Annotated in this window: 111 protein-coding genes, 1 pseudogene and 4 riboswitches (2 of these 116 only partly in view); of the genes and pseudogenes, 93 read left to right on the forward strand and 19 right to left on the reverse strand. The window is 48.0% G+C overall.

Annotated elements, in window-relative coordinates; genetic code table 11:
* On the reverse strand, nt 1-5,515 hold the 5' portion of the coding sequence (locus tag AC50Y3_RS04530) for a discoidin domain-containing protein (RefSeq protein ID WP_494817542.1). It extends 419 nt beyond the left edge of the window; 5,515 of the gene's 5,934 nt are visible here — the first part of the coding sequence; it begins with the start codon at nt 5,513-5,515; the stop codon falls past the left edge of the window.
* 728 nt (nt 5,516-6,243) lie between these two features.
* On the opposite strand from AC50Y3_RS04530, the gene AC50Y3_RS04535 reads away from it, so the two are divergent.
* Both AC50Y3_RS04535 and AC50Y3_RS04540 read left to right on the forward strand, forming a co-directional pair.
* Entirely contained in the window at nt 6,244-6,696 is a 453-nt protein-coding gene (locus AC50Y3_RS04535; protein ID WP_494817543.1) for a MarR family winged helix-turn-helix transcriptional regulator, read from the forward strand.
* Nucleotides 6,697-6,746: 50 nt separating this feature from the next.
* Entirely contained in the window at nt 6,747-7,988 is a 1,242-nt protein-coding gene (locus AC50Y3_RS04540; protein ID WP_494817544.1) for an MFS transporter, read from the forward strand.
* Between the two features lie 42 nt (nt 7,989-8,030).
* Here the strand turns inward: AC50Y3_RS04540 and AC50Y3_RS04545 are convergent, their stop codons facing one another.
* The 4 genes from AC50Y3_RS04545 to AC50Y3_RS04560 all read right to left on the reverse strand — a co-directional run bounded on the left by AC50Y3_RS04545 (nt 8,031) and on the right by AC50Y3_RS04560 (nt 12,741).
* Complete coding sequence (locus tag AC50Y3_RS04545; protein WP_494817545.1) at nt 8,031-8,324, reverse strand: Dabb family protein; 294 nt, start codon at nt 8,322-8,324, stop codon at nt 8,031-8,033.
* Nucleotides 8,325-9,062: 738 nt separating this feature from the next.
* Complete coding sequence (locus AC50Y3_RS04550) at nt 9,063-10,181, reverse strand: GerAB/ArcD/ProY family transporter (protein WP_494817546.1); 1,119 nt, start codon at nt 10,179-10,181, stop codon at nt 9,063-9,065.
* Complete coding sequence (locus AC50Y3_RS04555) at nt 10,181-11,242, reverse strand: Ger(x)C family spore germination protein (RefSeq protein ID WP_494817547.1); 1,062 nt, start codon at nt 11,240-11,242, stop codon at nt 10,181-10,183. Before AC50Y3_RS04555 ends, AC50Y3_RS04550 begins: the two co-directional genes overlap by 1 nt.
* 26 nt (nt 11,243-11,268) lie before the next feature.
* Nucleotides 11,269-12,741, reverse strand: a complete 1,473-nt coding sequence (locus AC50Y3_RS04560; RefSeq protein ID WP_494817794.1) for a spore germination protein — start codon at nt 12,739-12,741, stop codon at nt 11,269-11,271.
* Between the two features lie 259 nt (nt 12,742-13,000).
* Between AC50Y3_RS04560 and AC50Y3_RS04565 the strand changes: the two genes are divergently transcribed.
* The 37 genes from AC50Y3_RS04565 (at nt 13,001) to AC50Y3_RS04745 (ending at nt 44,714) form a co-directional block, all read left to right on the forward strand.
* Nucleotides 13,001-13,738 (forward strand): SDR family oxidoreductase, encoded by a 738-nt coding sequence (locus AC50Y3_RS04565; RefSeq protein WP_494817548.1) that lies wholly within the window; start codon nt 13,001-13,003, stop codon nt 13,736-13,738.
* Nucleotides 13,739-13,918: 180 nt separating this feature from the next.
* Complete coding sequence (locus AC50Y3_RS04570) at nt 13,919-14,947, forward strand: ROK family transcriptional regulator (RefSeq protein ID WP_494817549.1); 1,029 nt, start codon at nt 13,919-13,921, stop codon at nt 14,945-14,947.
* 13 nt (nt 14,948-14,960) lie between these two features.
* A complete protein-coding gene (locus tag AC50Y3_RS04575; protein ID WP_494817550.1) occupies nt 14,961-16,178 on the forward strand; it encodes an MFS transporter in 1,218 nt (405 codons plus the stop codon).
* A gap of 45 nt (nt 16,179-16,223) precedes the next feature.
* A complete protein-coding gene (locus AC50Y3_RS04580) occupies nt 16,224-17,564 on the forward strand; it encodes a phospholipase D-like domain-containing protein (RefSeq protein ID WP_494817551.1) in 1,341 nt (446 codons plus the stop codon).
* Nucleotides 17,565-17,723: 159 nt separating this feature from the next.
* The gene (locus tag AC50Y3_RS04585; protein ID WP_494817552.1) at nt 17,724-18,803 is read left to right on the forward strand and encodes a mandelate racemase/muconate lactonizing enzyme family protein; all 1,080 of its coding nucleotides are present in this window, start codon (nt 17,724-17,726) and stop codon (nt 18,801-18,803) included.
* A gap of 579 nt (nt 18,804-19,382) precedes the next feature.
* Nucleotides 19,383-20,543, forward strand: a complete 1,161-nt coding sequence (locus AC50Y3_RS04590; RefSeq protein ID WP_494817553.1) for an enolase C-terminal domain-like protein — start codon at nt 19,383-19,385, stop codon at nt 20,541-20,543.
* 2 nt (nt 20,544-20,545) lie between these two features.
* Nucleotides 20,546-21,097 (forward strand): dihydrofolate reductase family protein, encoded by a 552-nt coding sequence (locus AC50Y3_RS04595; RefSeq protein ID WP_494817554.1) that lies wholly within the window; start codon nt 20,546-20,548, stop codon nt 21,095-21,097.
* 503 nt (nt 21,098-21,600) lie between these two features.
* Entirely contained in the window at nt 21,601-22,026 is a 426-nt protein-coding gene (locus AC50Y3_RS04600; protein ID WP_494817555.1) for a DMT family transporter, read from the forward strand.
* 34 nt (nt 22,027-22,060) lie between these two features.
* Nucleotides 22,061-22,759, forward strand: a complete 699-nt coding sequence (locus AC50Y3_RS04605) for a Crp/Fnr family transcriptional regulator (protein WP_494817556.1) — start codon at nt 22,061-22,063, stop codon at nt 22,757-22,759.
* Nucleotides 22,760-22,761: 2 nt separating this feature from the next.
* Complete coding sequence (locus AC50Y3_RS04610; RefSeq protein ID WP_494817557.1) at nt 22,762-23,247, forward strand: DMT family transporter; 486 nt, start codon at nt 22,762-22,764, stop codon at nt 23,245-23,247.
* A gap of 22 nt (nt 23,248-23,269) precedes the next feature.
* The gene (locus tag AC50Y3_RS04615; protein ID WP_494817558.1) at nt 23,270-24,388 is read left to right on the forward strand and encodes a hypothetical protein; all 1,119 of its coding nucleotides are present in this window, start codon (nt 23,270-23,272) and stop codon (nt 24,386-24,388) included.
* Complete coding sequence (locus AC50Y3_RS04620) at nt 24,385-25,338, forward strand: VanW family protein (RefSeq protein WP_494817559.1); 954 nt, start codon at nt 24,385-24,387, stop codon at nt 25,336-25,338. Before AC50Y3_RS04615 ends, AC50Y3_RS04620 begins: the two co-directional genes overlap by 4 nt.
* A 216-nt stretch (nt 25,339-25,554) precedes the next feature.
* The gene (locus AC50Y3_RS04625) at nt 25,555-26,388 is read left to right on the forward strand and encodes a copper amine oxidase N-terminal domain-containing protein (RefSeq protein ID WP_494817560.1); all 834 of its coding nucleotides are present in this window, start codon (nt 25,555-25,557) and stop codon (nt 26,386-26,388) included.
* 42 nt (nt 26,389-26,430) lie between these two features.
* A complete protein-coding gene (locus AC50Y3_RS04630; protein ID WP_494817561.1) occupies nt 26,431-27,330 on the forward strand; it encodes a phosphotransferase family protein in 900 nt (299 codons plus the stop codon).
* A 237-nt stretch (nt 27,331-27,567) separates the two neighbouring features.
* The gene (locus AC50Y3_RS04635; RefSeq protein WP_494817562.1) at nt 27,568-28,494 is read left to right on the forward strand and encodes a LysR family transcriptional regulator; all 927 of its coding nucleotides are present in this window, start codon (nt 27,568-27,570) and stop codon (nt 28,492-28,494) included.
* A gap of 113 nt (nt 28,495-28,607) precedes the next feature.
* Nucleotides 28,608-29,591, forward strand: coding sequence for an SLAC1 anion channel family protein (locus AC50Y3_RS04640; RefSeq protein WP_494817563.1), 984 nt, complete (start codon nt 28,608-28,610; stop codon nt 29,589-29,591).
* A 27-nt stretch (nt 29,592-29,618) separates the two neighbouring features.
* Nucleotides 29,619-29,837, forward strand: coding sequence for a hypothetical protein (locus tag AC50Y3_RS04645; protein WP_494817564.1), 219 nt, complete (start codon nt 29,619-29,621; stop codon nt 29,835-29,837).
* 52 nt (nt 29,838-29,889) lie between these two features.
* On the forward strand, nt 29,890-30,789 hold the full coding sequence (locus AC50Y3_RS04650; protein ID WP_494817565.1) for a hypothetical protein: 900 nt from the start codon (nt 29,890-29,892) through the stop codon (nt 30,787-30,789).
* A gap of 12 nt (nt 30,790-30,801) precedes the next feature.
* The gene (locus tag AC50Y3_RS04655) at nt 30,802-31,488 is read left to right on the forward strand and encodes a DUF7002 family protein (RefSeq protein WP_494817566.1); all 687 of its coding nucleotides are present in this window, start codon (nt 30,802-30,804) and stop codon (nt 31,486-31,488) included.
* Between the two features lie 88 nt (nt 31,489-31,576).
* Nucleotides 31,577-32,233, forward strand: a complete 657-nt coding sequence (locus tag AC50Y3_RS04660; RefSeq protein ID WP_494817567.1) for a GNAT family N-acetyltransferase — start codon at nt 31,577-31,579, stop codon at nt 32,231-32,233.
* A gap of 213 nt (nt 32,234-32,446) precedes the next feature.
* Nucleotides 32,447-32,857: a hypothetical protein gene (locus AC50Y3_RS04665; protein ID WP_494817568.1), complete on the forward strand. Its 411-nt coding sequence runs from the start codon at nt 32,447-32,449 to the stop codon at nt 32,855-32,857.
* Entirely contained in the window at nt 32,854-33,045 is a 192-nt protein-coding gene (locus tag AC50Y3_RS04670) for a hypothetical protein (RefSeq protein ID WP_494817569.1), read from the forward strand. Before AC50Y3_RS04665 ends, AC50Y3_RS04670 begins: the two co-directional genes overlap by 4 nt.
* 32 nt (nt 33,046-33,077) lie before the next feature.
* Complete coding sequence (locus AC50Y3_RS04675; RefSeq protein WP_494817570.1) at nt 33,078-33,806, forward strand: glycosyltransferase family 2 protein; 729 nt, start codon at nt 33,078-33,080, stop codon at nt 33,804-33,806.
* Nucleotides 33,796-34,926 (forward strand): glycosyltransferase, encoded by a 1,131-nt coding sequence (locus AC50Y3_RS04680; RefSeq protein ID WP_494817571.1) that lies wholly within the window; start codon nt 33,796-33,798, stop codon nt 34,924-34,926. Before AC50Y3_RS04675 ends, AC50Y3_RS04680 begins: the two co-directional genes overlap by 11 nt.
* Before the next feature lie 23 nt (nt 34,927-34,949).
* Entirely contained in the window at nt 34,950-36,026 is a 1,077-nt protein-coding gene (locus AC50Y3_RS04685; RefSeq protein ID WP_494817572.1) for a polysaccharide pyruvyl transferase family protein, read from the forward strand.
* Between the two features lie 151 nt (nt 36,027-36,177).
* The gene (locus AC50Y3_RS04690) at nt 36,178-36,765 is read left to right on the forward strand and encodes a TetR/AcrR family transcriptional regulator (protein WP_494817573.1); all 588 of its coding nucleotides are present in this window, start codon (nt 36,178-36,180) and stop codon (nt 36,763-36,765) included.
* A 140-nt stretch (nt 36,766-36,905) separates the two neighbouring features.
* The gene (locus AC50Y3_RS04695) at nt 36,906-37,334 is read left to right on the forward strand and encodes an organic hydroperoxide resistance protein (RefSeq protein WP_494817574.1); all 429 of its coding nucleotides are present in this window, start codon (nt 36,906-36,908) and stop codon (nt 37,332-37,334) included.
* Between the two features lie 48 nt (nt 37,335-37,382).
* Nucleotides 37,383-37,811: an organic hydroperoxide resistance protein gene (locus AC50Y3_RS04700; RefSeq protein WP_494817575.1), complete on the forward strand. Its 429-nt coding sequence runs from the start codon at nt 37,383-37,385 to the stop codon at nt 37,809-37,811.
* 78 nt (nt 37,812-37,889) lie between these two features.
* The gene (locus AC50Y3_RS04705; protein ID WP_494817576.1) at nt 37,890-38,225 is read left to right on the forward strand and encodes a thioredoxin family protein; all 336 of its coding nucleotides are present in this window, start codon (nt 37,890-37,892) and stop codon (nt 38,223-38,225) included.
* Between the two features lie 285 nt (nt 38,226-38,510).
* Nucleotides 38,511-39,176, forward strand: a complete 666-nt coding sequence (locus tag AC50Y3_RS04710; RefSeq protein ID WP_494817577.1) for a Crp/Fnr family transcriptional regulator — start codon at nt 38,511-38,513, stop codon at nt 39,174-39,176.
* Nucleotides 39,177-39,206: 30 nt separating this feature from the next.
* Complete coding sequence (locus AC50Y3_RS04715) at nt 39,207-40,046, forward strand: ABC transporter ATP-binding protein (RefSeq protein WP_494817578.1); 840 nt, start codon at nt 39,207-39,209, stop codon at nt 40,044-40,046.
* On the forward strand, nt 39,979-40,743 hold the full coding sequence (locus tag AC50Y3_RS04720) for an ABC transporter permease (RefSeq protein ID WP_494817579.1): 765 nt from the start codon (nt 39,979-39,981) through the stop codon (nt 40,741-40,743). Before AC50Y3_RS04715 ends, AC50Y3_RS04720 begins: the two co-directional genes overlap by 68 nt.
* 34 nt (nt 40,744-40,777) lie before the next feature.
* Nucleotides 40,778-41,851 (forward strand): ABC transporter substrate-binding protein, encoded by a 1,074-nt coding sequence (locus AC50Y3_RS04725; protein ID WP_494817580.1) that lies wholly within the window; start codon nt 40,778-40,780, stop codon nt 41,849-41,851.
* A 29-nt stretch (nt 41,852-41,880) separates the two neighbouring features.
* Complete coding sequence (locus tag AC50Y3_RS04730) at nt 41,881-42,798, forward strand: MBL fold metallo-hydrolase (protein WP_494817581.1); 918 nt, start codon at nt 41,881-41,883, stop codon at nt 42,796-42,798.
* Nucleotides 42,799-42,942: 144 nt separating this feature from the next.
* On the forward strand, nt 42,943-43,428 hold the full coding sequence (locus AC50Y3_RS04735; protein ID WP_494817582.1) for a GNAT family N-acetyltransferase: 486 nt from the start codon (nt 42,943-42,945) through the stop codon (nt 43,426-43,428).
* Between the two features lie 11 nt (nt 43,429-43,439).
* Nucleotides 43,440-44,102, forward strand: coding sequence for a ribose-5-phosphate isomerase RpiA (rpiA, locus tag AC50Y3_RS04740; RefSeq protein WP_494817583.1), 663 nt, complete (start codon nt 43,440-43,442; stop codon nt 44,100-44,102).
* A 36-nt stretch (nt 44,103-44,138) separates the two neighbouring features.
* Nucleotides 44,139-44,714: a VanZ family protein gene (locus AC50Y3_RS04745; protein WP_494817584.1), complete on the forward strand. Its 576-nt coding sequence runs from the start codon at nt 44,139-44,141 to the stop codon at nt 44,712-44,714.
* Between the two features lie 118 nt (nt 44,715-44,832).
* On the opposite strand, the gene AC50Y3_RS04750 is transcribed toward AC50Y3_RS04745, so the two are convergent.
* Nucleotides 44,833-45,903 carry a lactonase family protein gene (locus tag AC50Y3_RS04750; protein WP_494817585.1) on the reverse strand — a complete coding sequence of 357 codons (1,071 nt, stop codon included), beginning with the start codon at nt 45,901-45,903 and terminating at the stop codon, nt 44,833-44,835.
* Nucleotides 45,904-46,095: 192 nt separating this feature from the next.
* Between AC50Y3_RS04750 and AC50Y3_RS04755 the strand changes: the two genes are divergently transcribed.
* The 9 genes from AC50Y3_RS04755 to AC50Y3_RS04795 all read left to right on the forward strand — a co-directional run bounded on the left by AC50Y3_RS04755 (nt 46,096) and on the right by AC50Y3_RS04795 (nt 54,913).
* Nucleotides 46,096-46,773 carry a response regulator transcription factor gene (locus tag AC50Y3_RS04755; protein WP_494817586.1) on the forward strand — a complete coding sequence of 226 codons (678 nt, stop codon included), beginning with the start codon at nt 46,096-46,098 and terminating at the stop codon, nt 46,771-46,773.
* Nucleotides 46,770-48,149: a sensor histidine kinase gene (locus tag AC50Y3_RS04760; protein WP_494817587.1), complete on the forward strand. Its 1,380-nt coding sequence runs from the start codon at nt 46,770-46,772 to the stop codon at nt 48,147-48,149. Before AC50Y3_RS04755 ends, AC50Y3_RS04760 begins: the two co-directional genes overlap by 4 nt.
* A gap of 65 nt (nt 48,150-48,214) precedes the next feature.
* On the forward strand, nt 48,215-49,342 hold the full coding sequence (locus tag AC50Y3_RS04765) for an ABC transporter permease (protein ID WP_494817588.1): 1,128 nt from the start codon (nt 48,215-48,217) through the stop codon (nt 49,340-49,342).
* A complete protein-coding gene (locus AC50Y3_RS04770) occupies nt 49,339-50,016 on the forward strand; it encodes an ABC transporter ATP-binding protein (RefSeq protein ID WP_494817589.1) in 678 nt (225 codons plus the stop codon). Before AC50Y3_RS04765 ends, AC50Y3_RS04770 begins: the two co-directional genes overlap by 4 nt.
* A gap of 231 nt (nt 50,017-50,247) precedes the next feature.
* Entirely contained in the window at nt 50,248-52,857 is a 2,610-nt protein-coding gene (ppsA, locus tag AC50Y3_RS04775) for a phosphoenolpyruvate synthase (protein ID WP_494817795.1), read from the forward strand.
* Between the two features lie 88 nt (nt 52,858-52,945).
* A complete protein-coding gene (locus AC50Y3_RS04780) occupies nt 52,946-53,434 on the forward strand; it encodes a DUF6376 family protein (protein ID WP_494817590.1) in 489 nt (162 codons plus the stop codon).
* A gap of 447 nt (nt 53,435-53,881) precedes the next feature.
* Nucleotides 53,882-54,160: an ArsR/SmtB family transcription factor gene (locus AC50Y3_RS04785; RefSeq protein ID WP_494817796.1), complete on the forward strand. Its 279-nt coding sequence runs from the start codon at nt 53,882-53,884 to the stop codon at nt 54,158-54,160.
* 54 nt (nt 54,161-54,214) lie between these two features.
* Entirely contained in the window at nt 54,215-54,598 is a 384-nt protein-coding gene (locus AC50Y3_RS04790) for a VOC family protein (RefSeq protein ID WP_494817591.1), read from the forward strand.
* A gap of 153 nt (nt 54,599-54,751) precedes the next feature.
* On the forward strand, nt 54,752-54,913 hold the full coding sequence (locus tag AC50Y3_RS04795; protein WP_494817592.1) for a hypothetical protein: 162 nt from the start codon (nt 54,752-54,754) through the stop codon (nt 54,911-54,913).
* A gap of 21 nt (nt 54,914-54,934) precedes the next feature.
* Here AC50Y3_RS04795 and AC50Y3_RS04800 read toward each other — a convergent pair whose 3' ends face one another.
* Nucleotides 54,935-55,756, reverse strand: coding sequence for a helix-turn-helix domain-containing protein (locus AC50Y3_RS04800; protein ID WP_494817593.1), 822 nt, complete (start codon nt 55,754-55,756; stop codon nt 54,935-54,937).
* Between the two features lie 132 nt (nt 55,757-55,888).
* Between AC50Y3_RS04800 and AC50Y3_RS04805 the strand changes: the two genes are divergently transcribed.
* The 13 genes and pseudogenes from AC50Y3_RS04805 to AC50Y3_RS04865 form a co-directional block, all read left to right on the forward strand.
* Nucleotides 55,889-58,138 carry an FAD-dependent oxidoreductase gene (locus tag AC50Y3_RS04805; RefSeq protein WP_494817594.1) on the forward strand — a complete coding sequence of 750 codons (2,250 nt, stop codon included), beginning with the start codon at nt 55,889-55,891 and terminating at the stop codon, nt 58,136-58,138.
* 96 nt (nt 58,139-58,234) lie between these two features.
* Nucleotides 58,235-59,794 carry a response regulator gene (locus tag AC50Y3_RS04810; protein WP_494817595.1) on the forward strand — a complete coding sequence of 520 codons (1,560 nt, stop codon included), beginning with the start codon at nt 58,235-58,237 and terminating at the stop codon, nt 59,792-59,794.
* 6 nt (nt 59,795-59,800) lie between these two features.
* The gene (locus tag AC50Y3_RS04815) at nt 59,801-61,549 is read left to right on the forward strand and encodes a cache domain-containing sensor histidine kinase (RefSeq protein WP_494817596.1); all 1,749 of its coding nucleotides are present in this window, start codon (nt 59,801-59,803) and stop codon (nt 61,547-61,549) included.
* A gap of 170 nt (nt 61,550-61,719) precedes the next feature.
* A complete protein-coding gene (locus tag AC50Y3_RS04820; RefSeq protein WP_494817797.1) occupies nt 61,720-62,631 on the forward strand; it encodes an ABC transporter permease in 912 nt (303 codons plus the stop codon).
* A complete protein-coding gene (locus AC50Y3_RS04825; RefSeq protein ID WP_494817597.1) occupies nt 62,625-63,485 on the forward strand; it encodes a carbohydrate ABC transporter permease in 861 nt (286 codons plus the stop codon). The genes AC50Y3_RS04820 and AC50Y3_RS04825 overlap by 7 nt, the downstream gene beginning before the upstream one ends.
* A gap of 82 nt (nt 63,486-63,567) precedes the next feature.
* A complete protein-coding gene (locus AC50Y3_RS04830) occupies nt 63,568-65,127 on the forward strand; it encodes an extracellular solute-binding protein (protein WP_494817598.1) in 1,560 nt (519 codons plus the stop codon).
* Nucleotides 65,128-65,218: 91 nt separating this feature from the next.
* Complete coding sequence (locus AC50Y3_RS04835; RefSeq protein ID WP_494817599.1) at nt 65,219-67,303, forward strand: hypothetical protein; 2,085 nt, start codon at nt 65,219-65,221, stop codon at nt 67,301-67,303.
* Complete coding sequence (locus AC50Y3_RS04840) at nt 67,287-67,487, forward strand: hypothetical protein (RefSeq protein ID WP_494817600.1); 201 nt, start codon at nt 67,287-67,289, stop codon at nt 67,485-67,487. The genes AC50Y3_RS04835 and AC50Y3_RS04840 overlap by 17 nt, the downstream gene beginning before the upstream one ends.
* Before the next feature lie 162 nt (nt 67,488-67,649).
* Nucleotides 67,650-68,549, forward strand: a complete 900-nt coding sequence (gene gnd, locus AC50Y3_RS04845) for a phosphogluconate dehydrogenase (NAD(+)-dependent, decarboxylating) (protein ID WP_494817601.1) — start codon at nt 67,650-67,652, stop codon at nt 68,547-68,549.
* A gap of 107 nt (nt 68,550-68,656) precedes the next feature.
* Nucleotides 68,657-69,328 carry a GntR family transcriptional regulator gene (locus tag AC50Y3_RS04850; RefSeq protein WP_494817602.1) on the forward strand — a complete coding sequence of 224 codons (672 nt, stop codon included), beginning with the start codon at nt 68,657-68,659 and terminating at the stop codon, nt 69,326-69,328.
* 164 nt (nt 69,329-69,492) lie between these two features.
* The gene (locus AC50Y3_RS04855; RefSeq protein ID WP_494817603.1) at nt 69,493-70,854 is read left to right on the forward strand and encodes a GntP family permease; all 1,362 of its coding nucleotides are present in this window, start codon (nt 69,493-69,495) and stop codon (nt 70,852-70,854) included.
* Between the two features lie 66 nt (nt 70,855-70,920).
* Nucleotides 70,921-72,456, forward strand: a complete 1,536-nt coding sequence (gene gntK, locus AC50Y3_RS04860) for a gluconokinase (RefSeq protein WP_494817798.1) — start codon at nt 70,921-70,923, stop codon at nt 72,454-72,456.
* A gap of 110 nt (nt 72,457-72,566) precedes the next feature.
* Nucleotides 72,567-73,208, forward strand: a pseudogene (locus tag AC50Y3_RS04865) (HAD hydrolase-like protein); the annotation flags it as partial.
* Nucleotides 73,209-73,251: 43 nt separating this feature from the next.
* Here the strand turns inward: AC50Y3_RS04865 and AC50Y3_RS04870 are convergent.
* The 3 genes from AC50Y3_RS04870 to AC50Y3_RS04880 all read right to left on the reverse strand — a co-directional run bounded on the left by AC50Y3_RS04870 (nt 73,252) and on the right by AC50Y3_RS04880 (nt 75,528).
* Nucleotides 73,252-74,082, reverse strand: coding sequence for an alpha/beta hydrolase (locus AC50Y3_RS04870; protein WP_494817604.1), 831 nt, complete (start codon nt 74,080-74,082; stop codon nt 73,252-73,254).
* 194 nt (nt 74,083-74,276) lie between these two features.
* Entirely contained in the window at nt 74,277-75,029 is a 753-nt protein-coding gene (locus tag AC50Y3_RS04875; RefSeq protein ID WP_494817605.1) for a Crp/Fnr family transcriptional regulator, read from the reverse strand.
* On the reverse strand, nt 74,938-75,528 hold the full coding sequence (locus tag AC50Y3_RS04880) for an urease accessory protein UreH domain-containing protein (protein WP_494817606.1): 591 nt from the start codon (nt 75,526-75,528) through the stop codon (nt 74,938-74,940). Before AC50Y3_RS04880 ends, AC50Y3_RS04875 begins: the two co-directional genes overlap by 92 nt.
* 17 nt (nt 75,529-75,545) lie before the next feature.
* Between AC50Y3_RS04880 and msrA the strand changes: the two genes are divergently transcribed.
* Nucleotides 75,546-76,064 carry a peptide-methionine (S)-S-oxide reductase MsrA gene (msrA, locus tag AC50Y3_RS04885; protein ID WP_494817607.1) on the forward strand — a complete coding sequence of 173 codons (519 nt, stop codon included), beginning with the start codon at nt 75,546-75,548 and terminating at the stop codon, nt 76,062-76,064.
* Between the two features lie 371 nt (nt 76,065-76,435).
* Here msrA and gcvPB read toward each other — a convergent pair whose 3' ends face one another.
* Genes gcvPB through gcvT form a run of 3 tightly spaced genes read right to left on the reverse strand, consistent with a single transcriptional unit; the run spans nt 76,436 to nt 80,363 of the window.
* Nucleotides 76,436-77,896 carry an aminomethyl-transferring glycine dehydrogenase subunit GcvPB gene (gcvPB, locus tag AC50Y3_RS04890; RefSeq protein ID WP_494817608.1) on the reverse strand — a complete coding sequence of 487 codons (1,461 nt, stop codon included), beginning with the start codon at nt 77,894-77,896 and terminating at the stop codon, nt 76,436-76,438.
* Entirely contained in the window at nt 77,893-79,248 is a 1,356-nt protein-coding gene (gcvPA, locus tag AC50Y3_RS04895) for an aminomethyl-transferring glycine dehydrogenase subunit GcvPA (protein ID WP_494817609.1), read from the reverse strand. The genes gcvPB and gcvPA overlap by 4 nt, the downstream gene beginning before the upstream one ends.
* Before the next feature lie 5 nt (nt 79,249-79,253).
* Nucleotides 79,254-80,363 carry a glycine cleavage system aminomethyltransferase GcvT gene (gcvT, locus tag AC50Y3_RS04900; RefSeq protein WP_494817799.1) on the reverse strand — a complete coding sequence of 370 codons (1,110 nt, stop codon included), beginning with the start codon at nt 80,361-80,363 and terminating at the stop codon, nt 79,254-79,256.
* 103 nt (nt 80,364-80,466) lie between these two features.
* Nucleotides 80,467-80,563, reverse strand: a riboswitch (glycine riboswitch).
* A gap of 3 nt (nt 80,564-80,566) precedes the next feature.
* A riboswitch (glycine riboswitch) is annotated at nt 80,567-80,670 on the reverse strand.
* Nucleotides 80,671-80,809: 139 nt separating this feature from the next.
* A riboswitch (glycine riboswitch) is annotated at nt 80,810-80,922 on the forward strand.
* Between the two features lie 4 nt (nt 80,923-80,926).
* Nucleotides 80,927-81,006: riboswitch (glycine riboswitch) on the forward strand.
* 197 nt (nt 81,007-81,203) lie between these two features.
* Between gcvT and gcvH the strand changes: the two genes are divergently transcribed.
* From gcvH to AC50Y3_RS04970, 14 genes are all read left to right on the forward strand, one after another.
* The gene (gene gcvH, locus AC50Y3_RS04905; protein ID WP_494817610.1) at nt 81,204-81,596 is read left to right on the forward strand and encodes a glycine cleavage system protein GcvH; all 393 of its coding nucleotides are present in this window, start codon (nt 81,204-81,206) and stop codon (nt 81,594-81,596) included.
* Nucleotides 81,597-81,609: 13 nt separating this feature from the next.
* Nucleotides 81,610-82,509, forward strand: a complete 900-nt coding sequence (gene lipA, locus AC50Y3_RS04910) for a lipoyl synthase (protein WP_494817611.1) — start codon at nt 81,610-81,612, stop codon at nt 82,507-82,509.
* 25 nt (nt 82,510-82,534) lie between these two features.
* Nucleotides 82,535-83,968: a dihydrolipoyl dehydrogenase gene (gene lpdA, locus AC50Y3_RS04915; RefSeq protein WP_494817612.1), complete on the forward strand. Its 1,434-nt coding sequence runs from the start codon at nt 82,535-82,537 to the stop codon at nt 83,966-83,968.
* Between the two features lie 5 nt (nt 83,969-83,973).
* A complete protein-coding gene (locus AC50Y3_RS04920; RefSeq protein WP_494817613.1) occupies nt 83,974-84,837 on the forward strand; it encodes a lipoate--protein ligase family protein in 864 nt (287 codons plus the stop codon).
* A gap of 15 nt (nt 84,838-84,852) precedes the next feature.
* Entirely contained in the window at nt 84,853-85,485 is a 633-nt protein-coding gene (locus AC50Y3_RS04925; protein ID WP_494817614.1) for a hypothetical protein, read from the forward strand.
* A gap of 147 nt (nt 85,486-85,632) precedes the next feature.
* Nucleotides 85,633-86,526, forward strand: a complete 894-nt coding sequence (locus AC50Y3_RS04930; protein ID WP_494817615.1) for a M15 family metallopeptidase — start codon at nt 85,633-85,635, stop codon at nt 86,524-86,526.
* Between the two features lie 173 nt (nt 86,527-86,699).
* Complete coding sequence (locus AC50Y3_RS04935; RefSeq protein WP_494817616.1) at nt 86,700-87,482, forward strand: SDR family NAD(P)-dependent oxidoreductase; 783 nt, start codon at nt 86,700-86,702, stop codon at nt 87,480-87,482.
* A 25-nt stretch (nt 87,483-87,507) separates the two neighbouring features.
* The gene (locus AC50Y3_RS04940) at nt 87,508-89,502 is read left to right on the forward strand and encodes a YjhG/YagF family D-xylonate dehydratase (RefSeq protein ID WP_494817617.1); all 1,995 of its coding nucleotides are present in this window, start codon (nt 87,508-87,510) and stop codon (nt 89,500-89,502) included.
* 6 nt (nt 89,503-89,508) lie between these two features.
* Entirely contained in the window at nt 89,509-90,285 is a 777-nt protein-coding gene (locus AC50Y3_RS04945) for an SDR family NAD(P)-dependent oxidoreductase (RefSeq protein WP_494817618.1), read from the forward strand.
* A gap of 236 nt (nt 90,286-90,521) precedes the next feature.
* The gene (locus AC50Y3_RS04950; protein WP_494817619.1) at nt 90,522-91,652 is read left to right on the forward strand and encodes a copper amine oxidase N-terminal domain-containing protein; all 1,131 of its coding nucleotides are present in this window, start codon (nt 90,522-90,524) and stop codon (nt 91,650-91,652) included.
* 183 nt (nt 91,653-91,835) lie between these two features.
* Nucleotides 91,836-92,324 carry an NUDIX hydrolase gene (locus tag AC50Y3_RS04955; RefSeq protein ID WP_494817620.1) on the forward strand — a complete coding sequence of 163 codons (489 nt, stop codon included), beginning with the start codon at nt 91,836-91,838 and terminating at the stop codon, nt 92,322-92,324.
* 37 nt (nt 92,325-92,361) lie between these two features.
* Nucleotides 92,362-92,709, forward strand: coding sequence for a VOC family protein (locus AC50Y3_RS04960; protein ID WP_494817800.1), 348 nt, complete (start codon nt 92,362-92,364; stop codon nt 92,707-92,709).
* 238 nt (nt 92,710-92,947) lie between these two features.
* Nucleotides 92,948-94,192, forward strand: coding sequence for a serine hydrolase domain-containing protein (locus AC50Y3_RS04965; RefSeq protein ID WP_494817621.1), 1,245 nt, complete (start codon nt 92,948-92,950; stop codon nt 94,190-94,192).
* Nucleotides 94,193-94,326: 134 nt separating this feature from the next.
* A complete protein-coding gene (locus AC50Y3_RS04970) occupies nt 94,327-94,665 on the forward strand; it encodes a hypothetical protein (RefSeq protein WP_494817622.1) in 339 nt (112 codons plus the stop codon).
* A 78-nt stretch (nt 94,666-94,743) separates the two neighbouring features.
* Here the strand turns inward: AC50Y3_RS04970 and AC50Y3_RS04975 are convergent, their stop codons facing one another.
* A complete protein-coding gene (locus tag AC50Y3_RS04975) occupies nt 94,744-95,814 on the reverse strand; it encodes an AraC family transcriptional regulator (RefSeq protein ID WP_494817623.1) in 1,071 nt (356 codons plus the stop codon).
* A gap of 130 nt (nt 95,815-95,944) precedes the next feature.
* On the opposite strand from AC50Y3_RS04975, the gene AC50Y3_RS04980 reads away from it, so the two are divergent.
* The 5 genes from AC50Y3_RS04980 (at nt 95,945) to AC50Y3_RS05000 (ending at nt 100,565) form a co-directional block, all read left to right on the forward strand.
* Complete coding sequence (locus tag AC50Y3_RS04980; protein ID WP_494817624.1) at nt 95,945-96,145, forward strand: hypothetical protein; 201 nt, start codon at nt 95,945-95,947, stop codon at nt 96,143-96,145.
* Nucleotides 96,146-96,276: 131 nt separating this feature from the next.
* Nucleotides 96,277-97,173 carry a sugar phosphate isomerase/epimerase family protein gene (locus tag AC50Y3_RS04985; protein ID WP_494817625.1) on the forward strand — a complete coding sequence of 299 codons (897 nt, stop codon included), beginning with the start codon at nt 96,277-96,279 and terminating at the stop codon, nt 97,171-97,173.
* Between the two features lie 86 nt (nt 97,174-97,259).
* Complete coding sequence (locus AC50Y3_RS04990) at nt 97,260-97,655, forward strand: (R)-mandelonitrile lyase (protein WP_494817626.1); 396 nt, start codon at nt 97,260-97,262, stop codon at nt 97,653-97,655.
* Nucleotides 97,656-97,861: 206 nt separating this feature from the next.
* Nucleotides 97,862-99,103, forward strand: coding sequence for an MFS transporter (locus AC50Y3_RS04995; RefSeq protein ID WP_494817627.1), 1,242 nt, complete (start codon nt 97,862-97,864; stop codon nt 99,101-99,103).
* Nucleotides 99,104-99,374: 271 nt separating this feature from the next.
* Nucleotides 99,375-100,565: a glycosyltransferase family 2 protein gene (locus tag AC50Y3_RS05000; protein WP_494817628.1), complete on the forward strand. Its 1,191-nt coding sequence runs from the start codon at nt 99,375-99,377 to the stop codon at nt 100,563-100,565.
* Between the two features lie 107 nt (nt 100,566-100,672).
* On the opposite strand, the gene spoIIP is transcribed toward AC50Y3_RS05000, so the two are convergent.
* Nucleotides 100,673-102,157 (reverse strand): stage II sporulation protein P, encoded by a 1,485-nt coding sequence (spoIIP, locus tag AC50Y3_RS05005; protein WP_494817629.1) that lies wholly within the window; start codon nt 102,155-102,157, stop codon nt 100,673-100,675.
* 214 nt (nt 102,158-102,371) lie between these two features.
* On the opposite strand from spoIIP, the gene AC50Y3_RS05010 reads away from it, so the two are divergent.
* The 7 genes from AC50Y3_RS05010 to AC50Y3_RS05040 all read left to right on the forward strand — a co-directional run bounded on the left by AC50Y3_RS05010 (nt 102,372) and on the right by AC50Y3_RS05040 (nt 106,874).
* Complete coding sequence (locus tag AC50Y3_RS05010) at nt 102,372-102,833, forward strand: hypothetical protein (protein ID WP_494817630.1); 462 nt, start codon at nt 102,372-102,374, stop codon at nt 102,831-102,833.
* Between the two features lie 94 nt (nt 102,834-102,927).
* On the forward strand, nt 102,928-103,674 hold the full coding sequence (gene map, locus AC50Y3_RS05015) for a type I methionyl aminopeptidase (protein WP_494817631.1): 747 nt from the start codon (nt 102,928-102,930) through the stop codon (nt 103,672-103,674).
* A gap of 13 nt (nt 103,675-103,687) precedes the next feature.
* Complete coding sequence (locus AC50Y3_RS05020; protein ID WP_494817632.1) at nt 103,688-104,257, forward strand: SF0329 family protein; 570 nt, start codon at nt 103,688-103,690, stop codon at nt 104,255-104,257.
* A gap of 45 nt (nt 104,258-104,302) precedes the next feature.
* Entirely contained in the window at nt 104,303-105,022 is a 720-nt protein-coding gene (locus AC50Y3_RS05025; protein ID WP_494817633.1) for a WD40/YVTN/BNR-like repeat-containing protein, read from the forward strand.
* Nucleotides 105,023-105,088: 66 nt separating this feature from the next.
* The gene (locus AC50Y3_RS05030) at nt 105,089-105,727 is read left to right on the forward strand and encodes an HD domain-containing protein (RefSeq protein ID WP_494817634.1); all 639 of its coding nucleotides are present in this window, start codon (nt 105,089-105,091) and stop codon (nt 105,725-105,727) included.
* Nucleotides 105,728-105,857: 130 nt separating this feature from the next.
* Nucleotides 105,858-106,376 (forward strand): VanZ family protein, encoded by a 519-nt coding sequence (locus AC50Y3_RS05035; RefSeq protein WP_494817635.1) that lies wholly within the window; start codon nt 105,858-105,860, stop codon nt 106,374-106,376.
* Nucleotides 106,377-106,430: 54 nt separating this feature from the next.
* Complete coding sequence (locus tag AC50Y3_RS05040; RefSeq protein ID WP_494817636.1) at nt 106,431-106,874, forward strand: cell wall hydrolase; 444 nt, start codon at nt 106,431-106,433, stop codon at nt 106,872-106,874.
* Nucleotides 106,875-106,925: 51 nt separating this feature from the next.
* Here the strand turns inward: AC50Y3_RS05040 and AC50Y3_RS05045 are convergent, their stop codons facing one another.
* Nucleotides 106,926-108,275 (reverse strand): hypothetical protein, encoded by a 1,350-nt coding sequence (locus AC50Y3_RS05045; RefSeq protein WP_494817637.1) that lies wholly within the window; start codon nt 108,273-108,275, stop codon nt 106,926-106,928.
* Between the two features lie 275 nt (nt 108,276-108,550).
* Here AC50Y3_RS05045 and AC50Y3_RS05050 point away from each other — a divergent pair, with 275 nt between their 5' ends.
* The 5 genes from AC50Y3_RS05050 to AC50Y3_RS05070 all read left to right on the forward strand — a co-directional run bounded on the left by AC50Y3_RS05050 (nt 108,551) and on the right by AC50Y3_RS05070 (nt 112,623).
* On the forward strand, nt 108,551-109,405 hold the full coding sequence (locus AC50Y3_RS05050; protein ID WP_494817638.1) for a DNA-primase RepB domain-containing protein: 855 nt from the start codon (nt 108,551-108,553) through the stop codon (nt 109,403-109,405).
* A gap of 212 nt (nt 109,406-109,617) precedes the next feature.
* Complete coding sequence (locus AC50Y3_RS05055) at nt 109,618-110,097, forward strand: carboxymuconolactone decarboxylase family protein (protein WP_494817639.1); 480 nt, start codon at nt 109,618-109,620, stop codon at nt 110,095-110,097.
* Nucleotides 110,098-110,498: 401 nt separating this feature from the next.
* On the forward strand, nt 110,499-110,918 hold the full coding sequence (locus AC50Y3_RS05060; RefSeq protein ID WP_494817801.1) for a helical membrane plugin domain-containing protein: 420 nt from the start codon (nt 110,499-110,501) through the stop codon (nt 110,916-110,918).
* Between the two features lie 19 nt (nt 110,919-110,937).
* A complete protein-coding gene (locus tag AC50Y3_RS05065; protein ID WP_494817640.1) occupies nt 110,938-112,116 on the forward strand; it encodes an NAD(P)/FAD-dependent oxidoreductase in 1,179 nt (392 codons plus the stop codon).
* 48 nt (nt 112,117-112,164) lie between these two features.
* The gene (locus AC50Y3_RS05070; RefSeq protein WP_494817641.1) at nt 112,165-112,623 is read left to right on the forward strand and encodes a carboxymuconolactone decarboxylase family protein; all 459 of its coding nucleotides are present in this window, start codon (nt 112,165-112,167) and stop codon (nt 112,621-112,623) included.
* Here the strand turns inward: AC50Y3_RS05070 and AC50Y3_RS05075 are convergent.
* The 3 genes in view from AC50Y3_RS05075 to AC50Y3_RS05085 are tightly spaced (at most 25 nt apart) and all read right to left on the reverse strand, a layout consistent with a single transcriptional unit that may run on beyond the window.
* Nucleotides 112,590-113,678, reverse strand: coding sequence for a GerAB/ArcD/ProY family transporter (locus tag AC50Y3_RS05075; protein WP_494817642.1), 1,089 nt, complete (start codon nt 113,676-113,678; stop codon nt 112,590-112,592). The two genes, AC50Y3_RS05070 and AC50Y3_RS05075, sit on opposite strands and share 34 nt — an antisense overlap.
* Entirely contained in the window at nt 113,678-114,745 is a 1,068-nt protein-coding gene (locus AC50Y3_RS05080) for a Ger(x)C family spore germination protein (protein WP_494817643.1), read from the reverse strand. The genes AC50Y3_RS05075 and AC50Y3_RS05080 overlap by 1 nt, the downstream gene beginning before the upstream one ends.
* Before the next feature lie 25 nt (nt 114,746-114,770).
* On the reverse strand, nt 114,771-115,343 hold the end of the coding sequence (locus AC50Y3_RS05085; protein WP_494817644.1) for a spore germination protein. Its footprint extends 900 nt past the window's final position; the window shows 573 of its 1,473 coding nt (coding positions 901-1,473); its start codon lies off the right edge, out of view — the gene reads right to left on this strand; it ends in the stop codon at nt 114,771-114,773.

Here is a 115,343-nt window from a genome sequence, read left to right on the forward strand (position 1 = left end):
GCGATTGAACGGTCACCACATAAGGATTGGATTCCGTGAACAATTCCGCATGAAGCGTGATTGTGCCAGCTGTCACGGTGTATTGATTCGGTTGAAGGGTAACGCCGTTCAGCTCAACCGCACTGATTGCGTTTCTCCAAGCAGTGTCATCCTCGAATGTGATATCGATTGGTTTACCAAGCGTGTTCTCTGTGGCATCTGCTGATAATGCAGGTCCTGAGAGAGGAGCTTTATCACCGGCATACACCTCGAATTCCCATAGCGAGAAGCCGTAAGGGGAACCGCGCTTGATACCGTTCATCTTCACGTATTGGGCTTGGACAGGAGCGAAGGAGATATCATCGATACCGCCATTGCCATTGTCCGTGGCGAATACAGTCGTCCAAGTTTCCCCATCCAACGAGACATCGATGGTGTAGGCTTTGCCAAAGGCATTTTCCCAATTGAGCACAACGCGGTTAATCGTTTTTGCTGATCCGAGGTTGATGCTCATCCATTGATTGTCGGCAAATGCGGATTCCCAGCGGCGATCCAAGCGACCGTCAACGGCATCGCTGCTAGAGCGGTGATACTCCGGCGAAGAAGCTGTTGCTTTACCGAACGCAAGGTTCAGCGGATTGGGGTTCGTACCCGGATCCGGAGTAGGGTCCGGATCTGTATGGCCAGGCTGATCGATAGCGCCTACTGCTTGTTGAACGGATGCTTCTGTGTAATCCTTCGCTTGAATCGAGATCACATACGACTTAGCTTGTTTAAACAAAGAAGCGTTGAATGTGATTTTTCCGGCACTCACCAGATATTGAGATGCGTTGATCGATGTGCCGTCAATCTTGACGGATTCGATCGCATTTCTCCATGCCGCATCGTCGTTAAAGCTCACCTCAATCGGCTGGCCTACTGTAGTGTTTGTCGTATCGGCTGACAGTTCCGGCGCGCTTGGCAGACCCGTACCGTTACCGTACACTTCAAGTTCCCACAACGAGTAACCGTAGTTAGTAGTCCGTTCCGTGCCGTTTACTTTAACGTAACGTGCAGAGATAGGAGAGAAGCCGATATCGTTGATGCCTGGCTTGCCTATCGTTGTCGTATAGACCGTTTTCCAAGCCTTGTTATCTGTGGAAACTTCCACGGTATAACTCTTACCGGCTGCATTCTCCCAGTTCAGAAGGACGCGGCTGATGTCTTCTTCCTTACCGAGATCGACCGTTATGGACTGCGGGTCGGTGAAACCGGATTCCCATCTCGTTGCTTTGTTTCCGTCAACCGCATAACTGCTTGATTGATTCGGAGTCGATGATGTGAATGTCGGTTTGCGCAGGGCAAGGTTGACATTCGAGTTCGTTACGATCGGCTGCTGAATGCTTGTCATGGCGAAACCATTCGATTCGATCGTAATGTCATAGTTGCCGGCAGCAGGGAATAGGGAACCGTCCAGCGTGATTTTTCCCGGTGCAACTTCGTATTTCGCAGCGGCTGCAGGCGTCCCGTTCACTTTCACGGTCTGGATCGCTGTTCTCCAATCTGCGAAATCTTCGAAACCGATATCAATCGGTTGTCCTGCACGGTTCATCGTCGAATCTGCCATCAGATCCGGTGCGTCCAGGCTGCCTGCAGGAGTGCCGAACACTTCCAGCTCCCATAGGGAATAGCCGTAGTTTGTCGTACGTTCTGTACCTTCTACTTTGACAAATCGCGCATTCTCGGCAGGGAATGTGATGTCGTCGATGCCTTCGTGACCGCGGGTAGTGGAATATACAGCTGTCCACTGTTGACCGTCAGTCGAGACGAGCACCTTGTAGCTCTTACCAGCAGCATTTTCCCAGTTCAAGCGAACATGGCTGATTCGATATTCGGACTTCAAGTTAACCGCTACAAACTGCGGGTCGCTGAAGGCCGATTCCCATCTCGTATCCAGTTTGCCGTCTACAGCATAAGAGCCCGGATTATTCGGTTTGTCCGACGTGAACGTTGGCTTGCCCAGCGCCAGATTGACAGCTGAATCCGTAATGACAACTTGCTGAACGCTAGTGTCTGGGAATTCAGCAGCCTTCACTACGATCGAATAGCTGCCTTCAACCGGGAACAACGAGCTGTCCAGGGTGATTTTGCCTGCTTGTACGATATAGTCCGATGGGTCAAGCGATGCTCCGTTCACTTGAACGGTATTGATGGACTCGCGCCATTTCAGATGATCGGCAAACGTCAGCTCGATCGGCTGCTTGATCATATTACTTGTCTTGTCGGATGCAAGCACAGGAGCCACGTTCGTATCCAAATCCGTCACTTTCGTCGGATCGACTTTAACAAGCGCTTTCGGACCGACTTTCGCCGAACCCGTTATCCCTGCAGCATTATGGAACGTTACCGTAATCGCTTCGTTCGTAGGATTCCACACCTCGGCAGAGTAATCGGAACCTTTCTTGTAAACGGATGCGCCGGTCCAACCGCTCGCCCAGATGTCATCCGTGCGCGTGCCAAGCGTAGCCATATTGTGTACGAACCAATAGGTGTTGAAAATTTCGTTCTTCTGGGTGTTATCCACTGTGAACTTATTAAGTACAGCTTGCGGATTGCTTAGTGCTTCGATAGGCCATACGATATGGTACCATGCATTCTCAGGACCTTTGTTATCCGTTACCATACCGTTGTACAAATCAGCGGCTTTGGCTGGATCGAAACCATAGCTCGTTAGATACTCGCCTGTTGGCAGCCAGTGGATGCCGTAAATATTGACAGGATCTCCACTAAAGAAGGTACCGAAGTTATATGCGCTTCCGTATACTTGTCCAACAGATTTGTGAGCGAACTCGGGCAGCCAGTTGTCGTTATCATAGTTGAACCAGTATTGTTCGACAGCCTTCAGCTCCGTTGTGAAGCCGTAGATGGAGATATCACGGGTAGCTTTGTCGCCGGACAGTAAGCTCCACATGTATTCACCTACCCAGCCGAACAGGGACTCGCCGGCAGCTTCTTGGTTGTTCCCGTTGTTGTTGTCTCCATACCCGCCGGCCCATGAATGGCCTTCGTAGGGATCAAAATTGCGGAGGAACGGATAAAGCGGATCTTTCTTGGACGGATTGGCGTAGTCGCGAATAAGATGCTCGACCATGCCGCCATAATTGTCCTTGAAGTCTTGATCATAAGTTGCGAGTACGGCAGAAGCGAAGACGAAGTAACCATAGGTGAAATGGTGGTCCGTCAAGCCTGTGTTAGCGCCGAATTCGCTGTTTTTGTAATACATCGTGCCCCAAGTTGGATCGTAGTACATGAAGTAATCCGGCTCGCCTTTGGAATACGTGTACCAGTCCGTTAAGATCGTTCTCAGTCGTGCAAGAAACACTTCCTTGTACGCTTGGTCTCCGATTTGATCGGCTATTAATACGCCCATGGCCAGCGGATGCAGCACTTTCCCTTGCCAGTAAGCATCGCCGGACATGATGTTCTTCGAAGTCGATTCATCCAGGTAGCTTAATTGCGCTAGCAGTGCTTCGCGGGAATACGAAGAATCCCCCGGCTCGGTGAATTGCGGAACGATTCCGTTAAACTGATCCTTTGTCGTGAACGAATTGCCTTCATGCAGCTTAAGCGTTCCGCGAATGGATGGATAAGTAAGAGGAGTCAGGGACGACGAGGATTGCTTCCATTGGTGCGGGAGCAGTGCCATCAAGGTCGTTGGTTCCATATCCGACCGCTTCTGGTCGATCTCCACATTGAAGTTCGTTACCACTTCAGATGTAGAATCGTCGAAGCTCGGCGTTACAATCGTATTCGTAACGAATGCATAACCATGCTTATAGAAATAATTCAAGTCGCCTGCGGCAGGCATCGATGCTACGGACAAGTAGTTCTGTCCGCTGCCTAAGCGGATTTTCACTTTGTTGCCGACTTTCATGAAGACAGAGCCTTCCGGCGCGAAAACCCCATAGTTCCGGGTTACTTTCTTCGCTTGCGGGGAGCCGTCTACGTTCGTCACAGCAAACCCGATATGATCTGCTGCCAAAGTAGCGCCTTCGGTAGCAAGAACCGGATTGCCTTTGTCGTCATAGAAGCGGGTGGACACTGGGAAATACAACTCCGATGTCGTCGGGTCGCTGAATTCCGAATACAAATACGGCGAGCCTTTGACGAAGGTTGTTTTCATTTTCTCCGTGTCGTTGTCGCTCAGCGCTACAGTAGCGGACCAATCGCCATAACCGGTAATTTTGTTCTTCACGTTGGTGGTGCTGATGTTGCCGGCATGCAAGTAGAAATCCGGACCGCCATCAGCCGCTTGCGAGTTGCCCGTATCATTCACCCAACCAGCGCCTGGATTCAGGATACCGAGACCGAGCGTGGAGTACTTGGATTTCAGCGGGAGCGTGATCAGGCTGTCGCTGAAGTTCTTGATCAAGACCGATTGCCACCAGTCATTCGATGGAATAGGTGCATGCAGTTCATCCGACTTGTTCATCGGAGGACGTGGCTGCGGCATGTTAATATCGCTTGTCAGATAGCTGCCTTTACCGACATTAACCGTCGAAGCGGTAGGGAGTGCTGGAATCGTATATTCCGGCTTCGGATCACCATTCACATAATCGTAAACGCTGAAATTGAACAAGGAGTAGCCATAGCTTGTCGTGCGGCTAATGCCATTCATTCTTACATAACGGCCCTTTGCATAGACCGGTGTGTCGATCCAGCCATCTTGGCCGTTCATTTCCCGGTAGATGGTCGTCCAATTGACCGCATCGTCAGACACTTGCAGATCATAGATGCGGCCAGCCGCATTCTCCCAGTTCAGACGGATACGGCCAATATCATGCACGTTGCCGAGATCCACATAAATCCACTCGTTGCTTGTATGAGCGGAGGACCATCTGGTCGTCAGGTCGCCGTCGTTCGCATTCTCCGGCGGCATAGCGGGTTTATCTTTGTCGGCTTTCTCGAAGGAGGAAGCTACGACCGGTTTATTCTTGGCAACATCTTCACCGAGCACGATCGGAATGGGATTTGTGCCACCCGTACCATAAACCTCGAATTCATACAGCGATACCCCGTATCCACCGTTGCGCTCCAAAGAAAGCATTCGGACGTAGCGTCCTTGCCCGGATAGGCTGATGGTATCGATACCGCCGTCCCCTTTGGTGTCGGTGTAGATGTCCTTCCAATTTGTTTCATCGTCGGACACTTGAATCTTGTACGACTTGGAGTAGGCATTCTCCCAACGGATGACGGCCTTGTCGATCGTCGCATGGGCACCAAGGTCTACATAGATCCATTGCGGATCTGCGCTGAACGCACTGCCCCAACGGGATTCCAGGCTGCCATCAACGGCTTTCTCGGGCGTTAAGCCGCCTTCGGTTGATGAAGCATAAGCCGCTCCTCCATACGTAAGAAGGTGTGAAGCCTCAGCTCCCTTAGCACTGGCTGCTGCAACGATTGATCCGTTCCAGGAACCGAGAAGCAAGGAGAGGGTGAGCACTGACTTGGTTGTCAGGGGCATCTTCCTACGAACCTTTCTTGCAAAAGAACTCATTCCACCAATTCCTCCTCTTTTTGCGCCTCAAGGGCATTTTGAACGACATTTCTCGACAGGCAAGAGACGTCACAATCCCAAATTTAGGATGGGATTTTTTTCAGCGCAATTATATCCCTTGTCGAAATTAGTTCACAATGAGCGTTACAGCCTACTCCTTGGACAGCGAGTAGGGCTATATGCTTATGGATAAGGTTGGTAGTAGGACTTGTTCATTTAAGCCAATTGTAAATTTATAGAAATCCATTATTTGGTCATGTTAACTTCCGAGTGGAAGGGGAGTGACATTGCGATCATTCAGAGGTTTTCTTGGGTGCCTGAAATGCCATAGGTCTACAGGCCTTAATGCTGAATTGCCTATGCAATAGGTCATAATAGACAAATTTAAGAAAACTTAATATTGTCTCCTGGCAAAAATTAGTCAAATCATCCTGTATTGGTGAATTCAAGAGACATTTGTAATAGGTTGAGTTTCAAAGTGTCAGACCCATTTTTCGTTCGCATGGAGCACCAGCTAAACCCCGAATGGACCAGGACAGACAGGCGGGCAAATGGCGATTTCCGAGGTTGAAGTATATTAATAGTAGGAGTGGCGCCGCGAAAGTCCTATGAGACTTTCGCGGTTTTTTGCGGTAGCGAGTGAATTTAGGGTTGGCAAAGACATTGACAGAATATGTTGTCTAACATATAGTTGTCTAAACAACTATAATGGAGAGAGGGAATTCTTCATGTCTACCGAGTCTCGCAAGCTGCCTATCGGATTCATGCTGGGTGTTACGTATCGGAAGCTCGCGGCTTTGTTTCAGCAAAGACTGAGCGCATATGGCATTACACCGGAGCAATGGTCAGCATTAAACCAAATTGATTGTGCTCAAGGTCTCATCCAACGCGAAATAGCTGAACGGATAGGCAAGGACAAACCTTCGACGACGCGGATTTTGGATCACTTGGAGAAAAAGGGGTTTATCTATAAGAAGGCAGGCGAGCAGGACCGTCGGTCGTTTCTCGTCTACAGTACAGAGCTCGGACAAGAGGTTATTCGCGTAACGACGCCAATTGAAGATAGTATTACGGCAGAAGTGAAAGCATGTATTTCGGAAGAGGAGCATGACATCATGATCGAACTGCTCCAACGCATTCAATTGCATATTGAAGGTAAGATCGGACGGACCGATTGGTAGAATCGAAAGAATTCGTCTACGTCTATGAATTTGATTGGAGATGAAGCTAAGTGCAGCAAGAGCAACAACAACTACAAAAAACGCCATTATGGACCAGACCATTCATCGCGTTGACCTTATGTTTTTTTCTATTATTCCTAAGTTTACAGATGCTGCTTTCGTCCTTTCCCGCTTACGTAAAAGGTGAATTTCATGCCGGTAACATCCAGACCAGCCTTGTGACATCCGTCTTCGCGCTGGCGGCTATCGTTTCACGTTTTGCCACTGCTGCGCTCATGCAGCATATCTCTCGGATGAAGCTGCTGCTCGCAGGACTCATCATCGCTGCAGCGACGACGGCACTCTATTCGGTTGCCGGATCTTTCGGTACATTACTGACGCTGCGCATCGTCTACGGTATCGGTTTCGGGATGGCCAGCACAATCCTGCCGACTCTTGTATCCCGTATTATCCCACTTCGCCGAATGGGCGAGGGTATCGGTTATTTCGGTTTGTCGACGAGTCTCGCGATGTCGATCGGTCCTTCGATCGGACTAAATGTGATGAAACAATCCGGTTTTACGCAACTGACTATGATCGGATTGATTACCTCTTTAGTTATTTTCCCGGTGCTATGGCTGTCGCGTTCCAAGAAGGATCAACAAACCGCAGCTCAGAATACAGCTCCGACTCGGAATGCAGTTGATCACAAAGCGGAGGGCAAACCTACATTTAATCGGAAACTGCTGTTTCCCGCGATGCTGAATGTTTTTCTCGCCATCACGTACAGCGGTCTGCTTAGTTTTCTCGCCTTGTTCGGTGATTATGTACATATCGAACAAGTCGGATTGTTCTTCATGTTCAATACCATCACGATCATTCTCGTTCGTCCTTTCTCGGGTCGTATCTTCGACCGATTCGGCCATACGTCAGTGCTTATTCCTGCCGGATTGTTCGTAACGGCAAGCATGGCGGTATTGTCGAATACCCATTCAATGCCGATGCTGATCGCATCCGCGCTGCTCTATGGCGTAGGATTCGGTGCTATACAGCCCACCATACAAGCTTGGATGCTGCGTTCCTCGAAGCCGGAGCAATACGGCATGGCGAACAGCATGTTTTATAATTCAACGGATTTCGGCGTCGCGTTCGGTTCGATTCTGATGGGCGCAATCTCATCGGTATCCAATTACTCCGTGATGTACGGCTACTCCGCAGGTGTCATGGCCCTGTTCGTCCTGCTGGGGGCGCTTCAGTATTTCATGGCTAATAGACGTGTCAATAGAAGCCGCGGCGTCGCAGTTGATTCTTGATTCATACTAGCAATAAAGAGGGAGGCCACTCGGGCCTCCCTTTTAAATTTCGATATCCACGCCAATACTATCAAGTCTGCCTGACTCGCGTATAAATGTCACAACTGCCTGGTGATCTTCATTGATCGAGTAAGCATCGAGCGCTTGTTGATTCTCGAAACGAATCTGAAGAACCACCTGATACTCTTTGCTTTTCTCGGCGATATTGAGGCCAGCCTGGATGTCGACGACTCCGCTCAGCTTAGTCTTCAATGCCTTAAAGCGATTGGCAACTTCCTGTAACTGTTCTTGCGTTGTCGTATGATCAAATTTGAGAAGGACGGTACGTTGAATCATCAATTTGTCTCCCTTTGACGTTTTTTTAACCATTTTACATTAGCAGTCTTTCCCAAGACGCGCAAGTCAAAGAATGCTCAAAAACGTCGCCAAAGCATCCATAAACGCTGGAGAGAACTGTATTGGATCCAGAATCCCTTGGGGGCGCCGGATTCTAACGAACCTTACAGGCCTTATTTCGCCCCAATATCAGGTTTAGAATTTCTAACAAACCGTACAGGTCTTAATAAGTATCGAAGTGCCAATTTCCGCCTCATTTTCCCTAAATAAGGCCCACATGGTTCGTTAGAATAATAGATCAGCCAATTTCGAGCAAATAAGGCCTGCAGGGTTCGTTAGAGTAATGTACGGTGAAATATGACGTACCCGGTGCTAAACAGACGATAGATCGTCTTGAAGAGCTTCTCGCAAGCACAGCTTAATGTTACGAATAATAAAACCAGTGGCTTACTTCTGCCGCTGGTTTTATTTTGGCCACATACCCTTCATGGCGCAAACGGAAAAGTGCGAATACTTAGCCACACAACAAATAACGCTGCAAGGAGGAGAAAGAACACAATACTTACGATAACCACAATGATTTTCAAGCACGTTCACTCCTTTCGACTCCATCGTAAGCAATTGGCTTCGGAACGAATAGTACTAAATTCCTCTAGTACCTGGAGTTTGCGCCACACCTTTAACTGAGCCATTCCCACAAAAAAACCAGTCCAAGATCTTCTTCCTGGGCTGGTTTTCTTATTGCTCGGGTTGTACGGAGGTCACTGGCTTTCTCTGCGAGAAGAGGCTGCGAATGAAATACAGGATAAATAGCAGCGGAATATAGGCATAGATGAAATAAAACCCGATCTCAACCGCATAGTTGCCAAACCATTCAATTTTAATGCGATCGTTGAATAGAAGAGAGGCCGAGAAGATCGCGATCAGGATCACGTATAGGGACCAGCTTGGTTTTAGATTCGTCACTCTCTTGATAATGCGGGTACAACTCCAAACACAGAGGCAAAGCACAGGGATAATCAACATGAGCCAGATACAAATAAACACAAATTCAACCCGCGCAATAAGTGAAAACTCAATTACTTTGATCATAACCAAGGTTGGCCAGTAGGTATGTTTAAGCAGCCCTTGACTGAAATACATGAGGGTTACAAACATTAGAATGACATATTTGACGGTACAGAAGAACAAACCAAGATGAGCCCATTTCTGGCTTTTCTCCACCGTCTTAATAAACGGGAAATAGAGCAGTATCGTTTCAAAGCCCATAAACATGATGCCGGAGTACTTAGCGGACGTAACCAGCTCTATCATAGAATGATTAAAAAATGGCATTACATTATACAAATGTCCGTACTTGATATTGAAGTATAACAATAACGGCAGCGATGTAGAGAAGAAGAAAGCGAAGAAACAATAGCCGGCTATGACTCGAAAACCGCCGGAAACGGCATAGTAGATTGCACAGATTAGGATTAGGGCGAGTACCCATGTTTTAAGATCGGGGAACATCCAGATTTGGATGATTTCGATATAGCCGCGAAAGACAATTAAAGCGATTAGAAAGTAGTACCCGACCATCACTAAGGACACGGTATCCCCAATGATTCTGCCAAAGAGGATACGGTGCAGGTCGATAACATCTTTAGCCGGATTGCCTAACATCTTAAAGATCATCCAAACGACGATATGAAGGCTTAAACCCATAATCAGCACTGAAATCCAAGCATCATTGCCTGTTGATTTATAAATGATATGTTGAAACCCTAGGATACCGACCCCTATCAAAGAAGCATGGAAGATGAAGAAGATCATAAAGCCGGATAGCATGTTGTTTTTCTTCACCGATTTCTGCACTAATGGCCAACTCCCAAAGATAATATAGTAACTTCTGTCTGCACATCAAATGTTAGGTTAGGGTAGATTTGGGTCATAAAATGGCGCTCATTCCAATTCCGCTCGCGCGATCGTCCAAGATTACCAATCCCGATAGGATCAACGGCATTCTTTTGAAAATTTTCCAGCATAGCTTTAATTTCCGCAGATAAGTGCGTTTCGATTTCTTTCCTTAGGGTAAGCATATCGATGTTGTTCTCAAAAACCTTCAAGGATGCCGGATAATCGCCGAGGTCAATATTGAGCTTAAGTGAAATCGCAGCTTTGTCTTGATTGACGATAAGTTTGTGCTTGGAGCTGATGATTTTGAATGTAATTTGTTTGTTTTGGTCATTTTTGAAATCGTATGTACTGGACTGGATGCCGATTTTATCGGTTTTGAGCAGTTTAATGAATAACCCTTTATCATTTGGCAGCGTGAGCTTTAATGTATCACCTTGAAATACGCCGACACCTGTCATTTGCAAGATGCCCTTTGGGCCTTTAACTACAACCGGAAGAAAAACATCCTGTCCTTCTCCGAAATATTGGTCCAGAAATATATGGCCATTGGTGAAGGGCATATTCCCGGTGTCCATATTCTGTTTGAGCAGATTGGATAAATAGACCGGCGGATATTTGATAGACTCTTCTAGAATCTCGTTCGCTTGATTAGTCGTTAACACAAGTGTCGTGCGATTACTGATCAGCGGATCTCGCACAAGGGTATTGGCCAGCTCTGAAATGCCTCTCCTTGCAATTTGTTCGCTCATTACAATGGTACGCAATTGCCCGATTGCAATTGGGTGATCCGATTGTGACGTGAACGACGTCAGCACCTCATTAAAGGAATGAACCTCTCCTTCAAGCAGAAACAACTTCACTTTCTTCTCGTAGGCACAGTAAGTTCCGCTGATTCGATATGCCTCTCCCTGCAAGTCGTAACCGATACTCTCGATGAGCTTAATCCGATCGATAATCTGCTCTTTGGCGCATCCCGTAAGGACGAAGCACAAGGCAAGGAGAAGGACATATTTTCTCATAGACGCCAGTTCCCTTACTTCGAAATTTATTCATTATTGTAATCATCGTGTTTAGGCTTGGGATTATTCACCTTATAGCGCTGGCTCTGGAGCGGTCGCAAATAGCTGGGCCGATACTTCGTTAAGCTCAGCGACGATCGAATAAAACTGTCTGCATAATCTCGATATCGAAATGGGAACGCAGGAGCTAAGTAGGGGATACCCAATGATTTTAACCGCAGCAAATGACCCAGAAGAAAGACTAAGCCGATAGCTATACCTAACCCGCCCCAAGCCGCTGCCAAGAACATCAATGGAAACCGTAGAAATCGGATCGTGTTCGCCATTTTGAAAATCGGCGTTGCAAAGGAAGGAAGGGCAGAGAGAGAGACGATAATGATCAAGATGTTGCTGGTCAGCGCGGCTTGTACAGCTGCTGTACCAAGTACAATCCCGCCAACAATGCCCAGCGTTTGACCGACTTTGGTTGGCAATCTGACTCCGGCTTCTCGTAACATATCGACCGTAAATTCTAATAGCAGGACTTCGATGATCGGTGCAAAAGGGACGTTCGTTCTAGACTCGATAATCGGGCCCAGTAGAGATTGCGGGATAACGGAATAATGGAAGGTTAACAAAGCAACATAAAGCGGAGAAGCAAGGATCGAGAAAGCAACGCCCAAATACCGCAAGCAACGGAAAAAAGAAGCCAATAGCCATGGCAGATAATAATCTTCTGGTGAACCGAAAAAATCAAACACGGTAACCGGTCCCGATATGACATACGGAGACCCACTGGTTAAGATGGCCACCTGACCATTTAGAATATTGAATTTGGCCCTGTCCACACGCTCCGAGGACATAAATAAGGGGAACGGCGAATTGGGATTATCCGATATAATTTGGTCCAGAATGGAACTATCAAATAACACGTCAAGATCCAGATCTCTTATTCTTTGTCTTACTGTATCCAGATGCTGAGGATTGCAGATTCCTTCGACATAAACTATCACTACCCTTGATTTGGAGATGGAACCTAAGATTTTCTCCTCAAATCGCAAATGCTCTGTAAGAAGCTCTTTACGAAGTAAATTAAGGTTGGTGTCGATGTCTTCAACAAAGCCGACTTTCGGTCCAATGACGCTGTACTCGTTATCCGCCTCGTTATTCCCTCGATACCCGCGTTTTTGATCGAGCGTATGAATTAAGAGCCCTTGATTCAGATCAGGTTCCAGCTGAACAAAAATAAAGCCTTTAATCAGGTGTTGTTTGATCTCATCTGCATTGGCAGATATCTTGATATTCTCAAGCGGAATCCGATCTTGAAGCGAATGAATATCAACGATTACATCTTCTGCGATTTGAATGCGATGCAATATTTCATGCTGAATGAGTTCTTGGTCTACGATAGCCTGTAAATAGGAAAAATGAATCTGTTTATCGTGGACTCTATGCACAGATTGCACAAAGTCATTCGATTGGATGGAGGATTTCAGAAACGCATGTACACTCTCTGGAATATAGGATCACACCTTTCTGCCCAATGCTCCCCTTATTATGAGCCTCGGTCCGGATTGCTATTCCCATGGAATGACAAGGCTGCTGCCTGTTGACCTGATCGGCCATGTTAATCAACAATACTATGGGCATTGTTGAATATGAGACAAAAGCGCAGCAATCAACCATTGAGTAAACCGTGCTACTGTCTATAATAGGAATCAACGGACGTTAAATATTCAACATGCGTTCAATAACAATATTCTAAAGGAGCAAATACCAATGGAAAATATACAAGATAAAGTGGTTATCATTACAGGCGCTTCCAGCGGAATAGGCGAAGCTACAGCGAGGTTGTTAGCGCAAAATGGTGCAAAGGTTGTATTGGCTGCAAGAAGAGAGGATCGTCTTCTTTCTATAGTTAATGACATTAAACAAAGTGGCGGCGAAGCTGTCTCTGTACGCGCAGACGTTGTTTCTTCAGAAGATATGCAGCGATTGGCGGAGTTCACCTTACGTGAATATGGAAGAATTGATGTATTGGTGAACAATGCAGGGGTCATGCCGAGTTCCAGGCTTAATGAGTTAAGAGTTGCTGAGTGGGATCAAATGATCGATGTGAACATCAAAGGCGTGTTGTACGGAATCGCTGCGGTATTACCAACCATGCGTGAGCAGCAGTCCGGTCATATCATTAACTTATCTTCTACTTCCGGTTATCAGGTATCCCCAACATCCGCTGTATATGCGGCTACAAAATTTGCAGTCAGGGCAATTTCGGAAGGACTCCGTCTGGAAGAGTCTGCGGCTTCGGGAATTCGAACGACCGTGATTGCACCGGGTCTGACAAAGACCGAGCTTTTTGACACCATTACCAGCCCTGAAGTACAGATGATTGCCAATCAAATCAGCGATAAAGGGATTTCTCCGACCGGTATCGCCAGAGCGATCGCGTTTGCCATTAATGAACCTGATGACACTTTAATCAGTGAAATTATGGTGAGGCCGACTGCATTGTAAGATGATGAAGAGTTGGACGAGATCTTGGGATCAAGTGCTGTCACTTAACGGTGACGGGAGCTTGATCCTTTTTTGCATTACCATATTGCCATGACATCAAACATCTGCTAAGATGACCTATACATATTAAAATGATTTAATAAGTAGGTTCAACTATGTAGATGAGAGGCTTGATCGAACATGTCGAATATATTCAAGACGCCAAACGAAATGAATGAACCGTTGATTTATCGCATTCGAGCGGGACTCATTATGATGGGCAGCGCGACGAAAGCAGAGCTAAGTCAGCGTTTAGGAATCAGCTTCCCGACGATCAGCAAGTTTCTGGCCCAAATGGAGGAGGACGGGGAAATTCTCTTTACAGGCAATGATGACTCCGGCGGGGGCAGGCCGGCGAAGCGATACGCCTATGATCCGGAATACATGCTGGGACTTGCGATCTTTATCGAGAAGAATGAGACTAATTATTCGATCTTCAACTGTATCGGGGAGATCAAGGAGCAGGGGATCAAGCCAAGTGTATTGCAACAAAATGCCATGCAATTAGGGGACATGATTGAGTCGCTGATTGAGAAATATCCCAAGCTTCGTTCCATCGCAATCGGGGTTCCCGGAGCCGTTGATAACTTGGGGAAAATCATCTTTATCCCGCCTTATCAGCAGCTCCTTGACTATGATCTGAAAGAGGAATTCGAATCCCGTTTCCAAATCCCGGTCATCGTGGAGAACGATATGAATGCATCGGTGCTTGGGTATGCGTCGAACTTCGAGATCGAGAACGAATCGCTGGTTTATTTGTATTTCGGTCAGTACGGGCCGGGATCTGGGATTATGATCAATGGTGACGTGGTAAGAGGCAGCACGTTCTTCTCAGGTGAAATCTCGTTTGTACCTCAGTATGATCTTCAGTCCTTTGGGAAGGCGCTGAAGCTCGAGGAAAGCCATGGCGGGATTGTCTTAGCTGAAGACAAGCAAATTGATGCCATTGCCCGTTTAATCGCAGCGTTCGCAGCCATTCTGAATCCTCGGGCAGTCGTTTTTTGCAATGATGAGGTAGATGAACTGTTTCTATCTAAGGTCGCTGTCAGAAGCTCAACCTATATTCCACACAAACATTTGCCAACGCTTGTAATAAGCGATCGAAATCAGGATTATTTAGCCGGTTTGCAGCAATTAGCACTTCATGTGATGATCACGGATTGTTGCTAGAAAGAGGTATCTTATGGCGTCCATTTTTATATTGATCATTTATTTGGCCTTTATTAGCCTCGGAATTCCGGATCCGCTGCTTGGATCGGCATGGCCGGTAATCGGACCTGATGTGGGGGCATCCTTCGGCTTCGCAGGGATCTTATCTATGGTTGTAGCCGGAGGCACCATCGTATCGAGTCTCCTAAGCGGGAGCTTGGTTGAGCGTGTTGGGACGGGGAAAATCACGTTGATCAGCTGCTGCCTCACGGCAGGGGCGCTGCTTGGTTTTGCCATGGCGCCTTCGTTGATCTGGCTTGTTCTGTTGGCTGTTCCGCTCGGTCTTGGTGGCGGTGCCATTGATGCGGCTCTCAATCATTATGTAGCTGAAAATTATAAGGCTCATCATATGAATTGGCTTCATTGTTTCTGGGGTGTAGGAGCAACTATAGGACCTATTATTATGTCCTATTATATTGCTGAACACGACTCCTGGAGAGATGGATATACGGCGGTATCGATCATTCAATTCTCGCTCGCGGTCGTATTGTTCGCTACGCTCCCCTTATGGAAACGAGTGGCCTCGATTAGAGATGGCGAGCAACGAACTCATACGATTCAGGAAGAACAGGACAGAACTGACGATATAGTTGAAGCAGCGACTCCCAAGGTTAAGGTGTTGCAGACCAAAGGCGTTAAACAGACACTTGTCGCTTTCTTGTTCTATTGCGGGGTTGAATCTACCGTCGGATTATGGGGAGCCAGCTATCTGGTAGGGGCAAGAGATATGACAGCCGAGACTGCTGCCGGTTGGATCTCTTTATACTATGGCGGAATAACTATGGGAAGGCTGCTTACCGGGTTTATTACATTGAAGATCAGCAATAAGGTGTTGATTCGGAGCGGTCAGATCATGGCCGTTGCCGGCGGAATTATGCTGTTACTTCCTATTGCTCAACTTTATTTAGTCGGACTCATTCTTATTGGACTTGGTCTTGCTCCGATTTACCCCGGATTGCTTCATGAAACACCTGCAAGATTTGGACGAGAACATTCCGCGAAGCTGATCGGCTATCAGATGGCGGTCGCGTACACGGGAACCACGCTTCTCCCGCCGTTATTTGGCGTTTTTGCTACTCAGACGAGCATCGTATTACTACCGTTTATTGTGCTGGCATTTCTTGTTATCATGATGATAAGTGCAGAACGAGTAAACAAGCTATTGAGGTACGGATCTAAACAGACGAATTAGTGTTAAGTGTGCAATACGGGTTTCGTAGAGGAGGAGGCGCTTGACATGTTTGAAGATACGAACATCGGCACTTTAGCCATTCCTTATGCTTCAAGTGCATCTTACCCTGTCCGCCCTGGAAATCTGCTTCGACCGCTTCTCGACGGAGAACCTGCGTTCCGCCGTGTTTGCGAAGCCATTGAGCAAGCCAAACATAGCGTTTGGGCAACGGTTACGTTCATGTGGGCGTCATGCCAAATGCCGGATGGGAGAGGCACGCCTCTGGATGTCCTTAATCGAGCGGCTGAGAGAGGGATCGACGTTCGCATCATCTTCTGGCGCCCCGACTCCCGAACGGAACATTTGAAAACCAATGCGTTCTGGGGAGCTTCCGAACATGTCGAGAGGTTAAGTAAGGCCGATTCGTCCATTCTTATCCGCTGGGATCAAGCTGAGCCGGGGTATTGTCAGCATCAGAAGAGTTGGCTTATCGATGCCGGCACCGACACGGAGACCGCGTTTCTCGGAGGGATCAATCTAAATCCCAACTCTGTAGTCGCACCCGGCCATCGCGGCGTTGAAGGTCAAAACCATGATGTCTATATGGAGCTCGCGGGACCATCTTCGGTCGACATCCATCATAATTTTGTGCAGCGCTGGAACGAAGCCAGCGAGCGGGAGCTGCCGGATGGGCGATGGGGCGAGGGGAGCGAATACGACCTTCCGTTTCCGGCAATCGTTCCACGCCGTAGAGGAGACACGATCGTTCAAATCCAACGGACGATCCATGGTGGGCGATATATGAACGGTTATGCAACGCCTCAAGGCGCTGCCTACCCGATTGAAGCCGGCGAGCTTTCGAATTTCGACCAATATTGTGCCGCAATTGGAGCGGCTCGCAGCTCGATCTATATGGAGAACCAGTATGTCGCCGTTCCTGAAATTATCGAATGCTTGCATCAAGCACTGCTGCGCGGCGTGGAGATTGTAGTCGTTGCACCGGAGGAAGACGAAGCTCCGGAACATCTGGACAAACTAGCCGCGTTCAATCATTTCACATTAGCGGGCATCGCCGGATTAGGTGAGGCCGGTATGCGAAACCCGGTTTGGGTTCACTCCAAACTTATGATCGTCGACGGTGAATGGGGGACGGTTGGATCTTGCAATCTGCATCGTTATTCGCTGTTTGGCAACTGCGAAATGAACGCGGCGTTCTGGGACCGCAAGGCGGCTCGCATGCTGCTGGACGAGTTATTCGCTGAACATCTCGATCAAGATGTATCCGGGTTGGATGATCGTGCTGCACTGCAGCTGTTCGGCGTCGTTGCCAGAAACAATCGCCGACTCTTTGATAGCGGCGACAGCAACTGGCAAGGTATTGCTTTTAATCAATTCCAAAGCAACTAAACAAACGGCATGATAGTTTCATCAAGGACAACAAGCTCAGACAGCGGATTCGTAGAGATCAGCTGTCTTTTTTCTGTTAATGGGCAGCATGGATCCCAGCTTCTTTTTAGCCCAGCTCGTGAAAAAATTATAGTATTTAAAATGGGAGGATCAGAGACTATGAAAATCACAGCCGTAAAAACGAAGCTTGTATCCGTACCCTTCAAGACCCCCATTCGAGTATCAACCTTCTTCATTACGAAACGAACCGCGATCATTGTTGAAATTGAAACCGATGAAGGGATTTCCGGTATGGGGTATTTGCCCATCTTGGGTCAAGGCAGCGAAACGATTAAAACATGTATGGATCGGGATATTGCCGATTTGCTAATCGGTGAGAATCCGTTGTATCGAAATAAGATATGGGAGAAGCTCTGGTGGGCACTTAATATGATTGGACGCAAAGGTGTAGTCCTGTATGGGATTTCCGCGGTGGATATCGCCCTCTGGGATTTGGCCGGTAAATTACAGCATACATCGATCCATAGGATGCTCGGGCCTTATACAGATCAAGTGAAAGCCTATGCTAGCGCGGGATTCATGTCGCTATCGGAAGAAGAACTCGTCTCGGAAGCTGAAGGTTACGCTTCTCGCGGTTTTAAAGCATTCAAGATGAAAGCCGGCTTCCCGGATTTAAGAATCGACTTAAGGCGAGTGGAAGCGGTTAGAAAAACATTGGGTGCGGATATCGACATTATGGTCGATGTGAACCAGGGGCTCGATGTGGCAACGGCCATTCGGTTTGGCAGAGAGTTGGAAAAGCTCGGCGTGTACTGGTTCGAAGAACCTGTCCCTGCTGATGATATCATTGGACATGCGGAGGTTGCCAAAGCGCTGGACATCCGAATTACGACGGGCGAGACCGAGTATTCACGATATGGATTTCGTGAGCTGATCGATCGGAAAGCCGCAGATATTCTGATGATCAACCTCAGAGCAGGCGGGATTACGGAAGCCCAACGCATCGCCAATTTGGCAAGCGCCAATCGTCTCCCGGTTACGCCTCATCTGGCATGGGAGCTTCAAATCCAGATGTTTGCCGCGATTCCTAACGGCGTATACATCGAATATATGAATTGGTATGACGACTTGTTCGAAGATGTCCCGCTTATCAAGGACGGCATGGTTAACGTTTGGGATCGCCCAGGCCATGGGCTGAAGTTTCGCGAAGAAATTATAAAGCAATATGAAGTCTTGTAGGTTGTAACGCTAACGAGCTCACTGATTTCGGGCGAACTTCCAAAATTGTATTGGAGGCTCATATGGATATAGAAGCGATTGGAATCGTATTTGCAATCTTAGTTGGGGTGGTCATATTTTTTCAACTTGCCCTTGCTGCAGGTATGACTTGGGGAAGTATGGCGATGGGCGGGAAGTTCCCTGGGAGATTGCCACCTGTTATGCGTATAGCAGGGCTCCGGTATCTTTATTGATGCTTGTAACGAGCACAATGGTCGCCATAGGATAAACGCGGAGTCAACTAAACACCGAATTGATCCGTCAAAAAGGGATTCGTTTTGCCATAACCTCCAATAATGGGCGATTTCAAGGTTTACTGAACCGAACAAAATTGCTTGAGCAAGCGGTCCAGCAGTTTATTCAGCATACCAACTAATTCGTGTAACCAAATGGAGACCTGAATACGACACGACGACAGCCGGTTTTAGTTAATCGGTTGTTTTTTGTTGCGTCATAAGTTGCAGGATTGCGTGCTTGACGCGATGAATACTTAGAGTATGGTCGTAACAAGAAGCCGCCGATTCGGCATTGGAGGATCCTATGAACATTTCAGCTATTCAAACGGATTGGAAAGTGGAAAGAATCGAATTCGCCAAACTAACGGGAGAACGGGCTCGAAGCGCGGGAGCGAATGGCAGAATCGGTATTCATGGCAAATCTTGCTCGGTGGATATCGTTAGAATTACGATTGATGGACAAACAGCCTATGGAAGCTCCATTCATATCACGCCGGAATGGGCTGAAACGATAATAGGTCGCCGATTAGTTGACTTATTCGACGATCGAGGCCGAATTCGTGAAGCATATCGGCTGCAGCTGGAATATCCCATTCTCGATTGGTTGGGGCGAAGACTTGGCAAACCTGTGTATGACTTGGTGGCAGGTGCCCATTTCTTCGAAAGAGGCGTTCCACTGGTTGTGCCTTGCTATGATACCTCTCTATATTTCGATGACTTGCACTTGCCCGATGAGAAATCAGCCGTTGCATTAATGAACGAACAAGCACAACAAGGTTTTGCAAATGGGCACCGTCATTTCAAAATTAAAGTCGGCCGAGGCGGACGTCACATGCCGCTCTGGGAAGGAACGAAACGAGATATCGCGATTGTACAAGGAATCTCTGAAGTAGCCGGCCCTGCAGGGAAAATCATGATCGATGCGAATAATGCGTATAACCTGAACTTGACCAAGGAAGTTATAGCGGCGCTAACGGATGTGAACCTGTATTGGCTGGAAGAAGCATTCCATGAAGATGATGCCTTGTACGAGGATCTGAAGGGCTGGCTTCTGGAACGTGGGCAGAACGTGCTTATCGCAGATGGGGAAGGGCTGGCCTCCCCGCATCTTGTGGATTGGGCCATTCGTGGCCGCGTCGATGTGCTGCAGTACGATATCATCTGGCCGGGCTTCACGCATTGGCTTGAATTAGGCGAGAAATTAGATGCGCATGGTTTGCGGTCAGCGCCACATTGTTATGGCAACGCCTATGGCATTTACGTATCCGGACATTTATCGGCTGCGGTACGAAACTTCGAATTTGTGGAATACGACGATATTGCAATTGAAGGAATGGACGTATCCGGATATCGCGTTGAGAATGGAGAATTTCACATTCCTGCTACGCCCGGTTTTGGAATTGTTTTCGACGATGAGCTTGTAACCAACACTATTAAGCGATCCGGTTGGATAAGGAGTGACTAAAGATGAAACGCAGAATCATCTTAGATTTGGCAGTCACGTTAGATGGATTTATTGAAGGGAAGAATGGGGAAGTTGATTGGTGCATCATGGACCCGGAGATGGGGTTTACTGATTTCTTATATCAAATCGATACGATCTTTTATGGGAGAAAAAGCTACGATTTATGGGGACAATATCTCCCCGCAATGGAAGAAAGTGCATCAGACAAAGAGATGTGGGAGCTTATTCACAGCAAAGAGAAATACGTCTTCTCCCGAACACAAACAGGGACAGATTCTAAAGCAACGTACGTTAGCAGCCGTATTCTTGAAGAGGTCAATCAATTAAAGAATAAGCCCGGTAAAGACATCTGGCTTTACGGCGGAGCTAGTCTAATTACAACTTTTATCCAACTAGGTCTTGTTGATGAATTCAGATTATCGGTTCACCCCGTTGTTTTGGGAGAAGGAACGCCGATGTTTAATGATATTAAACAAAGGTTGAATCTGAAATTGGCACATACTAGAACGTTCTCATCAGGGGTTGTGCAACTGGTTTATCACTTGGAAGAGTGACAATTATACCCGAACCATTTGATCCCCTCCAAACACCCAATCCATTACAGCTCCCGGGACATATCATATGTTGTACGTTAAACCCCAGGAGGTGCAATACATTGTCCGGTCATGTTGGTGGTGCTTTTACTAGCGCGGGAGTTATTCTGGTGCTCTTCATCCTGCTAGTTATTGTTTTCTGTGGATGCATGGGAAGTGGCTTAGGTGGATACGGTGGCGGTCCTGCATACCCAGTTGTTGGAGGAGTAAACACAGGGTATTAATAAATAATTACAGCACGTTGAGAAGGGCATCCGAGTCATTAACATGACTGAAGGATGCCTTTTGGCTGTCTAGTCTTCTGTATTTGAAAACTGAGGACTGATACATACAAGAAGACCCGTGGCGGCGGGTCTTTTCTAATTGGAGCATGCAATCTGATGATTTAGGACATATGTCCTTTTCAGAATCGACCTCTCGTCGTTAAATAAAGAGAGCACGATGGTTGAGGAGGAAATCAAGGCATGAAAGGCATCCTATTGGCTATATTAGGCGGCGTATTTATAACTTTGCAAAGTACGGCTAATGCCGTGATCGGGGATCAGATCGGAACCTGGCAGGCGGCAGCGCTAACGCAAGGAACAGGGTTCGCTGCGGCCATGCTCATTGTATGGATTACAGGAGATCGAACATGGAGAAAACTGGCGAAAGTGAAGGTGTATTATCGATTCGGCGGAGCGCTTGCAGCCTTTATTATTTTCAGTAATATTACGGCATTTCATCACAATGGCGCGGCTGTCACCGTGTCGGCGATGTTGATATCTCAGATCCTAGCGACGCTCGGGATGGAGAAAGCCGGCTGGTTCGGAAATCGAGAGCTGCGGCTCCGTACACCGCAATGGATTGGCATTATGCTCATGATAACGGGCATCTTATGTTTATCTTTCTAATCGGCTGCACTACGAATAGGAGGGGGAGGCTGGTATGAAGGAAATCGGAGATTCCAATCGGTTCGAACCTTACCTCGCACAATTTGCGTTAGATGAGGTTTTCCCGAATGCACTGAGACAGCATTTAGTGCTGTATCGGTTCGAACCGGAAGAAGAACTTTGCAAGCAAGGCGAGGTACCGGAAAATATCTTCTTTCTCGTGCACGGAAAAGTAAAGGTCTATACGACATCGACGGAAGGGAATACACTGCTGCTTGGTTTTACTTCCCCGCTCGATGTTCTTGGAGAGATTGAATGTCTAAGCGGATTAAACCTTCTCAATACGGTAACGGCTGTAACAACCGTGGAGGCGATAGCCTTTCACAAACGCTGGCTTCCGCTTTATCGCGAGGAAGTGCCGTTCCTACAGTTTATGCTAAAGATGATTTCGGAGAAATTTTACAAGAAGTCGGAAGCCTTAAGCTTTAATCTGTTGTACCCGGTCGAAATCCGTCTTGCCAGCTACTTGCTCTCTGTGACGACGCCGGTCGATACCCGGGTCAGCATAGCGAGTTTGAAAGATATGGCGAATCTGATCGGCACCAGTTACCGGCATTTGAATCGGGTTATTCTGCATTTCTGTCGCTTGAGGCTTCTCGAACGTAATCGCGGCAAACTCGTGATTATTGACCGATTAGGTCTCGAGGCTGCCGCTGGACGAAACATCTACGAGAATAGCGAAAGAAGGGAATAGCGTTGCTTATAGGCATTTTATTAGCTTTAATGGCGGGCATGCTTGTCAGCGTGCAGACTTTGTTCAATAACAAAGTGAGCGTATCTGTTCACTCGAATACGACTACTGCGCTGGTGCTTGGAATGGGATTTTTCGCATCGTTTGTCATGGGCCTTTTAATGGAAGGTACTGCGTTTCTGCACTGGCAAGGGATGCCGGTCTGGTTCTGGTTCAGCGGAATAATCGGTATCAGCGTAGTTACCTGCGTGGTAAAAGGCGTTCGATTAATTGGGCCTAGTGCGGCGACTGCCATCGTGATGACATCTCAAATGGTATGCGCATTATGGTGGGATTCAGAAGGATGGTTTGGATTGAAGCAGGTTCCGTTCAGCTGGCAAAAAGCAATCGGCGTCACTGCACTGATCACCGGACTTCTGTTATTCAAAATCCAGCCAAAAGTAAAACAGGCGAATTTTTCCATGCATCTTTTTCCTCCCTTAAAGAAATAGTGTTAATTAGGAGGGAGAAGACATGCAGAAAGGGAAAAAATTTCATCGATTGCTCCTGATTGGAGTCGCCTTAATTGGGCTATTTTGCGATCCGGTTCATGCTTTGGCGTCAGCAAGACAACAACCTTCGGTCTCGCTGACCGTCAAAACCTCGCCGAATTCAGCGCTGGTAACCAGTATGGTAATCGATTCCGACAAGTGGGTGGGTGCTGTTGCAGAAGGCGTCACCCATCAAACAACCTATGTCCCTATTTCCGATACATATTTAATGATCGATGATAAAACCTATAGCATTGACCTGTCCTATCAGTTGTATGATATGGCGAACAATAGAGCGATTCAGCTTCGAGGCGAGATGAAACAGCAGCTTAAAGCCCTTATATCGGAGCTGAAATCAAAGCATTATGGCAAATTGTTATCGTGGCCTGAAGCTAAGCAAGTCATCACAATGAAATCGATGTTCACCGTTGTCGATTTGGAGACCGGGATGCGATTTGAGGTGCAGCGAAGAGCAGGAAGCACGCATGCTGATGTACAGCCGTTAACGAAGCATGACACTGACGTCATGAGGCAGATCTATCAGGGAAAATGGAGCTGGAGAAGAAGGGCCATTCTTGTTTTGAAAGATGACCAAGCGATTGCGGCTTCCATGCACGGTATGCCTCATGGGGGAGACGGTATTCCGGACAATGACTTTAACGGACATTTTTGCATTCATTTTCTGGGGAGCAGCACGCACAAGACCGGGAGCGTCGATCCGGATCATCAGACGATGGTGCATAAGGCGGCAGGCAAGCTCCAACAATACGTGCAGCAAACGTCGCCAAACGACGTTGTGGAGCTGTTTTTTATCGCGATCAATCAGCGGGATCCTGAAATTATGACGGTGCTATTCCCGCATCGGAATCATGAGCAGCTGGAGCGATTGAAGCAGGAGGCGACCGGCATTATTGCCATCAAGAGAGCGTCCGATCACTCGGAGTCCGCAGTTTACGATCATTTGCTCGCCATCGATTTGCCGGTTAGAGCAGTGATTTACCGCGACGGTTTTCGGAAAGTCGAGAAGTCGCTCGTCTTTCAATTGCGCAGAGACTCCGCCCTGCAGGCATGGAAAATCGATTATGTGGAGAATGCCTTATGAAGTGGTTATGGATGATCAGCAGCTTATTTGGGATGCTCCAGCAGGGCGGAAGTCCCGAGCATTTATCCGTGTCGATTCAGGGGAAGACTCCGGTCGTAATCTATCGTGATGATTATGCGTCACCCGGCTTTACTATGGTGAATTTGGACAAGCTGGATCAGTTAATTAAGACTTTGGATCGGCAAAGCTACGAAGCTCCTCACAATGCGGTTATTAATGATCGAGGGGGAATCACTCCCGAACAGAACGGTCATCGACTCGATCAGCGAAGGTTTACCGAGAAGTTTTACGCGTTCTTTTACGGTGAAGGAACTTTCGCATTCGATGCACCGCTTGTCGATGTTTATCCGCGGGTGGACCGAGAGCTGCTGGCGGAAATTAAGGAAAAACCGATCGGCCAGTATGCCACCTATTACAACAGCCGCAACAAGAATCGATCGCATAACATTTTACTGGCTGCCAAAGCGATTAATAATACGGTCATTTTCCCAGGGGAGACATTCTCCTTCAATAAAGTCGTTGGCAGGCGCACAAGGGAAAAGGGCTATCTGGAAGCTCCGATCATTGTCAGAGGCGAATTATCCGAAGGAATCGGTGGCGGGATATGCCAGGTATCCTCTACGCTGTTCAATGCGACGGACCGTGCCGGGCTGCATATCGTGCAGCGTTACTCGCATAGCCGAAACGTACCGTACGTAAGACCGGGCCGCGATGCGACGGTCAGTTGGGACGGACCGGATTTTGCTTTCCAGAACCGTTACAACCAACCGATCTTAATCCGAGCACATGCTGTCCCAGGTAAAATGTTCGTGGCTATCTATTCCTCCGACGTCATCGAATACAATCCGCGAAGTGTGCCCGGCATGGCATTCGGACATCTGCCGGAAGAAATCTCCGCATCCACAGTTGAAAGGGAAAGAATCGGCCCATTTATTGATTGGGGCCGTTAAGCGTGTAGTTGAAGAAAACCGGACCGCTCTTTGTAGAGCATAGTCCGGTTTTTTTGTTGAGACAGCCGGAATATGCCGCTTGGCTCTTGCGAAACTTTTCTTATTCAATTCCGTCAGATAGTTGTAAGAAAATAGAAATTCCAGAGGAGAGTGATTGCGCTGAAGAAATGGTTCGTACATACGCTTGGCTTCGTCATACTGGGGAGTTTTCTGTTCATGAATACGCACGTAAATGCTTCTTCTGTCGTGACTGCAGCTACTGCTTCGGTTTATGTAAACGGGCAGCATGAATACGATACGATCACGGTAAACGGACGAACGCTGGTCAAGTTGAGAGCGTTGACCGACCCTGCATGGCTGGTTTTTGCCTATGATTCGAAGACGCATACCGTAATGTTCCACACCAAAGATAACAGCAAGATTGTCTATCTCCGCGAAGGGGACAAGACCGTTACAGTGAATGGGAAACAAGTCCAAATTGACGCTCCTGTGGTAAATAAGAAAGGACTGACCTATGTACCGCTTAGATTCATAAGCGAAACGCTTGGTGCATATGTCAAATATAATGCCCAAGTCAAGAATGTCATTGTCCGGACCCCAACCGGTCAAGCCGAATTCGAGAAGCTAATGCGCGGTGATCTGACGGAAGCCCGGCAAATTGCGCTTCGCGCCTACAGAATCATGGGCGAAGCGCCGCCAAGTATGGCGGGTGAAATGTACAATTATAATAGCTACTCGTTTCCTGAAGGAGAAGCGCTTCGATTTTCAATGAGTCAATCCGGGTACTGCGATCAGTATTTTGAAATCAATGCAGATGGATTAGCCATTCTTAAATGGCAAAATGATACCGTGTCGAATCGGGAGTGGGGTGAGAAACCCACCTATAAGAGCTTTGTTTATTTCTTAAATGAATTTATGGCGGGTGTGTTCACCTATGGGAAAGTGGATTCCCAAGGCAATGATACCATGCTGGAGAGATCTTATCGTGATGCTATGGATGATGTAGTGTATCCGATCGAAAATGAGAAACGAGTGGATGCGAGATCATAATGGTTAGTCTGCCGCATGTGAGCATGGAGAAGGAGCACTAAGATGAAGCCTCAATTGACGCCCGAGACAATCATGGCGGCAGTAACGCGAGAGGTAGGGAATCTTTCGGGTTGGGAGCCAATAACCGAAGGAGAAGAGTCGCAAGCATTTGCAATCCGCTTCGGAGGCGATGAATTCATTCTTCGCGTCAATCGTTCTGCTGTAGGCTTTCACAAAGATGAGTTCTGTTATCATCATTTTGCTTCAGCGGCACTGCCAATCCCGCAAATCCTCTCTATCGGCACAATCGCTGACGTATATGCATACTGCATCTCCCGGCGCGCGCCGGGCGTTACTTTGCAGGACATGAAAATCTCCGATTTACCGTCTGTGACGGAGCCTGTCATGCATGTCATCGAAGCATTGGCGAGCACGAATATTACGGGCACCGCAGGATACGGTCCCTTCAACGGAAACGGCTTCGGCCGGTACGAGAAATGGTGTGACTTCATTATGAGCATCGCGGATTCGAGCAGCTATGATTGGGCTGCACTGAAACCGTTCCTTGACGATCGTCGAATCGATTCATATTTGCAAGTAATAAAAGCTTTTACGCCGCATTGCCCCGAGGTTCGACAGCTCGTCCATGGAGATTTCGGCTCAAACAATGTCCTTGCGAATGGCAGCCGAATTACCGGGGTCATTGATTGGAGCGAGGCGATGTTTGGCGATCCGCTCTATGATATTGCTAACATTTTCTTCTGGCGTACTTGGCTAGATTGCATGGAAGCGCAAGCGAAGTATATCGAGGAGCAGTATCAGGGATTGATGCAGCAAGCCGAAGTTCTGCGCTGCTATCAGCTCCGTATTGGACTTGATGTCATTTACTCCAGTGCCAGGGATCGAGACGTGGAACTGCACGAATGGGCGTTGGCGAGATGTGACGAGATTTTATTCCGGTGAAAAAATGAGGTGCTCCCTCAATAGTAAACAGGAGAAAGAAACTAACAACCTGTTGCTATTCGGGGAGCTTTTTCATGCCCTGTTCATGATCAATCATAGACACAAACTATCAAAATAATAGATAGGACTACATTGATCAATGATGAAGTGTTCCATTATAGTGAGTTCAAAGTGATTCATAACCGATGCGAGCATGCGGAATAATAAATAAGATTATAGAGAAAGAAGGCAGATCCTATGGAGTTAAGACAACTGGACTACTTTATTACAACATGCGAAGAATTACATTTCACCAAAGCTTCCGTCAAGCTGGGAATCACCCAGCCTTCCTTAAGCCATCAAATCAAGGCGCTTGAGGATGAAATAGGCGTCCCGCTATTCGACCGGATCGGCAAGAAAATTGCCATAACCGATGCCGGAATGATTTTGTACAAGCAGAGTAAGCTGGCATTCGGCAACTTAACGAACGCGAAGGAGCAAATTCAAGAACTTCAACAAATTGAGCGAGGTACATTATCGATTGGCGCTCTCCCGGGCGAGCTAAACCAATTGGTTTCGAACTTATTGCTCGATTTCCATCGCGAGTATCCGAAAGTCCGACTCAAAATCTTCGGTGTCGAAGATGTCGTAAACCGCGTGCTGCAAAACGAACTCGATTTAGCCATTACGATTCTGCCCGTCGAGGATGAGAGAGTGCGTTCGATTCCCCTTTATAATGAGAAATTTTATTTTGTTGCAACAGAGGAGCATCCGTATGCAAGCCGTACAGCCATAAATTTTGACGAAATCCTGAATGTGCCGATTGTGATGTTTCCGGAAACCCATCGCTGCAGGCAGTTGGTGGATATGACATGTTCAATAGCCGGTTTACAACTAACGCCCTTGATCGAAACGACGACGATCGAATCGTTGTTCGGGCTCGTTCGTTCAGGTGCAGGCGGCACGGTTTTATCGAAAACCTTGCTTGAAATGTACAACTACGAAGATCTAATCCCGATTCCAATTCAAAAACCGACCTTGTGCAGAGAGGTCGGTATTGTGTATCTCCGTGATAAATTCATGGGGAAGGCTGCGCGCGGGTTTATTGAAATATTGACGGAGCATATAAAGAATCTCAAGCAGGACAAGCTGCAGGTGTCCTGTGACAGCGAAGAAGAATCATAGATAACAACTATGATTATCATAGAAACAACGATATTGATCTATCATTATGATTCTCATACAATGAGGCAACAGGATAGTTAGTCGACATCAAACAAAGGAAGTGATGATCACTCATGCAAACTATGACTGACGTGCAACAACAGAAAGGCATTGGTTCTGTTCAATTTTTACCTGTAAGTTTATTTGCGTCAGTTATGGGCATCTCAGGTCTATCATTGGCTTGGAGACAATCAAGTAAGTTATTCGGTAGTTCTCCGGTCATTGCCGATAGCATTGGAATTCTCGCGGTTCTTCTGTTTATTGCGTTAAGCGCAAGTTATATTTCGAAATGGATCCTGTACCCGCATAAGGTCAAGGCCGAATTTATGAATCCTATTACCGGGAATTTCTTCGGTACTATCACGATTTCATTGTTGCTGCTCTCTTCCGTTCTCGGAACGTTTCATCAAGTAACGGGTCAAGTGATTTGGATTATCGGTACCATCATGACAATCGTGTTTAGCTTTATCATTGTTGCACGCTTGTTGAACGGGAATCTCGAGCCGGGTCACGTAGTTCCGCCATGGCTGATACCGGGAGTAGGGTCCATCGATATAGCGGTTGCCGGAGGAACAATGCCTTTTGCGTGGGCACGTGAGATTAATCTGTTGGCCCTCGCGATCGGCGGTATTGTCGCTTTGATCTTCCTGACATTGATCTTATCCAGATTGATTCATCATGCACCGCTGCCTGCTGGTTTAGTGCCTTCAATGATAATTATGATTGCGCCGTTTGAGGTTGGTTTTCTGGGCTATACGAACATTCAACAGAAGATCGATTCGTTCGCTTCTATATTGTTTTACTTTGGCCTTTTCTTATTCATCGTTTTGTTCTTCAAAGTATTTAGAAAGTCCGTACCGTTTAGCGCTTCTTGGTGGGCGGTAAGCTTTCCGATTGCTGCCCTATGCAACGCGGCTTTGGAATATGCGATATTCGTACATTCCTGGCTGTTGATTGGCATTTCTGCGATTATTTTGGCGTTTCTAAGCATTGTGTTGGCTGTTCTCTTTATCCGGACATTGAACCTGTTGCTTAAAGGGAATTTGCTAAAGGGATAATATCAATGTGAGAAAGGACGGATATCGATGCTGTGGACAACACTTCAATATGACGTCGATTTTGATAATGCGATGCTTTTCGGTCAATATGTGATGGTCGTAACCGATAAGAAAACCTCAGGTGGGGGATTATTAGAAGGCTATGACGATCATAACGTCTGGATCAACGGCAAGCAGCATTCTCGTACAGGCGTAACGTTCATCCAGATGCCGCCTCCTGAAATGCAATTCGATCAAGCAAAATAGTCCTGAATAAAGCAGATCTTATGAGCTGGTTTCGGAGAGGAGAAGAACGGAGATGTCTTGGCATTTACTGAAATCCAGAGGATTTGCATCAGCTTACGGTTTAGTTATTCTCATGCTGATTGGGGCTGTATGGCTGGACGAAAGGGATATTCTCTTCCCGGAAATTGCAGGAATGGCTATGGGGGTCATGGTTTTTCCGGTGCCGCACTGGATTAAGAAACCTCTCCACTTATGGCTTTCCCCAACATTAGGTGCCTTTATCGGTACGACGATGAACCATTTGGCGCTATCGCCGCTGGTGAAAATATGGTTAGGTCTTATCCTTATTGTAATTCTCATGCATGTATGTCGCGTCAATTTTGGACCAACTATTCCTGCTGCTTTACTCCCGATTTTTCTAGGCCTTACTGATTATACATTTGCCGTTTCGACTGCCGTATTCACATTTGTCGTGATGCTGGCTGCTTATGGAATGAGAAAACCGGATAAGCCGGCTAGTAGCCCGATCCATTTTCGCAAGAAGACGGATACGGTTCTCATAACCCTTGTGTTAGCCCTTTGGATTGGTCTTGCATTTGCGACTAAGCTTGAAGTTTTCGTGGTTCCACCCGTGTTTGCTCTCATATTCGAGGTATTTCATGCGAAGGATTTTGCTTGGAAAATGATTCCCCAACGTATAGCGGTATTAACGATTACGGCTGCTCTTGCAGTCGGCGTGTATCACTTGCTGGATGGCTCAATCATTTGGGTTGGCGTCCTTAATGTTCTCATTACATTCGTACTTTGTAAGTTATTTAAAGTTCCTGTTCCTGTTGCATTCGGTGTCTCGTTGATGCCGCTTATCGTGCCTGCGTGGGGGACATGGGGGTTCCCGGTTGGCGTCTTCGTTACAACAGGCGTTCTGATGTGTATTTCTGCAGCGTATCGTCAGTTCAGAAGAAGATCGGACTAGAGGTATCCAGCGATGAACGATTCCATTGTACGCAAAATAACGAACAGTTCCAAACGGAAATCGTTATATCATTTCACAAGGGTTCAAAACTTGCCATCGATCGCGCATTTGGATGCATTGTATGCACCTTATGAAGTTGATCACAGCTTATCGGATGGACGAAGGACAGAGAGAAGAGAAGTGCATTTTCAAGGGCATCGTTTTGTAGCCAATGCACATTTGCGAATAGCTGAACTTGTAATGGATCCAAACACAACGCTTCATCAATTTTATCAGTATCTGGATCAGCATGTATTCCTCTGGCCGACGCGGCGGGATTGTCTGAAGATGCTGGAGATGTATTCGAGGAGAGAGCCTGATGAAGCTTTTGCCGTGCTTCAATTGGATGCCTATTCGCTCATTCATGATTGCTATGATGCTGTAAAGCTGTCGAAATACGACTCGGGGAGCTCACCTCGGTATCCAAACCGTTGTTCCTATAGGAAAAGTTTGAGCATGTTTCTGCCGTTGGACCAATTCGAGACTGTGCGGGATAATGATGTCCCTACAAAACCTTCCGAGATCCGCGAGGTCCTTGTAGAAGGGAAAGTAACGGACTTGTCCAGCTATGTACAGGCTATCTATTGTAAAGATGTTTCCGAGATTCCGGGGAGTTGGGGGAAGTATGCAAAGTCTTTCAAGGATTTTCAGGATGAATAGGCTCCAATCATCGTTATAGCGCAACAATAAATGCAGTTCTGCGTCTTCATATTGGGAGTGACTAATGTGAAGGTGGTGGCTGTTGACGATGAAAAATGCTGAAAGTCAGGTGCCTATGGAAACCGTCCAATCGAGGTCGACTACGATTGATGGATTATCCATATTGCCGGCAAACGAGGCATCATGGGAAGACTTGGAGGTTGTACTTGGCCCGGTCAAGTGTCACTCCGTACGCTGCTACTGCCAACGGTTCAAGATTCCTTCTTCTCAGTGGAACAATATCGACGATGATGAACGTGCTTATTTGTTGCGGACCCAGACCGACTGCGATCATCCGGAAGCCGTTACCACGAGCGGGCTTATCGCTTACCTCGACCAGCAGCCAGTGGGGTGGTGTGCAATTGAGCCGCGAATTGCCTACCCAAACCTGTTAAAGAGTCGGATGCCCTGGACGGGAAGAAACGAAGATAAGAACGACGATGAGGTTTGGGCGATCACCTGCTTCATTGTTCGCACCGGCTATCGAAGGCGCGGGATTACGTACGAGCTCACTCGTGCTGCCGTTGACTTCGCTAAGCAGCAGGGCGCTCGAGCTGTAGAGGGTTATGCGATGATCACCACACCGGAGAAAGAAATTACCTGGGGCGAGCTCCATGTCGGGAGCCGCAACGTCTTTGAGGCGGCAGGTTTCCGAGAGCTGACTCAACCAAGCAAACGTCGGGTCGTAATGCGACTCGATTTCTAGATGAACGGCGACTATCACATTGCTCATTCAGTATGGCCCATAGGTTTTTACAGGGACACCTTCCATTTGGACGGGTGTCCTTTTTGTCTTGGAATGGCAATCGAACATTTCAGGGTGGACTGGTGATATGCCTCAGTCGCTCCTCCTCTTAACTGTATACCCTAGTAAAGATGGAAATCAGAAGTTTCCATGGAATAGGAGGATGGAGGAGCGATGAAAATTATCGTAAACGTTAGAGAGATAAAGGAATATTTTGATGGTCTTGCACGGCTGCTGATGCCAAACGCAAACGTAACACAGCCGCCTGCACCGGAATCCGGCGCGCTCGATGGATCAACGCTCATAGCAGAAATGCGTCAGGCGATTCGAGAGGAGTTGGCATCGCTTGGACTTGAGAGTCAGCGCGATGTCGGCACGTCCAGCTTGAATAAACTCGGTCGAGTTTTTGAGCCATACACAGGCAAGTCAGCCGAGCTTTTAACGCCAGCCGGGACAGTAGAAGGCACAATTACGAAGGTTAGCGACGATTTTCTGGTCGTGCGTGAACACGGGGGGACAAGCGTAATGGTGCCGCTTGATCAGCTGGTCACCTTTCAGCTATCAGAAAAGCAGGTGCAACGATGATTGAAGAGCTGCAATCGCTCGTGAACAAGGAGGTACAGATCGCAAGCGCCCTTGAAACGATCAGCGGTACGCTTGTGTCGGTAGACGGCGTATCGGTAACGCTCCGCACATCGGAGCTTTTCGGTTATGAGAGCGGCAGCTATGCGATCATACAGCTGCGCTTCATTTCTTATATTCGGCTTTTGTAACATTATCATGGAACATAAGGGAGGAGAGGCAAGTGTCTTTTCAACGTGTGCCGGGACTCGTCAGCATAGTCACCACCGTCTACAATAAGGTTCCTTATCTGACGGATTGCTTAACGAGCCTGCTCAATCAGACCTATACAAGCTGGGAGCTCATTCTAATCGATGATGCGTCCACCGATGGGTCTTATGAATTCGTAATGAATTGGCTGAACAACAACGAGCCGTTATTAAGGGATGGGAAGGGGATCTGTACACTGCGACTTCCCCGCAATATTGGCTACGCAGGCGCAATAACAGCTGGGATGTACTTGGCCAAAGGGGAGTATATCGCCATCCAGGACGCAGATGATCTGTCTCATCCGGAGCGGCTGGCTAAGCAAGTTCGTTATCTGAAAAATAACCCGCAAATCGATCTGCTCGGTACGAACTACGAAGTGTTCGAAGATGGGCAACCTGAGCGCCGGATGCCGGTGTACTGGCTTAAATACGGCGAACAAATTGGGAAAGTTTATGCGAAAGGCGGACATTGCATTTGCCACGGAACCGCGATGTTGCGAGGAACGGTGTTCGATGAAATCGGCGGGCATACAAGGCGTATTGAAGGCGCGGAGGATTACGAATTTATCGCGAAAGTCATCAAGCCCGGAGCGAGAAACGTGGACAATATGCGGGAGGTGCTGTATTACTACCGCAAGCATCCCTTGCAGCGTTCACGCAATTATTTCGGCAAATCGCAGACGGAGCATGACTATGACTCGTAAAAGATTGCGGCTGCTAATGGTCATGGACAGCCTTGCGGTTGGGGGAACCGAAACCTATGTGCTGAGCCTGGTGAAGGCCTTCCCATCACTTGGCGTCATGCCTGTATATGCAGGCGGAACCGGCGTGATGTACGAGTCCTTTGCTCGTGCAGCCTGCCCGATTCATCGCGTGGAACTGAGGGCGGAGCAACTGCTAGACCCGGTGCGCCAGGAGCAGGCGGAAGCCGCACTCTCGCAAATTATGAGAAACCGCAAAATTGATTTGGTGCACATTCACCAAACACCTTCCGGTTTGTATGCAGCCGAAGCGGCAAGAAATTTAGGCATTCCCGTAGTGTTCACGGTGCATGGCGCTTACTATCCGCCGGATCAACTGCAAATGATGAAGGCTGCCGGCTGCACCTTCGTGTGCGTCAGTCTTCCTGTTCAGGCTTATCTGGAGCGACAGGGGATCCCGTCGCACTTGATTGCCAATGGAATTGATTTTGACCAGTATCGATCCGAGTCGTCTGCTGCGCTGCGCGCCAGCCTCCGCATTCCGGATGGAGAGAAGGTCGTGGTTTATGCATCACGTCTGGCTTGGGACAAGGCGGCTGTATGCGCGATGCTCGTCAGAGCAGCACGCACGCTTCGTTTAAACGGAGCAATGCCCTTGCATGTCATAATCGCGGGATCAGGCAATCAAGCAGCCGCAATTGCCGAACTTGCAGAGATGGTAAACCTTGAATGCAATGCGTCTTTCGTCCAGCTTGTGGGTAGTCAGATGCAAATGCGCGATTACTACAATCTAGGCGATCTTGTCGTCGGAACCGGACGCGTTGCACTGGAAGCTATGGCTTGCGGCAAGCCCGTTCTGGCTATTGGGAATCACGGATATTTCGGCTTTGTGGACCAGCCCGTTTATGACGAGGCTTGGCAGTATTACTTTGGCGACCATGACTCCAAGGAGCGTCCATCCGAGCAGCGGATCGGAGAAGCGATCAGCGAGGCGCTCGCTTCCGCTGACAAGCTGGAGGAGATGGGCCGGCAAGGGCAAGCTTGGGCGCGGTCGAATTTTCATATCCGCGATAAAGCGATTCAGATGAAGCAGCTGTATAATTCCTTGCTTGCAATGACTTGATAGGAACGGAGTGGTCGTAACGAATGAGAAAAGTGTTGTATTTAGGGTGGATTGGCTTCAACAACCTTGGAGATGAGTGGATGTGGGAGATGTTCCGCGATATGGCGCAGGCTCATCTGAAGGAAGAGGAGCATCTTGTTATCCCTTCACTTCCGCATGTGGAGTGGAAGAAAGTTGAGCAGTACGATACGATCGTTCTCGGCGGCGGATCGCTGGTCATACCGGGTTATATTGATCTGGTGTACGAAGCACTGGAGCTAGGAAAGACGATCCTCATCTGGGGCAGCGGTCATGACCGCCTTCATAAATGGGCACCGCAGCCGGATGGACAGCTAGGACCGGAGCTGGCCGATGAAAGCACGCAGTATCGCCATATGCTGAAGGCAGTGATGGCGCACAGTGTGTATTGCGGTATCCGCGGACCGTGGACCAAAGATTATATTGAATCACTTGGCGCATTATCGTCTACTATCACCATTAGCGGAGATTCCGCTATGTTGTTGAACGCACTGCATCCGGTAACGCCACTGCAACAATCCGGAAGCGTCCGGGGGCAGCATCGGACGATCGGCATCAACTGGGGCACCTCCTATAATCGGATTTATGGCGGTAACGAGGAACAAGTGGAGAACGCACTCGCACAAACGGGCCGCTCGCTGCTAGCGCTAGGTTACAGGCTCCATTTGTATTCGGTCTGGGGGCCGGACAAAGAGGCACTGGCAAGGTTGTATGCTAAACTTGGCCATGATGATGAGCGAGTGACATTCGATCCCAAGGTGTATGCTGCAGCAGATTATGTGCAGCTGCTATCGGGATTCGAAGCGACGATAAACTTAAAGCTGCACGCTAATCTGTTATCGGCTGCGGCGAATGTTCCATTCGTCTGCATCGGCTACCGATTCAAAAGCTTCGATTTGATGCATGGCTTAGACTTAGCCGATTGGATCGTTACCACGGATGATGCGCTGTTGGCCGAGAAGTTGATGGAGAAAGTCCAAGCTGCTGCGGCTTGGCGGGATGGGTATATCAACAAGCTTGAAGAGGGGCGCCAGTCGGCTTATCAGTCGCTGGTCACGCCGTTTCGAGAGCGTTTGTTTTAGAGGGAAGAGATTGTCCGGCAAAGTGAACGGGACAGTCTCTTTTTTTGAGGGGTGATAGTTGGCGGCTAATAAAAGAACGATCGTTCAAAAATAATTCTTGACCGACCGTTCTTGATATTGTATATTTACTTCGAAAGGAGGGAGCGACGAGATGGCCAGGACGAAAGAATTTGATGAAGATGCGGTTCTAATGAAGGCCATGCTGTTATTCTGGGAACAAGGCTATGAGAAGACCTCCATGCAGGAACTCGTAACCCATATGGGGATTCACAAAGGCAGCCTGTATGATACATTTGGCGATAAGCAATCGTTATATAACAGAGCATTGAAACGGTATATTGAATTGTTTGAGCGATCGGTTAAACGACCGGTTAAGAGCCGCATGGAAGAGACCCATTCTGCCAAAGAAGGAATTCGAATGATCCTTGAAATGGCAATTCAGAAGCAAGAAGAACTTCCAGACGGCTGCTTTATGGTGAATACCGCGGTTGAGTTAGCCAAACAGGATCCGATTTCCCGAGATTTGGTTCAAATGGGCTGGGACACAATCGAACAGTTCTTACACGATATTATTGTGGAAGGGCAGCAATCGGGAGAAATCTCACGGGATCTCGATGCTAATGGGTTGTCCCATTTTTATAATAATGCACTAACAGGACTTCGCGTTATGGTCAAGACCAGCACAGACGCGGATAAGTTAAACCATATTATTGACATCAACATGTCGGTATTGAAATAAAAGACGCATAAGCAGCCGCTGGGCTGCTGCATATAAGATCACGCTACTTGGTTTAGGTGATCATTTTTTACACCTATTCTTGAACGATCGGTCAAGAAAAGTGATAGCCAATTTCGTATATAAAAAGGAGAATGAATCGAATGATTAAAATGGAGAAAAAACTATATACTGCGACCGTAAATGTGCAAGGTGGAAGAGAAGGTAAGGCTGTTTCCGATGATGGCAATCTTAGCTTGGATTTGAGATATCCCAAGGAATTGGGTGGCCCCGGAAATGGAGCAAATCCGGAACAATTGTTCGCTGCAGGATTCGCCGCATGCTTCGAAGGCGCGATGGGTACTATTCTAAGAAAGAGAAGCATCAAAACAGAAGGGATCTCCATTCTATCCAGTGTTTCGCTTGGGAAGGATGCGAGCGAAGGCTATGTACTAGCCGTTCAGTTCGATATCACCATCAAAGGGATTGATACGAAATTGGCACATGAAATCGTCGAGGAAGCTCACCAGGTTTGCCCTTATGCCAAAGCAACACGCGGCAATATCGAAGTCATTACAAATATCGTTGGATAAGCTGCACGCAAAGAGCAAAAAATAACCCAGTCAAAAGGAGATGTTACGATGATTACAATGGAAAAGAAATTGTATACGGCTACTGTAAATGTTGAAGGTGGAAGAGAAGGAAAAGCGGTATCGAGCGATGGCAATCTTAACTTGGACTTGAGATATCCCAAGGAATTAGGCGGCCCCGGTAACGGAGTCAATCCAGAGCAGCTATTCGCTGCCGGGTTCGCTGCATGCTTCGAAGGTGCGATGGGAACCATTACCAGAAAAAAAGGCATTAAAACCGAAGGTGTCTCCATTAGTTCGAATGTTACACTCGGTAAGGATGCGAACGACGGTTATGTCTTGGCCGTTCAATTCGATATCACAGTAAAAGGCGTAGATATCAGTGTGGCTAGGGAAATCGTCGACGAAGCTCATAAAGTTTGCCCTTATGCCAGAGCAACGCAAGGCAATATCGAAGTCATTTCGAATGTGATTGGCTAACGATTCAGGTTCTCAGCAACCCCGCTTGACGAAAGCGGGGTTTTCAACTTTTTTTAATGAATAGGAGGAGGCAGCAAAGTGGAGATCCATTCCTTATTTAAAGAAACGTTCAGGGGACAAATCGATCATGGGATCACGCTCGTAGACTTTTATGACCCCGAAAGCCTCTCTTGTCAAGAACAGCTATCCATTGACCAGATGCTGGCTCAAGAAGTAAGGTATCAAGCTGCGGTCGCCAAAGTAGATGTCGATCAGGAGAAAGAACTCGCAACCGAATACGGTGTGAGGAGTGTTCCGACATTATTGCTCTTTAAAGACGGCTATAAGGTGGAAACCTTAGTAGGGCCTCAAAGTAAAGACGTTTTGCAGCAGCACATCATTAGTTATGCGACTATGGGCGATTCATGCGTTTAACGGTAAGAAGTAAAGATCCCCTAAATCGAAATGGCCATAATCATAAAAAGTGAAAGCTTGATTGTAAAATCAGGCTTTTTATTTTGACTGTTAAGCCGCGTTTGACGCGGCTTTTTATTTTGTAGAACCAATTGTTAGTTCTTGTCTTTGCTAAATTTCATTCGATTTGTCGGATACCCGACATTTTTCGGGGAATGAAATGTGTTATCATCCTTATATCGCATAAGAATAGTCGGAATAATTCTTGCCTGAATAATATAGAAACCCGAATCGAGGTAAACGGCCATGGATGAGCTTGGTGAACGCAAGGAATTTCAGGAGACAGACGACGTCAAAGCCATGATCCTGAACGTGTTTCGCGAGTACGGCACTGGGCGGACCTACCGCAAGCATGAATATATATTTCAGGAGAACGATCCGCCTTCGGCTGCGCATTATGTGGAATCGGGGTTAATCAAAATCTCTCAGTCCTCTCAGGAAGGTCAAGGAATTACCTTATTCCTGCGTTATCCCGGTGAAATGTTCGGGAACGCTGAGCTGCTTACGCAGCTTCTCCGCAGGCGCTATGCCCAATGTTTAATAGAAAGCCAGGTTATTACGCTGGAATCGCGTCTCTACCTGGAGCTCGTCCGAGAGAACGCGTCGTTCTCCTATGCGCTTGCAGTGATTACCGCGCGCAGATTGCTGCAGACGCAGAACATGGTAGAGACATTGATCAGTCGACCGGTTGCTTGGCGATTAGCCTGGTTTCTGATGCAGATGGGCCGGGAGCAAGAGGATCAAGTCGAGGTGCAGCTTCAACTGAGTCATGAGGAGATTTCATACGTCATTGGCTGCAGCAGGCAGACGGTGACGGAGATTTTGAACAAATGGCGGGAGAGGGGGCTCATTACGTACTCGAAGAAACAAATCATCATTCATCATCCAAGCTTTTTTTTCTCGGTGATATGACCGCGTGCAGCTTGGAGAGGAGGGACCGACATGATTGAAATCGACAAGGTCAGCAAAGCTTTCGAACATAAGAAGGGAGCGTCCTATCAGGCGCTGGAAGACATTACATTTACGATCAAACAAGGAGAGTTCGTCTCTCTGCTCGGTCCCTCCGGCTGCGGTAAATCCACGCTGCTGAATTTGATCGCCGGTTTCGAGAAGGCTTATGACGGGACGATCCGCGTGAACGGCGAACCGATTAAAGGGCCTGGGGCGGGAAAGGTCGTCGTGTTCCAAGAACATGGTTTGTTCCCATGGCTGAACGTGCTGGACAACGTCGCGTTCGGCTTGAAACAGCAAGGTGTTCCCAAGAAAGAGCGACGTGAGCGGGCAATGGAAGGGCTTAAATCGGTTCACCTGAGCAAATTCATCGACCGCTACCCGCATGAGTTGTCCGGTGGGATGAAGCAGCGGGCATCTATAGCGAGGGCACTCGTCATGGAACCGGACATACTGCTGATGGATGAACCGTTCGCTTCCCTGGATGAACAGACACGGTATATTTTGCAGAAGGATCTGGAAGATATCTGGATAAGGACGCGCAAGACCGTACTGTTCATTACCCATAACATCCGCGAAGCGGTGCTGTTATCTGATCGCGTGCTTGTCATGTCGACGCAGCCGGGCCGCATCAAGAAGGAATTCGTCATCCAAGCCGCAAGGCCGCATCAAGCCGGCGATCCTCTTATTCATCATTACGAGAATAAAATCATGGAGACGCTCTCGGAGGAACTGGAGAAGGTCGTCAGAGAGGAGATGGGCCATGACTATCGCATTGCGAAGAGCACTGTTCTTGATCTTCCTGATCGTAATTTGGGAATTGGGATATAGACTATTCGATTGGGGCTGGAAGTTTCCTTCTCCGATGCAGACCTTGGATGCCTTCTACGACGGCTTTGCGAACGGGCATCTGTTCGGTTCCATTCTAGCCAGCATGCGCAGGCTGTTCATCTCCTTCATCATTTCCATCGTAATCGGGACGGGGCTTGGTTTTCTATTCGCCCGATTTCGGTTCTTCGATGAAACCTTCGGCTTCCTAGTCGTAGCGCTTCAAACCGTGCCGAGTATTGCATGGCTGCCTTTCGCCATCATTTGGTTCGGGTTGAATGACACCTCGGTTATCTTCATTACGACGATCGGCGCTACTTGGACGATGTCGATGGCGAGTAGAACCGGCATCATGCAAATTTCGAAAATCCACCTCCGCGCAGCGCAAATGATGGGGACGGGCAACGGCTTGAAAATGTTCTATCAGGTTATGCTGCCTGCCGCTTTCCCTCATTTGATCACAGGCGTTCGAGTGGCATGGGCATTTGCTTGGCGTGCACTTACGGCAGGCGAACTGATCGGCCGTGGATTAGGACTGGGCCAAACGCTGCAGGACAGCCGCGACATCGGCGATACGGCGACCATTCTATGTGTCGTCATTATTATCGGGGTCATCGGCACAATATCCGATCATTTCTGTTTCAAGCGGCTGGAGGACGGTATTATGCTCCGCTTCGGCTTACAAGCGGCAAAGAAATAATAGACTCTATTATTCATGATGTGGGGGAATTACGATGAAAATACCAATGAGGTCAAATAGATGGAGTCCTAGCAAATCTTTAATTCTACTGCTCGGGATGGCGCTGGGATTGACAGGCTTGCTATCCGCATGCAGCTCGAATGACAATAAGGCAGCATCTGCAGACGAGCAGGTTACCGTCAAAATAGGGATCTTGAAGAATGTTACACACGCTCCGGGCTTCATCGCCCTTGAGAACGGGTACTTCCAGGAGCAATTCGGCAAGAACGCGAAGATCGAAGTCACGGCCTTCGATAACGGATCCGACTTCTCAACGGCAATCGCAACGAACCAGATCGACTTAGGTTACGTCGGACCCGGCCCTGCCATCAATCAATATTTGAAAAGCAAAAATTTCCGGATCATTGCAGGCTCCAATAACGGCGGCGCAGTGCTCATCGCAGGCAAGGAAGCCGGGATTAGATCCGTAAAGGATCTCGTCGGTAAGACGGTAGCTATCCCTACGAAAGGCAGCACGAATGAAATATCCCTGCGGCTGCTGCTGCAGCAGGAAGGACTAAAGGTTACAACTGACACTTCCGGCGTGCAAATCATTACCCGCGCTCCCGCCGATACGCTTGTCGCTATGCGCCAGAAGGAAGTAGACGCGACGCTCATTCCGGAGCCGTGGGGGACACAGATGGTAGAGGAAGGCAGTGGCGTCGTGCTGGTCGATTGGGACAAAATCCCGCCGAATGACGGCAATTATCCGCTCACGATTCTGATGGCCAGCGATAAATTTCTGAAGGATCACCGCGAATTGGCTAAAGCCGCAATCAAAGCTAACGAGGAAGGGATCGACTTCATCAAGCAGCACCCGGATGACTCCTATACCCTAATAAGCGACGAGTTGAAAGAGCTGAGCGGCAAGGGCATGGATGCCAAGCTGATCAAAGCGGCATTGGACCATTTGAACTTGACCGAGGATGTGGATGTCGAAGTGATCAAGACGATGGCTAAGGTTTCTTTCGATGCGGGTTACATCAAAGGTTTGAAAGACGAGAGCGAAGTCGATTTAAGCCAGTTCTATGATTCGTCGCTGTTGGATGAAGCGAAGCAGGCCAAATAACAATTGAGTTCAGATCGGAGGAAGCCTACATGCTGATTCAAACACAAAGCAATACCGTACCGGATTACCATGAGCATCTGAAGGTGATCCTGCTCGGAACCGGAACGCCGCGAGCTTTCGAAGGTCGAGCCAAATCCTCGGTCGCGATATTAGCGGGCAGCAAGGTGTTCTTGATTGACTGCGGCGGTGCCGTCGTGGATCAACTCATCAAAGCCGGTATCATACCGCAGCGCGTATCGGATGTCTTGTTCACACATCATCACAGTGACCACAATTCGGGATTCTTCGATCTCTTCATCTCCAGCTGGCGAACGCATGTCGTGCCGGGCCGCGTGTTCGAAGGACGATCGGTGCCGATGAGCGTGTATGGTCCGACGACTACGCGTGAGATTATCGGCAAAATGAGAGAGTCGTTCGATTTCGACGCCAATCTGCGGATAAATTACAATCTGTCGGCGGAAGATGCCGCCAGGATCGATTACCACGAATCGAACGAAGGTGTCGTGTATAACAAGGACGGCATTTTAATAACCGCTTTCGAGGTCGATCATCGACCGGTGTATCCGGCTCTTGCATACAAAATCGAATACAACGGGAAGACGGTGGTCATCTCCGGGGACACCATTCCGGTGGCGAACATGATCAAGCACAGCAGGGGAGCTGATCTCCTGATCCACGAAGCTTATAATAAACTTTGGCTGGATGCGTTAATCGCGGAATTCCCGGAGCAGGCGCAGTCACTGAACAATCCGGCTAAATATCATTCGACAACCTTGGAGGTCGCGGAATTGGCCAAACAGGCTGGCGTGCCCCATCTCGTGCTAACCCATCATATTCCGGCACCTTATCCGACTGCAGAATCGGAAACGGAATACACACAGGGAATGCGGGATATTTTCCAAGGCAAAATCACGATGGGCCGCGACTTGATGGTATTCGAACTGTAAGTGCATATACCAAACGATAGAACAATGAAAATGGCGGACCACTATGGTCCGCCTCTTTTTTATTATAGGCGATGAAAGAGGAGCTTTTCCTTCTAAGGGTATAAGTGGTATGATCTCTGTTAAACCATTATCCGAGGTGATATCATGGATATTTCCATCCGAAATGCTACGCTAGCTGATTACGAGTCGTTGTTACCTTTGTTTCAGCAGGTTCATGATCTGCATGTTGTCGAGCGACCGGACTTGTACAAGGAGAATTCGACCCCGGTAGAGGAAGCGTACTTTCGAAATCAACTGCTAGATGACAAGCAACCTATTTATGTAGCTGTGTGGGGGAATGAAATCGTTGGTGTAGTTGTTATGAAGGAAGAAGCGATTCCTGAGAATTCATTTGTTCATGCGAGGAAAGTCTTACTTGTAAACAGTTTAAGTGTCGCTGAGACAGCAAGGAACAAGGGGATCGGGAAGAAACTCATGCAATCCGTATTCGACCTCGGAAGAAGCTTGGAAGTTGATAGTATTGAATTAGGGGTTTCGGAGAAAAATCCAAATGCGATCGCGTTTTATCAATCCATTGGCATGACAACAAAAAGCAGAAAAATGGAGTTTCAGTTGATCAATTTACCTTAAAGGAGGCCCATATGGAGTCCAAACGAATAGCCGCAGAAAAAGCGGTAGAGTACATACGAGATGGCATGATCGTTGGGTTAGGAACGGGGTCTACAGCCTATTGGGCTATTCAGAAATTAGGAAAGAAAGTAAAGGATGGATTAAACGTACAAGCAGTAGCGACATCCATTCAATCTGAGCATTTAGCTAAGGAATTAGGCATTCCGATTCTATCCATTTCCGAAGTCGATGCAATTGAACTGACAATCGATGGAGCTGACGAAGTCGATGATCGATGGAACCTCATAAAAGGCGGCGGCGGCGCGCTGCTGCGCGAGAAGATCGTAGCTTCGGCTAGCAAGGAATTAATCATAATCGTTGATGAAAGTAAAAAAGTGAATGTGCTTGGCAAATTCCCTTTGCCTGTAGAGATTGTGAAATTCGGCTATGAGCTAACGCAGAATAGGCTGGGTAAGCTTGGTTGCGTTCCACAGCTGCGGATGAATGAGACAGTACCATTCATAACAGATAACGGGAATTATATTGTGGATTGTCACTTTGAGCATATCGGCCAACCCAATGAGCTGCACACCACAATCAATTTGATACCTGGCGTCGTTGATAATGGCCTGTTTATTAAATTGGCAACAAAAGTGATCGTTGGTTATAACGATGGATCGGTTATTGAGTTGTAATATGAGCCGAGCATATAGGATTGAATGAGGTGTGGAATGGCAGCCGGTAAAAGGGGAAACGAGCGGGTTTCTAAACTAGAGAGAATTGAAATCGTCTTTATCTATGGCGTTTTCTTTTGTTACATCCTTTTTTTAGTTAAAATATTTTTCTTATCAAGAGTTTCGCTTATGGATTTGTTTAATAGTCACAGGACTTTTGAGAGGTCAATCAATCTCATTCCATTCTTTAGTATCAGAGACTATCTATTTAGCAGCGATGCGACTGTAACGAGTTTCGCTTTTGCTAATGTGATTGGCAATATCGTTATCTTTAGTCCTCTTGGCACCTATATTTCCTTATTCAAAAGGGATAAAAGAGTCATATCCAATCTGCTAATTATTTTGGTAGTAAGCGTATTAATTGAAATCACTCAAGGGCTTCTAGGCATTGGAGCAGCAGACATAGATGACATCCTTTTAAATGGTTTGGGTGGATTAGTTGGAATCATAGGGTATAAGATACTCGTGTTTATAGTACGGGAGGAAAAAGCACGTCATATAGTTACCATACTTTCAGCATTAGGATTAGTTGTTTTATTCTATTTTTCATTTATGCTGAAATTGCGCCTCTGACTATCACTTCAGCATGTCACTGAAATTAAAAACACGCTGCCGGATTTGGCAGCGTGTTTGTGTTCATGAAACGAAGGAAGACGACGATTTACGTGATATCGTCGAGGCTGCCAACAGTTTAGTTCATTTCCGCAAAACGAATGCATACCGGCTTGGACACATGAAGCTCACTGCCGGTAGGCTGCAGCTTGCCCGATTCAACATCGCGGCTGAACGTCACGATATGGTTGCCATCGCGATTCGCGACAAGCGCAAAACGGCCGTCCGGTGACAGCGCGAAATTACGAGGGTGTCCGCCGAGCGTAGGCGCATATTCAATCGGCTCAACATGTCCGTCAATTGGGTCGACGCTGTAGACAGCCAGGCTGTCATGACCACGGTTCGAGCCGTACAGGAACTTGCCATCCGGCGATAGATGGATATCTGCACATGCATTGTCTCCCTCGAACGAATCAGGCAAGGTGGATATCGTCTGCACAACGCTGAGTTGCCCTTTAGCGGAATCGTAGGCATATACCGTGATCGTGCTGTTCAATTCATTAATTCCGTATCCGTAAGGCAGCTCCGGATGGAAGACGAAATGGCGCGGACCGGAACCCGCAGCGATGGTTGTCTTACTGCGAAGCAGCATGCGTTGGTTTGGCAAATCCAGCTCATAGACAAATAGTGTATCCATGCCGAGATCTGACACAACGGCAAAGCGACCGGCGTTGTCGACGATAACCGAATGGGCCCTTGCTTGTGTTTGTGCCGGATGAACGCTGGAACCTTCATGCCGGTGCACGTCCGTCGTTTGTCCAATTCGGCCATCCTCGAGAATAGGCGAGAGGCTAACCATTCCACCGTGGTAGCTTGCAGTCATGGCAAAACGACCCGTCGCGTCGATTGAAATGTGGCATGTCGTAGCAGGAAGCGTAATCTCTTCATTCAAGCGAAGCAGACTGCCATTCGCAGGATCAAAGTGATATGCGGCTGCCGCGCCGCATTTCCGTCCTCCCGAATCTTTGCCTTCCATGATCGTATAAAGCATGCGATTCGACTCGTTAGGCACGAGGAAAGTAGGATTTTGCAGGCCGTCCGCTTGACCGATCAGCGTCAATGCGCCGGTTTCTTTGTCATAGGTGCAAGCGTAGATGCCGGGTTCGTCCGCGTTGGCATAGGAGCCGATAAAAGCAAATGTCGAAGCCATAGTCAAGCACACCTCCATGTCTTGGAAAATAAACGTTCTAAGCTGACATTTTACCATTATTCGCGGAAAAAGGCACTTTCAGTGTTCGTTAAAAACAATGCAGCCTATTTACATTCGTTTAGCGTTCATGCAGGTGCTTGTACTAATTTTTGTGCTATGCTAACTACGAAACATGCATATGGGGGTAGTACAATGAACCAACTGTTACTGGCAGACGATGATTCCAATATTAGAGCGCTGGTCCGATATGTGATGACCCGTGAAGGATTTCGTGTACATGAGGCACAAGACGGGGCAGAGGCAGTAAAAGTAATGGAACAATCCCCAATCGACATGGCTATTATTGATGTCATGATGCCGCATATGGACGGATTTGAACTGTGTAAGCATATAAGGCAGCATTACGACATCCCGATTATTATGCTTACAGCCAAAGATCAGCTGTCCGATAAGAAGGAAGGTTATCTGAAGGGGACGGATGACTATGTGACCAAGCCCTTTGAACCGGAAGAGCTGCTATTCCGCGTAAAGGCGTTATTTCGCCGCTATAACAAGGTATCGAATGACATTATTCGGATGCATCGCATTACCATTGACCGCCAGAACGTTGAGGTTTCCGACGGCCAATCGATTTTCTTGCTGCCGATGAAAGAATTCGAGTTACTGGCTCAATTGGCACAGTACCCAGGTCGTCTATACTCGCGCGATGAGCTGATCCGTCTCGTATGGGGGGCGGATTATGAAGGGGACGACAGGACGGTAGATGTACATATCAAACGGCTCAGACAGCGTTTTGCCGATTATACGGATGACTTTAACATTCAAACGATACGCGGAATCGGCTACAAGATTGTGGTGAGCGAACAATGAAGTCACTCTACTACCGCGTGTTTTTTATAACGGCCGCAGTCATTTTCGCCAGCAGTGTACTGGGTTTTCTCGCTTCCAACATGTACTATCATGTCAAGCTAAAGCCTTTCAATGATGCGAAGCTTGTTTCCATTGCCCAACAAATGAAGCAGTACATAGAGTCGGAGCCCATTGAAATGGAGCGTTATCTTCAACATACAGCCGCTCTAGGGTATGAAATTTATGTGACTGACGGGCAAGGAGAGTCGCATTTCTACGGAAGGAGCTTCCGTCAAGAGGATCTGGATAAGCAGAACATTGCGTTAGTCTTGGGTGGCGGTGTCTATCACGGTGTTAAGCAGTTTCCAAACAAACCGTTCATCTCCGGTTTCTTCGAGAACCGTTTAAGCAATACGGTTGGCTTGGCCGTCCAATCTTCGGGCAAGAGGTACGCCTTGTTCATGCGGCCGGACGTACTGCTTCAGTTCGGCGAGCTTCGTACTTTCTTTGCTTTGGTTGGACTGCTGACCATCATCATAAGCATGCTATTCTTCTTAATCAGTACCCGCTATATCGTCAATCCGATTACGAGGCTAACCGATGCAACGAAACGTCTCGCGCAAGGGAATTACAATCTTCGCCTTCATACCGGCCGGCGTGATGAAATCGGGCAGCTGGCCGAACATTTTACGACGATGAGCCGGGAACTTGAGCGGGTTGATGTAGCGCGTCAGCAGTTCGTTTCGAATGTATCCCATGAAATCCAATCGCCGCTTACATCGATCCAAGGCTTTGCCAAAGTACTAGCGCAAGACGATATCTCGAAAGAAGAACGTGAGCAATATGCCTCCATTGTCGAAGCCGAAAGCCGCCATCTTTCCTTACTGAGCAAGCAGCTTCTGTTGCTCTCCACACTGGAGCATGGGGAAGAAGCGCTGAACAAAACGCATTTCTCCTTACAAGGCCAAATCCGTCAGGCCGTTGAGGTGCTGCAATGGCAGCTGGAAGACAAGGAGCTGTTTCTGAAGCTGTCTGTTCCTTCGTCCATTTCGATTTATGGCGATGAGGTGTTGCTCATGCAGGTGTGGGCAAATCTGCTCAGCAATGCAGTGAACCACATTCCATCAGGTCGAAGAATAGAAGTCCGCGCGGAGCAAATGCAGACGCACACTCGCATTGTTATTTCAGATACCGGAGAAGGGATAGCTCCTGAGCATCTGCCGTATCTGTTCGACCGGTTCTACCGTGTCGACCGCGCACGGGAACGCGCTTCGGGACGAACGGGTCTTGGACTTGCCATCGTGAGAAAGATTGTGCAGCTGCATCAGGGGGATATTGAAGTAAACAGCATAGTAGGAGCCGGTACGCAGATTACAGTAATGCTGCCTGTATTGTAATTTGTTATTCATGCGCCGTTCATTTTCGCTTCCTAAACTGGAGTTATCAAGGGGAGGGAAGCACCATGTATCTGGCCATTCGAGAGTTGAGATTCGCTAAAGTCCGTTATTCGTTAATTGCATGTATTCTGTTGTTGGTCGCCTTTCTAGTCCTGTTCGTTACCGGGCTTGCGCAAGGGCTCGCCTTTGACAATGCAGCTTCGATTCAGAAGATGGACGCTTCGCACTTTATCATGGAGAAGGATGCGAACCATCGCTTCACTCGTTCTCAAGTGAATGAACAAGTGCTGAAACAAGCGAGTTCAATTGCCGGAGAAGAGAATGTTGAGCCGCTAGCGATCAGAATGACAACTGTGACAGCTGACGGGAGTTCCCGCAAGTTGGATGTGACGCTTCTAGGAATGAGACCGAATGGTTGGCTGATGCCTAAGGTAACCGAAGGGGAAACACTTTCATCGACAGGGACTGGGCAAGTACTTGTTGATCACAAGCTGAAGGCTGCAGGAATTGACATCGGTACAGTTATTGTCGATCAAGCTTCAGGCATGAAATGGAAGGTCAGCGGGTATGTCAGCGATGAATCCTTCAGCCATACGCCGGCTGTATTCCTAAGCGACTATGATTGGCAGCAGTATCAGTTGAAATCGGCATCGCGCCCCGTAGTGGAAGCAGCAGAGAAGGGTACATTCTACAATGCGATTGCGGTGAAAGTGAATAATAATCAGGCTGCGCAGCTTGCTACGGTTCTGCCAGATACCGAAATCGTTACGAAATCAGCTGCTGTTTCGGCCATACCGGGATACAAGGAGGAGCAGGGATCGCTGCTTATGATGATTATCTTCTTATTCATCATCTCTTCTTTTGTCTTGGCCGTGTTTTTCTATGTCATCACAATCCAGAAGAGCAGTCAATTTGGGATTCTAAAAGCAATTGGCACACGCACCGCGTACCTGATCCGAAGTATCGCGATGCAGATCTTGCTTTTGTCAACAGGCAGCCTAGTTGTTAGTATACTGCTTGTCCAAGCGGTTGAAGCGGTATTGCCTAGCGGAATGCCTTTCCAGCTTCATGTTTCAACGCTTGCGCTAACAAGCGGAGCTTTCATTGCGATGTCGCTTGCCGGCTCATTGCTCTCGGTTTGGAAAGTGACGCGAATAGAAGCTTTAGAGGCGATCGGGAGGACTGCAGCATGAGACATAGATTAATACTCTCGAATATTACGCATGCCTTCGAGGACGGCGGTAAACAGCGAATGATACTTGACGCTTTAAATCTACAAGTGCGGGAAGGAGAGCTGGTTGCCGTAATGGGACCTTCGGGATCCGGCAAAAGCACGTTCCTTTCCATAGCAGGCGCTCTACTGAAGCCATCGAGCGGCGAGGTTCTTGTGGATGGGGAATCCATAAACCGTTTAGACAAGCAAGCGTTGTCCGATATGCGACTTCGTAAGCTGGGATTTATTTTCCAAAGTGCGAATTTGATTCCTTACTTAAAGGTGAAAGAGCAGCTGATCCTTGTTGCAAAGCTTGGTGGAATGGACAAGAGAATGGGAGATAGGCGAACATCCGAATTGTTGCAAAAGCTGGGCTTGGATCACCGCAGTGATGCATATCCTGAAAAGTTGTCAGGTGGTGAGCGTCAGCGTGTCGCCATTGCAAGAGCCCTCATGAATGACCCGGCTGTGCTGCTGGCGGACGAGCCGACTGCGAGTCTGGATCCGACCAGGGGATTGGACGTAGTGCGCATGCTTGCCGAAGAAGCGAGAGAACGAGGGAAGAGCGCAGTCATTGTGACGCACGATGACCGTATTCTGCCGCTATGCGATCGTGTTCTGTATTTAGAGAACGGGTCTTTAACTGAACAATAAGCAAAGCCAGTGATTGCTAAGTATGTTATTTCTCCAATAGAGCAAAAAAGAACCTGAGTAGAATACTCAGGTTCTTTACATTGCTTATATGCAGACCCGATGATACAATCGAAGTACGACTGTCAAAGATCAAAAAGACATAGTAGTTTTATCTTACAATTTAATCGTATCATGCGAATGGAATCCTGTCAAATGGTTTTTCTCAAATTGTTGATGAAGGAGAGATTTGGAATGAACGCTTTGGTTCTCGGTTTTCAGGAAATGGAACAAACGCAGCTATCAATCGTTGGCGGTAAGGCGTTGAATCTAGGGGAACTGGCAAAGATTGAAGGGATCCAAGTGCCCGAAGGATTTTGCGTCACGACGGTAGGATATCGGCAAGCGATCGAACACAACGAAACGTATCACACTTTGGTGGCTACATTATCCGAACTGAAAGCAGAAGACCGGGAGCTAATCGGTGAAATCAGCAGCAAGATTAGACAAAGCATTATGGAAGTAGACCTGCCTCCCGATGTTGTGGACGCTGTAACTCACTATCTTACCGGGCTTGGTGATGAACATGCTTATGCCGTGCGTTCCAGTGCGACTGCAGAAGATTTACCCCATGCCTCATTTGCAGGGCAACAAGATACTTATTTAAATATCATCGGGAAAGAAGCGATCTTGGAGCATATCCGCAAATGCTGGGCTTCTTTATATACGGATCGCGCAGTCATCTACCGCATTCAACATGGATTTGACCATAGCCAAGTCCATGTAGCCGTTATCGTTCAAAAGATGGTTTTCCCGGACGCGTCAGGGATTCTATTCACCGCTGATCCGATTACTTCGAACCGCAAGCTGCTATCCATCGATGCCGGCTTTGGGCTCGGTGAGGCATTAGTCTCCGGCTTAGTCTCTGCCGATAACTATCAGGTGCGGGAAGGCGAAATCGTCCATACAAGGATCGCAGCCAAGAAACTGGCGATCTATGCACTTCCATCAGGCGGAACGGAAACCATACAGCTCGATCCCGATCTGCAAACAGCGCAAACCCTTACCGAGCCGCAAATTTTACGATTGGCAAGTATCGGCAGACAGATTGAAGCTTATTTTGGCAGCCCGCAAGATATCGAGTGGTGTATGGCGCAGGATACTTTCTCTATCGTCCAGAGTCGTCCGATCACGACCTTATACCCCATTCCCGAAGCGAATGATCAAGAAAACCACGTCTATATTTCAGTTGGCCACCAACAGATGATGACCGATGCCATTAAACCGCTGGGCTTATCCTTTTACCTATTAACGACTCCGGCGCCGATGCGTAGAGCTGGCGGAAGGTTGTTTGTAGATGTTACTCCAATGTTGGCTTCGCCAGCCAGCAGAGAAATGATTTTAAACACATGGGGTAAATCCGATCCGCTCATCAGAAACGCACTTAAATCCATCTTAGATCGCGGAGATTTCATTAAATTGTTACCGAATGGAGCATCAGCAGCATCAGCACCAAGTCCCGGCAGAAGCATTCTAGAAATACCGGCACAAATCGAAATCGATCCGTCTATCGTTACAGATTTAATCAAGCAAAGTCAAACATCGATAGACGAGTTAAAACAAAATATTCAAACGAAAACAGGACCGGATCTAATGGACTTTATACTAGAAGATTTTCAAGAATTAAAGCGAATTTTGTTTAACCCGCAAAGTACGCGTGTGTTTATGTCAGCAATGAATGCTTCAACATGGATCAATGAGAAAATAAACGAGTGGTTAGGCGAAATGAACGCAGTAGACACCTTGACTCAATCTGTTCCCCATAATGTTACTTCGGAAATGGGGCTGGCGCTGATGGTTGTCGCAGATGTGATTCGCCCTTATCCGGAAGTCATTGCATATTTGCAGCATATGAAAGAAGATCATCAGCTGGAAGAACTCGTAAACGTTGATGGCGGTCAGGAAACGCTGGACGCGCTCCACGCTTATCTCGATAAATACGGGATGCGATGTGCCGGTGAAATCGATGTGACTACGGCTCGTTGGCGTGAAAAACCGCTAACGCTTGTCCCAATGATTCTGAGCAACATCAAACACTTTGAGCCTAATGCCGGTATTCGGAAATTTGAGCAAGGACGTCAAGAAGCGTTAGAGAAAGAACAAGAGTTATTGGGGCGACTGATGCAATTGCCGGATGGTGAACAGAAAGCGGAAGAGACGAAGCATATGATCAGCTTAGTTCGGAATTTCATCGGCTATCGGGAATATCCCAAATACGGCATGGTTAGTCGCTACTTCGTATATAAGCAGGCATTAATGAAAGAAGCGGAACAGCTCGTTGAAGTAGGCGTCATTCCTGACAAAGAAGATATTTTCTATCTGACTTTTGAAGAGCTTTGCGATGTCGTACGCACGAATTCACTCGATTTCCGGATAATCAGCAGACGAAAAGAAGAATACAAACTTTACGACAAATTAACGCCTCCACGTATTATTACGTCTGATGGCGAGATCATTGCCGGTGTATATGATCGAGAGAATATCCCAGCCGAAGCTCTTGTAGGTATGCCCGTTTCATCCGGCGTGATTGAGGGACGCGCGCGTGTTATTTTACGCATGGAAGAGGCGAACCTGGAAGAAGGAGATATTTTGGTGACCCCCTTTACCGACCCGGGCTGGACGCCATTGTTTGTATCCATCAAAGGACTCGTCACCGAAGTTGGCGGACCGATGACCCACGGAGCCGTGATCGCACGCGAATATGGCTTACCGGCAGTCGTCGGGGTAGAAAATGCAACCAAGTTGATAAAAGACGGGCAGCGAATTCGCGTCCATGGAACAGAAGGATATATCGAGATCTTGTAAGGGAAAGACTCACTGCCTCCGAATGAATGCAACAAATTCGTTGTCCACTGCGTCTAACTACACAAGAACTATCTCTGGAGGTAAGCGAATGTTTCGAAAAATACTTATCGTATTAGGTGTTCTTGTTGTTGTATTAGGCGGAACATTCTTATACTTTAAAGACACGATTATGGGAACCGTAGAATTCGCCAAACAAACCAAAGAGACCGTATCGACAGTCAGTGCGGTGAATGAGAAGATGCCTGCACTCATTCAGAAAGCAAAAGAAAATCAAATGAACGGCACTGATTCCACTGTCACAACTGATAAGTCAGCGGAAAAGGAAATTAAAAAAGAACTAGTGACTGTAAAACAAGAGTTGAAGAAACTTACGGAGACGGAGCCGCCGGCGAAGTTGAAGAACATTCACGAACAGCTCGCAGCACATTCTGCTGAGGCCAACCAAAAAATCGATGAGTTCATTAAGCAGATCGATAACGGCACCTTTAACCCCGAAGAGTTCCAAGCCTTGTATGAAGAAATGAAAGATTCTCCTGCGTTTAAGGAAGCTGAAAAATACTTAAAGCTGTTACAATAAGCTTTTCCGCGAAGCATGTAAGAAACGGCAGCATATGGCTGCCGTATCAGGAAGTTGACAAAGCCCCTTTATAGTGGCTTTATCTGTTTACTCTAACGAATCACAGAAGCCTTATTGAGGGCAAATGTCTCGATTTGAAACGCTAACGAATCCTACAGGTCTTATTGGGTGTCAATATGTCCTTTTGCACTCCAAATCCTTTAAATAAGACTTCTACGATTCGTTAGAATTAATTTGGAGCTGTTTTCGCATGAATAAGGCTCTCACGATTCGTTAGAGTGATTTTAAGATAAAATGGCCTTCGAGACTTGTTCGACAGCCTGAAACGGCAGCCAAGTGGCTGCCGTTTCTCATTTTGTGGATAGAAAAACACCGCATAGTATATCATGTAACCCCAGGGTTGCTAAATTCTTGACATGCAACCCTGGGGTTGCTTATAATCGAGGTATGACTTGGGACAACGACGCTATTTTCAGAGCACTTGTCGACTCGACTCGGCGGCTTATATTAGACGAACTGTCTGAACGCAATGAGATGACGATGTATGAACTTACTGTACGACTCATCATGAAGCACCAGCTGTCCATTTCTCGGCAGGCGATTGCTAAACATCTTTCTGCTTTGGAAGAAGCAGGGCTCGTTAAATCAGAAAAAAAGGGAAAATATCGCATCATCGTATTCAACAAAGAACCCCTTAAAGATTTGCTGAAAGGATGGTTAGAGTAAGTTTAGTAATAAATTTCTGACGACGAATCGAACATTTCAAGGAGGAAATAATAAATGAAAATCATAGTTACCAGTATATTTGTACAAGATCAAGACAAGGCGTTGGCGTTTTATACCGAAACGTTGGGCTTTGTAAAGAAGCATGATGTTCCCGTCGGAGAATTTAGATGGATAACGCTAGTTTCGGCCGAAGATGAAGGTGGTACGGAGTTATTGCTTGAACCGAATAACCATCCGGCAGCCAAAGAATATCAGAGAAAGATATTTGCTGACGGGATCCCGGCCACTATGTTTGGCGTCGCTGATATTTACAGTGAGCACAAACGTTTACTGGAAAAAGGCGTGAGTTTTACCATTGAACCGACAACAATGGGAAATGTCACGATAGCTGTCTTCGACGATACATGTGGCAACCTTATTCAAATTGCGCAGAAATAACTTTAGTTTTTTATGATGGGGGCTGCCAGCCAGGCAGCCCTTTATTGTGCTGAGATACATAGCCGTGCAACTTTTTATTGCCTGCGCCGTTTTATTAATGGGAATCGATTTAACAAAAATTGGATTAAGAGGTGGAGAGGAGGGGACGTTCGCATGGAAACGTTCGGTAGAGGGTGTCTTTGGCTCATTCTTGGCGCAGTAGGAATGTTGGCGCTCGCTTTTATCACCCAGAGTACCATTAATATTCCTTGGTTCATATTTATCCCCATTGTGATCTTCGTTTTCTGGATGGCATCGAAGAAAAGCAAAAAGTGAGTGTATTAGTAGAGAAAAGTGCTACACCTGATGCGTTTTCCGGTAAAAGGATGGAGTCATGCCGCGCTTTTGTCGGAAAACGCGGCTTAAATAAAAGCCGTTCTCGTATCCGCAACGGGATGCGATTCTGTCGATGCTGAGATCGGTTTCCTCAAGCAGCCGGCATGCTCGGGAGAGCCGTAGTTCCGTTACGAACTCGGAAGGTGTAACTCCATATGCGGCGCGGAATCGACGGGTCAGCTGAACCGGTGAAAGCTTCAGTGAATGCGCTAAGTTTCGCATGTTTAAAGGTGCATAGGCGTGGGCCGTCATGAGCTGATGCGCCTGTTGAAGCTCCGGAGGGATGTCGGGATGGTCTGGTTTCAGATCATTTCCGCGCTCCAGTGTCACAAGTCGTATCAGGTCGTTTAATAAATGCTGCTTATTCGCTTGTGCGAACTGGTTGCGTTCCGGAGCTAGTTTGTTCAAATAACGTAAATCGGACGACAAACGTACCTCATCTGCTATGCTGATTTTCCCCATTAACTGAAATCCCACCTCGAATTCGGAATCCGTTTCCGTATCCGTTACTGTATCCTCCCCAGATATCGCTTCCAAATTGAAATGGAGAAAGTGAAAGTTGAGTGTATGGATCGTTCGTCGATGAAACCAGGTATTCGGCGGGCAGATCACCAAGTCGCCGAAGCCTGCTTCTCCTTCCTGTTCATTGATGGCGAAATGAAATCTGCCCTCTTGAGCGGCGAACATCGTCCAGTAAGGATAAATATCACGGTCGAGTGCAAACCGTTCTTTGTGTTTCCAGTGCACATGCGAAACCAGCTTTGCATAATAATCGTATTTCATCCGCGCTTCCACCTCAGTTGATCTAATGAAATAAAGTATATCAATTCACGTAATACAATGCATGTTATTTAAAATGAGGATCTTATAAGATGAAATTAAAGATATTCATTTCAAATAAGGAGTGCATGGGCTATGAGAAATGAGGTCGTGTCGACGGATATTACGGTTATCGGCGGCGGACTTGCAGGGGTTTGTGCAGCTATTGCCGCAGCCCGGCAGGGCAGAACGGTTTCGCTGGTTCAAAACCGTCCTGTGCTCGGCGGCAATTCCAGCAGTGAAGTGAGGGTATGGGTTTGTGGCGCTACGGCGCACGGAACTCACCGCTATGCTAGGGAAACCGGCATTATGGGGGAATTGTTCATTGAGAACCAGTTCCGCAATAAGGATGGAAATCCTTATTTTTGGGATATGGTCATAATGGAGAAGGTTCGTGCGGAGTCCAATATCCGCTTATTTCTCAACACGGATGTACATGAAGTTGAGGCCTGCGGCGACGAGGATAACCGGACGATTCGTTCCGTTACAGGCTGGATGATGGGCTCGGAACGGAAGATCCGTTTCGAAAGCGACGTGTTTCTCGATTGTTCGGGCGATGGGCTGGTTGGGTTTCTCGCGGGAGCCAAGTACCGGGTCGGCCGCGAATCGAAGGACGAATACAATGAGGATTGGGCACCAGACGTAGCTGATGATATTACGCTTGGCAGCACGCTTCTGTTCTATACGAAGGATGCAGGCTATCCTGTACAGTATATCCCGCCCTCTTTCGCCAAAGATATCACGCAAACGACGATTCCGATGAAACGAGTCATTCGCAGCGGCGATAACGGCTGTGCCTATTGGTGGATCGAATGGGGCGGAGAGTACGATACCGTTCATGATAATGAGCTGATTCGCGATGAGCTGTGGGCAGCCATTTATGGCATTTGGGATTATATCAAGAACTCCGGCAAGTTTGACGCCGATCATATGACACTGGAGTGGGTGGGCTCTATCCCGGGAAAAAGAGAGTACCGGCGGTTTGTCGGCGATTATGTGCTTAATCAGAACGATATTGTAGCGCAGCGCGAATTCGATGACCGCGTCGCATTCGGAGGATGGTCGATCGATCTGCACCCGCCGCAAGGCATGTATTCGACAGAAAGCGGTTCGAAACATCTTCATATGGACGGCATCTATCATATTCCGTTTCGCTCGTTATATTCCGTAAACGTTAACAATCTGCTAATGGCCGGCCGCGATATAAGTGCTTCTCATGTCGCGTTCGGAACGACGCGGGTAATGGCAACCTGTGCCGTCATCGGGGAAGCTGCCGGCACCGGAGCCGCTTTATGCGCGGAGAAGGGCATTACACCTCGCGAGCTGCATAACAGCCATCTGCGTGAACTGCAACAAATCATGCTCAAGCAGGACGCCTCGATCATCGGCTTGCGCAACGAAGATTCGGCGGACCTGGCTCTGAAAGCGAACGTTAAGGCATCGAGCACATTGACAAGACTAACGGTAGAAACGCCGGTGGAGGTGTATCCCGTAAAGTCCGACATCGGCTTGCTGATTCCGGCGGATCCGGACATCAACGGCATCGAGTTGTTGGTGGATGCTGCTGAAGCAGCGACGCTTACTGTGGAGCTGTGGGATACCGGCCGTGGCGAGAATTATGTCCCGCATACCCTGCAGACGGTTGCATCGGCACAAGTGGGAATTGGAGAAAGGCAGTGGGTAAAGCTGGATTTGCAATGGAAACCGGCTGCACCGCAAAATGCCTTCCTCATCATTAAAGCGGTCGATTCGATTTCTCTGCATTTGTCCGATCAACAGCAAACAGGAATGCTTGCCTTTGTGAAAGGAGCGAAACCAATCGTCTCCGCAGACCTCGAGAACCATCAGCCGTCACAGCCGGTTATTCAATGGAGCATGAAACCGTTTGTCCGCAAACCGATCTGTTTCCGTTTGCTTTCACGAACAAATGCGTTCTCGCCTGAGAGGGCCATTGACGGCTTCGCCCGTCCGTTTGCCGGCCCGCATCTGTGGTCGTCCGCTGCTATGGGGGAAGACGCGAAAGAGTGGTTGGAGTTAACCTGGGCGAAACAGGTGAATATACGGTCAGTCCACATTACGTTTAATGACGACGTGAACGAGGACTTGATCAATCTGCACCATCACCGCACGCTATTTGCAAGCATGCCGGAGCTCATTCAGAATTATTCCGTTGAGGTCTACGCGAACGGTGAATGGACCTCTGTATCAGAAGAACAAAACAATCATAAACGCAAGCGCATCCATAAGCTGGATACGGCGGTGACCTGTGACAGAATCCGAATCGTAGCGTATTCAACAAACGGCAGCCGGTGCGCCGAAATTGTCGAAGTCAGGGTGTACGAATAGTTTATAGGTACGAAAAATAAAGATGGTTATGCAGCTTTTGTGCAAGCCATCTTTTTGTTGTCCATATACACATAGCTTCTTTCGGGGTGGTGCCGAATGAATAATGATTTATTAACGGTGTTAATTGTCGATGATGAACTACCTATACGTCAGGAGCTTCGCTTGTTCGCTTGGGAGAAGCATCATGCCGAATGGATCGGTGAAGCGGAGAACGGCGAGGAGGCGCTAAGGTTATGCCGTTGCCTTTCACCGGATATCGTCATAACGGACATTACGATGCCGGTCATGAACGGACTTGAGCTGTTTCGTTGTTTGAAGTCGGAGTTTCCCCATATCCAGGTCATCCTGCTTACCTGCCATTCCGAATTCGCTTATGCGAAGGAAGCGGTTAAGCTCGGTGCGATCGAGTACCTAGTGAAAGTTACCATGGATGACAGTGATCTCGCGCAGGCGTTAGTGCGGGCGAAAGATATCGTTTATCGCGAGAAATCGCTGCAGCGTAACGAGGCGGACGAACAACGCTGGAAATTGTCCGAACAATTGATGAAGCGGACCCGGCAAACTGCCGATGATGGCGAGCCCGACGCCTGGCTGCAAGCTGCTTTCCAAACTCCGCTTCCGTTACAGCTTGCTGCGCTTCATGTGGAGACTAGAAAGTCAGGCCGTCTACTCGTACATCATGCTTGCGAAGAATTGTTGACCTCACAAGAGCGTTTGAAGCCGTTCCATTGGATTCCGGCCGATAGCGACAACGGTATCTATGTGCTGGTATTCCGCATAGAGAATGGCAATCCGCCGAATTTAGACTTCGAACTGGAGGAGTTAACGGAGAAGCTATACCAATTCCTTGATCAAAAGTTGCCTTTCCTTAGCGGTGCATACAGGCTTTATGGCATCATAAGCGAGCCTATTCGGAGTGGGTCGGATTTTGCGGTTAGGTACCAAGGTATTTGCGAGAAACCGTATGTGGTTTTCTATGATGGCGTAGGCCGAGTATTTGCGACTCCTCCCACCTTGCCAATCTCACTTGACGAACAATCGGTGAATGATGTGTCAGCCAAGCTGCATAAAGCACAATGGAACCGGGATCATTTGGCCGAATACATCCGCGGGGATTTCATGCACTGGGCATTGAACAGTCACATTGTGCCGGAAGAGCTGCGGACGTTTATTGCCGATTGGCTGCGCGGCTGGCATCGGGAACAAGCTGCTCCAAGCCGTAATGGGTGGAAATCGTCATGCCAGATCCTCGGTGCCGCTACCTTAAATGATTTGATAGAAGCATTTGTTCATGAAATCGAGTCCACCGGCAGGGGCAAGAAGTGCCGTATTGAAATCACGGAAGCTAAGGCCTTTATTGAAGCGAACCTGGAGAATCCGATCACGCTTAACGCCGTTTCCCGGGAGGTGGGGCTGAGTCCGCATTATCTGAGCCGATTGTTTCGGGATGAATCGGGTGTTTCCTTCCATGATTTCGTGACAGGCAAAAGAATGGAGAAGGCGACAGATTTGCTTCAGCATTCCTCGCTCAGAGTCTATGAGATTGCTCAGCAGGTAGGCATTCCGAGCTATCGATATTTCTCCGCCCTATTTCGCGAATGGACCGGAGCAGCTCCAACCGAGCTGAGATCGGCTGACCATGATGACAAAGGATGATGGCAAATGAACCGAATCTATCGCTGGTACAGGAGATGGAGTCTCGCGACGAGGCAGTTTCTGTTCTTATTTTTGATTACGTTCACGTTCTTCGTTCTATTAGCTTGGAATAATTACTACCGGGCAGCCGATTTGTTTAAGAATCAAATGGTATCGGACTCTGTGACCTTGATCGCGCGCACGAATCAGTTTCTTGATACGTATCTGGACAATAGCCGGAATGTACTGCTGCTAATCGCGACAGACGCCAAGCTGCTTCAGGAAGGAGACGGCAACAAAATATCCGAATCGCTTCGGTTCATAACCGAGAATAACAGCGCACTTGTAAAAACGCTGTATATCATCCGAAAGGATGGTAAAGTATACGCCAGCTCACAGGTAAATTACGATATTATCGGCAATCCGAAGCTAAGCGAAATCTATGCGAAGTCGCAGCAAACCTATGGAGCGGCGGTCGTGAGCCAGCCCTATGTATCGACGCTCTCCGGTGAAACGGTAGCTATCTCCAGACCGGTAAGCGCCGGCAACGGAGACATTATAGGCGTCGCGGTTATTGAGCTGAATCTGGATAATCTGAATCGTAAAATCAGCGAATTGACGTCCGATTCCTATCAATCGTTCGTCATTATGTCCGATAAGGACAAGGTGGTTACATTCGATCGGGATAATAGCATCCTGCCTCAAAAACCGGGCACGTATCACGATGATCTCCCCGAATCGTTCGTCGGGGAGCTCGCAGGGCTCCCCATAACAGCAAGTAATGTGAGTGGGCAGACCGGCAAGCTGGTTGTCGTGAAATCCGGTCAGAACCGGCTCGGCTGGACCCTGCTTGTGCTGATCAAAGATCGTTACTTTTATCATAACGTCATTCGCTTATTCGATAATTACAAGGCTGCTGCCAGCATTTGGTTCGTGATTCTACTGTTCATGGCGTTTGTTATGTCTCGCTATATGACCAAATCGGTACGGATGCTCGCAGTCAAGATGGATCGGGTGCAAGATATGGGCGTGATCCCAAGCCTTGTTGTTAAGAGGGAAGACGAGATCGGACGGCTTACGCTAAGCTTTAATGCCATGATGGAGCGGATTCGTAATCTGCTGCAGGAAACAAAGCAAATGGAAGAACGAAAGAAGCAGCTGGAGCTGAAGGTGCTGCAAAGCCAGATTGCCCCTCATTTTCTGTACAATACGCTGGCATGCATCGGAAGTTTGGCTAAACAGCATCGGACGCAAGAGGTTAAAGATACGATCAGAGCGCTAGTCGGCGTATTATCGCTCAGCTTCGATAAAACGTCGGAATTCCTAACGGTGAAGGAAGAGCTTGATGGATTGAACATGTATATGCAAATCCAGAAAATACGGTATGGTGACAAATTCAGGTTCGTTCAGGAAATCGATCCTGAAGCGTTCTCGTGCAGCATCTTGAAGCTCACGCTTCAGCCGATATTGGAAAATGCCGTTTTCCACGGTATCGCCCCAAGCCGCAGTGGGGACGGGCTCATTCACGTCCGGGGTTCCATACGTAAAGGGAAACTGCGGTTCTTTGTCCGCGATAACGGCGCTGGGATGGACAAGGCGAAGCTCCGGAAGGTGCTTGACGAGCAGACGGCTGCATCTGGCAGCGAGCGCTCCTCCGGCATCGGGATGGCGAATGTCCATCATCGCCTGCGGCTTCACTATGGCACGGCTTACGGGCTTAGGATCGGCAGTCTGCCAAATGTGGGGACGGTCGTCTGCATTACGATCCCTGTCTAAATAATTGTCGGTTTTGTTCATCATTTCGCAAGATCACTGCATAGTTGAAACCCTGTTCGTCTTGCTATACTTGGTTTGCGCTACTGAATGCGCTTACAAAGATGCGAGGTGAACCTATGAACCAGCGGATTGCAGCACAATCCATCCAAAATTCGGAGTTGAAACCAGGGATGATCTCCGTCTTCTTCCGTACGGTTTGGCGCTTTAAAGCTTTTTATTTGATGCTCTTACCGGGACTTATTTATTACATTGTCTTCAAATATATCCCGATGTACGGCGTCATTATAGCTTTCAAAGACTTCAATATCATGGATGGGATCTGGTCGAGCCCATGGGCCAGCCCATGGAACAAACATTTTTTAACCTTTTTTCACTCGCCTTATTTCGCACAGCTGCTTACCAATACTTTTCTGATCAGCGTTTACAAATTGCTTTTTGGGATGATACCTCCCATTGCGATGGCGCTGCTATTAAACGAATGCCGGATCAAATGGTTTCGATCATTGATCCAAACCTTAACGTATATGCCGCATTTTCTCTCATGGGTGATCATATACGGAATTCTGCTCGCGCTGCTTTCCCAAAGTTCCGGATTGTTGAATCAGTGGCTGCAGGGTGCGGGCGGAACTTCGATACCCTTCCTAACCTCAACGTCGTACTTTCGGTCCATTCTGGTGGGATCGGAAATATGGCAAAATCTCGGCTGGGGAGCCATCATTTATTTAGCGGCTATTGCCGGCATCGATCCAACGCTTTACGAGGCGGCGCGGGTGGACGGGGCAGGAAGACTGCGGATGATTTGGCATATTACACTTCCCGGCATCCGGACCGTTGTCATTATGCTGTTGATCCTGAACCTGGGCCATATCCTTGATGCAGGCTTCGAGCAAATTTACATCATGTACAACATTCAAGTCTATGCCGTCGCCGACATTCTCGATACGTGGGTGTTCCGGACCGGGCTGCAGCAGCTTAACTTTAGTTTGGCTTCGGCGGTTGGATTATTTAAGGCAGCAATCGGATTGGTTCTGGTGCTGGGGTCGAACAAACTAGCGAAGCGGTGGGGGGAGGGCATATGGTAAAAAGCACGAATGACCGCATCGCCGATACCGTTGTCTTTATGATCCTGCTCCTATGCGGACTTATTGCGGTATTTCCGCTGCTCTATGTCTTATCCGTTTCGCTAACTCCATTCAGCGAAGTGCTCAAAAACGGAGGCTTCATTCTCGTGCCGAGATCGATCACGTTTGATGCCTACCGTAAGCTAATCATGGAATCCAATATCCCCCGCGCCTTCGGGGTAACGGTTCTGGTAACCGTCATCGGCACGATTCTCAATATCGCGATTACGTCATTAATGGCATATCCGCTCAGCCGCAAACAGCTCCCGGGACGCAACTTTTTTCTGATGATGGTGGTTTTTACTCTACTGTTCAGCGGCGGGATCATCCCGACTTATCTGGTCGTGAAGTCGATGGGGCTTCTGGATTCGATTTGGGCCATGATTTTGCCGAACCTCGTGTGGAGCTTTAATGTGCTTATTATGAAAAGCTTCTACGAGTCGCTGCCTGAGGAACTGTTCGAATCGGCAAGGATCGATGGGGCTAAAGAATTCCGAATCTTGCTGCAGATCGTCATCCCGCTGTCCATACCCGTAACGCTAACCATCGGATTGTTCTATATGGTAGGCCACTGGAACGAATTTTTTCAAGCGATTATGTATGTAACGGATCGCAATTTGTTCCCACTTCAGGTGGTCGTGCGGGAAATTTTGATCCAAACGCAGCAGCCGCTCGAGAATGCAGACAATATGACACCGAGCGAAACCTTGCAGATGGCTTCCGTTATTCTGGCAAGTCTGCCCATTATTATGGTTTATCCGTTTTTGCAGAAGCACTTTACGAAAGGCATGCTGTTAGGCTCTGTCAAAGGTTGAAACTCGGCCACTCATTACTGCAGGAATGGGGCAAGCCGGTTTAACAATATAAGCGTTCCTACAAGAAAGGGGTTCCTCAATCATGAAGCGTATGAAAGCTTTTACCGTTCTGCTAAGTAGTATCCTGCTTATAAGCAGCGTGCTTGCAGGCTGTTCATCCAGCAATTCCTCGACTACTCCGAAGACATCGAACAACGAAGTTTCCGGAACAAATGGTGGTGGAAACTCTGCGGGCTCCGGCGAATCGAAAAATGCAGTCAAACTCGATATTATTGAAACCGGTAACAATTTGCCGACTCCGGATAAGGACTTTATTAAACAGGCGATTGACAAAGCGATACAGACGGATTTGAATCTAACCGTGTACGCATCCGGTGATGATTATAAAAACCAATTGAATGTGCGGCTGGCATCCGGTAATTTTCCCGATTTATTTCAAGTTTCAGATCGGGCAACGCTTAAACAATTCGTCGAACAGGGGCTTGTGCTTGATTTGACCCCTTATACGGATAAGCTGCAGCCGGTTAAGGATTTTATCGGCGATGAGAGCTTCAAGAAGACAACGTTTGACGGGAAAGTGTACGCCGTTCCGAAAGCGCCTAGCATCCCTTACAACACCTATTGGATTCGCAAGGATTGGCTTGATAAGCTCGGCCTTCAGCCGCCTTCTACAATCGAAGAATTTCTGAATGTGGTTAAGGCGTTCGCCGAGCAGGATCCGGACGGCAATGGCAAGAAGGATTCACTTGGTCTTACCGGCAGCAAGCTTTCCACGTTCGCTCCGATCTTCGGCGCATTCGGCGTTGGGGATCCGAACACATTCTACGTCAAGGACGGAAAGCTGACCAATTCTCTATATGACCCGGCAATGAAAGATGCACTAGCATTCATCAAACAGCTTAACGACACCGGTGCAGTCGATCCGGAGATTATGGCCAATACCGGCCTTCAACATCAGGAGAAAGCAATTAAGGGGCAAGCAGGCATAGTCTGGATCGACTGGCCAAACTTGAGTAAGGATCAATTCACCGAACAAATCAAGAAAGTAAACCCCAACGCGAATTGGATTCAACTCGCACCTCCCAAAGGGCCGGGGGGCCAGTACGACGGTCCGTACGATGTAGGGGGAACAACCGGGATCTATGCAATCCCGAAAGCGCTGGAAAACAATAAGGAGAAATTACAGAAAGTATTCGACCTGCTGAACTATGTTTCCGGCAAGGAAGGATCGATGCTGGTGCAGTTCGGCATTAACGGAACGCACTACAATTTAGAGGGCGACAAGGTTACGCCGACCGAGCTGATGGGGAAGGAAGCCGGATTCACGTGGCTGTATCAGTTTACCGGCCGACCGGAAATGGCTTATCTGGAAACGAAATTCGCGCCACAATCGCAATTTATTCAATTCGCGAATAATCAGCCAAGAATGCAAGTCTTAAACGGATTTCTGACCAATCCTGAAGGGTACAATCCAGCGGACAGCAGCCGGTTCATCGAAGAAGAATTCGTAAAATTCATTTATGGAAAAACCCCGTTAACGGGGTACGACAGCTTCCTTAAAACGCTTGAATCGAGCATGAATTTCAAAGCGTACATGGATGCCTCGACTAAACAGCTGGAGGAGCTCGGTTACGGCAAATAAGTAGAAAGAGCGCTTCATATGTGTATATACGCGTTTTAGGATTAATTTACCAACTCAACCCTGTCGAAGACTCTGAAGGCGGAGGTAAATTATGAGTAAATGGTATAGAAGGTATCGAGGCGACGCTCTTAGACTATTTCTGGTATTCATTCTGGTATTCACGTTCATTCCAGCAGGAAGAGAAACGCTTGCAGAAGGGATAAAGCTGACAACCGGCAATTATTATTACAGCCCTGCGCCGGATGCAGGAAACTCTCCCGACTATGGTGCAACCGGCTTAGTTTCGTCAGCGAACGGCAAGCTTCTTGACGACTCAATGACGACCTATGCCGGTTGGATGGGGAGCGCAACATCGAGTGGCACCGTGCATGTAGGGTTTGATCTGCTAAAGGACTACCCGCTTGAGAGCATTAACATCGTGCTCAATTCTCCGAACAGCTACTGGGGCTATAAACAATTTACGGTCAAATACCGTCCCGAGGCTGAAACCGATTATTACTATATTGCCGGCAAGCATGTTAAATCAGGAAGCGCTTTGAATGATGCGGTTAACATCCCTATGGATAATAAGACGGCTAGGTTTATTGTCATCGATATTAAACGGGCGAATGCTTATCAGCATATCCCGCTTACGGAAGTGCAAGTTTATATCGGTACCGGGGATGTAGGGCAGAATCCGGCTGCCGCTTATAGCGTAGAGCAGATGCAGGCTGAACTGAAGAAAGATGCATTGATGGTGGATAAATACGGGCAATGGGTTTATGATTCGTGGGCCGGAAAGGTTTCGACTGATTCACAATTGAAGCAGGAATATGCCAGTGAGTCGAATGCACTCTCAAAGGTATCACTAGACCGCTCTAAATATGATCAGTTTGGCGGTATTAAAAGTCTGGGACAGTACAAAGCTACCGGTTATTTCCGACTCCAACAAATCGATGATAAATGGTGGTTTATCACTCCTGCCGGCTATAAATTCATTCTGAAAGGCGTGGATGCGACAAGTATTTGGGAATGGGGATACGGAACGCCGTTTAAGAAAACAGACGGCTCGCTTCGGAAGGTGTTCGAGGAGCTCCCTGATCCGAGCGTGTATGCCCCTGCTTATACAAATGACTTAAATGGCGAGAGAGTCAGCTTCGTGATCGCAAACGTGATGAAGAAATACGGACGCAACTACGAGTCGAAATGGGAGGAGCTTACCAAGAAGCGATTGATGGACTGGGGCTTTAATGCCTTTAGTAAATGGAGCAGACCTAATCATGTGACGTTTCCCTATATACAGGTATTGCAAGATCCGATGACTTTGAAAAGGATTCAATGGACATACGATGTATTCGATCCGCAAGCTGAATCCATTATCGATAACGCGTTAAGTGCACAGCTCCAGAAGGGGAAATATGATCGGTGGTTGATTGGCTATACGTACGATAATGAGGCAGGATGGACGACCGATATAGTAAAAGAAATATTGACGTATGATTCGACATCTGCGGCAAAAAGTGCGTTTGTGGATTTTCTTGCGCCAAGATATCACAACGACATCCAAGCTGTAAATGAGCTTCTTGGCACGAGTGCGGAATCATTCGATAGCTTAAAGAATACGCCGATCGCAATCGCGGACGTTCCGGCTGTTGACGTTTCAGACTATATGAAGCTGGCCTCCAAAACCTACTTCTCGACAATCCGCGGTATTATCGAAAAATACGATTCGAACCATTTGTTCTTAGGTTCATCTGTCGTTCCTACCTGGCGGACCAGCCTGGATTGGGATTCGGCTGCTATGGAATATGTAGATGCTTTTTCAGTAGATCAGTACGCGAAAGAGGCAAGCTGGTTATCCAGGTATGAAGCATTCGGCAAACCGCTGCTCAATCTGGAATATACATTCAGCACAGGCGAGCGAGGTTTATCGCCGGTCAGTGCGGCAACATCTACAGCCAGTATTGCGGAGAGAGGTGCGGCTTTCCAAGCTTTCATTGAGAGTCAGACCGCCCATCCGCTCTTTGTCGGCTCGGGTTGGTTTGGATATTATGATCAGGCAGTTACCGGTCGTAAAGATGGCGAGAATTTCAATACAGGCTTGGTTAACCAGCAGGATCAGCCTTATACAGAGATGACTACGATCATGAAGAGCGTCAATGCAGAGCTCGAAACGATCCATGAGAAGGGGAGATAAAAATAGGGATGCCAGTAATCTAGATGATCCACAAACCATCGTAGATGCGATTGCGGCGCAAGCAACCGGAGAAATCGTGAAATTCCGGTCAGTCGTAGGCGAAGCAGGGAACAATCTTCTGGAGCTGCGGAAGTCGGTTCCTATCGAGGAATACTTGGAAACGATTATGCAAGGCTATAAATAACTTTGTGATCGACTTAGGGTCAGTCTAATATTAGCTAAGAATACAAGAGCAAACCTTCATACAGGTTTGCTTTTTTTAACATTTACAGATCATAAATCATGGTGTAAAATCGACACCATAACTTGTATACAAGTATACTTGTAGACCTAAGAGGTGAACGAAATGAAATTAGGTATGATTGGTTTAGGCAAAATGGGATTTAATCTGGCGCAAAATTTGCTTCAAAATCAGCATCAAGTTGTGGTTCAAGATGTTAACCCCGCGCCCGGTCAGAAGTTGGCGGAATTAGGAGCTGAAACCGCTGAGACGATAGAAGAATTGGTGAATAAGCTGCAAGCTCCCCGAGTCATATGGATCATGGTTCCCGCAGGGAAAATTGTCGATCAAGTACTCACAACTCTTGCACCGCTTCTAGAACCAGGGGATATCGTAATCGATGGCGGCAACTCGCACTATAAGGATTCGATCGCTCGTGCGGAACAACTGCATGCGCAGGGCATTCGATTCTTTGATGTCGGCACGTCCGGGGGAACCGAGGGTGCGGTGCGCGGAGGCTGTTTCATGATCGGCGGCGATCAAGAAACGTTCGTCATCATTGAGCCTTTGTTTCAAGCTATCGCGGTGGAGAAAGGCTATTTGTATGCCGGCAAAAACGGCAGCGGCCATTTTCTGAAGATGATTCACAATGGTATCGAGTACGGCATGATGCAATCCATTGCCGAAGGCTTCGAATTGTTATCGAAGAGCGACTTTGACTATAACTACGAAGAAGTTGCGCGCGTTTGGTCGAATGGTTCGGTCATTCGCAGCTGGCTGATGGATCTGACGGAACAGGCTTTTGCCAAAGACCCGCAATTGGACGGCATCCGCGGAATCATGAAGAGCTCAGGCGAAGGGAAATGGACGGTAGAGACTGCGCTTGATCTGGAAGCCAGTACGCCGGTAATCGCCCTTTCCTTATTAATGCGTTACCGTTCATTGGAAGCAGATACGTTCCATGGCAAAGTGGTTGCGGCACTGCGCAATGAGTTCGGCGGTCATGCCGTAGTCCGGAATTCGTAATGGCATTTCACCTTCGCATAGTATCCGAGGCCGAATTTATGTTAAAATCGATAATACTTATCGATGTTAACGTTCGAAATTGATCTGTGTAGGAGAGTTGAAGCCTGATGCGGTATCCATCTGTTTGGTTGCAAGGCGTATCCCGCGGGGATGCAATCGCTTGTGAATTAAGGCTGCAAATTATTAAGGGAACGATTAAACCGGGGGAGATCATTTCGGAGAACCGGGTTGCTGCCGACTTCGGCACAAGCCGGTCCCCGGTTAGGGAAGCATTGAAAACGTTGTCAAATGAAGGGCTTATCCGCCTGGAACGAATGGGAGCGGTCGTTCTCGGACTCAGTATGAAGGATCTTGAAGAACTATACGATGTCCGGTTTTTGATCGAAAGCTTCGCTCAGCAGCGTCTGGCCACGGGGGATCATGGGGCATTGTTTGTTAACCTGAAGCAGTTCATCGACAGGATGGAGCTCGCAATGAAATACAAAGATTGTGTCGAGTTTTCTCGGCTTGATTTTCAATTTCATGAAGCGATCATTACGGAAGCCAAGCATGCAAGAATTCTGCATCTATGGAAGAGTATCCGCCATATTGTGTTGACCGTGATGTTAATCACAACGGACGAAGTGTTCTCCGAGGGAGAAACAAAGCTGAATGCGGTTATCGAGAAGCATCGCGTGCTCTTGAAAGCGCTCGAATCGAAGGAAGTTACATTGATTCAAGAAGAGGTTCGGGCTTATTTTGCCGATTCCATCCAAACGCTTCATAACAGTATTTCATAAAAGGTGATTCGAAATCGACGCATGGATATGCGTTTGACTTAAGTTGTCGACAAGTATACAATACTTTGATTTCTAGAAATTGAAATCGGTTGCTGGTGGAAAGGGATTTTGCTGCCCATACTATCCAAGAACCGGGCAGTCCGGATGATTAAAGGAGGTTCATCATGAGCACGATCTTTGGATTCAGTCACAACGTAACGTTAATTATATGGGCACTCGTTTCCATCGTATTTCTTGTTACGCTTATCGCGAAATTTAAATGGAACCCATTCGTTACGCTGCTTATTGCGGCATTAATGCTGGGTTTGCTTGCGGGGATGGCACCTGCGGATGTAATTAAAGCGGTTACCGGCGGTTTAGGCGGCACGCTCGGAACGATAGCGATCGTAATCGGACTCGGTACTATGCTCGGCAAGATGATGGCAGAGTCCGGAGGAGCCGAACGGATCGCAACGACGCTAATCGATAAATTCGGAGAGAAACGCGTACATTGGGCAATGATGATTGTCGGTTTTATCGTCGGTATTCCTGTCTTCTTCGAAGTCGGTGTGATCCTGTTAATCCCGATCGTGTTCATCGTCGCAAGAAAAACAAAAATGTCCTTATTGCAAATCGGGATTCCCGTACTGGCCGGATTATCTACCGTACATGGTCTCGTGCCCCCGCATCCTGCGCCGATGATTGCGATTGATGCCTATAAAGCGGACCTGGGCAAAACGATTCTGTACTCGCTCATAGTGGGCTTGCCAACTGCGATACTTGCAGGGCCGTTGTTCGGTAAGTTTATAGGTAAACGGATTATCACGGAGCCGCCGGCCAAGTTGGCCGAGCAATTCGCATCCTCGGATAACCGATCGCTGCCGGGCTTTGGAATTACGTTATTTACGATTTTGTCGCCGGTTATTCTCATGCTAATCGGGTCGCTGGCCAATATCATCGATCCACTGGCTACATCAAGTGTGACGCGGTTCTGCGAATTTATCGGGCATGAAGTAATCGCCTTGTTGATCGCAGTTATCTTCTCTTTCTATTCGCTCGGTTTCTCAAGAGGGTTCTCCAAGGAAGATGTGTCGCGCTTTGCAAGTGAATGCTTGGCACCTACGGCTACGATTATTTTGATCATTGGCGCAGGTGGTGCATTCAAGCAAGTGTTGATCACGAGCGGAGTCGGCGATGCCATTGCAGCACTTGCTACTTCGGCCCATGTGAACATCATCTTCTTCGCATGGTTCATCGCTGCTTTGATCCGAGTCGCTACGGGCTCAGCCACTATTGCGATGACAACGGCGGCGGGTATCATTGCCCCGATTCTTGGCCAAACCCCAGACGCCAATGTAGAACTCGTCGTATTGGCAACCGGAGCAGGCTCGCTTATACTCTCGCATGTCAATGACGCCGGTTTCTGGATGGTCAAAGAATTTTTCAATATGACGGTACCGCAGACCTTGAAGTCATGGACGGTCATGGAAACGATTTTGTCCGTTATGGGATTGATTTTCATCATGCTTCTAAGCACAGTCGTTTAAGATTTAAGGCAGCTACAGCATCACTTGCAATTGATCGGAAAGAAGGTTCATCTATTGAATCAACCAATGTATATGATTGGCGTCGATATCGGAACAACCAGCACCAAATCCGTGCTTTTCGAAGAGAATGGTACCATTGTCACCAAAGCGGATGAAGGATATCCGCTATATACGCCGACCTCGTCCGTGGCCGAACAAGATCCCGATGAAATATTTCGCGCAGTCCTTCTTACCATCAAACGTGTCATGGCTCAAAGTGGGGCAAAACCCGAACAGATCCTATTTGTTTCCTTTAGCTCCGCGATGCATAGCGTCATTGTTGTAGATGCCGATGGCAAGCCGCTCACGCGCAGCATTACATGGGGGGATAACCGGAGCGCGGCATGGGCTGAGCGGCTAAAACGGGAACTGAATGGACATGAGATCTATAGGCGGACAGGGACACCGATTCATCCCATGTCACCCTTGCCGAAGCTAATGTGGCTTCGACATGAGAACGAGGAATTGTTCCGGCAGGCAAGCAAATTTATATCGATTAAAGAGTATGTATTTGCTCAGTTATTCGGTGAATATGTGATCGATTATTCGATTGCGTCGGCAACCGGTATGATGAATCTGGAAAATCTGGATTGGGATGAAGAAGCACTTAGACTTGCAGGGGTTTCGAGGAGCCAATTGTCCCGGCTTGTGCCTACAACCCATTCCCTGCAGGGGCTGAAAGCTGTCTTCGCTGCCGAGACCGGCCTTGCCGCATCTACGCCATTCATCGTAGGTGCCAGCGACGGCGTGCTCTCGAATCTAGGTGTTAATGCAATTGAGCCCGGCATCGTCGCAGCGACAATCGGAACAAGCGGCGCCGTTCGCACAGTGGTGGATAGACCGGTGACCGATGCCAAGGGAAGAATCTTCTGCTATGCGCTCACGGATAAGCATTGGGTGATTGGTGGCGCAGTCAATAACGGCGGAATGCTGTTACGGTGGGCACGGGACGAATTTGCAGCAGCCGAAGTAGAGACAGCCAAACGGCTCGGCATTGACCCGTATGATTTATTGATGGACATCGCGGCACGGGTTAAACCTGGTTCGGACGGTTTGCTGTTCCATCCGTATTTGACCGGCGAGCGAGCGCCGCTATGGAATTCGAATGCAAGAGGATCCTTCTTCGGACTCCATATGCGTCATCATAAAGAACATTTCATTCGTGCCGTGCTGGAAGGGGTTATTTTCAACCTGTATACGGTATTGTTAGCGATGGAAGAGAATATCGGACGTCCGAAACGGATCATGGCTACGGGCGGTTTCGCCCGCTCGCCTCTATGGCGCCAGATGATGTCGGATATTTTCGATCAGGAAATCATCGTACCCGAATCATTCGAAAGCTCTTGTCTAGGCGCTGTTGTACTTGGTTTATATGCGGTTGGGAAAACGGATTCCTTGGCTGTCGTCTCCACGATGGTGGGTTCCACACATGCGCATCATCCGAACAAGCAGCATGCCGCGATTTATCGTGAACTGTTGCCGATTTATCTTCAAGTTTCCGCTAAGCTGGAAAGCGAGTACGAGGCAATCGCGCAATTCCAGCAGAAATATGCAACGGAATAATCCTAACAATAGAGCGTCTCTCAGCCACAAATGCTGTGAGGCGCTCTTATTTTGTATAATTAATGTGTTAAAATAACTGGACTAGACAAGGAGTTGAAGCCATGATTCGAACCTTTATTTTTGATATGGATGGAACACTGTTTCAAACCGATAAAATTTTAGAAATATCGCTCGAGGATGCATTCAATCAATTAAGGCAGCAGCAGCAATGGAATAAAGAAACACCAATTGATATCTACCGAGAAATTATGGGTGTACCACTTCCGCAAGTGTGGGAAACGTTGCTGCCCAATCATTCGATGGAGATCAGGAAACAGACGGATGCTTTTTTCTTGGAACGATTAATCGCGAATATAAAAAGCGGCAAAGGCGCACTGTATCCTAATGTGAAGGAAATTTTCCGATATCTGAAAGAGAATAAATGTTCCATCTTCATTGCAAGTAATGGGTTAAGCGAATATTTACAAGCCATTGTAAGCTATTATCAATTGGATGAATGGGTAACGGAGACTTTTAGCATCCAGCAAATCACCTCCTTAAATAAATCAGACTTAGTTCAAAGTATCGTTGAGAAATATGCCATTACGAACGCGGCCGTAGTCGGCGACCGGATATCCGACATTAATGCAGCCAACGATAACGGTTTCTTATCAATTGGATGCAGGTTTGATTTCGCACGGGAGGAAGAGCTAGCCCAAGCCGATAAGGTGATATCCGATTTAAATGAGCTTAAAGCGTTAGTAGCTGGGTAAAAAAAGGCATCCTAATGGATGCCTTTTGTGATATTGTGACGGTTTATCGCAATTGAGCCGGAGCCCAGTTCATAATGTAATCGGCAATTTCTTGGAAACCTTTCTCCGCAATAATCCAATGAGACCGTTTGGGGAACTCTACATACTGAGTAGTTGCTCCGGATTGTTGGTCATAAAGCTGAAAGTTCTTCTTTACCATTGCAGCAGGCACGATATGATCTTCTTCTCCTGCGATGATCAGCAGCGGGCCTCGTTTACCGTTCTTGAAGTCAACCGTTAGCGGGCTTGCGGAATAGAAGGAAGCAAATGCACTTTGGAAGAAGATTTTGCTTGTTTCAGGGACAGCATAGTTGAACGCTTCTTTCTGTTCCTTTAATGGCAGTGTATTTACGAAAGCAAATTGGAATTGCTCGAACGATAAGCGCACGGTCTTCCTCCAAGGCTTAAGAAGAATGGAGGCGACTGACTTGGATGCCGTCTTGAAGGCTCCCGGGTTAATCCCTTTAGTAGCTGCCGGGTCAATGGCGATACCAGCGGCACCTAAATTGCGGTCCATAAGAATTTGCGTAATCAACCCACCGAAAGAATGGCCAATTAAGATCGGTTTCTCCGGCAATGCTTGAATAATACGTACATAATGATCTACGACTTCCTTTAGACCGAGCCTTCCAAGCGTTTTGGAAGGGGTGTTCCGAAGGGCATCAAGCGTCCGATCATGGTAGGGCCAGGCGGGAGCCATTGTCTCATAGCCGCGCTCCATAAAGTAGTTCCGCATTGGCGCCCAGCTGTCCGGTGTCATAAAAGCTCCGTGAATAAAGAGAATAACCGGCTTCTTCGATTGATTTGTAGTTGAATGCATAGCAACGTTGTTCATGTATGATTTCCCCTTTCGGCTGATGAAGTGTTGGTTGATAGGTATGATCATAACAGGACTGATTTGTACGAACCGTAACTTTGTCACATAACGAAATAAATAAACGATCTTGTTTGCATATGACGCAACAAAGCCGCCTTGATGGCGGCTTTGATTGGCTTATAGCTTAAAGCTTGCGGAAGCATTGCTCCTTCTTATAACTCTATGTAGCTCTCGAGCGCGGTTCGATTATTAATCATGATCTTGCCTCGTGAGAGTGTAATGATTTCTTCCTTCTCAAGCTGCTTCAACGTTCTGCTGATCACTTCGCGGGCTGTGCCCAGTTCAGCGGATATGCTGTCATGGGTAATACGCAGGGTATCGGAACCTCCGGATTGATCCGCCATTTGAACAAGAAATTCCGCAACTCTTCCGCGTATGGATTTGAAATGGATGCTGTCCAGCAGATTGGACATGATGACGATCCGCTTAGCGAATGATTTGAAGATAAATCGCCGGAATGTCTTATAACGATCCGTCCAGTCGCGAAAGATCTCAGACGGAATCGCCAGAGCTAAACCAGTCGTTTCTACGCAAGCAGAGGCTTCGTATTCGGCTTCGCCCAATATACTTGAGGTCATTAATGGACAACATTCTCCGCTATGTATGCGATACAAGGTAATTTCCCGGCCCCCGGCGCTTATTTTAAACATTCTAACGGTACCTTCCAGAATCAAAATCGCGTACTCCAAAAATTGTCCTTCTTCAATAATATAATTAGGTTCCATTTGAAGTAATTGGATACCCTCATGTTTCCAATCCTGCTCAGTGATATCCGCTAAGCTTGGGAATAAGGAAAGGATTCGCGATAAATGCTCAGACACAATCAAGTGTTTCAGCTCCTTTGAGTTTGTACAGTTTAACTGCGTCAACATCGAAAAAAGCAGCCCTTCGGCAGAAGGCGTCATTTCTCTTTATTAGCAGAATGCCCATAACGATAAGCAGCAAGCCGGATACGACTTTCAGCTTCGGCAAATGCTTATTGAAGGCACGCAATCGTCCGACCAATGGATCGGAGAAGAGGGGAAGGACTAGAAACGGAATCGATAAACCGAGTGCGTATACGAGCATGTAACCCCCACCTTGAAGGGCAGAACCTTCACTGGCCGATAAACTGAGCACAGCCGCGAGAATCGGTCCAATGCACGGCGTCCAGCCAAAACTGAACGTAAAGCCCAGCAGGAAAGCAGAGGCATTGGCAAAATGCAGGGAGAAAAGAAGGAAAGTATCCCGGCGAAAAACACGCTGCCGATGAACACTTGCAAATGCGACATGGCTACCACCTCCTTGTAAGTACCATTGTACGAGTTTCATAACTGAAAGGGTATACACTCTGACGATGAGATTCTGTGATATGATCATGTGTAATCGCAGGTGATTTTGTGATACCATTCTGGTGAATGACATCTAGGGAGGAATTGAACATGGACAAAGCAACTTTTGCCGGCGGATGTTTCTGGTGTATGGTTACGCCATTCGAAGAATTGCCGGGTATCGATAGCATTGTGTCTGGTTATACAGGCGGCTCAACGGAGAATCCTACGTATGAAGAGGTGAAATCGGGAGAGACAGGTCATGTCGAAGTCGTACAAATTACGTTTGACCCTGAGTTATTCCCATATGAGAAGTTATTAGAGCTCTATTGGCAGCAGATTGATCCGACAGATGAATTTGGGCAATTTCACGACCGCGGAACACAATATGCGACTGCAATCTTTTATCACAACGATCAGCAGCTGGAGCTGGCGCTTCAATCGAAACAAGCGCTGGAATCAAGCGGCCGCTTTGATAAACCGATCGTAACGAAGATTTTGCCGGCGGCGGCTTTCTACGCAGCAGAAGAGTATCATCAAGATTATCATAAGAAGAACCCTAAGCACTACAAAGAAGATCGCGAGAAGTCCGGTCGTGATCAGTTCGTTCGAGACAACTGGAGTAAATAATCAAAGGCAGCCGATCCATCGATCGGCTGCCTTTTTTGGTTGCTAATTATATATAAATGAATATTCCTTGCGAGATCTCGTATTTCAGATGTTTAAGGAAGCTGAGCATCTCAAACGTTGGTGAGGGCCGAAAGGCTGGGGGCAGCAACTAGCAGAAATAACATAGACGTATAGGTAGCCGCAACTAAACCTTTGGACGAATTTCGTCTGAAGGTTTTTGTTTGATTGATTCTGGGGAATGAGCGAAAGAAGAGCAACAGGGATCTACATGGAACTTGGAACTATAATAGAAGAAAACAAGCTGCCAACACATGGATTGGCAGCTTGTTCAGTTTCATATTGGCGAATGAGAGGCGGCTATGCGAGACTTGTTAGCTGCAAGAGCAATTGAGTACCGGTTTGCGGGCGGCTGTTGTCTCGTCGAGCCGGCGTACGACGGTATGATAGGGAGCGCCAAGAATAATCGACGGATTTGTCCGCGCTTCTTCGGCGATTTGGATCATCGTATCGATGAAGCCGTCAAGCGTCTCTTTACTCTCCGTTTCCGTCGGTTCAATCATAATACATTCTTCAACGTTAAGCGGGAAGTAGATGGTTGGCGGATGGTAGCCGAAGTCGAGGAGCCGCTTGGCTACGTCTAATGTACGAACGCCGAACTCCTTCAGGCCGCGGCCCGACATCACGAACTCATGCTTGCAGACGCCTGGATATGGGAGCTCGTAATGCGGAGCGAGCCGGTGCATCATATAGTTGGCATTCAGAACAGCGCATTCCGAGACACGGCGCAGACCTTCCGGCCCGTAGGTTCGAATATACGTATATGCCCGTACAAGTATGCCGAAGTTCCCGTAGAACGCTTTGACCCGGCCAATGGATTCAGGACGGTCGTAGTCAAAGTAATACGTACCGTCCTGGCGCTGAGCGACGAGCGGACTAGGCAGATACGGCATGAGCTTGCTCTTCACGCCTACAGGACCGGCTCCCGGACCGCCGCCGCCGTGCGGCGTGCTCATCGTCTTGTGTAAATTAAGGTGGACCACGTCAAAGCCCATGTCACCGGGCCTGGTAATCCCCATGATTGCATTCGAATTCGCTCCGTCGTAATAGAGGAGTCCTCCCGCCTCATGGATGATGTCTGCGATTTCTACGATTTGTTCCTCGAAAAGGCCGAGGGTGCTCGGATTTGTAAGCATGAGCGCTGCGGTATCATTACCGACAACTGCCCGCAGCGCTTCAAGGTCGACCATCCCGCGCTCATTTGATTTGATCGTGATGGTCTCGAAGCCTGCGACGGTGGCGCTGGCGGGATTCGTTCCATGCGAGGAGTCTGGCACGATCACTTTGGTGCGAACATCCCCGCGGCTTTCATGATAAGCGCGAATCATCATCAGTCCGGTCCATTCGCCGTGAGCGCCAGCGGCCGGCTGAAGTGTAACCTCATCCATGCCGGTGAGCGCAGCGAGATCCTTCTGGAGCACGTACATCAGCTCGAGCGCACCTTGAATGCTGATTTCCGGCTGATAAGGGTGAATCTTAGCAAAGCCTGCGAAGCGAGCGGTGTCTTCGTTGATTTTGGGATTGTACTTCATGGTGCAGGAACCAAGCGGATAAAAGCCGTTATCGACGCCGAAATTGCGTCTCGACAATTCGGTGTAGTGGCGGATGACGTCGACTTCGTAAACTTCGGGTAGTTGAGCAGGCGACTGCCTCAGCATCGCCGCAGGTATCAAGCTAGAAGGATCCATTTCTGGCACATCACAAGGAGGGAGAGAGTAGGCGACACGCCCTGGCTTGCTTAGCTCGAATATTAAAGGTTTGGTATGTGTAGTCATGCCAGTTCCCCCAGTCTAGTAACGAATAGATCGATTTCGGTACGTGTTCGTTTCTCCGTGACAGCAATTAACATATGTCCTTGCAGCTCCGGGTAGGCGATCCCGAGATCGTAGCCTCCTAGGAAACCGGATGCCAGCAGCTTTAAATTCGTTTCTTTTACGGATACACCAGGCGGAAGTTTCACGACGAATTCATTAAAGAACGGAGCAGTAAAGGGTTGTTCCAAACCGAGCTTATCCAGCTGCCCGGCCGTATAATGGGCTTTCTGGAGATTTAAGTTTGCGACCTCGCGCAAGCCTGCTTTGCCCATCGTCGACAAATAGATGGAAGCGCACAGAGCGAGCAGTGCTTGATTCGAGCAAATGTTGGAGGTCGCTTTCTCCCGCCGAATATGCTGCTCCCGGGCTTGTAGCGTCAGAACAAACCCGCGCTTCCCATCGCTATCCTTGGTTTGGCCGACGATCCTGCCCGGCATCCGGCGCATAAGCGATTCGGTGACGGCGAAGAAGCCGCAAGTAGGTCCTCCTAGCGATTGCGAAATGCCAAGCGGCTGCGCATCCCCGACGACGATGTCGCTGCCGAGTTTTCCCGGCGACTCCAGTAAACCGAGCGCCAAAGGATTACTGCTTACAACAAGCAGTCCTTTCGCTTGGTGGATGATAGGCTCGATGGCTGCCAGGTCCTCGACGGCGCCGAAGAAATTCGGTGATTGTACGAGCACGGCTGCAGTCTTGGCATCAACCGCTTCCCGTAGTGCGCCAAGATCAGTTACGCCATTCGTGAAGCCGACTTCGACGATGTCCAAATTTAAGCCGCGCGCCATCGTGCGGACCATCTCGCGGGCTTCCGGATGAACGGTACGCGAAATCACAAGGCGATTTCGCTTCGTCGCGCCGGCGGCCAGAGCGCCTGCTTCGGCCAGGGCAGTAACGCCGTCATACATACTCGCATTGGCAACAGCCATGCCGGTCAGCTCGCAAATGTACGATTGAAATTCGAAGATGGCTTGAAGCTCCCCTTGACTGATCTCCGGTTGATAAGGGGTATACGCGGTATAAAATTCGGAACGCGAGATCATGTGATTGATAACGACAGGCACGTGGTGGTCATAGATTCCCGCGCCAAGAAAGCTCTTATATCGGTCTGTGTCGGCATTGCGTCCAGCCAGCTCTTTCATATGCTCAAGGAGGGAGAACTCATCAAGCGCTGAGGACATTGGCATCGTACCTCGGTAACGGATTGCCTCCGGAATGTCCCGAAATAACTCGTCGATCGACGCTGCGCCAATCGTCGCAAGCATGTCGGATTGGTCTTGTTCAGTTATGGGAATGTAGCGATGTAGGGAAGCCATGAATATCACTCCTTCGGAAGTCTTTTATAGAATGGGGTCTTAATGACCTTGGCTTTCAGCTGTTTACCTCTAATCTCTACCGTCAGCTCAGTGCCGAGCGCGGAATAGTTGGCGTCGATTAAGGCGAGACCGAGATTTCGTTTCAACGTGGGGGATTGTGTGCCTGTCGTGACTGTGCCAATTAACGTTCCGTTTGCGAAAACAGGATAATGAGGGCGGGGGATGCCGCGATCGATCAATTCGATACCAACGAGCTTGCGGGCCAACCCTTCATCCTTCTGCCTAATCAGAGATTCCCGGCCAATGAATACTTCTTTGTCCAGCTTGACGAAGAAACCGACTCCTGCTTCTAGCGGTGTGATAGCGTGCGAAAGCTCTTGACCGTACAGCGGCAAACGCGCTTCGAAGCGAAGCGTGTCGCGAGCTCCGAGTCCGGAAGGGAGCAAACCGAATGGTTCGCCTGCTGCCAGAAGCTTCTTCCAAACATCGCCGGCTTTTTCTGCCTGCACGTATACTTCGAAGCCATCCTCGCCCGTATAGCCGGTTCTCGAAATCATCACATTCACTCCATCAAGCGAGGTGTTCGCCGCGAAGCGGAATGGAGCTAGCTCAAGAACCTCGTTGCTAGCCCCCGCGGCTGCCATCACGGCAGCGGCGGAAGGTCCTTGCAACGCGAGAAGGGCCAGTTCGTCGGAAATATTCTTAAGCTCGACATCCCCGATTAAATGACTACGCATCCATTCGTAATCCTTATCGATGTTCGAAGCGTTCACGACGACCATGAACTGATCTGCCGTAATGCGATAGACGAGCAGGTCATCGACGACGCCTCCATCGGGATAACACATCAGCGAATATTGCGCTTGACCATCGCTCAGTTTAGCGACATCGTTGGTCGTTAACAGCTGCAAGAAAGCTTCTGCGAATAAACCGGTGACCGTGAATTCTCCCATATGGGATACATCGAATAGACCGGCGCGCTGCCGAACGGCGTCATGCTCTTTCTGAATGCCGGAGAACTGGACAGGGAGTTCCCATCCGCCGAAATCGATGCAGCGGACCTCCGGATGAGCGGCATACAGCGGGAACAACGGTGTTCTTTTCAAATCGGCCATCATTACTCATCTCCTTGAACTCGAATTCGCAGATTCACGCAAAGAAGGACAGCAGCAAAAAGGCCGCGCATCCTCAGCCTATGCTGCGTGCGTTTCCTCTTCGCTCTGTCCTTTGTACCTGAGAGTTACCTTATGCTCATAAGAAGAATGGAACATAAGTTTCCCCGTTGGTGATCTCGCAAGCGAGATGCTCTCCAGAGGTGCGTCCGATAATGGTCCTTTTGCCTGAGAGATTCACCCATCTTAGGTTTACTCCTTCGGCGCCGCCGCAAACTAGCCTGTGGGCGATCTCTCCCATTACCATCATCCGCTTATTTGATTATCTCCCTCTATTCTTACACGAACACGAGAGGTAGTGTCAATTAAAAACATTTAATGTGTTAGATATATTGACATTAAGATTCCTTCTGTTTTAAGCTAAACCCATCACCAACTGAATACGCGGATGACGATGGTAGGGAGAGACTTCCGGAGCAAACGCTCCGGAGGCACCGAAGGAGCAAGTCGACGGCCGGCCGGCCGAAGATCAATCTCTCAGGTAAACGTACCGCCATTCGACGCAACTCTGGAGAGAGCGAATAGCCACCAAAGGGGTAATGGCGGTTCATTGAATCGCTTAAACTCTCAGGTACCCGGGACAGAGAACTTGGCGCATAGCCGGTTCTCTGTCTTTTTTTGTTCCTATACCGGCATACTTGGCGTACAACTTATGCATATCATCGCGTTCAAAGCCGTATGCTTCGGCAAGGCATTAAATCCTTCTTTAAAAGCATATGCAGCAAAGGTCGTCAATAACGCTTGGACGCTGGCGATTCACTATTTTCGGAGAGGATGTTGAGCATGAGTGATGTAAAAGCAGGATTGGGCTATTCAGAGGAGCATGAATGGGCTGAAGCGAGGGGGACCCTTGTTCGAATCGGAATATCCGATTTCGCGCAATGTCAGCTTGGCGACATTGTTTTCATGGAATTCCCTGAAGTGGGGGCGGCACTTGAGGCGAACGAACCGATGGGCACGATCGAGTCCGTGAAGACCGTATCTGATCTGTTTAGCCCTGTCAGCGGAACCGTAGTGAAAGTAAATGAGGTACTGCTGGACGAACCGCAAAAAGTGAACGAGGACCCTTATGGAGAGGGCTGGATCATCGAGGTCAAGGTGGAAGGCGACGCAGCGGAAGCGGTGGCTTCGCTCTGGAGCGCTGAGCGATATTCGGCGTTCATTGCTTCCAAATAAGGAGGTGCATGAAATGCGCAAGCCCAGAGAACGCAAACCAGCGTGGCTGAAAATATCGCTTAATACGGGAGACAGTTACCAAGAAATCAAATCCATGATGCGCGGACGCCATCTGCATACGGTATGCGAGGAGGCGAAATGCCCCAATATCTTCGAGTGTTGGAGCCAGCGGACGGCAACATTCATGATTCTGGGCAAAATCTGCACCAGAGCCTGCCGTTTCTGCGCCGTGACCACAGGCCAGCCTACGGAGCTCGATTTGGAAGAGCCCAGGCATGTGGCACAATCCGTTAACGAGATGGGACTGGCGCATGTCGTTATCACTTCCGTCGCTCGAGATGATCTGAACGATCACGGAGCCTCGATGTTCGCAGCTACAATTGCGGCTGTACGCTTGAAAAATCCATTAACGAGCATTGAGGTGCTCATCCCGGATTTCGGCGGTGAAGCGAATCGGCTCTCCGTTGTATTGGAAGCGAAGCCGGATGTTCTGAACCATAACTTGGAGACCGTTAACCGGCTGTCGGACAAAGTTCGAGCTAAAGCCAAATATCTACGGTCCTTGTCTGTGCTCCGTATAGCGAAAGAACTTTATCCGAATCAGACGACGAAATCCGGCATGATGGTCGGACTCGGGGAGACGAAGGAGGAGCTTATTGAAGCGATGCGTGATTTGCGCGAAGCAGGCTGCGATATCCTGACAATCGGACAATATTTGCAACCAACTTCCAAGCATATGGAAGTCGACCGGTATTATCATCCGACAGAATTCGAAGAACTCAAACAGATCGGACTCGCTCTTGGCTTCGCCCATGTTGAAGCCGGTCCGCTCGTCCGCAGTTCCTATCACGCCCGCGAGCAAACGGAGAATGCGAAAGCAGCCTCGGAGGCAGCTAAAATCCAAAACATTTAATCCATAACGACTGAGGAGCGCTACTATGAACGATTATGACATCGTTATTCTCGGTGGAGGCCCAGGCGGTTACGTTGCCGCCATCCGTGCTGCCCAGCTGGGCAAACGCACCGCACTAATTGAGAAAGCGAAACTAGGCGGGACATGTCTGCATAAAGGGTGCATTCCCAGCAAAACGCTGCTGCGCAGTGCGGAGCTGTACGAGACAATGAAGCGGAGCTCCAGTTTCGGCATACGCGCGCAAGGCGTCGAGCTTGATTATAGCGGCGTGTTGGCCCGTAAGGACAGTATTGTTGAACGACTTGAAAGCGGCGTGCGATTCCTGATGAAGAAGAATAAGATCGATGTCTACGAAGGAACGGGGACCATTACAAATGCTGCATTGACGAGTGAACGCAGAGGCGTTATTGAAGTAACTGGCAACAAGAAAGGGATAGATGAAGGGGATTCGCCTCTATCCTTCGGCTATCGAGATCTCATTGTGGCTACCGGATCCAGACCCCGTCTAATCCCCGGGTTGCCTGTAAGTGAACGAATTATGAACAGTGATGAGGCGCTTGCTATGGCATCCATTCCGGCTTCGATCATCATCATCGGAGGCGGCGTGATCGGCGTTGAATGGGCATCGATGTTAAATGATTTCGGCGCGCAGGTCACAATCGTCGAAGCGGCAGAGCGTATCCTGCCGGCTGAGGATGAAGACATCTCGCGCGAGCTGACTCGTCTGTTTGCCAAACGCAAAATCAAAACGTTGACAAGCGCAAAGCTCCTTCCGAACAGTGTACTGGCCGACGATGAAGGTGTGATCGTTCAGCTCGCAAGAGGCGACAAGATTGAATCGCTAATGGCAACTTGCATGCTTGTATCCGTTGGACGAACGGCCAATATTGAAGACTTCGGCCTCGAACGAACCGCGGTGCGAATTGAACAGGGGGTTATAGCCGTTGATCGATCCATGCGGACGGATGATCCCCATGTGTATGCGATCGGCGATGTTGTCGGCGGCCTGCAGCTCGCTCATGTCGCTAGTCACGAAGGCGTGGTAGCGGTCGAGACGATCTGCGGACTTCATGCTCAATCCGCTGAGCCTGCTTCTGTTCCGAAATGCGTTTACAGTCGTCCCGAGCTTGCCAGTGTCGGACTGACAGAGCAGGCTGCCATGGAGAGCGGATATTCGGTCGCAATAGGCAAGTTCTCGTTTAAGGCTATAGGCAAAGCACTGGTCTTAGGTGAAACCGATGGTTTCGTGAAGGTTATTGCGGACGAGAAGTCCGGCGATGTCCTTGGCGTTCACATGATCGGCCCCCATGTAACGGACTTTGTCGGTGAAGCATCGCTTGCGCAGCTGTTGAAGGCAACCTCCATGCAAGTCGGGCATATGATTCATCCGCATCCGACGCTCTCCGAGATTATTGGCGAAGCTATGCTAGATACCGACAAACTGGCGCTGGGGATGTGAATGCGATGTGGAGGTTCGTACACACGGGGAAGCGGACGCCGGCGGAGAACATGGCAATCGACGAAGCGATCGTCGTTGCGCATGAAAGGGGACTTGTACCGCCAACCGTCCGCTTCTATGGCTGGAGTCCTGCAACGTTGTCCATCGGCTGTTTTCAGAAGGCTGCCGAGGAAGTTGATCTTGTCGCCTTGCATAAATACGGCCTTGGCTTCGTGCGGCGGGCAACCGGCGGACGTGCAGTGCTTCACGATCAAGAGCTCACTTACAGCCTCATTGTATCTGAGAATTACCCAGGTATACCAAGCAGCGTTGTCGAAGCTTATCGCGTTCTAAGTATGGGACTGTTATATGGGTTCCGCAAACTAGGTTTAGCTGCAACTATGTCGGGTATAGAAGAAGGGGGAAGCGGTGCTATTCCGGATCCAACGGATTACGGCAGTTCGAAAGGTAAGCCATTGTCGGCAGCCTGCTTCGATGCTCCATCCAAGTACGAGCTTGTCGTTGAAGGCAGGAAAATCGCCGGAAGTGCGCAGATGCGATCCAAAGGGATCATCCTTCAGCACGGTTCCGTCCTTCTAGAGCTGGATACCGATCTGTTATTCGAAGTTCTGCGATTCAAAGACGAAACGGAGAAAAAGCGATTGAAATCCATATTCGAACGTAAAGCGATTGCGATCAACACATGCCTGCGCCGCAAAGGGGAGTTACCACTCCTGATTACGGATGTGGAGGAAGCGTTTCGCAGTGGGTTTGCCCGTGGGTTGGAGACTGAATTAACCAACGGCACTTTAACGGCGTTTGAACTGGAATTGGCCAACCAGCTTGTTGCTGAGAAATATGGCTCAGAGGGTTGGAATCTTCGAAGGTAAACGGAGGAGGATCAGATGAAGCTTATACGTCGGGCTTCAGCCACGATGAGTTTGCATGAATCGCGGCTTCGCCAGCTTCTAATCGCGTTATTCGCCTCCCATTTCTTCTGTACCGTCCTATTTATTACGGCTGCTTATGCACTAGGGGAGGGCTTCGGCTTATCTCCGGTCATGATCGGATGGAATCTCATTACGGGCTTATTATTATGTATCGGGGCTTACATTCCAGACAATATGCTTGCTCGAACAGCGTGGACTTCTATCCCAATTGGATTACTCCTTAGTATGTTTGCTTCGATTTGCCTGGTATCTTGGGGAGGAAATGACTCATCTGTCCTTACCTTTGCGGTATCATGCGCCGGCTTCGGCTTTGCAGTGATGAATCTTGGCGTAACATCCGAAATGGAAGCCATTCCGCTGCATGATCAGCCTCATGCGGTCAAACGACGAATGCTCAGATCAAGGCAATTAGGTGTTGGGTTCGGGTTCGTTTTCTCCGTGCTATTCACCATGCTGCAGTGGGGAAGCTTCCATGTCGGCATTATGCGGCTGGAGATGGGCTGTACGTTTATTCTGCTCGCTGTCTGTTTTATTCTAACCGCGAAAACCAGGTGGATTCGCGCATGGGATAAAGGTTCTCATTTCTGAATCGGAAAATGGGGTTGCTTCTCCCGGTACCATTGCGGTACTGGGTTTTTTGTCGGTTTTTTATAAATTTTTAAGATTTTCAGCTGCTTTATCTTAATTTGTTTTCTTTATCCTAGAGATACAGAGAGTAGGAGGAGGAAACAAGAAATGAGAAAGTGGTTATTTTTGCTTGCGGTGGTGGTGTTGGTGATTGTATTCTACGAGCGATTCAAGTCTGCAGTCGATTCGGCACCTCCGATGGGACAAACCGAGAACGGGAACTCGAAAGAAACGCCAATTCCGGAAAATAGTCCGCCGCAAAACGAGCTGACGTTCCAAATCGAGGAAGATCAGGTGCACAAGGGAAACTTGCTTCTCGTGAACGAGGAAATTGCTGTACCATCCAACAATGCAGACGCCAAGGCGGTTAACTTATATAAACATCAGGAATTGGTGGACGGATTCGGTTTATTGGACAACAAGATAAGGCTGTCACCGGATTTGACTCAGAAATTCACTACGATGATCAAGCACGCCGCCGTAGACGGGGTCAAACATTTTCTAATCAGCAGCGGTTACCGAAGCGACAAGGAGCAACAAACGTTATATGACCAGTTGGGTTCGGAAATCGCGGCGGTTCCGGGACATAGCGAGCATAGCTTGGGACTGGCACTAGACATCGGGTCGACTACGGGGCAGATGAAAGACGCCCCGGAAGGGGAATGGCTGAAACAGAACGCCTGGAAGTACGGGTTCATCGTCCGCTACCCGGAAGATAAGACGGAGGTTACCGGCGTCATTCATGAGCCTTGGCATATCCGGTACGTTGGGCTTCCGCACAGCGCGATCATGCAAGAAAATCATTGGGCGTTCGAGGAATACTTGGATAATTTGAAAGAGCGCAAATCGATCACGACGACCGTTGGCGACCAAAGATACATCGTTTATTATTTTCCGGTATCTTCGAACACGACGCTTCACGTGCCCGCCGTCGGCAATTACGAAATATCGGGCAACAATACGGACGGCGTTATTGTAACCGTATTTGATATCGTGAGCTAGACTTCCAGCGTATTCAACGGTGTGATTCTACGATGAGATAATTAGAGGTGCTCGTGCTAATTCGACAGACTTTTCATATGTAAAGTGAAATATTGGAAAAGAACGCGTTGCATGAGCACCAATACTGAATGAGATCACTAATCAGAATTCACACTGTAAAAGGAGGGATCACCATGCTTGCGACAGGTTTTCATGGTAAGAATGCGCTGGTTACCGGCTCCAGCCGAGGGCTTGGCAAACAATATGCGCTTGACTTGGCTCGTGCCGGGGCTAACGTAATCATTCATGACATTCGGGATAGCTCGGCGGCAGATTTCAATGAAGCAGCCTCCGGGCATGCGGTTGCAGACGAAATCAGAGAACTCGGCGTCAAATCAGCATTTATTGCAGCTGATCTGGCCGATCCGCTTCAAGTTGAACGTCTAATTGAAAGCGCAATCAATGAACTGGGCTCACTGGATATTCTGGTCAATAACGCAGGGGGAGATATCGGTTTAAACACACCTCGCCCGGATCCGAACGATGCTCTTGATATTTCCATCGACGATATTCGTTCGGTTGTAGAACGGAATCTCCTGTCCACGATGTACGCCTGCAAATTTGCCGGCTCCTATATGCGGAATCGAAGATCCGGCAAAATCGTGAATGTAGGCTCCGTTGCGGGACATGTTCCGGTAACATCCGGTATTATCTACGCCGCAGCCAAAACAGGCATTTCCTCTTACACGCGAAGTCTGGCAGAGCAACTGCGTCCGTATGATGTGAATGTGAACTGCATTTCTCCCGCTCCGACCTATACCGGCAGATTTCTTGCAACGCGGACGGTGCAAAGCGAAGAAGGGCGGTCTCGTCTGCAGCGAATCGCTCAGCCTGAGGATATGGCGAGTATAGTTTTGTTCCTATGCGGCTCTGCTTCGGATGCATTGACCGGCGAGACGATTGTATGCTGGAAATAACAATCCTGAGGGCGAGGTAGAACGGATGACCGAGGCATTACGTTTCATCATGGGGTCGGAGGAGCCAGGCCATTATGACATCTTCACCCACGCTGCCGGTCCGGAGGGCAAGCTGCCGCTGACTTCCGATATGCTGATGAATCTTCCGAGCGGGGATTTATTCGGCATGAGCCAAAATGTCGGCATGGGCTGGAAGCCTGAGCGACTTCTCGGCAAGCAGGTTCTTATCCTTAGTACACAGGGCGGTGTCCGCGGAGAAGATGGCACGCCGATCGCACTCGGCTACCACACCGGGCATTGGGAAGTGGGCCTTCTCGTCAAAGAAGCGGCGCTCGAAGTGAGTGCCCTCGGCGGAGTTCCCTTCGCCGCTTTTGTCAGTGATCCCTGCGACGGTCGTTCGCAAGGGACCACCGGGATGTTTGACTCGCTGCCTTACCGCAATGATGCAGCTATGGTGTACCGGCGCCTGATCCGTTCACTCCCAACGAGGAGCGGCGTTATTGGGATAGGCACCTGTGACAAGGGACTGCCCGCCATGATGGTCGCCCTAGCTGCAATGCATGATCTTCCCGCGATTATAGTGCCAGGAGGCGTCACCTTGCCACCGACTGTCGGGGAAGATGCGGCCAAGATCCAGACCATCGGTACACGGTTCGCGCATGGTCAAATCACGTTGGACGAAGCAGCCGATCTGGGCTGCCGAGTGTGCGCTACGCCAGGAGGCGGCTGCCAGTTTCTAGGCACCGCTGCCTCCGCTCAGGTTGTAGCCGAAGCGCTTGGCATGTCTCTACTGCACTCGGCACTTGCGCCTTCCGGTCAGCCGATTTGGAGCAGCATGGCCCGTCAATCCGCGAGGGCGGTGCAATGGATGCAAGCAAGCGGTATAACGATGCGGGATATCTTGACGGATGCTGCCTTTGAGAATGCAATGGCCGTTCATGCCGCTTTCGGCGGTTCCACCAATTTACTGCTGCATATCCCGGCGATTGCCTTTGCGGCATCATGCCGAATCCCCGATGTAACGGATTGGACGCGAGTGAACAAGGCGGTTCCGCGGCTTGTGAGCGTGCTGCCGAATGGACCCGAACATCATCCTACCATTCGTGTGTTTATGGCCGGAGGTGTTCCCGAAGTCATGCTGCATCTTCGTAAACTCGGTCTGCTCAACGTGAATGTAAAGACGGTCTCGGGCGAATCTCTTGATGTACTCTTAGATTGGTGGGCGGATTCCGAGCGGCGACATACCATCCGTAAGCGGCTGCTAGAGGTCGACGGCATTGATCCGGATCAAGTGATTATGAGTCCGGAACGAGCGTCTGGCAGGGGATTGACGTCCACGGTAACTTTTCCAATAGGCAATCTTGCACCGGAAGGATCCGTCATAAAATCTACTGCGATCGATCCTAGTGTTGTCAGCGAGGATGGCATCTATCGCCATATCGGACAGGCGAAGGTGTTTACGTCCGAGAAAGAGGCGGTTAAGGCGATCAAGCTCGGCCAAATCCAGGCAGGCGATATTATTGTTCTTATGGGCGGCGGACCTTCAGGAACGGGGATGGAGGAGACCTACCAGTTGACCTCCGCATTGAAGCATCTGCCCTTCGGCAAACAGGTAACACTCCTCACCGATGCTCGTTTCTCCGGCGTGTCTACCGGAGCGTGCATCGGTCATATCAGTCCGGAGGCATTGGCCGGCGGTCCGATCGGAAAAGTGCGAAGCGGTGATTGGATTGAGGTCTGCATTGATCGCAAGAAGCTGGAAGGGAGCATTCATTTCATCGGCCAAGGTGAAGAGCGTTTCAGCCTAGAGGCAGGCGCAGCAATACTGGCTGCCCGGACCGTACATCCGGACCTTGCCCCAAACCCGGCTCTTCCAGACGACACTCGGCTATGGGCAGCTCTTCAGGCAGCAAGCGGAGGTACATGGCGAGGCAGTATTTACGATGTTGATCGTATCGTTGAAACGCTGCAAGCGGGTATGGAAGCGTTAACTAGATCCAAGCAAGGAACTGGAGGCTGATTGTTCGTGGATAAAGGTGGTCGTCTGGCAGGCAAAGTAATTGTAGTTACCGGGGGAACGAGAGGAATCGGTAAAGGCATCGCTCGCATGTGCTCGGCTCAAGGCGCATATGTGGTTATAAGCGGGAGGAACGAGCAGGACGGGAGCCAGGTGGTCACGCAGATTGCTGAGGATTTCGGTATAGAAGCGCTGTTTATTCGGAAGGATATCAGCAGCGAGGCGGCTTGCCGTGAATTGATCGAGGAAACAGTCGCCCATTTCGGAAGAATCGACGGACTGGTGAATAATGCGGGGATCTTTCCGAGAGGTTCGATTCTGGAAACGACAGAGGAGCTGTTCGATTCGATTTTCGATGTCAATGTCAAAGGCGCTTTCTTCTGTTCGAAATATGCGATTTCGGAGATGTTGAAGACAGGCGGAGGCTCGATCGTTCAGATCGGTTCTACGAACGGATATAAAGGTTCGAAGGATCTCGTCGCGTATGCTTGCTCGAAAGGCGCAATGCGGACATTAAACCGTACGATCGGGGTCCATTATGCCAGGGAAGGCATCCGTTCGAACTGGGTGACTGTCGGCTGGGTGGCGTCAGAAGGGGAAGTGGAGCTGCATGAAAAAATGGGCTATTCCGTAAATCAGCTCAATGAGTGGGCGGAAACCCGCGTACCTAGCGGTCGCATGCAGACTGCGGAGGACATGGCCTATGGCGTTGTTTATTTGCTGTCGGACGAATCCAATCAGGTAACGGGAACAGAGCTCTCCATCGCGGGTGGCCTCGGCATTTAGATGGACTTTCTTTGATTTATTTAACCATGATCCGATGAGCTATAACATTGGAAAGTAAAAAGAAGCCTGTTTTATACACGGGTTTCTTTTTTTTGAGCAAATTCAGGGTATGCATTCGCTCAATACTGTTTTGTATTGAAATATTTGTAAACGAATAACGGAATCATAACTGTAACTTTTTCATTCTGCATTGCGTCTAGAAACATACATCGAAGCAGAAAGGAAGATTATGAACGATGAATAGAAAAAATCTACTGTTGTCCAGTCTAATTGCCGCAACTGTAATTTCAGCAGGCAGCGCGCCTTTAGCACACGGAGCAGAAAGTACACCAACTACCGGCGCTACCTCTGCTGTCACTTTTAGAATTAATGATGTTAATTATAGCAATGGTACAGGTCAGCATAGTCTTCTTGCAGCTCCCTTTGTTACAAACGGAAATACAATGGTTCCTGTTCGAGCAACCGCTGAATCTCTCGGTGCATCGATCGGATGGAATGCCAAGAACCAGGTGATTACATTGTCCGGAGAAGGCTTTGGTACAATCAAATTCACCATGAATTCTTCCTTTGCAGAGAATGCTAAAGGGGAGAAAATTAAGCTTCCCGAGCAAGTTCGCCAGACAAAAGGCACAGTATTCGTTCCCGCCAAGTCGTTAGCTTCCCTTATGGGCATCCGACTGCAATGGGAGTCTGCAACCCGTAAGGTTACGCTATCAACGCAGTCACAAACGCCCAATAGTTTAGACTTCAATTATCAATTCACTAAGGATATGGAAGGTTGGAAGGGGGGCTTCGCCGATTTGCCGGTCGACTATGATAAAGAAATCTACGAACTGGACTATGCGCATAAGTTACTTCCCATCGATAAAAATACGACTAATTATGGGTTGAAGCTCTCGGGGCATAATCGAAGCGATGATTTGTTTATGTTTCTTTCCAAGGGTATTGATGGGTTAAAACCAAACACATCCTATAACGTCGATTTGAAGTTTGCGATGTACACGGACGCAGGAGGAGGAAGTGTCGGTATTGGCGGCTCTCCTGCTGAATCGATCTATGTGAAGGCCGGCATTCTGACGAACGAACCGTTATCAGTTCCAACGACTACTCCGGGGTCGGAATATTACCGAATGAACGTGGACATCGGAAGTCAAGGAACCGGTGGCAAGGATGTCAAAGTAATCGGAAATGCGGCTAAACCTGATGCGGACAAGGCGGGTTATCAGCGTGTTGATTTCAACTATAGCGCGAAGGTAACGGCAAATGACAAAGGTGAGATTTATATTCTGATTGGCGCGGATTCAGGATTCGAAGGGTTGACTACCCTTTACTTTGATGATGTCAAAGTAACCGCTAAAGCTTCTTAGTCCAAGCGATAGGCTCCTTTTCAATGAAGTGCATCTCTTAGAATTAGAAGAGGTGCATTTTGTTTTTGGCCGTCTTTCTTTAGCTCATGAGTCGTTGTCTTCATGAAGGAATCGATTAGGTTCTCCCCGAATAATGAGATATCTGAACAAACCTACAACTTAATCGTACCAGGAGGTCTTGAAATGTCGTTTCCGACGCATATTGTATCTGCAGGAGGCATTGTAGAAGATGGCAATGGGAATATCCTATTAGTAAAAGCTCATGACGACGGTTGGGTATTTCCAGGTGGGATAACAGAAGTTGGAGAAAACCTCATTGATGGCGTCATTCGTGAAATCAAAGAGGAAAGTGGAATAGATGCCACGGTCAGTCATTTAATCAGTGTTGTTTCCAATACGGCGATCCATAAGTGGTATGACGGTGTGACTGATGTTCCTACGAAGGTCATGTTTGATTTCGTATGCAAAGCCGTAGGAGGAGAATTAGCAACTTCGGATGAAACAAGCGATAGCAGGTGGGTGCCAAAGGAACATGCTCTGGATTTGATTACATTACCTGCAATCCGCCTGCGATATGAAACTTATTTAAACTTTAACGGTTCTGTAAATTATGTAGAATACGCCACTGCGACAACTACAGCATGCAGCGTTAAGCTTCAAAGGACCGTTTAATGATAACAATTTTGATCACAGACAGGAGTTAGTTATGATGATAAAAGGCTTCGGAGGCATATTTTGGAGAACGAACAATCTTGAGGTAGTGAAAAAATGGTACAGTGATGTATTGAAGATTGAAATCAATAATTGGAATGGGACTGTGATACAACCTCAACCGGGAAATGAGACGATCTTTTCTTTCTTTACCGAGCAGGACAGTTATTTTCCAACAGAGCAACAAGTGATGTTGAATTTCCAAGTCCATAGTCTGGATGAGATGATCAAACATCTTGAACACATTGGTGTACCTCTTGCAAAGAAACCACAAGATAGCGAATATGGAAAGTTTGTTTGGATCGAAGATCCTGATGGTCGACTGATCGAGCTTTGGGAGAAATAACGATTTCGATTTTGCAATTCATGACACCACGGCAGCCGACTAAATCATTCGGCTGCCGTTTTCATTTTATTGGGTAATAATGTTTGTACTTCGTTAATAGCCTTCAGAATACTCGATTTCACCAAGAACGGGAGGTGAGTCAGTCTCGATGATGTATTAAACACGCTTTCTAGCACGGATATCATGAGAGATTGGTAGAACTATAGCGCCGAATATCAAGTAAAGTGAGGGAACCCAGATGAAAAAGGTTACAGTTGAGCAAAGCAATAGCGGCTTCTCGGAATCAGGACTACGAAGAATGCGCGAGGTATTGAAGCGGCATGTTGAATCCGGTAAGATTCCCGGGCTTGTCGCCCTAGTCAGCCGTAACGGCGAGACTCACGTAGAAGCGATCGGCACGATGCGTCATGACGGTGGTGCTCCGATGCGCCGGGACACGATCTTCCGGATGGCCTCCACGTCCAAGCCGGTTACGGTTGCGGCAACGATGGTCCTGCTCGATGAGTGCAAGCTGCGTTTGGATGACCTGGTAGAGACATGGCTGCCGGAACTCGCCGACCGGAAGGTACTGAAGCGAATCGACAGTCCGCTCGATGACACCGTGCCGGCGCGGAGACCAATCACCGTACGTGACCTGCTGACCTCCACATTCGGGCTCGGCATGGATTTGACCTCGCTCGGCACGCCGATCATGGGCGCGATCATTGAGCGGGGGCTCACGCCTGACTTACCGGTGCCGATGCCCGAGCCTGATGAGTGGATGCGACGCCTTGGCGAGCTTCCGTTGATGCATCAGCCAGGTGATCGTTGGCAGTACCACATCAGCAACGATCTACTCGGCGTGCTCGTCGCCAGAGTCACTGGACAATCGTTTGAACAGTTCTTGCTCGACCGCTTATTCGCTCCCCTGGGTATGAAGGACACCGGGTTCTATTTGACCGGCGACAAAATCGACCGACTACCGCCCTTATACGCCCCCGACCCGCAGACGGGAACGTTCAACATTTGGGACGAAGCCAAAGGGGGACGCCACAGCCAGCCGCCGGCGTTCCAAGGCGGAGGCGGCGGGCTAGTCTCTACCGTCGACGACTACCACGCCTATTACCAGATGCTGCTGAATGGCGGGATGCACGGTAGCGAACGGATCTTGTCCCGACCTGCCGTCGAGTTGATGACCACCAATCGCCTCACGCCTGAACAACAAGCGGTTAGGAACGCCATGGCTGCCAATAACGTCCATATCTCATTTGGGCAAGGGCAGCACGGCGGCTGGGGGATGGGGATGGCAGTGCGAACTTACCGCGGCGACTACGCAGCTATCGGCCAGTTTGGCTGGGATGGCGGAAGCGGCGTTTCGACCTATGCGGATCCGAACAATGATCTCACCGGTATCCTACTCACACAGGTCGGAATGACCACCCCGGATTCGGCACGGGTTATCCACGATTTCTGGACTACTGTCTACCAGGCACTTGAAGACTGAGACCGAGAAACAAGAACATATCCTTCGCAAGGTCAAAATCGGGCTTGATCGGTTGATTCATGTCTAACGATGACGGTTAAGTTAAGGGAAATAGGGGATTCTTCCATTTCCCCGGAACGAAGAGGTGAATGACGATGAATGCTTTTTTGATAATCGTTGGTGTCTCCGTGTTCTTCATTATCGCCATCATTCTAATCCGAGCGAGTCGATGGAAAACCGTTCTGACTGCACCGGGCAATCAGGCGGAGGAATTACAGAATAAACATGCCTATTTACTCGGACGGGGCATCCGCTCCCGCTTCCGCGAGCAGGAAAGTACACCGGTATCCGGTATTGCCGCAGGATCGATGCAAACAACGGGCCGTTATTCAGCCATGAGTCTGCAGGTTCATAAGGATGATGTCCTGCAGGCTAAGGAAGCGCTTGAGGAATACACGCGCGAGGTTCATACTTCACATTCACCGATCTTATAAAATAGCAGGCACTACACTTCGAATGGCAAATTTACAAAATGGCTGAGCCCCCGTTGGCTCAGCCATTTTGCTTTCTTGTTATCTTTGCAATTTTGACAGATTGCGATATTCCTTTGGCGTAATGCCGTACAAGGAATAAAATTTTTTGTAGAAGAACGTTAAATTGTTATAACCGATTTCTTTGGCAATTTCCTCAATCGTTTGATCCGATAGCTTTAGCTGTGTCGCAGCGTGGATAAACTTTTGTTCTTGGACTAACGAAGAAAAGGTCTTCCCGGTCACTTGTTTGATGATCCGGCCTAAATGCTCTGCCGAATACCGAAAATGCGCAGCGGTTTGTTCTAATGTCGTGATCAGATAGTGTTCATTGATATAGGCTAATAATTCGATGACAGAAATATTCGATCTTCTAACGCCTTTGTTCAAGTACAATTCGTAACTATCACTTTCAAGAAGCCTGGTGAATAGGATCGTCAGATAAGCTTTAATAATCTCTTGGTTTGCATGTTTACTGCCGAAGGACTCGCACAATATGTTCTGGATCGTCTGTTTGACCTGCCAATGATTAGAGGTATGGAATAATAGAAAGTTCTTTTCTCTGGAAGTGTCCGTAATAATTGAAGCGATTGTCTTACCGAGAATATTATCCCCGAGAATGTTGTAAATGAAGGAACTGTCAAAAAACTCATTCTTCGCCAAGAAGTTGATGAGGATATCATTTTCGCCCACCCGATCGATGGAATGCTCCACATTCTTATTGAGGATAATCAAATCCCCTTCATTTAATTCAAACCGTTCTCCTTGAATTTCTTGATAGAAGGTACCGCTATAAATGTAATTCATCTCAAATAGGTTATGCGTGTGCTTGACCATCTGGACAAAGCGGGTGTGTCTGGAGATGGCGAAGATTTCCCCCGTAACATGCAATCGAAGCACATCACCATCTAATGTGTAGTGGTAAGTGGACGGATGGGTGATATTCATTGACGGAGAAGGGGCCATGTTGTTTGGATCGGAGAGCTTTTCCTCCGATAAGGGAGGGGAAAGAATCCGGTCTATAATCGTTTCATCGGAGAGCGTTTTATCTTTTAATTTAACTTCCAACTCCGTTAATTCAAACAAAATACGGTTCAATTCCTCATAATTCATGAAACCGCCTCCACACAGGTAGTATATCAGTTTTGGTTAGTGAAAACGACGACTATAGATATTGGTGAACGGGTTCGCATGCGTTAAACTATCCGAAAAGACTGTACATACACCGAATGGGGGAAATAGCGTGATTATCCGGAGCATTATCGATGAGGTGCTGATTGAAGGGCAACAGGTGATTCGCATACATACCGCATGGCAGCTGGAGAATGGCGCAATCCTGCTCTATGAATATTCGTCCAGAAACCAGCCGGCCAGCACGTTTACCATTCATGACAGCTTGGATCATTATAATCGGATATGTGAACAAATTCACTGGGTGAAGTAAGAAGTCTACATGTGTTATGTAAGAAGTAATCCACTATCGAATGTTCCAATTATTTATGCTAGAATACAGGCAATTCTGTTTATCAGTGATAGGCTGACCATAGAAAATACTTCAAAGTCAGAGTGGTGTTTATGATGGCAAGGGAGCAACTCCGAATTGGTACGATAGTCGGCGGCAGAGACGCCGTACGGGTGATACCTCAAATCGCGCAGCATGGTTTCGAGTCTTACAGCCTTTCGTTCGGACAGTCAACAAGCGGTGTAGATCTTAAAGAAACTGCAAAACAAATCGTTGAACTGGCCGCTAAGCACAGCTTCGTCATCTCTTCAGTAGGGGTTTACGGAAATCCACTAACAGGAGAAGGCGACAATGCGGATACGCTGGCCAGTTGGGAACGATTGATCGATCACGCTCATTTATTTGGGACGGACATCGTTGCCGGCTTCACTGGGAGGCTGACCGGATTACCCATCGAGGCCTCGATTCCCAAATATACGGAGGTGTTCGGAGAGCTTTCTCGCAGAGCAGATGGCAAAGGTGTTCGGATTGCGTTTGAGAATTGCGCAATGGGAGGCACATGGACATCGGGAGATTGGAACATCGCACATAATCCGACCGCTTGGGAGATGATGTTTAACGCCATTCCATCGGATAACATCGGCCTGCTATGGGAACCCGCTCATCAAATGGATTCGTTAATCGACCCGATTCCGCAGCTGCGCAAATGGGTGGACAAAGTGTTTTCTGTTCACGGTAAAGACGCTACGATCGCCTGGGATATCGTAAAGGAGTTCGGCATTCATGGGCCGAAGCGTTTCGTTTGGGATCGAACGCCCGGCTTCGGCGATACAAATTGGTCGGATATTATTACAATACTCATGCAGGCGAACTATACTGGAACAATCGATATCGAAGGCTGGCATGACCCGGTTTACAAGGACGAACTGGAGATGACCGGACAAGTCCATGCCTTGCATTACTTGAAACGGTGCCGAGGCGGAGCTTACATTCCGAACCCTATTATCTGACGGGTATAAAATATAAGCCCCAAGAAGTGGTGGAAGAAAATAATCTCCGCCATTTGCGGGAAAATAACCGAAGGAGGTATTAGATCATGGAAATCAGAAGAATTGGATCACAACCTTCAGGCAAAGGATCCCCAGACTATTTTACGGGCACGGTTCGTATCGATCCGTTGATGGAAACGGCCGATCCTGCGCGCGTAGCAGCAGCCAGCGTTACGTTCGAGCCGGGAGCACGGACAGCCTGGCATACGCATCCATTGGGGCAAACACTGATTGTTACGGCAGGACAAGGGCGGGTCCAACGATGGGGAGATCAAATCGAGGAAATTCGTCCCGGCGACGTTGTTTGGTTCCCGCCAGGGGAGAAACATTGGCACGGCGCTTCACAGACGACAGCGATGACCCATATCACCATTCAAGAACGTCTGGATGGCAAGGCGGTTGAATGGCTGGAGAAAGTCAGTGACGAGCAATACGATTCCTAATCATAATGAAGAGCCCGAGAGCATGATCTTGGGCTCTTTTTGTTCAAGATTTGGTTAATCAACCTTCAGACCATGCGCTTGGACAAATGAGATGAAGTGGTTCGTTGCATCTACATCATCCATAGACTAAGACTTACCCCGTAATAATATACATCCATTATGCTATGCGGTGCAGTTTAACAGGACGAGGCTGAAAGGGTGAGAGCATGAGTTCCGACGCAAGTCCGAAACAGCTGTTCAGCAATCGGGTAGTACTGGTGATCTTGCTTTCGGGTTTGTTCTTGCAGATCGGCATTTGGGTGCGGAATTTCTCCATTTTACTTTATGTGTACGAGCAAACCAAAGATCCGTTTGCGATCTCGTTAATCTCAGTAGCCGAATATTTACCGATTATCTTATTTTCGTTTATCGGAGGCATGTTTGCAGACAGATGGCGTCCGAAGAATACGATGGTTTGGTGCGATTTGCTAAGCGCGCTTTCGATTTTTGCCGTTCTGCTGACCCTTGTTGTCGGCAATTGGAAAGCGATCTTCTTCGTAACGTTTATGTCATCGATTTTCTCCCAGTTCTCACAGCCTTCCGGCATGAAGTTATTCAAGCTGCACGTACCTGAAGAACTGATGCAGGCAGGGATGGCCATGTACGAGACGCTGTTCAATATGTTTATCATCTTAGGTCCGATGATCGGTACGTTCGTTTATGTAAGGTACGGAATCAATACCTCGCTGGCTGTTGCTGGAGCCGTTTTCATTATATCTTCGTTGGTTCTACTCCAATTGCCGCCTGCCCACAGCGTCGTGAAAGAGGAACCAACCTCTATAAGGACGGATATCAAACAAGGCTTTAAATACGTGCTCGCTAATAAAACGCTATCGACGCTCGGCAGAGCTTATATTGTAGGCGGGTTCGCGATTGGTATCACCGAACCGCTTTGGATATTTCTCATCACCGAGCAGCTTGGGCTTAAAGAGACGTACATGCAGTGGTTCTTGATTGTTGAAGGAGCAGCGCTGCTGATTGGCAGTGCTGTTACGCTTGGTTTCGCGAAAAAGGTTTCTCCGCAAGTGCTGTTTATCATCGGCAACGCTGGGGCTGCCGTAACCATAGCTGTATTAGGCTTTTCCGAATGGATATGGCTTTCGTTTCTTATGAAGTTTCTGCTGGGACTCATACTACCCTGCAACCATATCAGCACGATTACCATGACCATGCAAAACACGAAGCAAGAATTCGTTGGCCGGGTAACCGGAATTTTGAACTTTATCTTTTGCGGATCCATGATCGTCATGATGAGCTTGGCGGGCCTTGTGACAGAAATGACTTCTCTGTCTGTCGCTTTTTTGATTTCCGCTTGTCTATTAATTATAGGCATTCTCATTATTCTTCCGATTTTGCGATTGCAGGCAAGCTCGGAGTCGACGGCATTGTCATCGACGGGAGAGGAATGAACGCCGGAGTGAACTATTCGATTTGTCTAAAAAAGGGAATTGAATAAACGATACCTGCGACTCCAAACAACTATGATAATGAAGGGCTCGGTCAATAAACTCAGCGGACACGGGTTACCATTAATAGCCGTCAAATGAAGTCTGCGTAAAGCGCGCTTTTTATTTTTCAATGGGCAGCATGGAATTTCCTTGCAAATAAAATGTGCGCTCTGACTATCTCGATCAAGGTGACTCTTTCATAGAATACTATAGATGGAAGAGGTGAATTAGAATGGCAAAAGTCGGCGTTGTCATGCCGGTTTATTATCAGAATGAAGATCATATCCGGATGGCGATCCAAACGATGCGTAATCAATCTTATCCAAACTTTACCTTCCTGATTGTCATCGATGGAGCGCCTGAGCTGCTGCCGCTTATCGAGGCGTGCACTACCGGAGACCCCCGGGTAAAGATCGTTTCCTACCCAATCAATCAAGGCGTAGCATTTGCGCTTAATTACGGATTTGAAATCTTAATGGACCAAGGTTACGATTACTTGACCTGGGTATCGACAGATAACGTCTATTACCGGTCATTTTTGGGCACTTTAGTGAACGCAATGGATCAGGCGGAGCCCAATGTGGGCATCGTGTACAGCAGCTTCAATCAAATATTCGAAAACGGCGAGCCCGCGCATACGCCGGAGTTTCTTCGCACGCTGCGCAGTTGGCAGAATCGTCCCAAGGAGGCACTGCTTGACGGCTGTATCATAGGGCCTGCCTTTCTTCACCGTGCGGAGTATTGCCGTCTCGTGGACGGATATCGGTTTAGATATATTCAGGACTACGATTATTGGCTGCGCATGACCGATTGCTGCGAGATCAAGTACGTGCCTATCGAGCTGATGGAGTATCGGATTAACTCTCCGTTCAGCTTATCTACTCACATCGCAAACGATATCTCCAAGCACCGCTTATGCTGGAACGAGGTACACAGGGCTCATTATGAAACGCGCCTTAGGAGAAGCATGCCGCTCCTGTTTAGCGCCTTGTTCATTGTGAAACCAGGAGAAGTGGCTCGTGCTCATACTGCGCTTGGAAACATCATTGACCAGTACGAAACTAATTTCGAATTGATCATTGTCAGTTTGACGACGCAAAAAGAAATCGAAGAGATCGTTGAACCGTTCCACGACCCTCGGGTGCGCATCTTGTATTATGTCAATCATTCGATCAACTACGCTTTGCATAAGGCACTTGCGAGAGCGAAGGCGGAATGGTGCATTATATTCGACAGTGAGCATGCGCCGGCAGATGTTACCTTCATTCGTACCATGAAAGAATCGAACCTCATGGATGCAGGCACGACGTCATCGGTCTCCATATACAATAGGGAAATCACGACATCGCGGACGATTACGTATTTGTATCAGACCATGACCGTTCGCTCAAGTATGCAGGCGTTTATACAAGCTTCCTTATGAGCTGCCATAATCATGCGAAAAACAACAAAAAAGAGCTGATGCCAGCTCTTTTTTGTTGTTTTTTTGGAACGAAGACTATGGAATGCGTGTATCGGCTCCTTTGCCGATTATTGACCGCTCAATCGGATTTGGTTGATGGCTTGCGCCAAAATATCCATCGTTCGATTGGATTCCGCAAGTGTATTTGCCGTTCCACCGACTTCGATTAATGCGCTGGAAGGGGAGTAGTTCTGGTTGTACCATCCGTTTCCAACGCTTTTATCTTTGTAGTAGATTCCTCTGGACAAACCTGGATATTTGGCCGTGATTAAGGTTTGAATTTTTTTGGCGAAGGCATCGTTCTGCCTCCAATTCGGATTCTCGAGCCCGATTACGAAATATAATTTGGCGTAGCTCGCGCCGCCAATGTTGACAGTCGTCTCGCTTCTGGGACTGGTATCACGATGAATATCGAATAAGTATTTAATTTGCGGATGCAAAGCCAGTTGATTAGTAATTGACTTCTCCGAATACACATATGATTTCGCGTAATTGAACTGGCTTCCATAGATAGATGCGTAGTCGTATGAAGTATGATATACCTCAGCGCCCAACGCTTGCAGGACGCCGGTCAACCGTGCCCCTAACATAGCGACATTTGTAGTCGCATTGAATGCGAGATCGGGGTTCGTTATGCCGGGTAATTCGGGGATCCACGATTCCCGATTATGCGATTGATAAATATAAATCGCCGACTTCGATCCCTGGTTTGCCGGCGACTCCTTATCAAAACGAATGGCCAGCTTCGTAGGATCGCCGGTGTTTTGAATGTGGTAACTCATTCTCTGCTTGAAAGCCACGACGACTTGAATGGTCGATGAATCTGAATCTTTCATTTGATATCGGATATTCGAAATATAAGGGCTACCTGGAGAAATGTTCGACACTTCACCCCATGTATTCTCGGCCGGCTCACTAATAGGCCCGTTAAACGTTACACCCGGCAGATCAACGACCAGACGATCCGGGTCATTTGATGCGGAAATGCTAGGAGTGAAGCTGCCGCTCGTTCCTATCGTTAATAGATTGTTGTCCAATTGTATCGATTGGAGCGCAGGATATTGATCCGGAGGGATTACGGGCACACTCGGATCGGTCGCGGGGTCGCTTCCGGATACATCGCTGCTCGTTCTCCATAAAGAGACAGCGTAAGCGTTTGCGTCCCACTTCACGACAAGACCTAGGTTCTCTGCGACAAAACGAATCGGGAGCAATGTTACCCCATTAATGATGGTAGGCGGCTGCTCTAAACGTATCGTTTTTCCGCCTAGAATCGCATAGGTACCGTTAATCGGCAGCACGATTGTCGTCTTATCGTTGGAAAGTGTTGCGATTTGACTCTTCTTATTCCATGTAATATTGACACCCAAGCCTTCCGCGATGACGCGAATCGGCACCATCGTGGTCTGATGGACCAAACGTGGGGCAACGGCCGAGCTTAGCTTCTTCCCTTCAAGAAATAATTGAATCGTTGTTGGTGCCGCATAGGAAGCCGGAGGAGTTAATGAGAGTACGAACAATAGCGACAGCAATGCAATAATCGATCTTTTCATCTTCCACCTCTAATCTAGTTGTCATTTCTAGCAAAACAAAAAAACGAAAGCCTCTTAAAAATAAGAAACTTTCGCCAATTACTCAATGCTAAATTATTGGTAATTTTTTTCACGATATTTGAAACTCGTCCGATTTGAAATACAGCACATGTGTACAAACGGCTCGCAAGTGCTTGAATAGATTGTAATACCTGTAGAAAAGAGGTGATGATGGATGGCTGTAAAATCAAAGATGACCAGGAACACCGCAAAGCAATGGATCGGCCAACCGGTTTATATCGAATTAAAGGACGGACGCACTTATATAGGGTGGGTCACAGATACAAAGAATGGACAACTGACGTTATCAGGCCAGCGAAGTCCGCGGAAAACAAAGATGGTTCCTTCCAAACGCGTAGGTAAAGCAGCAGTTTCCAGTTTTATTCCCGGTATGCTGGGGTCAATGTTTGGCGGTGGTAAATTTCCCGGCGCCGGCGGATTCGGTGTTGCTAATGCAGCAAATGGACTGGGTGGAGGATTAGGGAACTTTGGAGGTTTAGGGAACTTTGGAGGATTTGGGAGCTTAGGGAGTTTAGGGAGTATCATGGGATCAATGGGAAAAGCATATCCAATGATAAATATGGGCTTTGGAATGATCAAATCTATTATGCCGCTCTTTAAGATGTTTAACGTTTAATAAATGGCACCCAAACGGGATTAAAAGCCGCGTATTACGCGGTTTTTTTTCTATGTGGTAAAATGGAGTTATCTCTAATACGGAGGGTCATATTATGACAATTGGTTCTCAGAAGGATATCGATGGTTTAAAGGAAATTGGGAAGATCGTTGCCATGACAATCAGCGAAATGAAAAGTCATGTCCGTGTTGGAATGACGACACAGGAACTAGATGAAATTGGCGGACAGTTTTTGAACAAGCATGGAGCAGTACCAGCACCAAAATCAACTTATAATTTCCCTGGCAACACGTGTATCAGCATGAACCATGAAGTCGCCCATGGAATACCGGGTAATCGCAAGATTCAACCGGGCGATTTAATAAACATCGATGTTTCAGCCGAACTTGGAGGCTATTTTGCGGATACAGGGCACTCGTTTACAATCCCCCCTTACAACGTATCGTTAACTCGCCTCTGCCAATACACGCACGATACGATGATGAAGGTGATCTCTTCACTGAAGCATGGAGTCAAACTGAATGAAATAGGTAGAATTATCCAAATCGAGGCTGAAAAAGGCGGATATCATGTCATTAAGAATCTGTGCAGTCACGGTATTGGCAAATCCCTGCACGAGAATCCTAAAGAGATCCTTCCCTTTTACAACAAGCATGATAAACGTGTATTGAAAGAGGGCATGGTCATTACCGTCGAACCTTTTTTATCTACCGGTGCCGAATATACCGTTGAACAGCGAGACGGATGGACGTTATGTGTGCCAGACAATAGTTTTGCGGCACAACATGAGCACACAATCATCATTACAAAGCATCAGCCTATCATCTTGACTGTAGCATAGACCGGAGGATTATATGTCTTGGAGCAAATTGAAGCAACAACTGGAGAGTTTTCTCAGTCCTGCATTAATGGGTAGGGTTGAATACCGCGCAACCAGCTATCGTTATTTACCCGATAAAGCAGGACATTGTTATATTACGGTAGATAAAAAGAACGTCCTTAATATGAGTGATGGCACTTCGATAATCAAATGGTATCAGACGGATCTGGAAATTAAGAACGATTCTGACATGCAAATTCCTATTTCTAATGAAGAAATCGAAGCGATCAGAAATGAAGCCAAAGGAGTAATTCCGGAGGATCGCCTAAAAGTAATCGCAAGAGGCAGAAAAATATCGGAACTTGCAAAAGAGCTTCTGTCAGCACAGGCAGCATTAAGTAAATCAAACTTTACGGTAGAAGCTAATAAGTTTCTAGCCCGTCCTATAGAAGAGAGCTTAGAGAGCAAGGACATCCTATTAAATATTCTAGCTTTAGTGGACAGACGGGTTGGCAAGAAGCGGATTTTAAACATGAGCGAGAAGATAAAGTTAAAGCATCCAAGTGTGCAATATTTTTATGAGCTACGGCTTCGTACACTATAAAGGCGAAAAGGCAACGTACTAAAGTGACATAAGGGAGTCACCATAATGAATAGAGCTTTAGCCATATTGGTTGTGGCAGCCCTGGCGGTTGCCTTGTTATCAGGATGCCAATCAAGCCATCGCGTGTCGAAAATAACAGATCAATCCATTAATTCTGAAGCTGGAGAGGAGAATCCCGTAACTCCCGTAACTGAACGCGAAGAAACCTTCTTTTTGAATGAGCAGTTGGGATGGAAGGCGGAATACAGTTTCTATGGGATGCACCGGGAGGATATGGTCCTGAGCAAAACGAGTGATGGTGGTAAAACATGGTTGAAGGTTGTTCAATCAAGCGATGCTAATAGTTCACTCCCGGGTGGTGTGAAATCAGGAATTGTGTTTATAACGGAGTCAAAAGGTTGGATAACGACTAATGCACCATGGCAAGGAAAACTAGGTCTATACCTAACAATTGATGGAGGTATAAGTTGGAAAGAGCAGACTGTTGAAGTGCCTGCCAAATTCAAAGCAACTCAACTGTTCGTCTATCCACCTTTATTCCTTACTAGTCAAGACGGAATTCTAGTTACGAATACAGAGCTGTCCTCCTCATTAATCTATCTGACCATTGATGGAGGAGACCATTGGAAACCCGTCGATGATGAGAAAAGTGGTAAGCAAAATGGATTTACGTGGTCTCTCTCAAAGGAGGGCATCTACACCGTCGTTCAAGACAAAACATGGACACTAGATACAACAGGTTCAGATGGTTGGATTCAATTATGATTAGAGGTAACAATAGCCAAGTGCATGCATTCGTATTTCAACGATCGAGTAAAGGGGAAGGTACAGATGTCGAATTTTATCGCAGATATTAAAATTCCCGATAGTAAACTAGCTCTTGAGGCAGCTGAATTATTGCGCGAGCATGGCGACGATTTGTTGTGGAACCATTCCAACCGGGTGTTTTTGTTTGCAGCTATGAATGGCAATCAGAGGCAAATCAAATACGATCCCGAATTGCTATATATCAGTTCACTCTTTCATGATATTGGCCTTACCCCCGCATTCCGAAGCGATGATAAACGCTTTGAGGTCGATGGAGCGAATGCTGCCCGCGATTTCCTTAAAAGTCGCGGTCTTCCGGAAGATTACATTCGATTAGTTTGGGATGCAGTAGCCCTTCATACTACGATAGGAATCGTGGAATATAAGGAAGCAGAAGTGGCCCTTATGAATTTTGGCGTGGGATATGACGTAGTGGGGAAGAACTTCGATCTCATCTCATCAGAAGCGCGTCGGCAAATCGTCGAGGCTTTTCCCCGGAACAGCTTCAAGCATAAGATATTACATACTTTTTTGGAGGGCTTCAAACACAAACCGGAAACGACATACGGCACTATTAACGCCGACGTGTGCGAGCTGCTTCTTCCGGGGTACAAAAGGCCCAATTTTTGCCATAGCGTGCTTCATTCCAGGTGGGATGAGTAGTCCGGGCAAGTCCGCGAAGTCGCGGACTTTTTTTATTTAACGGCATTTAAGAAACATTTTATGTTTACCCCCACTTCGTCTTAACAAATTTGCCTTATCCTTTAGTGAACGATAAGGAGGAGGAAGGGTAATGGAAAATAAGACAGGGAACGATATGATCATCCACGGGTTGTTTGTTTTATATATGTACGCTTTATTCAAAATTATTTTGTTTAAGTTCGGCCCAATCGACTTCACATTTCTATGGTCTCAACTTAAAGAGAGCATGACTAGCCCTGCATATGTAAGCAGTCGTTTGCTTAGCGGGAATCTCATTCCCTTTAAAGAAATAACCAGTGCTATTCATGTCCAATCGAGCCACAATCTTATTAATTTGTTTGGGAATATCGCGATCTTCATTCCGTTCGGTTATTTTCTCGGCTTGATGTCCCAGAACAAAGGTATATCTATTTCCAGCGCTTTCATTCGATCATTCGGTTTGAGTTTATGTCTGGAAAGCGCGCAAGTCCTGTTCGATATCGGAAGATTCGATGTCGACGATCTCATTCTAAACTCAAGCGGCGGCTTGATTGGCTATATAGCTTTGCTGATCTACGTACGGTTAAAGGGAACGTCATCGAAATCGTTCTTGGCTAATGTACCGGAGTAACACTTCCGCTTCGCTTACAATATGATGAGTCTAGAAATCTAAAGAGGTGAGCCGATGGGAGTCGTAAAAGCCAGACAACAGGACATTGATATGCTCGCAAGGTTACTTCGGGCAGAAGCCGAGACCGAAGGCGAGATGGGCATGCTCCTTGTTGGAAATGTTGGCATTAACCGAATAAGAGCGAATTGCTCTGATTTTAAAGACCTCCGGACTATTCCCCAAATGATCAATCAGCCGCATGCGTTCGAAGCGTTGCAGCATGGTTTGTACTATCAAGGCGCAAGAGATAGGGAACGGCGTCTCGCGCAACGTGCTGTGAATGGGGAGCGGAATTGGCCGGGTAAATTCTCACTATGGTATTTCCGTCCAGGGTCGTTCGATAATCCGGGGCCATGTCCGGCAACTTGGTATAATCAGCCGTTCGCAGGACGATGGAAGAAGCACTGTTTCTATGAGCCGACAGGGCAAGAATGTGAAAATATATACAATACGTTTTAACTCATAGTAACGTTCCATTAACGAATAAAGGGCTCCCTCACGGGAGTCCTTTTAATTCAAGAAAGTCAGTTTCGCTATCGGCGATAATTCGCTATCCAAGATCACGGTATTTACATCGTTATGAAAGTAATGAAGCGTAGACAACACGGCATTGGAATATTGAATCCCGATTTGAATCTCGAACCGTTCCGGAACGGGAAAAGATCGCGTAGCCGAAACAAACGGCTCTAACGTCAAAATTTCGCCCATGAAAGGGGCCTTCAGTCCGTTATCCATGATGCTGAAGCCATAATATTGGATACGAGCGACTTGAGCGGGGTCATTATTTAGAAATTCAATCGTCACATCGTTGTTCGAATTGTTCGTTAACACGCCGGTTGAGCGTATTTTCTCAAGGCTCGGTTGGTCTGGTTTCATGGCGAGGGCTCCCCCATTACCATCAATAGCAATATAGCCCATATCGGTGAAGGATGCAGTTTCGACGATGTTGATCCGGTTTACGCCATTGATGGAGTAATAGATGCGGGAACCGTCCGGTGTGACAACCAGATAGGGTATGATTGCCGGATCACCTGGATTCGTTGCGAGAAGCGTGTTCGTCGCGAGACTGAAGGAGGAGAGTCCGCGTTCGTAGGGATAGTGGGAGGCATATAATCGTGTTCCATCCGGTGAGAAAATAAACCGTGTTCCCGCTTTGAAAAGAGGAGCAACGAAAGTGTTCGTGAGCAAGTTGAAGACAAGTGTAAACACACCTGCTCCCACATAGAAATAATTGGAATGAATTTCAATGTCACCGAGGGTTGAGGCATATAAAACCAAGGAAATAGGATTGAATGTTAAGGCATCTATAATGGCGATCGCACCGCCGGAACGATAAAGCGTAACGTAAATACGTGTTCCGTCAGGCGAATACGTAAGCGATATGGGGTTGCCATCAAAAGTTATGGGAGTCAAAACGGAGTTGGTCTTGGTATCAATGACGTCAATGAACATTGTTGATAAATAAATGACCAAGAGCTTTGAACCATCCGGAGAAAGGAATAATTTCTTCGCATCAGGACTCGGAAGATTAATTATTGTTACCACACCAAGCGTAAGTGTATCAACGACAAGCAAGGATTGGGCATCATTATCGATGATGTAAGCCCGAGTACCATATAAATTCATGACGAAATCGCGCAAATCGCTGCCGGATGGCAAGAGGCCGAGAATGGTGTTGGTAGTTGTATCGACTTTGGAAAATACGCCTGACGGGCCAGGACTAATCGCGTAGAGTATGCTTGCGTCTGCGTTGAATTTAAAAACAAATCCACCGACCGGAATGATGGCTATTACCTGATTTGAATCGGTGTCGATTGCGTTAATAGCGTTATCTCCTGCTTGTGTATATAACGTTGGCACGATTGCAGTCCCCCTATTTTTTATTCTGAAATAGCGTATTCTTGCATGCGATTGTTCGTTTGGACAATCTAGTAATTAACATAAATTTACATAAATTAAGATCTATTTCCAAGAAGTTGAAAGGATCCTATTGCTCAGTTGAATAATTGGCAAAGTTATCATAAGTTTGAGGCTGCTGCGGATAGGAGTAAGCGCACGAAAGGAATCTTGGCAGAATAAGATTGTTTTATGAGAATGCAACGTGTGATGTCAGCCTATATAGAGGATGTGATGGAGTGGAGCAGCTTTTGACCCTGCATGCCAGCCGCCGCATGCAGTTGCGTTCCCGTCAATTCCGGCGTTTTATGATTAAGCTCGGCTGCAAAAAAAGCCAAACGTTACATTTTACGCTAGTCCACGATACGTTGGCACGCAAACCGGCTCAGCCCACTTCGCAGAGCAAGACTAGGGCGATGACGCTGCATATGCCGATGAAGCAGATTGAACGCCAGCTGCCCCGGATTACGCTCCTGACTCGAACTAAGCGGCCTATTCGGCTGCTCCGCAAAAACGTCGAAGGATATGCGGTATTCATGACCGTCAATTACCGGGAGCAGGCTAGAGGCGACTTCCAGGGGGTTCGCGCTCACTTCATAGACGTCGACCTTAACAAGATCTCCGAGCTGCTGCAAACGAGAGATGAGGCGGAGCGCCGTAAACTGGAGCTGCAATCGGATCCGCTGGAACAGATCGAATCCATCAGTGTGACACCGACCAAGCAAGGACTTTACCTGCTGCTTGCCCAACGAGGCAAGCGAAGAGTGTGGCAACTTAAACGGAAGTTTCTAGTTAGACACCGAAAGCTCATTCGCGGCTCGATGATCGTCGAAACCAAAAACGGCTTTCACATCTACTGGGCGATCCGAAAAGGATCGATCGGCTGGTTCGTCCCCATTCAGCGAGCACTCGTCCGTAAGTTCAACTCCGACCCCAAAATCACGGACCTCGCCCGCGTCATGCGCGTTCCCGGCTTCTATCATCGAAAGAACCCGTCAAGCCCTTACCTCGTGCGCGTAAAGCGTTGGGGGAGGAAGAAACCTTTTACGCAGGCCGAGCTTATCCGCAGATTAGCATTATCCTTGCATCCCTAGGTGGGACGATTATTCGTCCCGCCTCTTTATTTGCGATTTTGATGCTCAACGAGTAGATAATTAAACTGGATCTCAGCTTGCCCCAAGCTTGATAAATGAGGAGAATTAAACGAGTGGGAGTTGCGAATTATAAGCCATGAGACGGATGGCTGCCGATCGATGAACGAAGTTCGTTCTGATAACTTCCATAACGATGAAAGAAGGTTATACGTATGACTCAACGGGTGAATTATATGCAGCAATCGCCGGAGTTTTTCAAAAGGCTCATTGCGCTTAGCGGTGCTGAGAAGGATAGCTCGATTGAAAGGAGCACCCTCGATCTGGTTCACCTCCGAGCATCGCAGATGAATGGCTGCGGTTTCTGCGTGGATATGCATTCCAAGGAAGCCAAGATCCACGGCGAAAGAGAGCTTCGTCTGTATCACCTTACAATTTGGCGGGAATCGCCGCTGTTTAGTCCGCGTGAACGCGCAGCGTTGACTTGGACCGAGGTGCTGACCAAGATCCCGGAACATGGCGTGACCGATGAGGTGTATGACCAAGTTCGCGAACATTTATCGGAGAAAGAAATATCGGACCTGACCTTCTCCATTATGGCCATAAATGCTTGGAATCGCATAAGCATCGGCTTCAAAAGTGTGCCAGGTTCAGCCGATGAGGCATACGGATTGACGAAAGCAGGTTTGAGCTAACTAGCTGATGGTTACTCCTTCCCGAAGAATGTATGCATATTGATTTCTAATAACAGAGAACCCTATGTAGGGTTCTTTGTTTGTCTTTATATGCCCAGCGTGGACATTATCATAGGTGTAGGTCCCATTATTGGCGTGTTTCTATTGCTATCGACTTGTCACACATCGAGCTCGTAAATCGTCTTATTAGTATCAATAGCAAAGGGGGGACAACAATGAATGATTTCAAAGCGTGCTTGTTTCCTTGCTGTTCGTTCTTTCGTTTGTTGCTTTTCATGAAATTCAAATAGCGTGACATATAACAACTGATTACAAAGATGGAGTACTCTGGGTTATTATGTGAAGTTTTTCACATGGAAGGTTCGGGAAATGGATCAGGAATAAGGAGGAGATTTGAAATGTTGGAAACAACCATTCACGAACCAAACAAATCTGATTTGCATGCCGAGCGGACCGACTTACTGGATAAATTGTTAAAGCCGGAAGTCGAAGAAGCTTTGGAGCAGCTGGTTCTTCACTTGCCGAAGCTCGTCGAGATGACGACGCTGCTGACGAAGACATACGATTTGGCAACGAAAGTAGCGGGAGACCGCGTGCTCATTCACGACACGGTGGGCGCCGTCAAGGAAGTCGTGAAGCCGATCGAAGAAAAAGCAAAGCATTATGCATCGGCTGCTATCGAAGCAAGCGATCGTATAGAACAAGACGCGTCCACGATTGGCCTGTTCGGTATGCTTAGACTGTTGAAAGATCCTGAGCTTCAACGGATGCTGCGCTTCAGTAAAGCGTACTTGGATGTACTGGGCGAAAGAAGAAAATAATAAATAGGAGGACGAGTATATGAGCAAGCAAATTATTATTTTAGGTGCGGGCTACGGCGGCCTTCTCAGCGCGCTTTCCGCTCGCGAACATTTTTCGGCGGAGGAAGCAACGATTACGGTCATTAACCGGTATGAATCGCACCAAATCATTACGGAGCTTCATCGTCTGGCGGTAGGTAATCTCGCCGAGAAAGCCGTCTCGTTGCCGCTCGCAAGTCTATTCAAAGGGAAAAGTATCGATCTGAAGATCGGCACAGTGTCCGCGATCGATCCAGAAAGCCGCAAAGTCCTTCTGGACAACGGCGCTTCATATGGGTACGACGCGCTCGTGCTAGCACTCGGCAGTGAAACGAACTACTTCGGCATTCCGGGACTGCAGGAAAATAGCTTCACGCTGAAATCCGTGGAAGACGCGAACCGGATTTTCGGTCACGTCAATGAAAAAATCGCCGCATACGCGAAAACGAAAAACAAAGCAGATGCGACTTTCATGATCGGCGGCGGCGGCTTGACAGGCGTCGAACTTGTCGGTGAGCTTGCGGACGAGCTCCCGCGCATTTGCCGCAAGTACGGCGTCGACTTCACAGACGTTTCCTTGTACGTTGTCGAAGGAAGATCGACCGTTCTCTCGACCTTCTCAGCGGACCTGATCGAGCGCGCGGTAACGAGTCTCGAAGCTCGCGGCGTTCAATTTATAACGGGGATTACGATCACGGAAGTGAATGGTTCGACGGTCAGCTTGAGTGACGGCCGGGCTATCGAAACGAGCACGCTCCTTTGGACGGGCGGCGTGCAAGGCATCTCTCTTGTGGCAAATTGCGGAATCGAGGTTAACCGAGGCCGTGCGACGGTTAACGAATTCCTGCAATCTGTCTCGCACCCGGACGTATTCCTTGCTGGGGACTGCGCCGTCGTCTTCGGGCCGGACGGGCAACCGTACCCGCCAACTGCACAGCTGGCTTGGCAAATGGGCGAGCTTGTCGGCGACAATTTGCATGCATACTTTAATGGCGTCAAGATGGCGGCGTTCGAGCCGATCAACTCCGGTTCGCTTGCCAGCTTGGGACGAAAGGACGGCATCGGCTGGATCGGCGAAAGCGGCATCGAACTGAAGGGCTTGCCGGCAACCTTGATGAAAAAAGCGAGCGACGTACGCTATCTAACGCATATCAACGGCTTGTCCGTGCTGGCTCACTAAGCCGTTTAGTAATAATATAAAATTTCAGTAAAGCGAGGCATAGCAGTCATGTCACAACGTGTAAATTTCGCTCAGCGATCACCCAATCTCTTCAAAAAGTTCTTGGCTTTCACCTACGCCTTGGCTGAAAGCACAATGGATGAGAAATTAATCGATCTCGTTTCGATAAGGATTTCTCAACTAAATGGGTGCGATTTTTGCCTGGATTTGCACGTCAAACAAGCTGCGATCCATGGAGAGAGCGAGCTGCGGATGAATGACATTTCAACTTGGCGGGAATCGGCTTTGTTTACTCCGCGGGAACGGGCCGCTCTGACATGGACCGATATCCTAACCCATTTACCTGAACAAGGCGTGCCTGACGAAGTTTATGATCGTGTTCGGGAGCAATTTTCCGAGGAAGAAATCTCGGACTTGAGCTTCTTGATCGTTTCAGTCAACGGATGGGATCGCATTAATGTCGCCTTTAAGACTCAAACAGGGCGTCTGACGCGGGTCTCAAAGTAACTGATAACAAATAATAACGGGATGTAGGCGAAGATGAAATACAATCCGATTTCATGGATAATTTTTCCGTATGCATCGATCTTCGTTCGTTCATTAAACAAAAGCGAGCCGATAAACAACGCTGCCAGTATAAAAGGTAAAGATAGGCGGGGATTACACGCCGCAACTCTTTTCATAATTCTAGTACAACACCAAATCGGGATGCATATGGTCGGAATGATGACCAAGAGCCACATGAAAATATAGAGATACTCGAACCTTGCAAAGAAGGACAGCTCGATGATTTTCGACATCGCCAAAGTGGGCCATTGCGTCTGCAGCAGCAGACCCGTTCTAAAATACATGAAGGTCACCACAATGACTAACGTATATTTGAGGGTCGCGTACAGTAAGGCGAAATGAGCCCATTTCGCGTTTTTTTCTGCCTTTTTCAAGAAAGGAAAATAAATAAGCATCGCTTCAAATCCGAAGAAAATGAAGCCGGACGACTTAGAGCCTTTCAGTATATCAACCATGGAATGATTGATTAATGGCATTAAATGATGGAGACTGCCTTGTCGAATCGGGAAATAGAGCAATAGGAGCATTGGGATCAAAGCTACGTTAAAAAAGCTGAACCCCGCGACAACTCTGAATCCACCGGATACAATATAAAAGATTAAGCTAATAAAGAACCCCGCCATCGCCCATGTTCGAAAGGTCGGAAATACCCACACTTGAATGACTTCAATGTAAATTCTGAAGAAGTAAAGCGCCATGGTGAAGAAATACCCGATTAATAACAGCGAAATGGCATTGCCTATGATTTTACCGAAAATCCTACGATGCAAGTCAATGACGTCCTTGGAAGGATTGCCGAGCATGTTATACATCATCCAAATGATGAGATGCAGGCTCAAACCCATTAGCAATATCGATATCCATGAGTTTTGTCCGGCATGAACGGCAACAAGGCTTTGAAAATTGAAAATATAATTGGCAGCTTGGCAGGTGCCGATTAAGAAAAATACGAAGTACCCAGAAATGGCATGATTGTCCTTTACTTGATTTAGCACTACTGCCCAACCCCTGTATGTAAAATTACGATCTTCGTTTTCACATCGAAATCGAGCCTCGGATAGATATCCTCATCAAATTCCTTCTCGTTAAACGTTCTATGCTGCCACCTGTATTGCTCTCCGAAGCCGATCGGATCGACGTTGTTCTTTTGTAACCGGAGCAGCATCATGTTTATTTCCGATGATAATCGATCTTCGATTTGCTTTTTAACCTTTTGTAAGTCGGCTTGATTCCGACTGTTATACGTTTTCGGAAATTCTCTTAGCGCTATGGATAAATGAAGGGATACCACTGCTTTACCATTTTGTGTGACGTCTATTTTGCTTTTTCCGTGAAGGATGACAAAGGAATATCTTTCTTTGGGACGAGTTGCGAAATTATATTCGCCAGTGAGCTTTTTATCATTAAGCAGTTTTACATAAAGTCCTTCTTCGTTGGTTAGCCAAAGCTTCAATTCGTCTCCCTTAAAGACGACAAGCCCATCCGTTTGCACTAAGCCGTGATCTTGTTTGATAACGGGTAAATAAACATCCTGGCCTGCTCCGTAATATTGATTGAGGAAGGTATGATAGTTCGTCCTCGGCGTGTTCCCTTGCTTCATGTTTTGTTCGATAAGCTCCGCTAAGAAATAAGGCGTTTTCTTTGAGACTTCGGCGAGGATCGAGCTTGCTTGCTGCTTTGTCATAACAAGAATGGAGTTGCTGCTTTTAATGAATTCCAGATTGATAATCTCGGCAAGTTCGGAGATATTTTCCCTAGCGAATGCTTCGCTAATAAGTAAGGTGCGCACTTGACCTATTTCGTTCGGTTGAGAAGCCTTGGTCATGAGGTCCGTAATCGTCCCGAACATGATTTTCGACTCCGCAATGATCGGGACTCTGTCTTGATCCTTGGAAGCTTTGATATAGGATGGATAAGAAGCGCTTAGTTTAATCGTCTCATCTTCGATATCTACTCCCAAGCTTTGGATGATATTAATCCGATCTACGATTTGTTCTTGCGCACAGCCTGATATTAACAGGCTGAGGCAACAACAGATAAGAAGCCCGACAGTCCATTTCATGTTTCATACTCCTTTGCAAGCAAAGCTATTCGTTCTTGAAGTCGTCGCCGACATCTTTCTTTTTAGGGGCGGAAAATCTTTTTTTCGAAATCGGACGAGTACCAGGAAATCGATTCGCTAAAAGCGGGAAGGTAGAGCGGACAAAACTGTCCTTGAAGCTATTAGGACGAAAAGGAAATATAGGCACGAGATACGGCATGCCGAGCGATTTCAGGCGCAACAAATGAGCTAATATAAACATTATCCCGATCATAATACCTAAACCGCCGCTTAATGCTGCAAGGACAATCAACGGAAAACGCAAAAAACGTATCGTATTCGAGATTTTAAAGATCGGCGTGGTAAAGGAAGCCAATGCCGATAAAGACACGATGATGAGTAGAATATTGCTCGTTAAACCGGCTTGGACCGCAGCTTGACCAAGTATGATCCCCCCAACGACACCCAGTGTTTGACTGACCTTCGTAGGCAATCTGGATCCGGCTTCGCGAAGCAGCTCGATGGTTATTTCCAAGAACAGCACTTCCAGCAACGGAGGGAAAGGAACGTTCGTTCGCGATTCGATAATTGGACCTAACAGATCCCTGGGAATGACGGT

This window comes from Paenibacillus sp. J22R98, assembly GCF_059383835.1.

Bases quoted from the DNA above. Each gene is read 5' to 3' on its own strand.
- AC50Y3_RS04535 (WP_494817543.1), top strand. From the start codon at position 6,244: ATGTCTACCGAGTCTCGCAAGCTGCCTATCGGATTCATGCTGGGTGTT.
- AC50Y3_RS04545 (WP_494817545.1), bottom strand. From the start codon at position 8,324: ATGATTCAACGTACCGTCCTTCTCAAATTTGATCATACGACAACGCAA.
- AC50Y3_RS04555 (WP_494817547.1), bottom strand. From the start codon at position 11,242: ATGAGAAAATATGTCCTTCTCCTTGCCTTGTGCTTCGTCCTTACGGGA.
- AC50Y3_RS04565 (WP_494817548.1), top strand. From the start codon at position 13,001: ATGGAAAATATACAAGATAAAGTGGTTATCATTACAGGCGCTTCCAGC.
- AC50Y3_RS04570 (WP_494817549.1), top strand. From the start codon at position 13,919: ATGTCGAATATATTCAAGACGCCAAACGAAATGAATGAACCGTTGATT.
- AC50Y3_RS04575 (WP_494817550.1), top strand. From the start codon at position 14,961: ATGGCGTCCATTTTTATATTGATCATTTATTTGGCCTTTATTAGCCTC.
- AC50Y3_RS04580 (WP_494817551.1), top strand. From the start codon at position 16,224: ATGTTTGAAGATACGAACATCGGCACTTTAGCCATTCCTTATGCTTCA.
- AC50Y3_RS04585 (WP_494817552.1), top strand. From the start codon at position 17,724: ATGAAAATCACAGCCGTAAAAACGAAGCTTGTATCCGTACCCTTCAAG.
- AC50Y3_RS04590 (WP_494817553.1), top strand. From the start codon at position 19,383: ATGAACATTTCAGCTATTCAAACGGATTGGAAAGTGGAAAGAATCGAA.
- AC50Y3_RS04595 (WP_494817554.1), top strand. From the start codon at position 20,546: ATGAAACGCAGAATCATCTTAGATTTGGCAGTCACGTTAGATGGATTT.
- AC50Y3_RS04600 (WP_494817555.1), top strand. From the start codon at position 21,601: ATGAAAGGCATCCTATTGGCTATATTAGGCGGCGTATTTATAACTTTG.
- AC50Y3_RS04605 (WP_494817556.1), top strand. From the start codon at position 22,061: ATGAAGGAAATCGGAGATTCCAATCGGTTCGAACCTTACCTCGCACAA.
- AC50Y3_RS04615 (WP_494817558.1), top strand. From the start codon at position 23,270: ATGCAGAAAGGGAAAAAATTTCATCGATTGCTCCTGATTGGAGTCGCC.
- AC50Y3_RS04620 (WP_494817559.1), top strand. From the start codon at position 24,385: ATGAAGTGGTTATGGATGATCAGCAGCTTATTTGGGATGCTCCAGCAG.
- AC50Y3_RS04625 (WP_494817560.1), top strand. From the start codon at position 25,555: ATGAATACGCACGTAAATGCTTCTTCTGTCGTGACTGCAGCTACTGCT.
- AC50Y3_RS04630 (WP_494817561.1), top strand. From the start codon at position 26,431: ATGAAGCCTCAATTGACGCCCGAGACAATCATGGCGGCAGTAACGCGA.
- AC50Y3_RS04635 (WP_494817562.1), top strand. From the start codon at position 27,568: ATGGAGTTAAGACAACTGGACTACTTTATTACAACATGCGAAGAATTA.
- AC50Y3_RS04640 (WP_494817563.1), top strand. From the start codon at position 28,608: ATGCAAACTATGACTGACGTGCAACAACAGAAAGGCATTGGTTCTGTT.
- AC50Y3_RS04645 (WP_494817564.1), top strand. From the start codon at position 29,619: ATGCTGTGGACAACACTTCAATATGACGTCGATTTTGATAATGCGATG.
- AC50Y3_RS04650 (WP_494817565.1), top strand. From the start codon at position 29,890: ATGTCTTGGCATTTACTGAAATCCAGAGGATTTGCATCAGCTTACGGT.
- AC50Y3_RS04655 (WP_494817566.1), top strand. From the start codon at position 30,802: ATGAACGATTCCATTGTACGCAAAATAACGAACAGTTCCAAACGGAAA.
- AC50Y3_RS04660 (WP_494817567.1), top strand. From the start codon at position 31,577: ATGAAAAATGCTGAAAGTCAGGTGCCTATGGAAACCGTCCAATCGAGG.
- AC50Y3_RS04665 (WP_494817568.1), top strand. From the start codon at position 32,447: ATGAAAATTATCGTAAACGTTAGAGAGATAAAGGAATATTTTGATGGT.
- AC50Y3_RS04670 (WP_494817569.1), top strand. From the start codon at position 32,854: ATGATTGAAGAGCTGCAATCGCTCGTGAACAAGGAGGTACAGATCGCA.
- AC50Y3_RS04680 (WP_494817571.1), top strand. From the start codon at position 33,796: ATGACTCGTAAAAGATTGCGGCTGCTAATGGTCATGGACAGCCTTGCG.
- AC50Y3_RS04685 (WP_494817572.1), top strand. From the start codon at position 34,950: ATGAGAAAAGTGTTGTATTTAGGGTGGATTGGCTTCAACAACCTTGGA.
- AC50Y3_RS04690 (WP_494817573.1), top strand. From the start codon at position 36,178: ATGGCCAGGACGAAAGAATTTGATGAAGATGCGGTTCTAATGAAGGCC.
- AC50Y3_RS04695 (WP_494817574.1), top strand. From the start codon at position 36,906: ATGATTAAAATGGAGAAAAAACTATATACTGCGACCGTAAATGTGCAA.
- AC50Y3_RS04700 (WP_494817575.1), top strand. From the start codon at position 37,383: ATGATTACAATGGAAAAGAAATTGTATACGGCTACTGTAAATGTTGAA.
- AC50Y3_RS04710 (WP_494817577.1), top strand. From the start codon at position 38,511: ATGGATGAGCTTGGTGAACGCAAGGAATTTCAGGAGACAGACGACGTC.
- AC50Y3_RS04715 (WP_494817578.1), top strand. From the start codon at position 39,207: ATGATTGAAATCGACAAGGTCAGCAAAGCTTTCGAACATAAGAAGGGA.
- AC50Y3_RS04720 (WP_494817579.1), top strand. From the start codon at position 39,979: ATGACTATCGCATTGCGAAGAGCACTGTTCTTGATCTTCCTGATCGTA.
- AC50Y3_RS04725 (WP_494817580.1), top strand. From the start codon at position 40,778: ATGAAAATACCAATGAGGTCAAATAGATGGAGTCCTAGCAAATCTTTA.
- AC50Y3_RS04730 (WP_494817581.1), top strand. From the start codon at position 41,881: ATGCTGATTCAAACACAAAGCAATACCGTACCGGATTACCATGAGCAT.
- AC50Y3_RS04735 (WP_494817582.1), top strand. From the start codon at position 42,943: ATGGATATTTCCATCCGAAATGCTACGCTAGCTGATTACGAGTCGTTG.
- rpiA (WP_494817583.1), top strand. From the start codon at position 43,440: ATGGAGTCCAAACGAATAGCCGCAGAAAAAGCGGTAGAGTACATACGA.
- AC50Y3_RS04745 (WP_494817584.1), top strand. From the start codon at position 44,139: ATGGCAGCCGGTAAAAGGGGAAACGAGCGGGTTTCTAAACTAGAGAGA.
- AC50Y3_RS04750 (WP_494817585.1), bottom strand. From the start codon at position 45,903: ATGGCTTCGACATTTGCTTTTATCGGCTCCTATGCCAACGCGGACGAA.
- AC50Y3_RS04755 (WP_494817586.1), top strand. From the start codon at position 46,096: ATGAACCAACTGTTACTGGCAGACGATGATTCCAATATTAGAGCGCTG.
- AC50Y3_RS04760 (WP_494817587.1), top strand. From the start codon at position 46,770: ATGAAGTCACTCTACTACCGCGTGTTTTTTATAACGGCCGCAGTCATT.
- AC50Y3_RS04765 (WP_494817588.1), top strand. From the start codon at position 48,215: ATGTATCTGGCCATTCGAGAGTTGAGATTCGCTAAAGTCCGTTATTCG.
- AC50Y3_RS04770 (WP_494817589.1), top strand. From the start codon at position 49,339: ATGAGACATAGATTAATACTCTCGAATATTACGCATGCCTTCGAGGAC.
- ppsA (WP_494817795.1), top strand. From the start codon at position 50,248: ATGAACGCTTTGGTTCTCGGTTTTCAGGAAATGGAACAAACGCAGCTA.
- AC50Y3_RS04780 (WP_494817590.1), top strand. From the start codon at position 52,946: ATGTTTCGAAAAATACTTATCGTATTAGGTGTTCTTGTTGTTGTATTA.
- AC50Y3_RS04785 (WP_494817796.1), top strand. From the start codon at position 53,882: ATGACTTGGGACAACGACGCTATTTTCAGAGCACTTGTCGACTCGACT.
- AC50Y3_RS04790 (WP_494817591.1), top strand. From the start codon at position 54,215: ATGAAAATCATAGTTACCAGTATATTTGTACAAGATCAAGACAAGGCG.
- AC50Y3_RS04795 (WP_494817592.1), top strand. From the start codon at position 54,752: ATGGAAACGTTCGGTAGAGGGTGTCTTTGGCTCATTCTTGGCGCAGTA.
- AC50Y3_RS04800 (WP_494817593.1), bottom strand. From the start codon at position 55,756: ATGAAATACGATTATTATGCAAAGCTGGTTTCGCATGTGCACTGGAAA.
- AC50Y3_RS04805 (WP_494817594.1), top strand. From the start codon at position 55,889: ATGAGAAATGAGGTCGTGTCGACGGATATTACGGTTATCGGCGGCGGA.
- AC50Y3_RS04810 (WP_494817595.1), top strand. From the start codon at position 58,235: ATGAATAATGATTTATTAACGGTGTTAATTGTCGATGATGAACTACCT.
- AC50Y3_RS04815 (WP_494817596.1), top strand. From the start codon at position 59,801: ATGAACCGAATCTATCGCTGGTACAGGAGATGGAGTCTCGCGACGAGG.
- AC50Y3_RS04820 (WP_494817797.1), top strand. From the start codon at position 61,720: ATGATCTCCGTCTTCTTCCGTACGGTTTGGCGCTTTAAAGCTTTTTAT.
- AC50Y3_RS04825 (WP_494817597.1), top strand. From the start codon at position 62,625: ATGGTAAAAAGCACGAATGACCGCATCGCCGATACCGTTGTCTTTATG.
- AC50Y3_RS04830 (WP_494817598.1), top strand. From the start codon at position 63,568: ATGAAGCGTATGAAAGCTTTTACCGTTCTGCTAAGTAGTATCCTGCTT.
- AC50Y3_RS04835 (WP_494817599.1), top strand. From the start codon at position 65,219: ATGAGTAAATGGTATAGAAGGTATCGAGGCGACGCTCTTAGACTATTT.
- AC50Y3_RS04840 (WP_494817600.1), top strand. From the start codon at position 67,287: ATGAGAAGGGGAGATAAAAATAGGGATGCCAGTAATCTAGATGATCCA.
- gnd (WP_494817601.1), top strand. From the start codon at position 67,650: ATGAAATTAGGTATGATTGGTTTAGGCAAAATGGGATTTAATCTGGCG.
- AC50Y3_RS04850 (WP_494817602.1), top strand. From the start codon at position 68,657: ATGCGGTATCCATCTGTTTGGTTGCAAGGCGTATCCCGCGGGGATGCA.
- AC50Y3_RS04855 (WP_494817603.1), top strand. From the start codon at position 69,493: ATGAGCACGATCTTTGGATTCAGTCACAACGTAACGTTAATTATATGG.
- gntK (WP_494817798.1), top strand. From the start codon at position 70,921: ATGTATATGATTGGCGTCGATATCGGAACAACCAGCACCAAATCCGTG.
- AC50Y3_RS04870 (WP_494817604.1), bottom strand. From the start codon at position 74,082: ATGAACAACGTTGCTATGCATTCAACTACAAATCAATCGAAGAAGCCG.
- AC50Y3_RS04875 (WP_494817605.1), bottom strand. From the start codon at position 75,029: ATGACGCCTTCTGCCGAAGGGCTGCTTTTTTCGATGTTGACGCAGTTA.
- AC50Y3_RS04880 (WP_494817606.1), bottom strand. From the start codon at position 75,528: ATGTCATTCACCAGAATGGTATCACAAAATCACCTGCGATTACACATG.
- msrA (WP_494817607.1), top strand. From the start codon at position 75,546: ATGGACAAAGCAACTTTTGCCGGCGGATGTTTCTGGTGTATGGTTACG.
- gcvPB (WP_494817608.1), bottom strand. From the start codon at position 77,896: ATGACTACACATACCAAACCTTTAATATTCGAGCTAAGCAAGCCAGGG.
- gcvPA (WP_494817609.1), bottom strand. From the start codon at position 79,248: ATGGCTTCCCTACATCGCTACATTCCCATAACTGAACAAGACCAATCC.
- gcvT (WP_494817799.1), bottom strand. From the start codon at position 80,363: ATGGCCGATTTGAAAAGAACACCGTTGTTCCCGCTGTATGCCGCTCAT.
- gcvH (WP_494817610.1), top strand. From the start codon at position 81,204: ATGAGTGATGTAAAAGCAGGATTGGGCTATTCAGAGGAGCATGAATGG.
- lipA (WP_494817611.1), top strand. From the start codon at position 81,610: ATGCGCAAGCCCAGAGAACGCAAACCAGCGTGGCTGAAAATATCGCTT.
- lpdA (WP_494817612.1), top strand. From the start codon at position 82,535: ATGAACGATTATGACATCGTTATTCTCGGTGGAGGCCCAGGCGGTTAC.
- AC50Y3_RS04920 (WP_494817613.1), top strand. From the start codon at position 83,974: ATGTGGAGGTTCGTACACACGGGGAAGCGGACGCCGGCGGAGAACATG.
- AC50Y3_RS04925 (WP_494817614.1), top strand. From the start codon at position 84,853: ATGAAGCTTATACGTCGGGCTTCAGCCACGATGAGTTTGCATGAATCG.
- AC50Y3_RS04930 (WP_494817615.1), top strand. From the start codon at position 85,633: ATGAGAAAGTGGTTATTTTTGCTTGCGGTGGTGGTGTTGGTGATTGTA.
- AC50Y3_RS04935 (WP_494817616.1), top strand. From the start codon at position 86,700: ATGCTTGCGACAGGTTTTCATGGTAAGAATGCGCTGGTTACCGGCTCC.
- AC50Y3_RS04940 (WP_494817617.1), top strand. From the start codon at position 87,508: ATGACCGAGGCATTACGTTTCATCATGGGGTCGGAGGAGCCAGGCCAT.
- AC50Y3_RS04950 (WP_494817619.1), top strand. From the start codon at position 90,522: ATGAATAGAAAAAATCTACTGTTGTCCAGTCTAATTGCCGCAACTGTA.
- AC50Y3_RS04955 (WP_494817620.1), top strand. From the start codon at position 91,836: ATGTCGTTTCCGACGCATATTGTATCTGCAGGAGGCATTGTAGAAGAT.
- AC50Y3_RS04960 (WP_494817800.1), top strand. From the start codon at position 92,362: ATGATAAAAGGCTTCGGAGGCATATTTTGGAGAACGAACAATCTTGAG.
- AC50Y3_RS04965 (WP_494817621.1), top strand. From the start codon at position 92,948: ATGAAAAAGGTTACAGTTGAGCAAAGCAATAGCGGCTTCTCGGAATCA.
- AC50Y3_RS04970 (WP_494817622.1), top strand. From the start codon at position 94,327: ATGAATGCTTTTTTGATAATCGTTGGTGTCTCCGTGTTCTTCATTATC.
- AC50Y3_RS04975 (WP_494817623.1), bottom strand. From the start codon at position 95,814: ATGAATTATGAGGAATTGAACCGTATTTTGTTTGAATTAACGGAGTTG.
- AC50Y3_RS04985 (WP_494817625.1), top strand. From the start codon at position 96,277: ATGATGGCAAGGGAGCAACTCCGAATTGGTACGATAGTCGGCGGCAGA.
- AC50Y3_RS04990 (WP_494817626.1), top strand. From the start codon at position 97,260: ATGGAAATCAGAAGAATTGGATCACAACCTTCAGGCAAAGGATCCCCA.
- AC50Y3_RS04995 (WP_494817627.1), top strand. From the start codon at position 97,862: ATGAGTTCCGACGCAAGTCCGAAACAGCTGTTCAGCAATCGGGTAGTA.
- AC50Y3_RS05000 (WP_494817628.1), top strand. From the start codon at position 99,375: ATGGCAAAAGTCGGCGTTGTCATGCCGGTTTATTATCAGAATGAAGAT.
- spoIIP (WP_494817629.1), bottom strand. From the start codon at position 102,157: ATGAAAAGATCGATTATTGCATTGCTGTCGCTATTGTTCGTACTCTCA.
- AC50Y3_RS05010 (WP_494817630.1), top strand. From the start codon at position 102,372: ATGGCTGTAAAATCAAAGATGACCAGGAACACCGCAAAGCAATGGATC.
- map (WP_494817631.1), top strand. From the start codon at position 102,928: ATGACAATTGGTTCTCAGAAGGATATCGATGGTTTAAAGGAAATTGGG.
- AC50Y3_RS05020 (WP_494817632.1), top strand. From the start codon at position 103,688: ATGTCTTGGAGCAAATTGAAGCAACAACTGGAGAGTTTTCTCAGTCCT.
- AC50Y3_RS05025 (WP_494817633.1), top strand. From the start codon at position 104,303: ATGAATAGAGCTTTAGCCATATTGGTTGTGGCAGCCCTGGCGGTTGCC.
- AC50Y3_RS05030 (WP_494817634.1), top strand. From the start codon at position 105,089: ATGTCGAATTTTATCGCAGATATTAAAATTCCCGATAGTAAACTAGCT.
- AC50Y3_RS05035 (WP_494817635.1), top strand. From the start codon at position 105,858: ATGGAAAATAAGACAGGGAACGATATGATCATCCACGGGTTGTTTGTT.
- AC50Y3_RS05040 (WP_494817636.1), top strand. From the start codon at position 106,431: ATGGGAGTCGTAAAAGCCAGACAACAGGACATTGATATGCTCGCAAGG.
- AC50Y3_RS05055 (WP_494817639.1), top strand. From the start codon at position 109,618: ATGACTCAACGGGTGAATTATATGCAGCAATCGCCGGAGTTTTTCAAA.
- AC50Y3_RS05065 (WP_494817640.1), top strand. From the start codon at position 110,938: ATGAGCAAGCAAATTATTATTTTAGGTGCGGGCTACGGCGGCCTTCTC.
- AC50Y3_RS05070 (WP_494817641.1), top strand. From the start codon at position 112,165: ATGTCACAACGTGTAAATTTCGCTCAGCGATCACCCAATCTCTTCAAA.
- AC50Y3_RS05080 (WP_494817643.1), bottom strand. From the start codon at position 114,745: ATGAAATGGACTGTCGGGCTTCTTATCTGTTGTTGCCTCAGCCTGTTA.